Source organism: Tunturiibacter empetritectus (assembly GCF_013410875.1).
GTDB lineage: Bacteria > Acidobacteriota > Terriglobia > Terriglobales > Acidobacteriaceae > Edaphobacter > Edaphobacter empetritectus.
This window is the reverse complement of sequence record NZ_JACCCU010000001.1, coordinates 2533908-2649250: the sequence shown is the minus strand read 5'-3', so window position 1 is coordinate 2649250 and position 115343 is coordinate 2533908. Positions and strand designations below refer to the sequence as shown.

Below are 115343 nucleotides of genomic sequence, written 5' to 3'. Positions count from 1 at the left end.
AAGCCGTGGATTATTGCGCGGAGTAATCTCGGAGCCGGGATAGACAGGATAAAGATGTGACATGTGGCGCTGCCCCGGCTGGTTTTCCTCATAATCGATTGCCCACTCCTGAAGCTGGCCCCATCGCCCAATCTGATAGTCGGGCAGACGCTTGACGACGGTGCTGAGCCTAGCCGCAAAGGCAAAATCGGTATTCAGAACGGTCGCAGCTTGCTGCACGTTCGTGGAGAGTTCTCGAATCAGTGCGAGGTCCAGCGTGCATCCAAAGCTTGTACTTGCCGTAGTGCCGTTTGGCGCAAAAAATGTGTTTTCGGTGGAGAACGACGGGCAGGTCGTCAAACCGCCTTTCCCGTCGTCCACCATCCAGCTCAGGCAGAACTCTGCCGAGCCGCGCATAATCGGATAGACCTTGCGCAGAAATGATTCATCGCCGGTGAAGAGATAGTGCTCCCAAAGGTGTGCGCACAGCCACGGCCCGCTCATGGCGAAGTTGGCCCAGGTGGGTGTCGCGAACTCCGTTCCCATGCCGACCGGGGCGGACTGCCTCCACAGGTCGATGTTGTGGTGCGAGACCCAACCATTGGCGCCGTAGTTGACCTGTGCCGTCTTCGCTCCATTCTGGCTGAGGTCCGCGATCATTTCGGCCAGCGGCAGGTGGCACTCGGAGAGGTTGCAAGTCTCAACCGGCCAGTAGTTCATCTGGACATTGATATTCGAAGTCCAGTTCGAGCTCCACGGCGGACGCAGCTCATCGGTCCAAATACCTTGCAGATTCGCAGGTTGCGTGCCCGGCCGCGAGCTCGTCATCAGCATATATCGGCCTAGGTTGAAGTAGAGCGCAAGAAGCGCAGGATCGGGGTTCGCTGCAAACTCCGATACTCGCTTGTCGGTCGAACTCGAGCTGGACCCAAATTCTTTACCGAGGTCGATCCTTACTCGTCGATAGAGCGCCTGATGATCCTTCAGGTGCGCGGAATACAGGCTCTCGTACGAAATGACTTTGGCACTCGCAACAGGCCTCTCCGCGGCAGCCACAATTTCAGCGAGCGGCATATCGGGAATCTGCGCATATCCCTTGTAGCCGGTAGCGATGCCGACCAGCAGGAGCACGCTGGTAGCGTTCTTGATCGCAAGAGTCCCGTCCTGCGCACGCGTAACTGAGCCGTCCCTGGCTGAGGGATGTGAGTTCGAATCCAGCAGCTGTGCGTCCAGTACCGCAGCGAACCGCATGCCAACCCCTTCCGCATCGCTGTATTGAATCGGATTGTCGTTGTGCAGGTAAGACGGTATCGAGACGCTGGGCGCTTTTCCGATCAGACGAATGGTATTGTCGTCGATCGCCTCCGTTTTCGACTGCAACAGGCTTACGAATCTCACTATTCCATTGAGTGCCCCCTTACGGCTGCAGGTCAGCCGAATAACGATGACCTGTGCCGGGGCCGAAACAAAGACCTCGCGTATGTATAAGTCCCCAACTTCCGCGTTCGCGCCTTCTGCGCCAGACACACTGTAGCGAACGGTCGCCACGCCGCGATCAAGGTCCAGTTCTCGGCGGTATCCGCTCACGGCCGACGGATGATCGAGCGTAATCAGCACATCCCCCACAGGCTCGAAGGCCTGGTTGTAAGGACCCTGCATCTTCCGGCACTCCTGATCGGCCGCCTGGTATTTGCCTTGCTGCAGGATGAGCTTGCGAACCTCAGGCAAATGGTGCTCGGCGTCCGGATTGTTCCAATCGGAGGGGGCTCCGGACCAGAGCGTGTCTTCGTTCAGTGTGATGCGCTCCCTGCCCGCGTCCGACGTGCCACCGAGGCCGCCCCCGAGCACCATAGCGCCCAGGCGTCCATTACCGAGGGGGACGGCGTCTACCCACTGGCCCGCGGGCTGCTCAAACCACAGCAGTGATTCTGTGCTCGCATATTTTGTATCCTCTGAAGAACTCTCTGCGATGGCGTTGACGGAAGCGCTCGAAAGGTAGGAAGAAGCATAGGTGAGTCCAAGCAGACTGAGAAAACTGCGGCGTGTTGAAGAAGATCCCATTCGAGTCCTTAGCGCTCTTCAGCCTTCTCGGCTGCTTTGATATTGACAATTGTGGGGCGGGTCCCATATCTATGTACACGCAACAGTAAACGATTACTTGAAAAGCATGCAATGCCTCAAACATACTAATTTCCCTCCCAAGGATTTTTACTCATGGCGCTTTCCGCGACCGCATCTTGCCTGACGTCTCTTTGTCTCGCGGCATCCTTTATTCACACGCTAAATGCTCAGGATGTTTCCAGCACGATGCTGGCTCCCACGCCACCCATGGGATGGAACAGTTGGGATTCATTCGGACCCTCCGTGCGCGAGGACGAAGTGAAGGCAAATACCGATGTCATGGCGGCTAGGCTAGCAAAGTATGGTTGGCAATACGTCACGGTCGACATTGAGTGGTACGCACCCGACGCCCATGCTAATGGCTACATCCCTCGGGGCAGGGTCGTGCTGGACCAGTACGGGCGCTTTCAGCCAGCGCTCAATCGTTTTCCGACCGCGGCTGACGGAGCGGGGTTCAAGCCGCTCGCCGCCTACGTGCATAGTAAGGGCTTGAAGTTTGGTATTCACATCATGCGTGGAATTTCGCGGGAGGCAGTCGAAAAAAACCTGCCCATCGAAGGGTCGAAGTACCATGCCGCCGATATTGCCGACAAGGTTAACATCTGCCACTGGCCCCAGATGGAAGACACTTACGGCGTCGATATGAGCAAGCCGGGCGCTCAGGACTACTACGACTCCATCGCACGTCTTTACGCAGCATGGGGGGTTGATCTGGTTAAGGCAGACGATATGAGTCGGCCCTTCCATGAGCCCGAAATCCGTGCTCTCAGCTCTGCTCTGAGGAAGACAGGTCGACCCATCGTTCTCAGTCTTTCGCCTGGACCCGCGCCGATTAGCAATTATCTGGAGCTCAAAGCCAACGCGCAGATGTGGCGTATCTCGGATGACTTCTGGGATCGATGGATCGATGTCAAGCAGCAGTTTGAGCGGGCTCACCTTTGGGAGAACGACTCGCATCCGGGAGGCTGGCCCGACGCGGATATGTTGCCGCTTGGTCACATCGCGATCCGAGGCGAGCGCGGTGTCGATCGCAACAGCTTGCTTACGCATGACGAGCAGATCACTCTGATGACTTTGTGGTCGATCTTTCGCTCTCCACTGATCTTCGGTGGCGACCTTTCCACGAGCGACGCATTCACCTTCAGTCTGCTCACCAATCCCGAGGTGCTGGCGGTCAATCAAGCCAGCACCCATGGCCACCAGGCCTACCGTAATGACGACATTATTGCCTGGACGGCAGATGAGGAGACCTCCGGCGGCAAGACCCTGGCAAAGTATGTGGCAGTCTTCAACACGGGTGACACCACCAAGAGCGTGCATCTCTCCTGGAAGAGTATTGGGATCGGTGCTCCAGCAGCCGGAGTCCGTGATCTATGGGCGCAGCAAGAGGTTAAGAAAGAGAGTGCCGATGCGGAAGCTCTTCACACCTCTCTTGCGCCACATGCCTCTTTGTTCTACAAGGTCGTCACTCTTGAGCAGAGCCATTGACGACCTGCGCCTCAGCCGTCGGCAGCGGGGTGGCATTTCGTAGGAGCAAGGGGATATCGTGATTCCGAGAAGAGATTTTCTAAAGGGTGGCGCTGCAACCGTGGCGTTCAGCGCAGGCAAGAAGACCTTTGCTGGTATCTACACGAAAGACCAGCCTGTCGCTTACGACGAAAAATCGGTCATTTTGAATGGACACCGAACCCTCGTCACCTGCGGAGAAATACATTACCCTCGGTCGACTCGAGCTATGTGGCCCGTTCTCCTTGAGCGAAGCAAAGCGCTGGGTCTGAACATGGTTGCAACTTACGTCTTCTGGAACTTCCATGAGACAAGCCGTGGGAACTATGACTTCACCGGCGAGCGCGATCTTGGCCACTACCTCGACCTGTGTCAGCAAAAGGGACTCTCTGTCTTCCTCCGAGTCGGACCTTACATATGCGCGGAGTGGAACTACGGAGGATTTCCTCCTTATCTGCGCGACGAACCGGGCATCACCATTCGCACGATGAACGCAGCCTATACGGCACGTGTAGAGGCCTTCTTTCACAAACTGGCTGCCGTGGTGCGACCACATTTCGCATCCAATGGCGGTCCGGTGGTGCTAGTCCAGGTAGAGAACGAATACACCAACGTCGCCAAACGGTACGGAGGAGAGGGGCAGGAATATCTCAGGTGGATTGTTGAGTTGGCGAAGCGAGTCGGTCTTACCACCGTGCCAACCACAACCTGCGAGGGCGGCGCTCAAGGCGTTATCGAGACCTCGAACGGATTTACGATTCCCCCGGAGCGCATCGCGGCCGTTCGCAAGTCCCACCCGGGCACACCACTTCTTTGGACCGAACTTTATCCAGCCTGGTACAGGGTCTGGGGAGGCCGCAACCCCATGCCTCGGGACGTGCGGGAGATTGCCGGTGCCATTCTAGATTTTGTAAGCCGCGGTGGCTCAGGCTGGAACTACTACCCGTGGCACGGCGGCTCTAACTTCGGTCGCAATCCGATGTATCTTCAGACGACCTCTTACGACTTTTCCGCCCCCATCGACGAGTATGGAGGCATTACGCAGACAGGAGTTTATCTCGGTCAGTTCCATGCTTTCATGCAGGAGCACAGCTCTATCTTTTTGGAGGGATACAGCTCTGACAGTCTCGATGGAGAGCATCGGACGACCACTTGGACCAAGGGAAGCGATCAACTGCTGCTAGTGCGGGGAACGGACCCGAAGGATGCCCGTCTCCTGAACGGCAAAGGCGAAACCCTCTTTGATCTGAATGCTGTCCATTCGAAGGTCGAGCATAGTTACAGTGAAACCAACTGGACCACAGTGCCCGGAGGCGACGAGGCAAGCTCCTGGACGATGTGGAAGGAGTCTCTTCCCGGAGTCAGGCAGGACAAAGGCGTTGTCTCTATAGAACCAATCGAGCAACTGCTGCTGACGAAAGACATGACAGACTACTGCTGGTACAGCACGATGCTGCTAGTCGCGAAGGCAGGCGCGCAAGAGATAGTCATTCCGTACGGTGGGGACTTTTTCTATGTGTTCGTGGATGACGCTCTCGTCGCCTCGTCCAAACTGCCGCTGCACGAAGATCGTGGAGCCATTACGCCTGATGATCCTGTTCATCCAAGGGTCGTTGCGAACGTGAGCGAGGAGCATCACGAGAGTGGCTTCCGGCACGCATTCACCATTCCCTCTTTGCCGGAGGGAGCGCATCGCCTGGACCTACTCGCAGTTGCGATAGGCATGGTCAAGGGCGACTGGCAGATTGCAAGTCCGATGAACTTCGAGCGGAAAGGTATATGGGAAGGTGTCCTGTTTAACGGCAAACCTCTTCGCAACTGGACGATGCGTGCAGGCCTCATCGGTGAGCGTTCTGTCAGCGCACCCACGAAGGATGAAAATATCTGGCGGGCCACAGGAACGCCTCAACCGCTTCAGTGGTACAGAAAGCAGTTGGCGGTTCCGGCAAGTCTATTATCCGGAAGCGCGGTCTTTCGCATCGATGGAAATGGTCTTGGGAAGGGCATGATCTGGCTGAACGGCAAAGCTGTCGGCCGTCATTGGCTGATCGATGCGAGCAATGCGCCGGAGACTCCGTCACAACGTTATTATCACGTTCCGTCCGATTGGCTTCGTCAAAGCAACGAGCTCATTCTCTTTGAGGAGCACGCAGTCTTGCCGACCGAGGTAAGACTTCAGGTGCGAGCCTAACGGTCCGTCCGCTCGCGAGCAGGATTCTATATAGAGTTTGCAGCATTGGCCAAAGGGTCCACATAATTTGTGTGGGCCTCTCTTTTTGGCGTCAGATCTCGAACGTCGTTGTCACCATCAGGTTCGCTTCGTAGCGACGCATGTACTGGGCGAATACAGCGATCACCAGGTAGGCGTAGAGAGGGAGTTGATAGCTTGCGGCCGTGCTGTGCGTGTGTTCCGCAATGAGACCCATCAATGGCGTTATGATCGCGCCGCCAATGATGGCCATCACGAGGAGAGAGCCGCCGAGATTGGTATTCGCGCCGAGCCCCTTCAAGCCCATGGCGAAGATCGTCGGAAACATCATCGACATGAAGAAGCTGGTCAGTAAAACAGCGCCAATCCCGATTGTGCCAGGGTTAAAGATACCAACAAGCAGCAGCGCGACATTTGAAAGCGCAAAGACCGTCATCAGAGAGCCTGGCGCGAAGCGTTTCATCAGGAAGGTCGATGAGAAGCGGCCAAGGCCAAACGCGCCAAGGGTGTAGGTGAGGAGGTGCCCGGCCGTCTTCTCTGGAGTATGCGCGTAGTCCTGCGCATACTGGATGAAGTAGCTCCAGGTTCCTACCTGCGCGCCTACGTAGAGGAACTGCGCGACGATAGCGAAGAGAAAGTGCCTGTAGCGTAAAAGCTCCCTCCAGTTGCCGCTTATCTCTGCGGTGTGCTCGCGTGTGCGGATAAATGTCGGAAAGCGCGTCATAAGGATCATCACCGCCCAGACCAGGGCAACCGTGCCGAGAACTAGGTACGGCGCGACGATCCGTAGCGTCTCGCGATGCAGGTACGCCGTGTAGGTTCCCTGGTCCCGCATGACCGCGATCTGGTGTCCGGTCAGTTCGATCCCGGAGAATATAAACGTTGTGCCGACCAGCACTCCCAGGATGGCGCCGAGCGGATTGAATGCCTGCGCCAAATTGAGTCGCCTCTCCGAAGTTGCCGTTGGCCCGAGCTGCGCGATAAATGGATTTGAGGCCGTCTCCAAAAAGGCTAATCCGCTGGCGACGACAAACAGGGCCATCAGAAAGAAAACATATCTTCCGGAGTTTGCGGCTGGCAGAAAGAGAAAACATCCCGATGCAAAAAGCAGAAGACCCGTCATGAAGCCGGCTTTATATCCCTTCCTCTTCACGAGCAGCCCCGCGGGAAGCGCCAGCAGAAAGTAGCCCAGGTAAAAAGCCGACTGTACCAGCCCTGCTTCGAAGCGGCTAATCGCAAACGATTTCATAAACTGGCGAATTAAAACATCATTCAGATTGTTCGGGATTCCCCAAAGAAAAAACAGGCCCGTGATCAGGAGAAAAGCTCGCAGAACACCTGAAGGAAGAAGCGGGGCGCTGCGATTCGCATCAACGGCGGAAGGGTCTGGGGTGGAGACGATCATCGCGACCTTTCATGTTTCGCTAAAGGTGAATTTGCACCATGATTTTCGTGTAGTCGGCGGGAGAACTGGACCACTTTGCAAGCATTGAAGGAGCTTCCTCCAGGCCGACGATCGCGCTCACCGCAAGGTCAACCGGAAACCGTCCGGCCCCCAGCATTGCGATCACCTGCCGAAAATCCTCTGGAAGCGCATTCCTTGACCCGAGAATGTCGAGTTCCTTCTGCACAAAAAGCTTCGTCTCGTATGCGACCGGTTCCTTGGCATACCCGATGTAGACCACGCGACCGGTGAATGCGACAACCTGCACTGCAGCCTGGAAGGTCGCCTGCAGCCCGATCGCCTCGATGACGACGTCAGGACCGTCTCCATCCGTAAGCTCCTGCAGCCGGGCGCGAAAGTCCTCCCGCTCGGAGTTGATCAGGTGTTTCGCACCTGCGGCCCGCGCGGTCTCGAGCTTCGTGTCGTCCAGATCGATTGCGATGGTTCGGGCTCTTCGGAAGGCTGAGCCTGCAACGGCGCCAAGTCCAATGCCGCCGCATCCGAATACCGCCACAACATCGGTCTCAGTCACGCGAGCGCGAGCTACTGCATGAAAGCCGACTGTCAACGGCTCAACCAGGCACAGCTCCTTCGTCGAGAGTGCTGATGGATACACCTTCCCTTCGGGTACGACCAACAACTCCGTCAAGGCCCCGTCGCGCTGCACTCCAAAGGTCTGATTTTCCCTGCAAGCATTGAAGCGTCCGCGACGACAGGAAGGGCAGCGGCCACAACTTGTGTAAGGCGAGACCGCAACGCGTGTTCCTGCAGGTACCCCCGACGTACCCTGCAACACCGTGGCCGCAATCTCATGGCCGAGGACGCGAGGATAGGTCACCAGGGGATTATTACCGCGAAAGCTGTTCAGATCTGTTCCGCACAGTCCCACCATGTCGACCCGAAGCAGTAAGTCGTCTGCAGAGAAGACCGGCTCAGAGATCTCGACGATACGTGCATCGCCTTTGTTAATCAACGATAACGCTTTCATAGATCCTCAATTTGTTGTGAGCGATGTGAGAGCATGACGGAACCATGGACATGAGTCTTCGAGTGTGCGAGTCGATATACGCGCTTCGCGACCATGCCTAGAATGTCCGCCTGCTCAGTTGTGGAGAGTGGGGCAATCCATCCTTCTACAACGCGCCACCATTCGGCGTAGTCGCAGCCCAGCGTCAACACAGGCCAGTCTGTCCCCACCATCAGCCTGTCTGCGCCAAAAGCCTCCAGGGCAACCTGGAAGTAGGGCGCGAGAGCAGCTGGCGTCCACCTCTTCCAGTCCGCTTCGGTCACCAACCCGGAGATCTTGCAGCTCACGTTGTGACGTCTAGCGAGCTCTCGAAGAGCCATGGTCCAGCTTTTAATTTCGCCTTGAGCCATGGCGGGCTTCCCCAGGTGATCTAACACGAAGAGCTGATTCGGGTGCCGATCAACGAAACGGGTGACCTCTTCGAGCTGTCTGGAAAAGACCAAAAGGTCGTAGACGAGACCGGTGTCGCGCAGGAGGCGTACGCCGCTGTTGAAAGAGGGATCGTCCAGAAAACCAGCCTCTTCAGCCTGAACGACGTGCCGCAGCCCTTTCAGCCCAGGTTGTTCGGAGAACTCATCGAGGAGGGCAGGGAAGGTCGAGTTCGCTATGGGCAGCCACCCCACAACGCCGCTGATGAAATTGTGCGTGTCAAACAATTCAAGAAGCCATGCCGTCTCATCCAGGGTCTGGCGCGCTTGTACGACAACTGTGCTCTCGACATGAGCCCGAGCCGCTTGGGCCTCCAACTCCGCAGGAAGAAAATCGCGGCGAAGGGGCTGCATTGCATCGTCGATCCAGCCAAACTCACCTGGCGTGTAGCTCCAAAGATGATGGTGCGAATCTATTCTCTCGAACACGATAGTTTCTTTTTTTGCCCATGATCGACTATTTGGCTGAAAGGAGTTCCTTGACCCAAAGTGCTCATTTTCGGGACGTCCTTGCGGCCATGTCGTGTTGAAGATTGGAGCAATCGTCTCGTTCAGCACCCGAATCAACTCTTCGCTTGGTTGAAAGTCGAGCGCAGCGCAATTTTCGTCTACCTGTGCCTCGCTGGACATGCCGACGAGTGTGGATGCCGCGACAGGGTGAGAGAGGCATGCATTAAGAGCAACCGCCGAAGGCGCTACTCCAGCGTAATGGCAAATGGCGACCACTTTCGCAGCCGCAAGCTTTACATTCTTGGGTGCAGGATGCCATTCCGGAATGTCGATCCCCACCAATAGACCCATGTGCATGGGCGAAGCGTTCAAGAGGCCCACGCCGCTCTCGCGCACGAATGGCGTAAGCGCGCGATCCATATCGTTCATCATCAGGTTGGCATGACAATAGTTCAGGATCGTGTCTACCGGTTCAAGCCGTGCAACGTGCGTCAGAACATTTGGCCAATAGCCGGTAATACCCACAAACCTGGCCTTGCCCTGCTCTTGCAGACGACGGAGGGCAGGCAGCGTCTCGGATATGATCTGCTGAATATCCCCGAACTCGATATCATGCACCTGAAGCAGATCAACATAGTCCGTGCGCAGGCGCCGCAAGGAGTCTTCGAAGCGATCCGTAACCCCGCGTGCAGAAAAATCGAACTCCTTCAAACCATACCTGCCGCATTTGGTGGCGAGAACGACCCCATGTCGCAGCCCTTCCAATGCCCCGCCTAGTCGCTGCTCCGCTTGCGTGATCCCGTAGTAGGGCGAAACGTCAAACAGGTTAATGCCGCAGTCAACCGAGTGGCGGACTGCACGCTCTCCACTCGAAGCACCAACTTTTCCGAACACATTTCCCAGCGTAGAAGCACCAAAACCGAGCACTGAGACGCTCAGGCCGGTCGTTCCAAGATCACGATAGCGCAAAGGAGTCTCATTCCCCAAACGAGGTATTAGCCCGAAAGCATAACATTTAGCGTTAACTATGCGCAACGCCGGAGGTTATCGCCGTCCTGATAACGTGGTAAATCTAAAGTCTGACGGCGCCAACTGCCTTAAAGCTTTTCCGAATAGAGGAGTGAATCATGAAACGCTTCTGTCTTACGTTGAGTCTTCGCCCTGACCCTGAACTCATTGCCGAATACATTGAGCATCACAGAATTGGCCGCCCGGAAATTCACCAGAGTATCCGCGATGCGGGTGTTCTAGATATGGAGATATTTCATTTGCAAGGAATCCTTTTCATGATCATGGATACGACAAACGACTTCACGTTCGAGCGTAAGGCAGAGATGGACCGCCTCAATCCGGCAGTGCAGGCATGGGAGAGCTTGATGTCGAGCTACCAGAATGTCTCCTCCGGGTCAGACCCCAGCACACGTTGGAGGCAGATGGAGAAAATCTTCAAGCTGGCACACACAACCGACCAACCCATGCTTGCAGATCGCAGGGAATTTTAGACATGAGAATCTGAACCTCATCCGAAGCGAGTTGATAGCTAATGCTATCCCGAGTAAGCTGTCAACCAACTCGGTCAAAAGACGTGGCCCCTAGTGAGCCTCCAACTCAAGCACTTGCACACTGTACGGTGGGATGGTGTGGGAGAAATTCGGCCCCTCGATTCGCGTGGATGTCTTCACCGGCACGATCTGCGTCGGAGCGCTGATCGAATTGGTCTCTGCGTTCGTCTTGCCGCTGAGCGAGATGAGCATGGCTACTGGCATGACCTTGTTCATACCGGAGAAGTTAATGTCCAACACTTGAGGAACGGACGAAGCGTTGACCATCTTGAGGTAGATCTTTCCAGTACGAGAATCGCGGGTGACCGAATAGAAGAAAAGTTTACCCTCGCCGGTAATGGAAGAGGTGGGAACTTCGTTGCCCAGATACTCTCCGAACATGCACTGCGCGTAATAGCTCGGCGAGCCGTAGCTCTTCAGCGCGTCATAACCGATCAGATCTGACTCCCACTGCATGCCCCCTGGATTCACATTCACGAACAACGGCGCGTAGGAAGCCATCACAATCAAGTCGCTGTTCCTCTCCATGCCGGTCATCCACGCCGCGTCTCCCAAAGCGGCGCCCATGTTTGTCGTGGGTGAGCCCTCCCGAGTCGCCCATTCGCCTACGAAGATCTTGGGTCCGTTGCGATCAGTCTGGTCATAGTGCTTCACATCGTCAAAGAACTCGTCCGCGCGCCTATAGTAGTGGTCGTCGACAACATCAGGCCTCATTCGTTTGAGTGGAGTTGTCGCGATTAGTTGAAGCTGTGGATATTTTGTTTTGATGGCTTTGTAAAACTGCGCATAGCGACCCTCATAGCTGTCGGAGTGATCGAACTGGTCTTCGTTGCCGATCTCAACATAGTTCACATGAAACGGCATTGGATGACCGAGCTTCGCGCGCAGCGCACCCCATTGAGTCGAGGTATCACCGATCGCAAACTCGATCTCGTCGAGCGCATCTTGCACGTACGGTACTAGCGCTGGTCCTGCCTGAATATGGTCCCCTTTGAGTGAGTAGCCGGCATAGACCGCGAGCACAGTCTCAATCTTTAGGTCCTCAGTCCACTCCAGAAACTCGAGCAAGCCCATGCCGTCTGACGACTGGTAGTTCCACGGACTGCGATGGGTAGGTCGATCAACCAACGGACCAATCGTGTTCTTCCAATCGAACCTTTCATCAATCTGATCTCCCTCAAGATAGTTGCCGCCGGGAAGCCTTAGGAAGGTCGGATGCATGGCTGCCATCTTCTCCATCAGATCAGACCGATTGCCGTTCTCCCGATTGTTGAAGGTTGGTGGCATCAGCGAGATCAGGTCCAGCCAGATCCTGCCGTTATGGCCAGCAGTCAGCAGCAGATGATTTTCAGACGACGTCTCCAAGTCGCCCGTCTTGAGCGTGAACTCGTATCGCTTCCACTCTCTCGTCAATGCTGAAGTGTCCGTTGACGCGGCTGCTTTTCCCGTGTTGTCGTTGATCAACGCTAAATTCAGACTCCCCGCAAAAGTCGAGTCAGCCTTGGCATACAACGAACCCTTGTATGTGGTGTTCGGCCGAAGGGCCATACCCCAGTAACCTTCATTTCGCACACCCGCTCTGTTTGCGGGGTCGGCCTGCGTGATCGTCAACGCCAGACTATGAGAGAGCGCTGCACTCGGACCCTCTGCCTGGTCGATCTCCATCGAAGCTCTCGAACTTCCATAATGTTCGATATTCCAGTGCGCGACCCCTCCGAATCCATGGTCCTGAAATGTCCGGTTTCTCACGAGTTCTGCATACAGGCCGCCGTCATAGGAGAAGTTGATCTCCTCGGTCATCAACCCGTAGAGTGTTTGGCTTACGGCATGAACAGGTTTGTCCAAGGCAATCTGCAAGGATGCGGGTGTTGTTTGTGCCTCGCCGGTCGCGATTAATGACGTGGCAACCATGAGAGCCGCGGCCTTCAATCCTAAGAGGCGCGCGAGAGCTGCTTTTTCTAAATGGATTGACTTCACTGGCACTCCGGCTTTTCTCTGTTCCTGCAAAGTTATAAGAGTTTGGTACCTGACAACCCGACCATCACGCTTCCGTATCAGGTTTATGCGGGCAGTTGCTATGTCGTGTACGAGGCCCGATTAATCGAATTGGGCAAACACGTTTCAGCCGTACTCGCCCGCATGATTTGGGACCATAACTGTAGCGTTAACTGGAAACATCAGAACGGTAGCCAATGTTTGTCCTAATTGTCAAATCGCAGTAGCAGAAGCGAGGGACTGAGACCGATGGCATAAGAAGATCACCAAATTTCGCGTGTTCTGCGAAATCACACCACTAGACTCCCAGAAACACGGGCTTGATATGCCGAAGGAAGAGGTTTTCTGTCACATTTTTTGCGATAATTTCTTGGTTGGCTTCGAGTGCCATTAGATACGTTTTACCCATCTTTGCCGCGACTTTGAAGCCTACATGCAACAGCTGCCTGAAGCTCTCGTTGTACAAGCCATTCCCTGGGTCGTGCCGCAGCGTCGAGGTAAACTGCTCGCTCATCCACTCATTAACCTTGTCCGGCGTCGGCAGCTTTGTCGGGTGGATATCGATGACAGCGGCGTAAGGCGCACAAAGCTCCTCGCGGTGCGCGTAGGCCCCCTCATATATCTCTTTCGCGATCTCGAGTCCAGAGCCACCCGACTCAGCGAGGCCGATCACTTCTTCCAACCAAGTTGTTCCGGCGGTCTTCAAGTGAACTCCTGCATCGAATTTCTTGATTCCAGCGTGAATTGCTTTGTAGATCGAAAACTTGTCTGATCCGGAGTGAACGCTTAACTTCAGATTGTCCGGTAGATCGTAGGTTTTGATCGCAAACGCGATCGTCGCCAAATCCTCCTCGAACTCTTTTGAAAACTGCATCACATCGCCAGCGTAGTCAACGCCTTTATTGAAGCGGCCGGTGAACTTCGGCGCAACCGTCTGGATCGGGATTTTCTGGTCAGCGATGGCCGCGAGAATAATCAATAGTTCCAATGGTGTCTGAGGAGAGTCCGTCTCGTCCATCGAGATCTCAGGCACGAAGTTTCCTTCGCCCTTCTTCTCCACGAGCAGATGATAAATCTCCCCTGCATGTTGGATGGCCGCCAGAAATTTGTTGGCCACGCCCTCAACAAATCCTTTATCCGTCTGGAACGGTTCAGCGATATTTGTGATCGTTACTGCTCCCACAAGCTCTTGATGCCGCCTAACAAACGCGGCTACATCCGCTGGCCTTGCGGCTTCTCCAATCAAGTCCGCGACGTCCAGAGTAAAAAAGTCGCAAGGCTGGATGAATCTCTCAACCGTCTTCTCGTTGATATGATCCGCATCGACGAAGTATGGCTTGACCCATCCCAACTCCTTTACGGCAGCGTCGGCCGCAGCCCTCGTCTGGAGTGGCTCTGACCCAATAATCAAGTGCTCTCGATTCGACTTATTCCACACCGGCACCACATCGATTCCGGCCTCTCCCGCATTGACGCATGCTTTCAGTTGCGCTTTTGCCTGGTGAGCAAATCTGTCACCGACTCCGATCGAAAACTTTGGAAGCTTCAACTGCTTGTTCATCGCAACGTCCCTCTCCTTTTCCACGAAACGGTTAGTCCGATAGATCGATCACGTGGTTCTACCTACAACGCGGTTATGGCGCTAAGGCTAGATTGCAATGCCCGATACGTGGAGCGACTGAAGCAGACGCCCCTAACCATAGCTGCCGAGAACTCGAACCTACTCTTGACAGCCCTATATGTATACCCTACGATTTGTCCCAGTGAAAAGCTTTTCATGTTTCCGCATAAAAAAGTAGCTTACAGGAGTCGATTTGTAAAATTTCCGGTTGCTAAACAACATGTCTTCATCGTGTAAAAGTGCGCCTGTTGAACTCGGCCAGTCTCTGTGCCAACCACCCTCTTGAACTCGTAAAGTCGCTTTTGCCGAGAAACCTGGATTATGCATGAGCCATGGAGCAAACCATCGATGCGGATAGTTGCAGGAGTAGATTTTGGAACGCTAAGTACCCGCGTAACCCTGCTTGATAGCAAGACTGGTCGGCTAGGTACAGCATCTGCCGCATACCCTTTACATCGCAAGCGTGAGGATCCCGATTTCGCCACTCAGTCCCACAACGATCAGATGAACGCCTTGGTTCAAGCAATGCACAAGGTGCTTTTGCAGACCGGAATTAAGGGCAATAAGGTCGAGGCGCTCGCTCTGGACACAACAGGCTCAAGCGTCATTCCAGTAGATGCTGAGATGACGCCACTGGACGACTATTATCTGTGGTGCGATCATCGTGCTGTCAAAGAAGCGCAACAGATCACTAAACTGGCGCATGCACAGGGGCTTGAAGCGATTCAGTGGTGCGGTGGCGTGTACTCGCACGAGTGGGGCTTTGCAAAGTTACTCCATTGGCTGCGGAATAATCCTGAGAAGCGAGCGCTCCTTGCATCCGCTTTCGAGCATTGCGACATGGTTGCCGCCACTCTGTGCGGAATCACAAGTCCGCAGCAAGCAAAGCGCAGTGTATGCGCGCTGGGGCATAAATGGCTCTGGAACCCGAAGTGGGGCGGTTTTCCGCCGCAGGAATTTTTCACTGAAGTCGACCCATTGTTCGCAGGAATCCGCGAAAAGCTGGCAGGTGAGGTGCTCACCTCCGATCACTTGGCTGGGACCTTGTCTCCAACCTGGGCTGAGCGCCTCGGTTTGAACGCAGGCATTCCGATTCCAGTCGGAGCATTCGACGCGCATTGGGACGCAATCGGTGCAGGATGCCGCGAGGGAGACGTGGTCAACGTCGTTGGCACCTCCACTTGCATAATTGCAATGCAGGGCCGAACCCAGATCATCCCCGGTGTATGTGGTGTCGTACCTGGCAGCGTTCATCCAGCGTACACGGGGGTGGAGGCGGGCCTGTCCGCTGTGGGGGATATCTTCGAAGCGATCGCACGCAGGGCCGGCACCGACGTGCAAACTCTGTCCGAAGGACTTGAAGAGTACCGCGCCGGCCAGACCGGATTGATGCGGCTTTCCTGGGACAATGGCGATCGCACCGTGCTCATCAAATCAGAGCTTGGCGGTATCACGATCGGATGGAATCTTCTCCACACCGCGCAAGACGAGCTATTTGCCGCCATTGAAGGCACCGCCTTCCATACGCGCATCATTCTTGATCGACTCGCCGAGAACGGTGTTCCAATCAAACGAGTCATCAATGCCGGGGGCATCCCGCAAAACAACGCCACTCTCAATCAGGTCTACGCGGACGTGTTCAACAAGGAGGTGCTGGTTCCAGACGGCATCCCAACCAGTATCGGGTCGGGCATCTTCGCACAACTTGCCGCTGGCATCTTTCCAAGCATCGAGGAAGCACAGAATCACATGTGCCTGAAGCATAAATCCTACCTTCCGAACCCAAGCAACGTTGCGGTTTATGAGCAACTTTATCGTCTCTACCGCAGCGTCTACTTCGCGTTCGGCGATGACTCCGCGCCCGCTTCCAGGCTCGCCGAAGTACTCCCCAAACTCCGCGAATACGCATATATGTCACACTTAGAAAGTTTCAAGCTTCCGTCGGCTATCGAGAAACCATGACCGCCTTGGCCATCCTGCTCACTACGCAACTCACCCATCTCGCACCGATCGACATTCTGATACTCGTCCTTTATTTTGTGGTCGTACTTTTCATTGGCTTTTATGTGAAAGGGTCCACCAAGACCAGCGAGGATTTCTTTCTGGCCGGTCGCGAGATGACCGCCTGGATCGCCGGGCTCAGCTTCGTCTCGGCAAATCTCGGCTCCCTGGAGTTGATGGGTTGGGCGGGCGCAGCCTACCAATACGGAATGCTCGCAACCCACTGGTACTGGATCGGGGCCATTCCTGCGATGTTGTTTCTTGGCATCGTCATGATGCCCTTCTACTACATCTCTAAAACCCATTCCGTCCCTGGCTACCTGCAGCTTCGCTTCGGTGAGGGCGCGCGCGGAGTCAGCGCCGTCAGCTTCGCCTTCATGACCATCCTCATGTCGGGCGTCAATATGTATTCCATGGCTCTGGTCATGAAAGTAGTTCTCGGATGGAACATCAGCTTCTCCATCTGGGTCGGCGCAGTCACGGTTGCCATTTACGTCATGCTTGGCGGGCTGAGGTCGGCCATCATCAACGAGGTATTGCAATTCGTTCTCATATGGGCAGGAGCTGCGCTGATCCCGATTCTCGGCCTGTGGGAGGCGGGTGGATGGACCAAGCTCAAGGCACAGATTGCTTTGAACGTCGGATCGAGCGACTACACCCATCTCTGGACCACGCTCGGCTCCTTCAAAGACAATCCCATGGGCGTGCACTGGACGGGCATCGTCTTCGGCCTCGGCTTTGTCATCAGCTTCGGCTATTGGACGACTGATTTTCTCGTAGTACAGCGCGTCCTCAGCGCCAACAACCTCCGCGCCGCAAAGATGGCCCCGGTGATCGGCGCTGCCTTCAAGATGGCAGTCCCATTCATCGTCATCGTTCCCGGTCTTTTGGCGCTCGCAGTCCTCCGCGACCCGCATACCCATCAGATCATCCATCTTGTCGGAGAGAATCAAGTCGATGCAGCCCATCCTTACAGCTACAACGAAGTTCTCCCTCTAATGCTGATTCGATATTGCGGCCCCGGCCTTCTCGGCTTGGGCATTACAGCGCTGGTCGCCGGATTCATGAGCGGCATGGCCGGCAACGTCAGCGCGTTCTCCACCGTTTGGACCTACGACCTCTACGGTGCCTTCTTCAACAAGAAAGCAAGCGACGCACATTACGTCTCTATGGGCCGATGGTCGACCGTTGTTGGCATGATTGCATCGATCGGCACGGCCTATCTCGTGATGCACGCCGCTTCCATCATGGATTACGTCCAGGCGCTCTTCAGCTTCTTCATCGCGCCGCTCTTTGGCACCGTCATTCTTGGGATGCTCTGGAAACGCGCCACGAAAGCCGGCGGCTTCTGGGGGCTGCTTGCCGGCACCGTCTCCTCGATAGCAATGTGGCTTTACACCACATACGGCGGGCAGCAGGCTCTGGCTCGGATCGCATTGTCCGTGGACGCAAAGCCAATGGCAGAGAATCTCTACCGCGCCTTCTGGAGTTGGCTCATCTGCGTCGTTGTTACGGTCTCAGTCAGCCTGCTCACGCGTCCTGTTCCGGAAGCTCAGCTTGCTGGCCTGGTCTACGGCGCGACGACGATCCCCGACGACGGGGCAAGATCTCTTTGGCAAAAACCAATCTTCTGGGCAGCGATTGTGATCACGATCTTCTTCTTCTTAAACATAATTTTCTTCTAAAGTTCGAACACGACGTATCGGAGGTTTTCTCATGGCGGAAGGTACAGGACGTGGCGAGTCTCTCTCGATCTGGTTCTTCGTTGGAGGCCTTACTCTGCTCTACGGCATCATTCTTCTGCCGTATGGAGCGTATGAGTGGTTTAGTGGGCATGAGAGCTCCACTGTACTCAGCAACCTACATCCCACTTTCTGGTGGGGCCTGCTGCTGACACTCTTTGGTGGCTTTTACTCCATCCGCTTTCGCCCGGGAAAGGGATGAAGCTCGACGTGACAACTGGAGACAGGACATGCTACTCACACAACTACGCGAGGAAGTCCTCGAAGCAAACCTGGAACTGGTCCGTGGAGGACTGGTGCTCTACACCTTCGGCAACGCTTCGGGCGTCGATCGCGAGCAAGGCCTCGTCGTCATCAAACCCTCCGGTGTTGACTACGACAAACTCAAGCCCGAACACATGGTGGTAACCGATCTGGAGGGAAACATCATCGAAGGGAATTTGCGGCCCTCCTCCGATCTCAATACCCACACCCTGTTATATCGGGAGTTTGGCGAGATCGGAGCCGTCGTTCACACTCACTCTGAGTTTGCCACCAGCTTCGCGCAAGCCGGACTGCCCATCCCTGCATTTGGCACAACCCACGCCGACTACTTCCACGGGCCAGTTCCTGTCACGGCCCCGCTATCCGACGAAGCGATCGAGGGGCAGTACGTTCGCGAGACAGGTGCGGCGATAGTGGCACGATTTCGCGGAGGCGAAGACTGCGCCGCTATCGATCCGCTTGCGGTGCCTGCCTGCCTCGTCCATGGGCACGCTCCCTTTGTCTGGGGAAAGACGCCGCACGAAGCCGCCCACAACGCTGTCGTGCTCGAAGCGGTTGCGCGCATGGCGTATCGCACCCTTTCGCTCGAGGCGAACACGCAGGAGGTGTCACATACCCTGCTGGACAGGCATTACTTTCGCAAGCACGGCGCCAAAGCCACCTACGGACAGTCAAGGAAGGAGCACAACCTTTGAGCGATCAGGCCCTTTTTTCCAAACAGGCCGACAACCTGATCGCGTCTCCTTGGTATTGCCCCGAACTCGATCCTCTAACACGAATGTGGCCCGTAGCATCGAACGGACTAATTGAGTTGACGCATCTCACTCAAAGCCTATAACTTGTCAGGAAAGCTTTTCTGGAGAAATTTTTACTATTCCTTACTTTTGTAAAACTGAACGTCCCGAGCAGCGAATCCTGGAGAGAGATCTGTGAAAGTCTCAAAGCGTCTCAAAATCTGGCTTGTTACAGGCAGTCAACACCTTTATGGAAAAGAGGCGCTAATACATGTAGCGAACAACTCCAGGGAGATCGCCGGGTTTCTCAATTCCGAATCCGTCATTCCTTACGAGGTTGTTCACAAACCGGCGGTAACAACCGCTGAAGAAGTCAAAGCTCTCTGCCGGGAAGCAAACGCCGACGTAGCCTGTCTCGGTCTCATACTTTGGATGCATACCTTCTCGCCGGCAAAGATGTGGATCGCCGGCCTGATCGCGCTCAACAAGCCAATCCTGCATCTTCACACGCAGTTCTATCTAGCGTTGCCATGGTCTTCCATCGATATGGACTTCATGAATCTCCATCAGGCCGCGCATGGAGACCGCGAATTCGGCTTCATCACGGCAAGATTGAAATTGGCCCGCAAGGTAGTCGTAGGTTTTTGGCAAGATCCCGAGACCGTCCTCGAAGTCGCCGCCTGGACGAGAGCCGCTGCGGGCTGGCATGAATCGCAAAATCTAAAAGTCGCTCGCTTCGGGGACAATATGCGGGACGTCGCAGTCACCGAAGGGGACAAGGTCGCAGCTCAGGCCCAGCTGGGGTACAGCGTGAACGGCTACGGAGTCGCCGATCTCGTCGATCGGATTCAACAGAGTTCCGAGGCGGAGGTATCAAAGCTTGTAGACTCATACCGCGAAGACTACTCCATTGCCAAAGAGCACGATCGTCCGGACAGTCTGCGTGCCGCTGCAAGAATCGAGTTGGGCCTACGCGGTTTTCTCACCGAGGGCGGCTTCGGCGCGTTCACCGATACCTTCCAGGACCTCCATGGACTCGACCAACTGCCTGGCATCGCAGTCCAAAGACTCATGGCGGACGGATTTGGTTTCGCTGGAGAAGGGGATTGGAAGACAGCCGCGCTGGTCCGGACTATGAAAGTGATGGCGCTCGGCCTGCCCGGAGGCACCTCCTTCATGGAGGACTACACCTACGACTTCAGCGGCACGCCGAAGGTCTTGGGTTCGCACATGCTAGAGATCTGTCCTTCTATCGCAGCTGGGAGGCCATCGCTGGAGGTGCACCCCTTGGGAATCGGAGGCAAGGCCGATCCTGCTCGGCTCGTCTTTACGGCTCCCCCTGGCCCTGCTGTCGTCGCCTCTCTCGTTGATATGGGCGATCGTTTCCGAATGATCGTCAACGAGGTGGACGTGATCCAGCCTGAGCAGCCGCTTCCGAAGCTGCCCGTAGCACGCGCCGTATGGATGCCTAGGCCAAGTCTCAAAATTGCTGCTGCAGCCTGGATCTATGCGGGAGGAGCCCATCACACAAGCTTTAGTCAGGCCCTTACTCTCGAGCACCTTGAAGACTTTGCACAGATTGCAGCCATCGAGCTGATCATCATCGACTCGGAGACTCGCATACGAAACTTCCGCAGCCAACTCCGGTGAGCGATTTTTGAGTCTCTGACCTCCCAGGACTCCTAATGGAGCTTGTTTCTGGAAGACAAGGATCGTGGCGTAGAGTACTTAATGTAGACGGAGGCTTACTGACTTGGCCGGCTCCAAAAGCATCTCTCAGCTGAAAACACCCATCCCAGCATCCTCCAAAGGGACCAAACGGGGCATCCACGCAGTCGCGGAGCGTGCTGGCGTTTCTATCGCAACAGTTTCAAGGGTAATGAATGGCGTCACAAACGTCGATGCAAAGCTCGCGCGTAAAGTTTGGAAAGCCGTTTCTGAAATGGAATACGTTCCAAATCGCCACGCTCAAGCTTTAATCTCCGGCCGCACTCGTCTCATCGGCCTTCTTGTCCCCGATATCATGAATCCGTTTTTCCCCGAACTCATACATGGATTCGAACAGGCAGCGACCGCTCAGGGCTTTGGAATTCTCATTGGCTCCACTCACGATGTAGCTAGTGAGACCGAAGATTGGGCCCGACGCATGTTGGAGCACGGTGTTGAAGGACTGGCGCTGCTGACCTTCAAAGAAGAAGATCCTCATCTCTATGATCTTCTAAAGCAAACGCCGATGGTTCAAATCGAAGCTGGCAAAACACCAGACGGGCCCGAAGTAGTCGCAGTAGATTACGAAACCGGCATTCGCCAAGCGGTGCAGCACCTAGCCGCGCTCGGACATCGCGACATTGTCTTCGCTGCCGGATCGCTCGATAACTTCACTGCCGAACTTCGTCGAACCTGCTTTAGGAAAGCGATGCTCGAGATCGGAATTGTCGTTACCAACGCGATCTTCGACGAGGACCACACGCTTGAAGGCGGCATTGCTGCAGCGCATAAAATCCTTGGACGAAAGATCCTTCCCACCGCCATGATCTGCTCCAACGACCTCATGGCTATTGGAGCCCTTAAAATTCTGCACTCCAGAGGTCTCGACGTCCCAAAAGACATGTCCCTAATTGGTCTCGACGATATTCATCTTGCGGAGTTCACCTCGCCCCCGCTGACGACGGTTCGAATTCCTCGTACACAACTTGCCGAAGCATGTTTTGATCTACTCTTCCGAAAACTGAGGCCGTACGAAGACGCGCCTACGAGAAAAATTGTGTCTACATACCTCGTGATCCGCGAATCGACAGGATTCCCTCCTCATGCCTTACAGGCTGCTGCCGCCAAGGGTAAAGGACGATCATAAAGCCGCATATGCGCTATACGAGAGATCGTAGGGCTGAACAAAGGTCGCTTGAAGGGGCAATTGCCATGGTGCTCTTCTCCTGACCAGCAGCGAGCACGGCAACAACGGCTTCGTTGGTTCTGCGCTGTTCCAAACGCCACCACGTCGCACCCACTCAACGATATTCGCTCTATCGCCGTCAGGTAGCTTGTCTCCCTTCGGAGGCAGCTTTGCAACAACATGCATCTTTTCGATGAACGAGCAGATTCGTCAACGACGACACAGCATCGCTTGATGTAGCTCCGTTGGTAATATGATCTCTACACGTACAGGCATCGCTCTGATCACGAAACTCTATTGAGAACACCTAATTGTTTGTGGGTCACTTGCCTGCTGTACCACCCGTCTCGGGCCAGCTGCATCTTTTGCTTGATCAGGTCGCCCTTTTGCTATACTCGTCATCCGAGGCGCTGAGGTGCGGGCAACCGAATGAATCCCACTGGCCAAGAGAACGAACCGGAAACGAAACTCCTCGCTAGCAGCGTTGATCGCTGCGAGGGTAGTGCGAGTGCGATTACCTTCAGAAGGCTCATCGGCGAGGTAGCGTGCGATCTACCAAGAATGTAGTGAAGCTGTCGCGTGAGCCCGTAACCAGAAAAAAACACAACAGGAGGCGCCAGCCAATTCCATCGAACAAGATCGAGACCACGGACGGGGCACTTAGCTTACCGGCAGCGAGATAGTTGTCGCGGGGACGCAGCTTGCCGTTAAGAGTGTAAGCGCGATCAGCAGTGTAGGGATGAGGCCAGCTAAGCATCGGCGTGCATTCGATGCGAGGTGGAAGCATGCTGGAACCGCTTTCATTGGGCTTCTGTCGTATGAAGAACCCATTTGCCGCAAAGAAACGCGACAAGTGTGAGGATGAAATCACGAAATATCATTCGGTAGAGGCCCAAGGGGCAGGGTGGACCGGGCTCGTCGACGATGACGGCGGATTATACGTTTCAGACTCCTTGAGTAGCCTACTTCACCAGGGTGGAATTAGACCAGCGCGGGGCTGGAAAGACCTATACGGCGAACGACCCGAAGATCGTTGGGCCACGACGACTCTTGAACAGATGACCCGCGATGTGGAGGAGATCGTTAAGTTTCTACAAAAGACCTATAGTAAGAAGAAAATCGTTCAAGTAGGTCATGGGTTGTTGGCCGCGACATTTGACGATTGGTGCTACCCCTCTTTCGCTTGATCCACTAGCCGAGTCGAACCTGTCGAGTCTTGATGCATATTATTAGTCGATCCTTCGCCAGCTTAATTGTGCTTGGGTCGTGATGCTTTTCGTCGCTTTCCTCTAGAAGGCATAGGTCATCCGAAAATCAAATCCGAGTTGCAACTGAAACAACCCGAAGTGCTGTCTCGATAGCAAAGAGTCCCGTTTGAAAGGCTTTGGTGCGCAGGTTCCCGGTCCGACGTTCGTGTTGCTCATTATTTCCGGGCTGCCAGCAAGGGTGTAAGGCGATCGATCCTGTCAGGAATACGTTCCAGGTATGGGTACCGCAAACCTCCGTGGTAATCGACGACCGCGGTCTGCACCATGTTGTTCACCTCAAATGTCAATGAGAGCGTTGATGATTGCGCCAGGTTCACTGCGTGCTCTATCGTCTCGAAGGTGAACGGCTGTCCATTGACCGCCGTGATCCGGGAGCCAGGAGCGAGACCGGCAATGAATGCGGGCCCGTCCCAGACGACCGATCGCACTGTGCCGTCAGACCGTACCTGTAGACCAATCGAGTAGTCGAGGTTGCTGACACCTGACTCTGTCTCGTCCTGGCGAAACGTCTCTGTTGGTGAGTCCTTGTAGACCAAACGCCAGCCAGCTCTCGCGAGACCTGCCACAGCATCGTTGTCGTAGTGCGATTCCAGATGTCTGCGAAGTCTCGCTGCCCAGTCGTCCTTAATGATTGCATTCAAAGCGCTGCATACATCTTCAAACGTATAGGTGCTGATTTTTCCTACAGCACCATGGGTAGCAAAAAAGAGGTGCGCGAAATCATCGAGTGTTCGTTGGCCACCGCTTATCTCTTGCAGGCGCGCGTCCATATCAAGCCACAGCAGAACACCTTCTGGATAGTAGTCTTCCCGTCGTTGCCAGTCACGCCATGCGATAGGGTGTCCTGCCATGTAGAGCGGGTCGTTATTGCTATCTGCGAGCGTTTTCCAAGTGCGCCCTTTACGGTTCGCGACCAGGGCTGCATCCATGGCCAGTCGATCTAGAGTCTCCTGATAGGTGCGAAGTTCGGCACGGGCCGCGAGCACACGTCCCCAGAATTCTGTCTGCCCTTCATAGACCCAAAGCATGCTGTCGCGTACGGGGGTATTCAGGTTGGGTGACCAAAGATCGGCAGGCTGTCGAAAACGGCCATTCCAGGCATGCACATATTCGTGAACGACGAGATCACGGTTCATCAATTGATCCGGCAGATTGGTGAAGTAGTCGGCCGGCAGATTGTTCTCTCCTTCCTCGGTATGCTCGATGCCTCCGGTGCCGGACCGAAGACAAGTTTGGTCTGCGTGATCATGTCGTGGAGCTTCTTCACTTCGTCTTGCGTGACCGATATCTGGTTTGCCCGATCCGCGAGCACATCAAGCCTTACCGGCGCTCCGTCATTCTGACCTAACTCACGTTGCAGCCAATAGCGACCGGCGTAGACAGGTGCATCCACCAGATCATCCAGCGTTGTCGGAGCAAAGATGAATGTGTGGCTCTCTGTCTTTGCTACGTCCAATGAAGTGAACGGATGCATACCTTCAGGAAGTGTAAGTCGTGCGACAACCGGAAGATTCTTGAGGGAGTAGTTCGCCGGGTAGACCAGCAGGCGATGCCAGGGTACTTCGATCATCCCCGGACGTAGAAGGGCCGCAGAACGAAGTGCAAGAAACTCAAATTCGACTGAGATCGTCTTTGTTCCTGCTGGCACTTCGATATGGAACGCATGCGTTTGAATCGGGTCCCGGAGCCACTCGATCCTCTGATCGTTCGCATGAATTATGAGACCTGCCAGCTCTGCCACCGACGCCGTGGGAGCATGACTGCCCGGTTCCCACTCCGGGTAAAGCAACGTGAGCGGACCCGGCGTTTGGATCGTGATAATCTCACGCACTACGAAAATCTGGTGATTCATGTCGGTTGCAGTCACCGACAAATCGATCTGCCCTTGAAATGGTCGACCGGGAGGCAAAGACGCAGAGATGTGTGCAATCACATCGTGCTGGGCAATTGCCAATCGGAATTGTGCAAGTGCGAATAGTGATAGGAGAAACAGGGTTCTGGTCAGATAGGTCATTCGGAAGGTCATCTCAGTTCAGCTATCAGCTGTGTCAAAAGCAGACGATTGTTTTTTTATCCCGCCAGACCCGGTTCGCACGTATGAGGGCTAAAGCTTTTGTCTAAATCGCTTCTCAATTGAGCTGCGATAGGTTCTGCTGACACGGGGACGGGAACCGTCTTTTAGGAGAACCTCGAATTCCCCATGTGAAAGGGACTCCAACTGGACGATATTTTCAATATTAACGATGAAAGAGCGATGTATCCGAAGAAAGAGACTTGGGTCGAGACTTTCCGTCAAATCAGTTAACGCGGCTCGATGAAGAAATTCTTTCCCGGAAGTGTGGAGGGTGACATAGACCCCCGCCGCTTCGATCCATTCTATGTCCTTCACACGCACGAATCTTGTGATTCCATCCGTCTTGACTGCCAGTCGGTCCAAATAACGCGGTTGGGTCGCTTGCATCGCGATCACCTGCGCAACGTTTTCGCCGAACTCCCGAAGATGGAGGTCATCCCTACGCCTCTTGACCCGCGTCAGCATCGCCTCGAACCGCTCATCGCTGAACGGCTTGAGGAGATAGTCCAATGCATTTGCTTCGAAGGCCCGAATGGCGTGCTGGTCATACGCAGTGACAAAAACTGTAAGGGGCATATTCTCCGGTCCAACTGCTTCAATCACCTTTAGGCCGTTCAGTTCAGGCATCTGCACGTCCAGAAGGACGAGGTTGGGTTCCTCGGTGAGGATCATTCGGACTGCCGTCTCGCCGTCGCCTGCTTCTTGCAGCGAACGCAATTCTGTATCTTGTTTCAACAGGTCGGAGATGCGCTGGCGTGCAGGAGCTTCGTCATCCACGACGAGTGCCCGGATGCCATCAGGTTGTAAGGCCGTCATCTGTCTCCTTTCGTTTGTGCAACGGAAATGAAATGGACACCTCTGTTCCGCCCTCACTTCTCCGCCTGACGTCGAATTGGCTCGTGTCGCCGGGGTACAATCCGGCGAATCGCTCTCGTGTCACCGAAAGACCCACGCCCTTATGAGTATCGAACGACTAGCCAGAGGGTAATCCCACGCCGTCGTCCAGCACTTGAATGAAGAGTCTCTTCTCGAAATGCCGCGCACGCAAAACAATGGACCCGCCCCGAGTCCTCTTCGAAATACCGTGCCGAATGGCATTTTCCACCAATGGCTGAATGAAAAGACTGGGAACCAAGGCGTCTCTTACGTCTGGCGCGATATTCGTCTCTATTTTCAACGCATCGCCAAAGCGGATCTTTTGTATGGCCAGATAGTGGTCAACAAACGCTAACTCTTCTGCAAGTGATATCTCGTGAACTCCTTGTGAGTTCAGCGAAAAGCGTAGCAAATCGCCGAGGTGTTCGATCATTTTTCTCGCAAGTTTGGGTTCACGTTCGACCTGTGAAGATACGGTGTTGAGTGCATTGAAGAGGAAATGTGGGTCTAACTGCATGCGCAAAGCGTTGAGGCGAGCTTCTGAAAAGTTCCTTTGCATTCGCTCCATCTGCAGTTCAACGGAGACATAGCGCTGGTGGTATAGGTAGGCTTCCCACACGCCAACGATGAGACTGTACACGAGCATGCTCCAGAACATCTCCCTGAGAGCTTCCGTAATGACTGTCGCACCGGACAACCTGGACCAGGCACCTACGCCTAGCAGAGCTTTCAAAACGGTCTCGACGTAGGAATACACTACCGTCACAAAGGGTCCTAAAACGAAGTGCGCGATGAGACGCGGCAGAATCCGTTGCGCTGAAAAAGGAAGGACATGGTCCAACGCCAAAATGGCTGGAACTAAGATTCCCCAGGACCACCATTGTGCTAACGCTGAAGTAAGGACCTTATGCAGATTGCTATTCTGTCCTAGCTGAGGCAAAGCAAAGATCACCGCAATAGCCGTCCAAAAGACAACTGAAACGGCCGTCCATCTGAGAGTGCTTTTCATCATTGCTTCTCTAATTCTGACAGAACACGTCGGCTGACGTGACCGTCTTCTGTGGTGGAGTGGTCATTAAAAGAACACAAGTTCTGGTTGTGCTTTGTTCCGCATCCCTTTCGTTCTATTTCTATACCGATCTGCAATCGCCAGCCGCTTCAGAACATATCGTCCATCTTCGGGGTGAATTTGCGTAGATTCACGTTAGACATCCGTGCTCTCACATACAAGTGTGACCTTTGCGGGCTTCGTCTTCAAGGAGAGAACATATGAAGCGTTTCACCAGCGGACTCGTTTTTGCTCTAGCAATTTTGATCGGCACCGCGAGCTTCGCTCAAACCGCACTACCTGCTGAGGGCAACAAGGTTGTCCCTGCCAATACCGCGTCGGATACTGTCGACGTTCAGCATGTGATCGACGCCTACCACGAAGCTGTTCTGAATCACGACGGATCTCGGCTAGCCAGTCTGTTCATTCCCCATGGCAGTATGTGGCTCAACGTTCTTTCTGATGAGGCTTACGCCCGTGCTAAAGCAAAGTCTCCCGATGCGCAGAAGATTCGTGTCGGAAGCTTCACGGATTTCGCAAAGATCGTATCAACCTCAAAAGCCAGCTTCAACCCGACGCATACACACCTTCAGCAAAACAGCGACGGGACGATTGCTTCGGTGTATTTTGACTTCATATTCCTGGTAGATGGCATAGAACAGAATCGCGGGAGTGAGACTTGGGTCTTGGTTAGAGGGAGCGACGGTTGGAGGATAGCCGCAATTACCTACTCGTCAAATCCACACAAGTCATAAGCGTCCGTGCCGATTGCCAGGTGTCTGGTCGTCGGCACCGGCGTCGCAGTTCCTGGGTGCAGATCTCCGTCGTTCTCCGGCGTTTGATTCGTTAGCCCACTCTGTAACGTTCCTCTCGGCACTGAGTAAGAGCGGCAGGATTAAAGAACAAAAAGGACAATGATGCATAGGTTTCAACTGGGTGTACTCATAGCTTCACTTTGCCTCTCTCTGCCTAACACCATCAGCGCAGCGGAGCTTGAGGTTGCGACAAGCCAAGTGATCCTGATGACATCAAGTCATTGGCATCCCGTCAGCGACAAGCCTGACCTGCAATATGTTATGAAGGAAGGATTCCCGGAAGGAATGATCGTTCTAAAATCGGGGGATCTCGCTCTCAACGAACTGTCCTTTCGTGATGGAACGATCGAGTTCGATATGAAGCCGCTGGCCGACGATATACCGGGCATACGCTTCAGGCAGCGAGATCATCAGAACGGCGAAGAGTTCTACGTACGTAGTCTTCCTGACTGCAGGGCCGAAAACGACTGCATTCAGTACAGCCCCGTAATCAATGGCTTTATGCTTTGGAACGTCTATCCCGAGTACCAGAAGCGGGCTCCTGTCTTCGCCGACGGCTGGAATCACGTGCGGCTTGTGGTTTCGGGAAAACGGATGAACGTCTTCATCAATGACTCAGTTCAACCTACGCTTGAGGTTGGTGAACTCCTTGGAGATACCCAGCAGGGTGGCTTGGAGCTGCACGGCCCAGCGGCCTTTGCCAATCTTGTGGTCACGCCGGGCAAAACAGACGGTCTGTCCCCAGTTCCGCTTAACGACAGCATCGCGGAAGATGCTGGAATTGTTCATGAGTGACAACTGGGGCCCGTGACGGCGTTGCACTATGGATCGGATCCCGTGTACGCGGAGAGGCCCCAAGATCCGAAGATGTGGAAGCCTATCCGCTCCGAACGATTTGGAGTCGTGAATCTCAATCGGCAGTACAGCGCTTCTAAGGAGCCGTCGTCCTTGACTTGGCTTAAAACCTATGTTGATTCTGACCGGGATCAGACGAAGAAAGTATCGTTGGGCTGGATCGGCCAGGTGTGGGTTTTTGCGAATGGGTCTTTGATAAACTCCGAGAAAAATTTCTATGATCCGGAATCCGAGCGGCAACGTCCTGATGGCCGACTCTCCTTGGAAAATAGCTCAATTCAAATTCCACTGCATCGCGGTCGCAACGAAATCACGATCGCTCTGTATAGCTCGATCCACGACGACGACAAACACTCTCGAACGCTCTACGGATGGGGCTTGGCTATGCGATGGGACGACATGCAGGGTCTCGCACTCCAGAGGCAGCCAGATAATCATTAGTGGCAAGCATGATGAGGAGCGGCGAGGTAGCCTTGCGTGTGAGGTGAAAGCATATGTCGGGTTGGCTAAGAAGCTGCGAGAGCGAGTCATAAGTAAGCGACGGAGGCACACCAGAACCGATTTAGGATTAGCCGGCGTATCCGCGATGGCCTAGACCAATCAAGTTGATTTGAGGGAAGGCATTTACTCCCCGACGCCCCGGATTAGGACACGACGTACATCATTCAGTCTGTAAGCAGCGCCTGGGTGCGGGAGCGGACTCGATGGGTATGACGACTACAAGCTGCAGAGTTATCAAAATGAAGTAGCGGCTTATTTCGCCTGCAACGGCCGTCTCTGGTCTGTGAGTAGAATTGGAGCCCAGAGGGATCGATCTGAGCCATCTGCCCTCCAATACTGAGCCGCCGCCGGTTCGTAAGTGCGTGGGTACCCAAGGCCATTCAGAAGGGTAAAGTCCATCGAATCCTTTCAATGAGCAAAAACGCCACAGGCGACGACTCCTCACCATCCAAAAGCCCTTGTCGGTGGTTTGCATCCTTCTGGTCTGATCATCAATTGTCCAGTGATTGCGCACCCCGAACTGCCGGCTCGTTGAGTTCCATAGCGGATATCCCGCAGTTGACGACTGCTATTCAGGCTGCGGGGTAGTCCTACTCTTCGTGTCATCGTTACGTCCTATATAACTATCGCCGGTCGTTAGGTGTGTCCCTATTTCCCCAAAAACGAAAGGAAAGCTCATGCCAGAGAGGCCTGAATTGATCGCTCCGCAACTTTCCATTGAATACGCCGTCCGACATCGATTCCAAATCGATATCTGAGATCGCCTCTGCTATGAATGCTTTCGGACACACTCGGCAAGATCGTCAGTCATCGCAAAGATCTGGTCCGTGTGATCGTCCAGCAAAAGATGGTAGTCGCGGAAATGAGGCCGCTCATGCCAATGAAAGCACTTCTCGCTGATGCCTTCGCGCTCTATGTGAAGACGAAGAACAGATCGGTGGAAATACCGTAAGATCAATCGGACAAATCGCTCGTCTACAAAGGGTCGCCGACAATGATGTTGACTTCGTCACCCCAGCCGACATGTTGAGCGAGCTTCATGAAGAAGAGAAAGCATTGGTCTTGCGAATGCGCGCTGTCCACACGCTCTGTGAGGAAGCGGGTGATATAGCTTCAGCCGGCCTTCTCGAGAACTGGATCGACCAGGTCCAACGGCGTGGGTGGTTTCTATTCGAAGCGACTCGCAGTGCGTAGCAATTCTCATAGGAACTGCACTGGCAGTTGTTTTGCTGGGTGCAGTTCCCGTGCTAATAGGTCGCGATTGCGTTATCCACACAAACGAAGAACCTGTAGAAAAATATAGGGGCAAGCCCATGTTCTATAAGGTGCCGGACGTCTCTGAAGACGCCGATCATAGATATTGTTGGTCCTCAACCGCCTGCATGAAGGATCAAACAGGCATTGAACAGGAGTCTTCCATGATCAATACAAGGCTGTTGAGGACCGTCACTCGTCTCCGTCTGGTAGGACTTGCGCTAGGTGTGCTTACAGTCCTGGCGGTCGTGACTACCACCACCGGAGGCTTGGCTAAGAATCAAGTACTCGCATCTCAATCGGAATCGACGATATCTATTCATTCTGCAGTCTTCGAAGAGGACGGAAGTCTTCACCTTCCTGACGGTTATAGACAATGGGAACACGTAGGAGCTCGAATCAAGCCTGATGGGCGCAGTGTTCTTGACGGCTCCCAGATCACGACCCCGCAAGTTATGGACACATACATCACCCCCGCCGCGTTCGATTCTTTCAAAAGGACCGGAGCCTGGCCGGACGGCACGCAGATCGTGAAAGAGATCAGCCTTATCAAGACTGGAAAGGACTGCGATAAGAGCACTTTTGTCTGTTTTACATCGTTTGGATCGGGCATCTTCCAAGCCAGCTATATCGGACTGGGAATGATGGTGAAAGACAGCAAACGCTTTCCATCTGCGCCAGGCAACTGGGGCTACTTTGCCTTTCGATCAAACGGCTCGATGTATCAAGCGGCTGCCACGATCCGGCCTCAGCAGCAATGCGCGTCTTGCCATATGAAGCTTGCCTCGAGTACAGACTACGTTTTTTCGAGCACGCACATCGGGCTATTGCCGTCCAACGCGCAATAACGACATTGGGACTTGATTAGTGCGTTTGCGAATACGACACTCTCAATCCTGGAGGTCATCGTGACGTCTCGAGTTCATACCGAGTTTTGCGCATCTCCCTCTGTATAACCAAGGAGGTCTCCGTGTTGAAGCGCCTGCTTGTATTGGTCTTCATAATTACGGTCAATGTGGGAACCGCATTCAGCCAAGCTGATGCTGGCGTTCTTTCTGGCATAGTGACGGATACAACGGGTGCGGCAATTGCCGAGGCGACGGTGACGGCCGTCAATGCCGGCACGAACGCTGCTCGCACCGTGAAGACGGCTCCCAATGGCACCTACCAGATGGAAAATCTCACTGCCTCCGTGTATGAGGTGTCTGTAACAGCAGATGGATTCGCGGTACTGAAAGCCGAGGTTGAAGTAACGGTGGGTGGCCATGCACCCCTCGATGCAAAACTTTCAGCCGTGGGTGTCACTCAGACAGTTGAGGTGGAGTCGCTGGGTGGATCTCAGGTAAATACGGATTCACTAGAAATCTCAGAGATCATCAGCCCGCAGCAGGTAAGCGAATTGCCGAGCCTGACTCGGAATGTGTACGACTTTGTCGCGATCTCCGGCAATATCTCAAACGGCGATGCGGCGCAGGGCCATGCGGAGAATTCAGCCAATCTCGGTGTCGGCTATTCGATTAATGGACAACGTTCGAGTGGCACCGAGATACTGCTGGACGGGATTGAGAACACGGAGTTGTTTGGTGATGTCGTAGGCATCCAGGTCCCGATCGACTCGATCGCCGAGGTACGCATGACGACAAGCAATTTTGAGCCTCAGTATGGTCGCGCGTCTGGCGGAGTTGTGAATGTAGTGACCACAAGCGGCACCAATAGGTTTCACGGTACGCTGACAGAATTCAACCGTCTCGCAGCGTATACGGCCAACAGTGTGACCGGTGATCTGAGTGGGCAACCTAAAGGTGGATATACGCGAAACCAATTCGGCTTTTTTGCGAGCGGGCCTGTTGTGAAGGACAAGCTGTTCGTCGCTGCGGGCACAGAGTGCTTACGCGTTCGAAGCGATGCAAACGTCCAAGCATATATTCTGACGCCGCAGGTGCAGAGCTACCTGGCACCGACAGTGCAGTCGTTTTTGACACAGTATGGCCAAACGTTCGCCTTTGCGAACACGCTAACAAACGCACAGGCTGGCGCTGCGTCAAATCCGAGCAATTCCAATCCTTCACCATTGTTTCCTGGCGTCCCATCATCAACTCCTGCGCTAAGCTTAGTGAATTACAACGTCCCTCAGGATGCAGGCGGGGGAGTCCCAGAAAGCTCGTATAACGTCACTTTGCGCGGGGATTACAACTTCTCGAATAAGACAGCGTGGTTCGGGCGCTATATCACGTATCGCCAGTCGCAGCCTCCAGGAACAACGGCCTATACCCCATACTCAAACTATGATGTGGGTGCAACTCAGAGAGACTACTCCGCTCTGGCCGGTGTCACACACACCTTCTCGGCGTCGCTTGTAACGAACGGGCGCGTGGCGTTCAGTAGGATAAACCTGAATAACAACTCAAAGCCCATTGCTGTGACGACGCCAGATCTGTTTCTGGGTGCGAGCGCAAATATCGGTGGTGTAAATGTAGCGTTTCCTGGCACGGGCTTCAGCCTGCCGTATGGCGGACCGCAGAATGCGATTCAGTGGAATCAGGATGTGAACTGGATCAAGAAGGCGCATTCGCTCCAGTTCGGCTCGCAGGTACTCTATATCCAGGAGAATAGGTCTTTTGGTGCGTATGCGCAGGCGACGGAGCAACTGGCCGGCTCTGTCACCGGTGACACAACCGGATATCCAGGACTGTTTTCAGGCGTATTAGGAACGTTCTCCACTGCAATTAATCCGGAAGGAGCTTATCCGGGACAAATGATTACGACGCCCGCAACGCAGCCGAACTTTGCGCGCAGTGACCGATTTCATGATTGGGCTGTGTACGGGCAAGATGGCTGGCGTGCGACTTCGAAGCTGACAGTGAACTACGGCGTGCGATACGAGTATTTCGGCGTGCAACACAACAACAAGCAGAATCTTGACTCGAACTTCTATTGGGGGTTGGGTGCGGGACTGCTACAACAGATAAGAGACGGCACGGTCTACATGGCTCCGCAGAGTCCGATCCACGAATTATGGAAGCCCAGCTATGGCACGGTGAGTCCGCGGGTTGGGTTCGCCTTCGATCTTTTGGCTAATGGCAGAACCTCGGTCCGTGGCGGTTACGGAGTTAGTTATGAGAGAAACTTCGGCAATGTGACGTACAACGTCATCCAGAATCCGCCCAACTATGGCGTGATTGTTCAGAACAAGGTTCAGGTGACTTCAACGAACCTGGGAGCGTTAGGAAATTCGATAGGTCCTGTGACACTCCCGAGCACGAGTCTCCGAAACGTCTCGCAGAATATTAGAACGCCACAGACCCAATTCTGGAGTCTTGCTGTCGAGCAGCAAGTTGCTCAAAACACGATAGTCGCCGTGGAGTACCTGGGAGCACGTGGTACCCACTTATACGACATCAAGAACATCAATGGCCTCGGCTCAGGAAATTATCTACTGGGTGATCCCGACGCCGGCGCAAATTATGCTGGACTTACTCGACTGAATGCGACGTACTCGAACATCAATAACCGTGGCTCGAGCGGCGATTCTTACTATGAAGCGACAAACCTCCGGTTCAAGACCGTGGACCTGCATCGGACGGGCTTAGGGATGACTGCAAACTACACATGGGGTCACCAGATCGACGATTTGAGTTCGACCCTCTCGGAGACCTATGCAAATGGCAACGGATTTAACCTTGGATATACCAATCCATTCGACCCGGGGTATGACCGCGGTACCGGCGATCTGGATGTGCGGCAACGTTTCGTAATTGCGCCGATCTACGAGACGCCGTGGCTCAAGAGTGATCGCAGATTGGCGGGGCAGGTGCTGGCTAGCTGGGAGATAACGGGCATCTACACGGCACGGACCGGCTCATCTTTCACATATTACGACTCGACGAACAATGACGGCACATTTTTCAATGTTGCGCGCTATGTTCCTTCGACCCCTATTTCTCGTTGGAAGTATACGTAGTCAAAGGGACAAGTAAATGTAGGTACCAATCAGTACTACCTCACACCAAGCCTGCCAACAGGTGAACGAAGCGTGAATCAGGCATTGGGCGGCTACTCAAACTGGATCTTTCCAACTTACGCGCCAGAGCGGAACTCATTCGTTGGGCCTGGAGCGTGGAACCTCGACCTGGCCGTAAGCAAGAGATTCTATATTTGGAAAGAAGCCAGCATTGAGTTGCGAGCAGAAGGCTTCGATCTGCTGAACCACCACAATCTCTATGTTCAACAGGGGCTAGCGAATGCAGCCAGCTACTATCCTTCTAATCCAGAAATACTGGCTTCGAAGGGTGGAGTTAACGGCGCGACCAGCGAAGAGCGGCGGTTTGGACAGCTGGCTGCGAAGATCGATTTCTAACGCTATCTTGACTGCCCGAAACCGAATACACAACTACACAACAGACGAGAAATGCTTTACACCTGCATACACGGGAGAGTGTTCCCTAACAGTTTTTGCAGGTTGAAGTACAAAATTGCGTTTGACCGAAAGGCTAAATCGGAGAACTCCGCCAGGAAGAGGCAACATCGCTCTGCTATTGATTGCCTCTTCGGTTACATCTTTGAAGTCAGGTGTGTGATAGGCGGAAGATTCTTTTAGCACTGTCGATTTGTCGCCATTGATTCCGATCAATGACGAAGAGAATCGTGCATGTATCTGAGATTTCTTCAGAAAAGTGGTTGATAAGTTAGCAAGACGAAGTTTTCTCATATGGCTCCGATCAGACTTCTGCTAGTGGGTTTTGTGCTTCTTCTGCCTGGCATTCCACGTTGTCTTGGCGCCGTCGACGCGTTTACGGTGTCGTTGCGTTCATGCGTGCCTGATGCTGCGAAGCAGGTACCATGCGTAGATGTTTCTGTGGTACTTGATGGGGCCCCATGTAGCGCAAGGACAATCCCTACTGCGGATGCCGCTGGTCGTGGAAACGTGGAGACGGATGCGACGACCTTATAGGAGTTGTCTGCAAGCGATACAAAGGGCGTTTTGCCGCTGACATTCCATGACGATGCTGAAAGCGCGAAGACTGTTTATCGTCACTGGCAAGCGACACGAGCCACGGCAAGGGTAAGTCGTCGTTCATTATCATGCTCCCATCTCCACGGCGCTTGCACCGCGCGGAGCAGCACCGCCGCTGGAGTTGCGTTCGGACCATGCATCGTTTTCCGGCCAGGAAAAGACGTTCCTCATGCTGCAGGAGGATGATCGACCATGTCTTTTGTCGGTTCTCGGGACTTAAACGGATTAGGGCAGATGCTATTGGCGTCACGAGTATGGGGCCTGGCGATGTGCCGTCACCAAGACGCCTTCAGAGGGATTGGGGGCAAGCTTTTTCATGGGCGGCGATGTGCATTTGTATCCGGCAGTGCCTGCACCAACCGGCTTCTTTGAGGCGTGGTATGGCAACCCTCCGTTCAATCTTCGACCTGTGATGGAATCTGAGAAGAATCTCTATCGGTTCTACGAGTCGTTCTTCAAGCGGCTCAACACTGTGCCCTACGGTGTCTTCATACGCGAAAACCTGGTAAATGCCGGCGGTGGCGTCAGTCTCGGAAGCACGTCGTTCGTGAGCACTTTTGAACCCACGACCGATTGGGGTCAACTGAAGATCACACTTGCGCATGAGATGCTGCATACCTTTGTCGGTCAGTTGGATTCCGGAGGCACGGACGGGTCATGGTATTCCGAGGGATCGTCAGTTTACTACGCGCGTCTGCGGGCCGGACAGGTTACTTCGTCAGAGTTTCTTGCCGACTTGAACAGCACTGCGGGACGCTATTACACCGACGTCATGATCCACACCCCGAACAGCGAGATAGCGCCGAACTTCTAGGCGGATACACGCCTTCGCGTGCCGCCGTATGACCGCGGGTCAATGTACTTTGCGGTTCTCGATGGCGAGTTGCGTGCCGCTTCGAACGGGAAGCAGTCGCTCGACGATCTTCTGCTCGCAATGGTCGATCGCCGCCGACACAGTCTGCTAGCTGATCAGGCTGCGTGGGTCGAACTGCTTCGGTCGCACCTTGGAGAAAAGGGGAAGGCGGAGTTCGAGGCTATGCTGGATGGGGCTGTAGTGCTGCCCCGCCCACAGGACTTTGGCCCTTGCTTTACGAGAATCACCGAACCGATGCGGCGGTATCAGCTGGATTTCGAGCCCAGGGTGCTCGTCGAACCTAAGCGCGTGGTGCGTGGGTTGATTCCGGGTTCGGCAGCGGAGGTTGCGGGCGGGCGGAATGGCGATGAGATTACCCAGCCTGTGCCACAGGATCAGATACAAGCCCAGCAGGATGGTGTTCTGACGCTAAAGCTGTGCGGGACGGGAGTTCACTGGAGATTAGGTATGTGCCACGCGGCGAGACGGTGGAAGCATATCAATGGGTCAGCCAGCGATGCGCTGATGAGGCTAATGGAAAAGAGTGAGTTTCCAGCCGAGCCAGACCACCGAACTTACTCTTGTGTGAAAGAAATAAGCCTCCTTTGGCTCGGCTATTAGACACCATCCCCGCACTCACAAACGCAGTCGGCGTCTGACACTCTTCTGCAATTCATTGGGCTCGCCGTGGAGGCCGAGCGCCTAGGCAAGGACGGACCCACTTCCGTATTCACAAGTCGCGCGGCAATTGGCGTCCCCGTTTGCTTGCGGCAGTCGGAACTCCAATTTCGAGCTTCTGATTCTTGAGGTGCGAGGCTTCGTCTTTAGATGGCGTAACTAAGAAAAGAGAAATCGGAGCGATCCTTTGGCTGTTGACGGGCAATAGACTCGTATGCATTCAAGCCTGGAACACTGACCGGACTGTCTACCACCTCTGGAATACCGGAACTCAGCTGGCGATTTTGTGGGGTAGTCACCTCCTCTTTTCTACAGGTTCGGAATCCCCGTCATTTGCAAAAATCATTCTATACGCAAGCGATCTCGTTCCTGCTGAATCACTCACGTTACCGCGATGATTGCTTCTTCGCACGTAAACCAACTCTCGAGAGTTGCCCGAACAACTCCACATCTACAGTTTGGGTTCCTCTAAAGGAATCAAATGAAGATGACCAAGCTTGTATTAGGGACGGTTCTGGTGGCTGTGGTAGAAGCACCTGCTGTCCTTGCGGCTCAGAGCACGGCATCGAGCGGCATTACTGGAGACAGTACCAGAACGAGCCAGATGGAACCGCATGCGATGCCGCCTGTCTTGAAAATGTCACCGGGCTTGATGCAGGAGTTGGACACAGTGGAGGCGGCGCTGGCGTATGTCCCAGCAGATCCGCTTTTGAAGGGCGATCTCTTCGGATTCATCACACGACCGAGCGATAAAGGTGTGAGTTGGCTGGAGAAGGCCGCACGCTTGCGGCTGGGTGCTACATACACCATCATCAACCAATATGCGACGGATACCCCACTTGGCGTGCGGCACAACCAGGCGAGTGGACGGCTCGATTTCAACGGAAACCTGGCGGTGTATGACCGCGAGAGTACGAGCGCGTCGATTGGACTGCTGATACGTTCCGGCACGAATATTGAAATCAGTCAGCAGTTCAATTTGAGCGACAAAATGGGTTCCGGAGTATTCTTGAACTCGCTGCAGGGCGGGGGAGAGCAGCGGCCAATCACACTTAACATTTTCTACTTGAGACAGGATTTTCTTCGTAAGCGACTTTCGATCTACGTTGGCAAGGTACATCCAAATCAACACATCGGGCTGAGTCTGTATAACGGCGATGAGACGACGCAGTTCCTAAATGGTGTGGATAGCGGAAACCTCACAGTCCCTTATCTTGGTGCGTTTGCAGGTGGTGCGGCGGTGGAGTATCAGTTCACTTCGCACCTTTACCTGCATAGTGTGGCTGTGGATACAGTGGGGGGAGCACAAGATGGCATTGCGACGTTAGTAGATAAGAAATATTTCGAAGCTACTGAGTTGGGCTGGTTCAAAGGTAAGCCTGGAAGTGGCTTTCAAAGCCTGCGTCTCGCTTTTTGGCATGACGATACGAAAGATCTTGGGAGCGGTCATGGGGTTGCTTTTGGTTTCGACCGCGAATACCGCAACGGCTTGACACCTTTTGGACGAGTTGGCTTTGCAACAGACACGGGAGGACTGATTAAGGGAGCAGGCTCGCTTGGTATTACAAATATAAAACCATTCGGACGGCGCGGAGATATGTTCGGCGCTGCGATGAATTACATGGAGCCAAACCACACCGGCAGACACCACGAGAGTCTTTTTGAGACCTTCTATCGACTTCGACTTACAAACAGCATTGAAATGGGGCCTGACCTCCAGGTGTCGATCCATCCGACGTATTCGGTGAAGCCTTACACGAGCGTTCTGCCCAGCGCAAGGATGCGGTTTATTTTTTGAGTTCCCGCTCCGCGCTGACACTGACACATTCGAAATATTGGTATGCTTTACCACGATATCGTGTGGCAACTTCAAATCTACGCCTCGTCTGAAAAGTTCAATACAACGATGACCTGTTCGGTATCATCGGCACGCACGTAGGCGTAGACATTGGCGTACTGTTCCGATATATCTCTTTACGCGCCGAAGATAAGCACCTTCTTTAATTTTTGAACTCGGAGCAACTGCCGGTAATAAGACAATACCGAATCTTTGTTGGTACTTTCAGCATGCACATAGACCCTGAAGTGGTTGGGGTTCAGGACGATCCACGCAAAGCACTATTCCGATCATTATTGGTCGGAGACGAGAGACCGATCCTCTTGATCCTCTTTCTGGTAGGCCACGCTGATTAGGCTCAGATCATCCCAGGCTGCAACAAATCGGATGACCCAAACCAGACCTTTGCGGCGTGCTCTTGAATGCCAGCGGATTGGGGATCTAGCAACTGACCGGCAATCTCTGCCAGTACACGAAGGCTAACAGGATCGTTTGGCATGGCAAGAAGTGTTGTTTCAATCTCCTTACGGGCTTCGCGAAGATGCCCTTGAAGCAAAAGCGCTTCACCAAGACTTCGGCGCGGCGGCCAAGGCCAGATCGGTGGATCGCGATAGCCATCGTTCTCTTCCGCAAAGCTTGCTGCCGCAGTGTACTCTTTCACTGCACTCACATAGTCTTTCTGGACTATTGCAGCTTGACCGTTTAGCGTTTCACGGGCGACCGTCAGCATAGCGACAATCTTCGGATCAGTATGCTCAAACGAGCCGGTCTTATGTACGTCTTCAATCAGTGCAGCCTCGTGACCCGCGGCGATACCGTCGTTGCGACGAATCATCGCCTCTCCACGTGCGAAGTGATAAAACCCATTTGCCAGAGAGGTACCAGGAGCTTTCAGGTTCAGAACATCCTCTACAGGAAGAAATCGACCGAAGGCAAGATAGGACTCCGCGAAGGCCAAGCTCTGAGGCGGAGAGGATCGCTGCATTTCATCTGCGAAGCTTAATGCCAAATTCTTATCGCCACTGATGAGTGACGATACAAGTCCGAACAGGAGGTTGTGTAGGTGCATTGGGATGGACGCCATTCCCCCGGGGGGCTGCATTTTTTCCACGTAGCCTATATCCGCCAAGACTGCGGCCATGTTGGCTTGCGCCGCAGCTTCGTACTCGCCCGTGCGGTAGTCGATGTGACTCGACATATGGAGCATATGCCCCGATGCTGGGGCGAGCGACGCAAGTCGATTCGCATACTGCAGAGACGCGGCAGGCCGATCTTGCCATTCCGTCAAGTGCAGATAGAAGTGGATCGCGGGTGTATATGTGGGATTGCGATGCAGCACGGTTTCAAGATGCGCCTGCGCCTTCACTAAATGTGGGTCTTTCGCAGACGCGGAGCCTGGGACACCGTTCTCCGCTGCAATCATCTCTGCATTTGCGGCGCTCACCTGAAGGAAGTCATCTATGGGAAAAATATCCGCCAAAGCATCAGCAGCTTTTGCCCCTGCTTCGCCATCGACAGTCCATGATCTGTCGCGCATCACATATCGTTGCTGTTCTGCAGTAATGATTGCATTGGCCTTTGGAGATAGGCTGATGGCGAGCGCCTGAGCATGCGATAGAGCTTCGACTGCTCTCGCCGCTTCACTTGAAGCAATTGTGTAATTGATGGTCGGAGCAAGTGCCGACGCTTCTCCCCAATAGCACATAGCGCAACCCGGATCTAAGTGTTCGGCAAGCATAAAGGCGCGAATCGCCTCTTCTTGAGAAAAAGAGTTATCGAGGCGTATCCCGTTTTCGAATGCGATGCGCGCAGCGAAAGAAGCCCTTTCCACTTCGACACCTCCATCACCCAAGTTTAGGATTGGGGTTGTCAGATGTGTATCATTCGGGGGATTCTCTGGGAGAATCTTAGGCCCCACCATCACATGCTGAGCCCCCGCAGATATACACAAACCCGCTAATATCCAGGCTATCGACGCTCGTCGAAAAAACATTCTACTTCCTCGTATTCTTGTCCGTATGGTTAGGCTATTTCTGCAGCTTGGACATTGCCGACAAGCGAATGAGATTATCAATCGATGTTGGCTAAGTGGCCTTTAGCCTGGGCTGCCGGCTGCGTTGCGGAGTTTCGACGCATAGTTGATGCCCATCGCCCGTGCGAAAAATAAGTTCGATGCATTGGTTCAAGATGTAAATAGACTGATTGGCCGCTTGAATCCAGGCAGCAACATATCGCAATGTGACGTTCACCTTGCGATATGTAAAGTCCACCGCTACTACGCTCTGAACAAATACGTGATCGCTTGATTCGAACTTCGAGGGTGCATCAGTGTTTATACACAGGACGATGGTTTTCCCGCACCTCAAATTTACTGAGAGCAGTAGCTTCGGAAGGCGTTTGTGCGAGAACAACGGCGGGCGCACAGAGCGTCAGCAACAGCAGGGTCGATTTACTGTCCATTTTAATGACCTTTCTTCGTGTTCAGCCATTCTCTTTATATCGAGAATGACAGAGTTGACTGCAATCAACGAGTCATATTGATCGTTCACATCACCGCTCTACCTGTTTGCATACACTTGGTCAGTGCCGTGCCGGGCATTCTTAAGAAGCCTCTTGCCGTAGAGATGCGAGCGTACCGCTTCGGTACCTTGATGCTCTCTGAATCGCGATTTTAGAGAGCCATCCCGTGCAACAGCAGTGGCCCTGTATCTTTCTCTAGGTGAGCATCACATTGGAGTCTGGCGTGGGAAAATTGAAGTAATGTCGATTTCGTTCGCAGTTTTCCGTTGCACGCTATTTTTATGTTTGACACTAGGCAGCGCGAACATAAGCCAGGCTGGAGAGATAACAGGTCCACCAAATCAACCACTTTCGCCTGAGCTGAAGTGGAGAATAGAAGTTATTTTTCGTTCTCATGCAGAATTGCCTCCCGAGTCCACGGTAGAGGTTGGTCCACGAGTGGCAAGTCTGGTGCCCGGCTATGATCAAGTTGAGGTTTCCTACATCGCCAATGGCATCCATTCAAAGCCCGTCGATTTGCTCCTTTCAAAAGACGGCACAAAGATGGCTCAGTTCCGTGAATTGGAGGTGCCATCCACCGCGCTTACGTCGCTCGCTGATGAAACGCGCCCAAGACGAGGTGGCCCTTCGACGGCACCTGTGCGAATCGTCATTTTCGATGATTTGGAGTGCCCGTTTTGCGCACGACTTAATCAGACACTTTTTCCTGCTCTCCTTGACCGATACGGAGAGCAAGTCCATGTCGTGTATCGAGACATGCCTTCCGAAGGCCATCCATGGGCAGTCAGAGCAGCAGTTGATACGAATTGCCTAGCGAAGTACAACTCGACTGCATATTGGGAAGCAGTCGACCAGATCCATAAAGTATCGAGTGAACTAGGCGGCCAGGAGCGAACCTTAGCTAAGGCCAACGAAGGCATTGATGCGATCGTTTTAAGAATTGCGGAGCGCAGTCATCTCGACGTGACCGCGGTCAACGCTTGCGTCTCAAAGCAAGACGCTGGTTCTATCAAACAATCACAGCTGGAAGCGGAAGATTTGGGAGTCATAAGGACTCCAACGCTATTCATCAATGGAGCGAAAATAGAAGGTGCAGTGCCAGTAACGTTTCTTTTTCAAATAATCGACGATGCCCTTCGTTCGCAGGGTATACGACCCCCTGTCGTCGCTATCAAAAAGTGATTCTTTGGTGTGGGCTAGATGTCTTTGGCTTCCAAATCAAGACTGTCGAACCTGCGCCATTTGTAAATCCGATAGAAGCGATCCAACTCACAGCGAACAAGACGATGCACTAGCCAAAAGTGCCAAAGTTTCCCATTGAGTTCCGTCACGAATCTCCAGAAGACACCCGTGAGTTGGAACTCTCCCGCCAGCAACCAAGAGCTTCCATCCCTCCAACCGCAAAGGCAAACCACAACAGATATGAGAACGTATCATGAGGTTATAATAAAGCTTTCGAATTAGCTTCACGAAAGCCCAGCCATATGCTCCCAGCATCTGAACTATCTGCAAGAATTTGCTTCATGCGTGCCTCCGTTTGTCGTTTTGCATTAAGCTGGCAATAATTGAAGCAAAATGATCCTGGTGCCCCCTGATTGCATGTAGGCGATCTCGCCTACAAAGCTCAGAATGCTTCGTGATCAATACCTTCATGACAGAACTATTCCAGCAGTTGACACGCATCACCCTAACTAAGCCACTTGTCTTGAACTTACTCGTGTGCACGTCGGCGAGACCATCGAATCTTGAGTTGTGAGTCTGTAGGTTTTTACAGTGGAAGCTTCAGAGACGACGACACTGAGTACATATCCAGTCAGAGTCGAGTTGTTCCAGCCGGGCGTTATCAACTCTTGATATGCGTAGGCAAGGCGCAAGAAGAGGACGAATATCATGGGCCATTAATAAGCCGACACACAGCCTGCAACTCTTAGCTTCTCCAAGTAATGATGTACATCCGAAATGACCACCGACCCCTCACCTACGGCGGAGGCAACGCGTTTCACAGACCCGGCTCTGACATCGCCGATCGCGAAGATCCCTGGTCTACTCGTAGCGAAACGCGACTGCATTTTCCATTCAGCTCGGCCTGTCTCAATAAAGCCATTATGATCGAGGTCAAGATGCTCCTTGAGCCAGCTCGTATTAGGATGTGCACCGATCATGACAAAAATATTAGCGACCTTGAAGACACTTCTTCCTCCCGACGAACGGTCTCGCACTTGAACAGAGTGCAGTTGGTCGCCACCCAGGATGGCATCGATTTCGGAATGGAGATGCAGTTTGATCTTGGGGGAACACACAATACGCTGTACTAGATAGTCCGACATCGTTGCTTCAAGTGTCATTCCACGCACGACTAGGTGCGTGCAACCTGCGTCCTTAGACAGATGCAGTGCAGCTTGCCCAGCTGAGTTGCCACCGCCGACCACGACTAAATCTTGGCCAATACAGCGGGTCGTTTCGATTGGCGTCGCAGCGTAGTGGATGTTGGTCAGCTCATACCGTTCATAACCAGGAACCAGTAGCTTGCGATATCGAGCTCCTGTCGCAATCACGACGGTACGGGAGGTCACCATGCGACCATCCGAAAGACAGAGCCTATGCAGCTTGGGAGAACTGCTTAGGCCAACCACATTTCGGGCGACCTCAAGACGCGCTCCGAAACGCTGTGCCTGAATCTCAGCACGAGAAGCAAGTTCCTGTCCCGTTATGCCAGTTGGGAAACCGAGATAGTTTTCGATCCTGGAACTTGTGCCTGCCTGCCCCCCGGGAGCAGTGCCTTCCAGCACAACGGTCGTGAGCCCTTCTGAAGCGGCGTAGACTGCGGCCGCTAAGCCCGCTGGCCCAGCTCCCACAATGGCAACATCGAAGATCTCTTCGGCCTCAAATACGTTGCTTATTCCCAGTTCGTCCGCTAACACTGTGTTGCTTGGATTCCTCAGGACACGCTGGTCGGGCAGGAAAACCACCGGCATCTCCGATGGGTCGAGGTTAAGCCCATTGAGCAGCAACTGGGCAGTAGGATTCGACTCGGCCTCGATGAGCTTGTTGGGGTAGCCATTGCGAACCAAAAACTGGCGCATCCGCATAGTCTCTGCATCGTGACTGTGTCCAATCACAATGACGCCTCCATGGGAACGCTGCATGAGACTCGCACGGCGTTCGATCCATGCACGGACGATTACGTCTGCAATGTCCAACTCCGAGCGCATTAAATTATGCAGTGAGTGTGCATCGATGCGGAGAATTCTGCTTCCCCTCGCGGTTCGACCACTCAACAGCCCATCCCGTCCGCTAAGCAGATCCAATTCGCCGCTGAATTGGCCCTTTGTTAAGGTCGCCAATGGCACAACGGGGTGTCCTGGCTTATCTTCAAAGAGATCAATCCGACCCTCGATGACCACAAACATATCGCCACTTCTAGACCTTCTCTCGAATAGTGTCAGACTTGAGTCAAATGTCTGAGTCTCGCCATAGGCGTTAAGACGCTGAATCATCTCCTGAGAGAGCATCGGCGCCGCGGTTCCCTGCGTAGCGCTTCCGATGTATTTGAAGCTGACATCTTGAATAGCTTGAGGTGGTGTTCTTCGATTCTTTGCCATCATCGTGTCCTCTCGTGTCGTCGGCGGACTTAGGTCTCGTAATTCTTTTAATGTAACGTGCCCATCGAAATTGAATTGCCAGTGCAGGACATTCTGGACTGGCTGCAGCTTTAAGCATCGATAGCGTCTTACACGCCCTGAGAATTCGAAGCACTGGCTCTACTCTCTAGAGTGTCTGAAGATCCCTTCTCTGGAATGCCTTGACCAGGTGCTCGAAAGGACATGAACTGAACGCTATCTTTGGAAAAGAAAAGGTCGAGAAACCAGTTCAAAGCAACATGAATTCGTTTCCCCCATCGTGGGAGTTTGGTGAGATATACAGTTCTCCAGAGGAACCATGCCGTAAAACCGGAAAACCTGTAACCTAGAATTTGGGCTACTCCGCTCCGTCTCCCAATCGAAGCCATTTGGCCGATTGTGTTAAAACTTAGCTCTCTTGTGGTTTGACCATGTAAGGAAGCCGCCAAGTTTTCTGCAAGAACTCTTGCCTGTCGCAATGCATGCTGGGCTGTCGGTGGATAGTATCTTCCATTGCTATCTGGTATTCGTGCGCAGTCGCCCAAGGCCCACACATTTGGATGGCCTTCTACCAGCATCGTTCTGGTCGTCAACACCCTTGCATCCTCTGATTCGGTTCTGAGTTGGGCAAGTTGAGCTGGCGCAGTATTTCCCCCCGTCCAGACGACGAACTTGGTGGCGATTACTCTCCCGTCATCGAGGGTGACGTCATTCGGAGTGGAGGCGATCAGTTTCCTGTTTAGAAGGACTTCGATGCCACGTGCGACCAGCTTGTCCCCGGTGAAGTTGCCAAGTTCAGGTCCGAGTTCAGGAAGAAGATGCGATCCGCCATGGATGAGCATTACCCGGAGCATCGAAGGAGACAGATTTGGATAGGTCTGCACGGCTGATTCCATAAAGTCGTAAATCCCGGAAACCGTCTCTACTCCAGCGAATCCACCCCCCGCAACAACCATTGTGAGCGTCGCATCCCGCGTAATCTCCGAACAGTCTGGATCGGCCTCTTCCAAGTGTGCGATCATTCGATTCCGCAGTGTGATGGCATCTTCCAGCGTTTTCATGGTCATTGCATTCTGTTCCAAGCCGGTGATTCCACGAAAGTGTGAAACGGAGCCTAACGCAAGCACTACATGGTCATAGCCGAGAATGTGAATATGCCGGTCGACTCCATGTGCAATCGTGACGGTCTGTTCAATCAGGTTGATCGAGTTCACGTCTGCAGCAATAAATTCGGTGCGACGGACCATCTTTCGAATGGGATTCACGATGGTCGTAATATCCAGGTCGCTAGCGGCGACCTCATGCAACAGGGGCGTGAATAGCAAAAAGTTGTCTCTGCTCACGAGGCGAATCTCCGCCTCTCTTGTCTCTAGGAGTCGCTCGAGAACCCGAGCTACCTCCACGCCTGCGAAGCCTCCGCCAAGGATAAGGATTCTAGTTTTGCGCGACACGTTTCGCTCCTGTCTTAGTAGGCTTCGGCTGCACAGTTGCTACCGCGGCGACTCATGTCCCCGAACCAATGTGACCTACTGCAGTAACGGACGATGCTATAGCAAATGCTACACGTTTCGGAACATAGCGCTTTCTCCTCTCACTACAGTTGAAGAAAGTACGAACCAAATCAGCTATGGTCATTGTGCCGATTCTGGCGCGGGAGCGAACTAGCATTCGTTACGGCAGGAGGCCTATCGTTTTCTTTAGGTGAAATCTTGAGTCCTAGATGCCCGAGCCCTGCGCGTTGGGTGGCAGTCCGTGACGGGCGAAAGTCATAACCCAAAGTCGTAAGAAAGACGCCGAAGCACCGTCTCGCTAGGAGTGTCACCATTTCGATAGATCTAGACGTTCAGAATGCCTCTACGAATAGCGGTGGAGATGGCGTGTGCCCTGTCATTGGCCTGCAACTTGTCCATGACATTCTTGACGTGAAAATTCACTGTGTTTTCTGATAGAGAGAGTTGTTCGGCGATTTGCTTATTGCGATTGCCGCTCTGAATCAGTCTGAGCACTTCCATCTCACGCTCTGTGAGATTCTCTTGGCCCAAGTGCTCCGCAAGACGGCAGGCAACACCGGTCGGAATATGCGTGCGCCCGGTATGCACCGACCGGATGATCGAAAACAACTCCTCCGATGGTGTGCTTTTCAATACATAGGCTGAAGCCCCAGCACAGAGGGCCCCCTTGATTTCGACGTCACCTTCCGACGTGGTCAACATGATCACGCGAGCGGCGGCGAACTCTTTTCGAATGGCCACCAGAGCGCTTGTTCCGGTCTGTCCCGGAAGACGTTGGTCCATTAGCGTGATATCAGGCTTATGACGGCGGAACTCTTCGACTGCCTCCAAGGATGTCCCCGCCTGCGCTACCACCTGCATATCTGATTGCGATGCGATAATTATGTTCAACCCCTGTCGGAAGAGTGGATGATCCTCGACCAGCATGATGCGGATTGGGTCGGATGACTGCATTGGGTTTGCTCCCTTTTAGAGTTATGGCGCGTGCCATGACTCGGAAATGAATCGTGAATATGTGGATGAGGTCAGACGTTAGAGCAACATTTCATCGAGACCACTCTGACCCTTGGTGGTTCGATGCTCAGTTGTGAGCGCCTCCTCCCGAGCCGTTATGTTGTGTCGAATCCTGCCCGATGGCAAACAGCTTCAACAATTGCGACCGTTTTGTAGGTCTATAGGTCTTGAAAACCACTGAGCCGGGAACAAGCAGAGTAACCTCGGTTCCATCGTTGGGTGCCGTTCGCACTAAAAGCTTGGCGCCAATACGGTCCGCTCTTTCCCGCATACCCTCCAACCCAAAGTGTCCGGTCTTTCCGGACTGTAGGGTCTTTTCTTCAATGCCCTTGCCGTTGTCTCTGATCTTTAGCTGAACATTGTGGTTATAGGTGAGCTCTACCGTAACGAGACTTCCTCCAGAATGGACGCAGGCGTTATTGATGGCTTCGTATCCGATCCGGTAAATCTCATCTCTCACAATGGGATGCATGTCGCTGCTGGTCCCGGTCAGGATGTGGGACACCTGGATCGTGCTACCTATACGACAGTCTTCTGCTGCGTGGCGAAAAGCTGCAGCTAAATCATTGGTGTCGACGGTCGAACTCCTCAGGGAGTTGAGAGCTGCGCGCCCCTCCAGCGTGGCTCGTTCCAACCACGTTGACACAAGATCGAGAGCCTTATGCATGTGGGCAGCGTCGGATGGCCGCTCAAGAGCATTATCTGCAACCATCTTGCTGCCTTGGATTGTCTGAAGCAACGTGTCGTGTAGATCGCGAGCTAACCGCGTTCGCTCTTCAATTCGTTCGTCAAATCTAGCCTTGAGCATAGCTGCATACTGTCTTATCCGGAATTGATAGAGGGTGTAGGCTAAAGTCGCTGCAAAGATAACGCATAAGAACTTGAACCATGCTGTTTGATACCAGGCAGGAGGAATCATAAAACTGATAGTCGTTCCCTGTTGGTTCCAAACCCCGTCGTTATTACAAGCCATCACGCGGAAAGTGTTGTGGCCGGGGCCGAGATCGTTATAGAAGGCTTGCCGACGGGTTCCGGAGTCGGTCCACGCATTGTCATACCCAACAAGCTGATAGCGAAACCTTACTTCCTCTGGAACGACAAAGCTGAGAGCTGAGTAGTCGATCTCCACTTCGTGGGGAGAGACAGGAAAACGAATATCCCTGCCTACGGGGTATTCCTTGTGGTCGACCCCGATACGCTCGATATGAACGGGTGGCGGCGTGTCGTTATGAGGCAGGTGTTTTGGGTCGATGACTTGAACGGCAGATCGATCAACTGACCAGATACGCCCGTCGGGAGTGGCGACCGGAGACGTTTCAGATCGTCGGGGCTGTGCCCCCTCGAGTAGGCCGAACACAGTGGTCTGAACGTAATAGGCAGGGTCGCTCCACCAATGTGCAAGTTCGCTGTCGTCAATTTTCACAATCCCGCATGCCATATAGAGCCAATGGTGCCCGACGTGATCGTTTACGATATCGAATCCACTGTCACATGGGAGTCCACTCCTGCTCGTAAGAGACCGGGCCTTGTTATCCTTGTAACGAAGCATCCCTTCTTGCTTGGTTACAATCCAAATGGCCCCATCGGGGTCTCCTGCCATTTCAACCACCGGCCCATCAAATCCTCCGGCAGCTACCCGCTCGAAGTTTCCATCATGAAATCGAAACAAGCCGTGCTTATACCCGCCTGCCCATAGACCTCCATTCTGGTCTGAAGCTATGGCATTGAGTCCTTGCGCACCCATGGCTCCAAGTGACCTATACCTCTCAACGACATGTGTTGCGTCTATGTGGAGTAGGGAGTCTTTCCCTGTCTTTCTATCTTGGGCGGAAACCCATAGCTTATGCTTGCTGTCCTCCGTCATGTAGACGACATATCCTATATCTGCACTATTCTGGTCCAACACGGGTACGAAATGGCTGTCCTTGTATAAATACAACTGCTGTCCTCCCGCCACCCACAACTGATTGCGAGAGTCATGGAACAGATAGTGAACACCTGATGTGGGCAGACCGTTTGCCGGAGTAATGGTCGAAAACGTCTGACCTCTAAAAAGAACAAGCGAACCTTTAGTACCAACCCAAACTGTTCCGTCATCTGATGCCGCAATCGCAATCGCTTGGTCATCTGAAAGACCTTCACGCGTTGTATAGGAGACGACGGGTAGATCCCGAAACGCATCCAAGCCACGATCTGTCACTACCCAGAGGTTCCCTTCTCGGTCCTGAAAGATTCCGTTGATCGTGTTGCCACTCAGCCCGTCCGCCGTATCGAATCGATCAAGCTTACCCGCGTTCATTTTGTAGAGACCCTTACTCCGCGTGCCGATCCACAAAGAACTGCTTCGATCGCAGAGTAGAGAAGTTACTGGCAAGCTCGTGCCATCCAGCTCAGGCGTGACATAGCTTTGCCACCTGTCCCCCGTAAAAGCCAACAGGCCATACCCGGGTCCCTCGATCGGAATACCAGCCCAGAGCGTACCCTTTCCATCGGAAGTGAGTGCATCTACCCAATTGTTAGCCATATTTGGGCCGGACAAATAAGGTAGGGGAAAGTTGACCGGTTGTTTGTCTTGCTGCCAGTGGCATATGCCTTCTTTGCTCCCAACCCAGATCGAGCCGGCGTGTTCTGACATCAAGGAGGTTCCGTTCATGCAGTCGAATCCATCCTTGGTACCGAAACACGTCAAATGCTCTTTACCTACCCGGCAAAGAGTGCTGGCGCTCGTGAAGTTTCCAAAGTCTCCCATCCAAACAGATCCCTGGCTGTCTTCGAAGAACGGCCCAGGCCATTGCAGTGTTTCTGGGTAGTTGTAGATGTGGCCATGCGTCAATCGCGACAGGCCGGTATCAGTTCCGATATACAAGCTGCCGTCGTTTGCTCCAAGCAGCCTAAATATGTAAGAACTGCGGAGTTGCTCACCGCTCGAAGGACTCCAGCGGGTGAAGCGAACCCCATCAAATCGGAACAAACCATAAGACGTTCCAACCCAGATGTAGCCATCTGGAGTCTGGGCTATCGACAGGGGCACGCTATTGAGGCCGTTTTGACCGAGTCGCCACGCCGTGTGGCCATATTGTGAGATATGTCTAGAAGGATCCAAACCATACGCTACGCGGACTCCCCAGAGAATTAGACACCACAATGCCACTGTGATCTGCGATCGTACGTCGAATCTCCGCCCGGTTGCACCTGGCATATCGTCGGGACACTTTGTATGCCCGGAATCAATCGCTGTAGCACGGATTTGATCTTTGGCATTCATACGAAACGTGATCAACCCGGCGGTCCCTAAACAGAGAGTTAGCCGGAGGTCGAGATTCACTCATGGTCTCCGGGAGTTTCTGCTGCTACGCGACTTGCAAGTCTCAAAATCTCTGCAACGCTCCATGCCTGGGCAATGCATCCGCGAGGAAAGAACGGATGGTCTCCTTCGAAGATCTCTGAGACCTGCCCCAGGCCAGCATCCCGCAAGTGCGGCGTGAAACCATCAAGCCAGCGCTCAATCTCGCTCATCGTAGCTGCAGGAGACTCACTCACTGCCAATTTCGCAAAGAAAAACGGTCCGGCGAGCCATGGCCATACGGTTCCTTGATGATAGGCGCCGTCCCGGCTCCAGCCATCTCCCTCGTAGCTGCCACGATATTGATGGTCGTCCCGCGAAAGCGTCCGTAGACCGTATGGAGTCAACAACTCTTCTTCCACCCTTTGGATGACCTGTGCTGCGGGCTTTCCGATAATGAGTGGATAGTGAAGGCTTACAGTAAAAATCTGGTTGGGGCGGAGAGACGCGTCGCGCTCTTCACCCCTAGCTACGTCAAATAAACATCCGCGCTGTTCGTTCCAGAAGACGCGAAGAAAGTTATTTTGCAGGCGGTCTGCAAGGGCGTTATAGTCCTCGACCGCATTCTGATCTCCAAGTAAAACTCCGAAGGAAGCGATCGTACGCAATGCGTTGTACCAAAGAGCTTGGATCTCGACTGGTCGTCCATGCCGCGGTGTAAAGGCGACATCACCGTCCTTGGCATCCATCCACGTGAGCTGCGTGCTTGGATCGCCTGCCCAGAGGAACCCCTGTTCGTCAGCATGGATGCCGAAGCGCGTTCCCTCAACATGAAACCGGATGATCTCCTTGAGGGGAACGTACAGGTGTTCCTCGAGTAAAGCAGTAGCTTGCGAGCGCCATGTAGGGCAATTTTCGTAAGCGACGTATTGTCGAATCGCCTCAAAAAACCAAAGGGTTGCATCTACCGTGTTATATTCGGGCTGTTCGCCCGCGTCGGGAAAGCGATTCGGTAGCATACCCCCATCAATAAACTGTACATAGTGAAGCAGAATCTCTCTTGCCAACTCGTGCTTACCCGTGGCAAGCATCAAACCCGGCAAAGAGATCATCGTATCTCTGCCCCAGTCTCCGAACCAGTGATAGCCGGCGATAGTCGATGTAAATGGCGTTCTGGTAATGGTGAACTGTCCCGCTGCTTTTTCAAGAAGGGAATTCAGATCGGAACGCCCAGAGCCTTGGTTGGCGGTGTTGGGCGACTTCCATCCACGGGCGACATCTACCTGTTTGTATTGGGCCAATCGTGAGATCGGTTGGAGCTCAGTGGAAGCGATAAGACTAAAACAGTTTTCACTGTCCAGACTCGTCGTTAGGAGTAGTGGACTGAACAGGTCTTCTTTATGGTCAAGCCCTCTCTCTTTCTCTCGTTCATATTCAAATTCCCGATACCAGTAGCCATCCACTTGCACTTCTGCGGGGTCATGCGCGATGTGAAGCTTCGGCAATCCTTGGTATGGTTGCAAAGTTAGAGTTCCGTTCCCCTGATCCACCCACCGATTGATGGCCTGATTCTCATGGGTGGCCGCATGATATCCGCGAAAGGCGATCAGAGGTCTCACCTCGAGAAAGAAATGTTTTCCCGAGCCTCTTTTGCCAAGTGCATATTCGATTATGGTGGTGTTTTGACCTTGAACCATCGATACAGTTCGCGTGATCTCCCACCCTCCATTGCTGTAGGTGAAGACCGGATCCGGATCGAGTCGGAAGCCTACAAGGTTTAGGTAGCCCGAAGGATGAACAATATTCTCCGAATACAGGTTGGTCGATAGGGGGAACCGAGCTCCATCGACTATAAGGGTATCTTCCAACTGCGAAAGGAGAACGAGCCTTCCTAGAGGAGCCTCCATTGAAGCCACAAGCAAACCGTGATATCGCCGGGTGTTCATGCTGGCGATTGTGCCCGACGCATACCCACCCAGACCATTCGTTACCAACCACTCCTTCGTCTTCAGGCCATCAAGATCGGAGCACTCATTCGAATCAAATTTGATCACGACTCTTCCGTTTCTTTGTTGCGGCAATATCCGGCTTTTCTGGAGGAATGATAAAGAACAATGGCCTGCTGACTCGGTGTCCGAGAGAGTCTGAATCACTCGCTCAGCGATGAAGCAATCCTTTCGAATCAGAACACCATTGCGGCTTTAGAATTCCTCGAGCTTCGCGGCACCGAAGTTGGCGTGAAAGCGTTCACAATAAATCGATACCGTAGCGAACGTCTTGAGATCAACCCCCTTGGGGACCATATAGTCTTGATCTCCTTGATTTCCTTTCAGATCACCAAGATCAACGTTCTTCACGGCCGCCAGAGCAAAGTCTTTTGTCGGGTCGATGGACGTCCCGTCTATCAACAACACGTGCACGGCAGGTCCGTTGGAAGTAGAAAAATCGGTCAATCGCAAGACACGGCTGCCATCCGCTTGCTGATACACGGTAGCTCGGCCAGAAGTCTTATGGATCTCTCCAACAAATCGTCCTGTCAACAGCGGGGTGAGTTGACCTGCAGCTTGGGCGGGATGGGCTTCATTCACCTTCTTGTTGATGAAAAGCTTCTCGGGGCGAAAGGCAAACCAAAGCACCGCGAGAATAAGCACTCCAATAACACCTAGAACAATTCGCTTTGATGTCGCGTTCGTCGAGGAAGACGTCATGTTGGATCTCCTAGTGAGATAGTGGGAGAACAGAGCAATCCGCGCTATGCGCACGGCGACCTACTTTTCGAGTGATCTCGCGCCAAAGTTGTCAAAGCGCTCGCAGAACATCGCAAAAGACTTATACTTGGCAAGATCGGTTCCGCAGGAAGACGTAGTTCTGATCGCCCTCGTTGACTTTGAGCGGTCCGAGGTCAACCCGTTCGACCATGCTGGTAAGGAAGTTCCTTCCCGTGGCCTGGTATACAGTCGCCCGGCCTGAGGCCTTGTGCACAATACCGTGAAAAGTCCCGGTCGCTAGGATCGCGCCAGACTGAGCTATAGAGGACATCGCAGGCAATGCCAGAACAGCGGACAGGACAATGATTCTTTGAATCTTCATCGTTTTTCTCCAATGGTATTGTGCTCGAAGGAAGCAGCGAATGCGTCGGCGGGTTGGATCACCATTCTGGAGTAAGCATCCACTCCGCAGGGACCAAACACCCCCCCGGATCGAAGAGTACTAAACCTGTTCCTTTCTACAGGCACCAAAGATTTCATTGGTATCTAATGAACCGGGTGGAGACGTATACGTGCAGGCATCCTGTACTTTCGTTACTTCAGCGCATTCTCCGAAAGATCGAAAGGTCCGCTGTGAAAGATGTAGTCGCAGCCATAATTTGGTTACGAATCCCATGAGGCCACGCAATCTGCAGCCCAAGAATCGGCATCGACCTGCGATTGTCATTCGATTTCAGAGGAAGTCGAATCCAATCTCCGGGGCAGATAAGCAATCCAAAACCGAGAACTGTGCAAAATCGGATCAGGATTTCGGTAAGGCTGAGACTGTGGAGAACTACAGGCAGGACACTGTGGAAAGTGACTTTGCGGCGTTCTTACCACCCTATACGCTTGGTCGTGATGATTCACTGTGTCGGTTTTCAATTTTAGGAAGTGTGGCTCTACTTACTGTGAGACCACGAATCTGCCTTGACTGGCGAAGTTCGAAGTCGCTAGGGGGTTGGGACAATGGAAACACTTCATCTCTCTCTTTTCGTCTTGTACTCCGTCGGAATCTCCATAGTTGCCGCTCTTGGTTTGGGCCTGCATTTGATGTACCGGCGCGGTATTCGCCGCTACGAACGGACGCTCGACTATACCTACTCTCAACGATTTGAGCAGCGCACGGTAATTGCTAAGTCGATCCACCCCCATCTGGAGCAAATGATTTGTCACAGCAAATCCGTCATTGATCAGGTGCGACGGAGAGCAGATGGGACAGAAACCACGGATGCCTTGAATCAGGTCTCAGGATGGCTTGATGGGGCGGCTGGGGAGAGTGATCGCGCGCTCAGGTCGCTTGAAAGTGGTTCTGCCAAAGCGTTCAATAATGGTTACATCGCGAGAGGAGAGCATGCCTACACCCAGACAAATTCGAATCATGGTCGTTGAAGATCACCCCGTATTCCGTGAAGGGCTCAACATGATCATTGCAGCGGAAGCGGACATGGAGACCGTGGCTCAGGCATCGACCGCAGAGGAGGCACTACAAGAATATCGCCGGACCAGGCCGGATGTAATCTTAATGGATCAGAGACTGCCCGGCGCAAGTGGCACAGAAGCCTTGATCGCCATCCGAAGCGAGTTTCCTCACGCAAAGATCATGATGCTGACCACCTCAAGCGGGGACATCGAGATTCAACGTGCGCTCCGCGCGGGTGCTACCGCTTATGTCCTTAAGAGCACGCCGAAGAATGAGCTGCTGAGGATTATCCGAACTGTGTCAACGGGACGTAAGCATATTCCATCCGACGTAGCCAGCAGTGTGGCAGAGCATATGGGGCAGGAGGATCTGACGCCGCGCGAGTTGGAAGTCCTTGAACTGATCCGCGAAGGAAACAAGAACAAGCAGATCGCCGATCAATTGTCGATCTCGGAGACGACCGTTAACTTTCACATCAAAAATATCGTCGACAAGCTGCAAGCGAATGACAGGACGCATGCGGTTACGATCGCTTTGCGACGGGGTTTGCTCCAGATTTGAGCTACCTTCGCCCAAAACGAAATGAGTGTCAGAGTATGAACGTCCGGGCAAAGGCTCTTCTGGTCGCAACGCTGGTTCTGATTTTCGCTCCACCTAGAGCACAGTCTGTCGAACCTACGACACGGCTGACGCAGCTAGCTCATCGGGCGTGGCGCACGGGCGACGCCGGCTTGATGGGTACTCCGCAGGCTCTTACTCAAACCGCGGATGGCTACATTTGGGTCAGTACGGAAAATGGCTTGTATCGCTTTGACGGCATGCGATTCACAAAATGGACTCCACTAGCCGGCGAGGCTCTTCCCAGCATCTCTTTGTGGCACATCTTTGGGACGCGTGACGGATCGCTTTACGTGGGCTCAGATCGAGGTCTCGCAAGAATCAGAGATGGGCATGTTTACACATATCCTGGAAGTCCGCGTTGGCCGGGTCCATTCGTGGAGGACCATGACGGCGGCCTGTGGATGGGTATCAGTGGAGCCCACAGCAATCCAAGTGCACTCTGTAAGGTGGGAGAGACAGATCTCATCTGTTTCGGAAAGAGTGAAGGATTTTCCTGCATCAGGGGCGTGTCGAATACGACAAGCTCCGACGGCTTTCTTTGGGTGGGAAGCGCTGAGGGCATCTGCCGCTGGAAGCCAGGTACAAGACCCGATACTGAACTTGTTCCATCGCTTTCAAGTGGTCGAGGGTTGAACACGATCACCAGTCTGGCCAGCACCACGGATGGTGAGCTCTGGGCTGGGATGAAACGAAGCGGGCACGGTGCCGGTCTCCTCCGTCGAACAAACGGACACTGGACCTCCTACACAGTTCCAAGAATAGACGGCCGTACCTTCTCGGTGTCCGCGCTCCTTCCAGAGCAGAATGGAGCTCTATGGATTGGAACGGATGATAAGGGTCTCTATCGAGTTGTCGATGGACGTCTGGATCACTTTGACGCGATAGACGGTCTTAGCGACCGCAACGTTCTTTCGATCTTCGAGGACCACGAACGAGGAATTTGGGTTGTCACCCCGAAGGGCATTGATCACTTTAGGGATTACGCGGTTATAAGTTTCACGGCTAGTGAAGGTTCGCTCGCGGACCATGCAAACGGTGTTGCGACGGATCGTAGAGGATCGGTCTACATGGGGAGCCGCACACTGGCTCAACTATCGGGAAAGACCCTGATTCAACTAAGGGACAATAAAGGCCGGCTGCTGGAAGATGTGCAATTCCTTTTCACGGATTTACGAGACAATGTCTGGATCGGTTCTGGGGATAGACTCTTTGTTAAGCGAGATCAGCGGATCGCTTCCGAAGTTCCTGGATTTCCGACTGGAAAAGGCGATTACGTCGTTTACATCACTGAGGATCACGTGCATGACATCTGGGCATCTGTAGAAAATCTGGAGACTCACAATTCCAGCCTGATCCAGATTCGCAACTATCGGGTGATAGACCGATTCGACGTGTCCTATTTTGCGGGAAAACAAGTGATGAACGCTCTTGCCCCCAACGCGGCGGGAGGAATTTGGATAGGCGGATCAGTGCATGGCCTGTTCTCGTTTCGTAACGGCCGATTTGAACATGTAGTCGCGGGCGGCTTCAACGACAGAGTTGAGAACCTTATGGAGGATTCAGACGGCGCTCTCTGGATCGTGACGCAGCAAGGTTTTATTCGATACTTCGAGGGGCAGGCGAGAAGCTTGACGATGGCCTCTGGGATGCCGTGCAACAGTGGGGTCAACATTCACGACGACGGTCGCGGATTCAAGTGGTTCTATCTCCATTGCGGCATCGTGCGTGTATCTTATTCCGATCTTGCCGCGTGGTGGCAAAATCCTGCCAAGCGTGTCCATGCTCGTGTCTTCGATGCGCTCGAAGGGGCACGACCAAATCTCTCAAACGGAAACCCAGCGCAAACTCCTGATGGCAAGATTTGGTCCGCCAGCGACTATGACTTCCAGATCATCGATCCGCAACACTTACCCTTCAATGAATTGCCCCCACCGGTAAAGCTGGAGCGGCTGATCGTCGATGGCAACGACGTTTCGGTCGGTCAACATCTGAAACTGCCTGTGCACCCGCGTCAGATCGAACTCGACTATGCTGCTTTGAGCTATGTGATCCCCGAACGGGTGCGCTTTCGTTATCGTTTGGATGGCCACGATTCTAACTGGACAGAGGTTGGCCGACGGCGCCAGGCGTTCTACAACGATTTGAAGCCGGGTCCTTATGTATTTCACGTTACCGCTTGCAACAATGACGGGGTATGCAACTGGCGGGGCACGGAACTTGCATTCACAGTGCCACCAGCATGGTTCCAAACTCTCTGGTTCCGGGCCTTGGTGGTGCTCTTATTGCTCGTGCTCGTATTTCTCGCATATGTATATAGGTTGCGTAGGTTCGCCAAGGCTCTCAAACAGCGCTTCGACGAACGATTGCAAGAACGGACTAGGCTCGCACGGGATCTTCACGACACGCTCCTTCAGACGATTCAAGGCAGCAAGATGGTTGCAGACAATGCGCGGGAACATCTAGATAATCCACGTATAATCGGTCGCGCGTTGGATCGACTCTCCGAATGGCTTGACCGTGCGAGCATAGAGGGTCGAGCTGCACTGGAAGCCCTGAGGAGTTCCTCGGTCGAGGCCAATGACCTGGTAGGAGCTCTTCATCGCGTGGCCGATGATTGCATCCGGGGTGCCAGAATGGCTATCAGCATTTCGACGGTAGGCGCGATTCGGGAGATGCATCCGATTGCACGCGACGAGGTTTATCGAATTGCCTATGAGGCGATCCGTAACGCATGTGCCCACTCTGGAGCGCGTCATTTATGGGTCGAACTCGAATATAAAAGACGCTTTTACCTCACGGTGCGAGACAACGGACACGGTGTCGACGAGGACGTTCTGCGTAGCGGCAAGCCGGGTCATTTCGGCTTGGCAGGGATGCGTGAGCGTGCCTTGTTTATGGGGGGCAACTTCAACATCTCAAGCTCTCCTCAGAGTGGTACGGTTATATCTGTTGTCATACCGGGTCAGGCAATCTACAAAAATCCGTCCAGGAGACTTCGCGACTGGCTAGGTGAGCCCTTCCAATCGAAAGCTGATCCCCACAAAGACTAGTCGCTCTAGTGATCAACTATCTCACTCACATTGATCGGGGTAGTGCTCGGTTTACTCGAACCAGCATTTGAAGCCGGAAACACCCGGTTAGAAACAGCGCCTACTAGATTAGGCAGGTAAAATCCCTAAGTTTGGGGGTGCTCCCAGGACATTAAGACCAACAATAGAAGTATGGTCTGTGACTGGATGATCGGAATCATTCTAGCGAAGATCCTCAGCCCTAAACCTCTATGACCGTGGTCTTCCGTTCGCGCGAGGGAAATATGAAACCGCATGTGATGGCCATGCTCGAGATGACGAACGCATCGATTTATAGACTCGGGTGTCTTGGCGGTTGCTCCAGCTCCGAGTTCCAAGACCAGCACTCTATGCCTTACAAAAGCGAACGACACTATCTCGGCGGCGTAGTCGGTCAGAATCTTCCGCTCCGTCCGGCTCAGCGACCGCTCCGCAGCAATCAACGACAGTAGAGCTTGTTGACATTGATCCTCACTTGGAAATATGTACAACAGTCAGACCAGATCAGGCGATGAAGATCGCCTCGCCTGGCACAAACAAGGTAACTATTGTACTGTCTCCGAACACACGACCGTGTGCTTTGCTCCGATACGAGCAGCTCGCTCGCGCATTCCGATCAACCCGTAATGGCCCGATCTGCCGGCTTGCAGGATGTGTGGGGCGATGCCTTCGCCATCATCTTGGATTCGCAGGAGCATATTTTGATCGTAGACAAGCTCGACGATGAGACGTTTACCTCTGGAATGATTGCAGGCGTTCAGTATGGCTTCATGTCCAATTTTGTAAACCTCATCTCGTGCGATTGGATGCATTTCTTTGTTCGCACCTATCACTAACAATTCCAACTCCATCTGAGCATTACAGCCTTCGAAAGCCTCACGCAAAGAGCCGGCGAGGTGATTGCTCTCGGTTGTAGAAACGCGAAGAGAGTCTAAAGCAGCTCTGCCTTCAAGGACAGCTCGCTCCAACCAGGAAGAGAGACGATGAAGAGCAATCTTTGCCGCGGGCTCCTGCACATTATTCTTTTCATTGTCAGCGACGAGTTTTCCACCTTGAATGGTTTGCAGCAATGTATCGTGCAGATCGCGCGCTAGACGAGACCTCTCTTCGAGCCGTTCATCAAAGCGCATCTTCATCGATGCAGCTCGGAGGCGGAGTCGATACAGATATAGCCAGCAGCCGATTGCAATCACAAGGAGGCCACACAGCAGGCGAAACCATACAAATTGGTACCACTCCAGTATGCCCCCCAGGACGTAGGCCATGAAGAAACCGAAAGACCAAATCGTAGCTGAACCCCACAGCAGCATACGGCTGAACTTGCTTACTCGCCCGCACATCGTCGGATCATCTTCTATGCAAGCTTCCCCCTCTCTCATCCGAGGAGCCATCCAATACGTCATCATGAAGCTCATGCTGATGAGTATGCCGGCGATAGCGAACGTCCACACTTTATGCTTCGACATCGTCACAAGCCATGGAGCGACTGAGAGTGCGGAAGCTACAGTGGCTCCCATCCCCATCAACACAAGCAACGAAGGTAAGGCGCAGCAAAGGAGCGTGCTGAAGGACCCGAACAATGATAGATAGTTCATCAGCGATGCCTGGCGAACCCGCTTGATCGCTGGCATTAGAAGCGAAGAAGTCGTCATTGGGGGCACCGCGATCGTCTTGTATCGAAGGGTGACCGGAACCTTACCTTTCGCCGACTGAGGTAATACACCTTGTACGATTATCGACTTTCCCAATAGGGATGTAACATCGACTCCTTGAGCGAACGGCATTAGTGCGTAGCGATCGTTTGTGCCCGTTACCTGCAGGAGCGGCGCTTTCGGCGAGCCTGATAGAACACCCTCAACAAGCACATCTGCATCTTGATGTGCGAAGCCGTTCTTTTCCCGGCCTCGTTGAACTGTCTCAGCTCAGCTGTACTTCCAGCTGTCAATTTGATCGCGACCAGCCCCTTGTTCAGGTCGACATCAACGCCGCTGACCCCACGGACGTTCTTCATAGAGAGCCGGATTGCGAAGGCGCACGGAGGACAGTCCATTCCGAAGACAGTCAAATTAATCTGCTTGTACTGGCCCTGAGCGGTCAGCGCACACATTCCAAGGATTCCGGCAATTGCGATCTTCATCACCAATCCCTTCAACGAGAGCGACTCCGCGACGAGTATTTGAGATAGCTGAGGTTGACTCCGAAACGAATGCGCTCACGGCCATAAATAACATCCGATTCATCACGAATGATTGGACCCTGGACCCCGGCCTCAACTGCGAATTCCTTAAAGATCCCCAAGACGGAAGGTCCAAGCCACACCGTGGTAGAACTGCTGTTCGGCAGGATCGTTCCACTGCTTTTCACCTCTCCAGTGTGTTCGCCGGCTAACTCCATAAATCCACGGTAATCCCATTGATCGACGCCTCGGCGTAGCTTGGACGGCCGGTAACCATATGCCACGCTCCAAGATGTTGTGTCAGGTCTTCTGTCATGTGAAGCATTGGCATAACGCGTGTAGCCACAGCCTACCCAAAGATATTGACTCCGCGAAGTCATTCCCGCTGCTAACGTTCCAGCAACACCGGGCGCTCGATGCAGATCGCCAAGTATGCCCGTGGCAGACTGTGGACCTGACGCAACTGCGCTTACGGACGCTGTTGACTCCAGCCGACGTCCCACGCCAATGACGGAATCGAGAAAGCGCCAAGACACACCCGTTGCCCATTCAGAACCGCTCATGATTCGGCTTTCTGGTAGATTGCCCGTTCCGAATGTGGCAGGTAGAAAGGCGTTGATAGTGACGTGCGGCCTAAGGCCATACCCAAACCCTGACCCAGTTGAAAACTGAGTTCCCCCAGATCCGGTACGGCCAAAGAGTCCAGTGTCGAAACTGAACTCCCCTTCGGCATTAATAGGCGTCGCATAACTGAACAAGGGGCTGTGGTCTGTTGCGCGCGCTGAAGATGTCATGATCATAGAGCAGGCGCAAAATAATACGAATCTCGTCCACGTTTTTTCGATCAAATCACACGTGTTACGGAAGCGTGCCTTTCCCTCGTACCCCGCGGCCGCATTCTTACCTTTGCGCTGACCCAAGCTTCTGAGGCACCCAACGGGTGTATTGAGGGGACTCCAGCGTAATTCGGCACGCGCGTACATATTGCACATTCCGTAAGCATAGGTGGCATGAAGAATTTCACGCCCATAGAAAAACATAGGTATCTACCAGTCTTTTTCCCACGTAGAATTTCGTGCACCCAACGCAAGTCACGCATCAGCGAGCGTGATTGAATCATCGTACACACGAGTTTGTCTTGGGTCTGTGAGCAGACTGTTTGAAGCTAAGTTTTCCAGTTTCCTTCCCAATTGCAAAGCGGCGGAAGTTCCTGGCAGGCAACGCACGTTCAACAATCTCCGATGGCATGGAAGGTCTTCTCCCGAGTCCGATTTGCATCGAACCGTCTCTGAAGCATCCGGCGAGCGCGGTGAAGGCGAGCTTTGATCACCCCTTCCGTTGACTTAAGCGCCTGCGCCGTACAGCGGACACTGCATTCATCGAGAAGGCGCATCTGCAACACATCTCGGTAGATCGCTGGAAGGTCCGCAACTGCTCGTTGCAACTGAGATCGCAACTCAGCCCGTTCCAGGCTCAGTAGAACACTCTCCTGTTTGTCGCAGACGTATCGAGCAGGTGACAGCGATGCCTGATTCGAAAGAGAGTCCAAAGAAACGGCAAGCCCCCCTTTTCGACGACGTAAGCGGGCGCGAGCCTCGTTCAGGACAATGCTGGTGAGCCAGGTGCTGAATTTAGATTCAGACCGAAAGCTTGCTAGCTTGCGATACGCCCGTAGAAAGGTCTCCTGAGCGGCGTCTTCGGCATCGGCTTCGTTCCGGAGCATCACGAATGCCATGCGGTAGACAAGCGTCTCGTAGGGCCGGACGAGATCATGGTAAAGACTCGTATTTCCGGCGAGGATGGAGCCGATCAGCCCTTTCTCATCGCGGGTTGCCGATGAATCGTCTGCAGGTCTAACGAGAAACGGTGACTTCGGACTTTCGTGCGAAGCGACTGCTTGGCGAAGCGTTTCCATGGTGGGCGTACCTCAGTCAAAAAGGCGTCCAGTCCAGAGGGCTGGCGCAAAGCGTTGCTACCGCGTTGAACCTTAATCTCAAGGATTTCGTGCGCCTCCGGGAGATCAGAAGCAACAGGACTGGAGCTACATATTTCTGCAGGTCTGTCCTACACGGCGAGTAGACCGCGAACTCAATCAACAAAATTGCAAGTGTTCTCTGAGTGACGAAAGGCAGAAAGTTCCTGTCTTTGCAAGCTTGCCAAAGATTTGCTAGTCGACGAAGCGTCTCGTTAAATCGTCGACAGCTGGAGTTTTCTACAGGTTGACCTGCCGCCAGAATGCTTAGGATTGGGATCAGTGGAGAACCTGCGTCTGTGGTCAGCTGTGCGGATTACAAGCGGAGCGAACACATCGAGTGATGTGACACTTTCGTGTCCTCCGTCACGGCTGGGAGCTATGCTCGTAGCCCTGTGCCTCCTTCTGGCCTGTGGTCGTCCGGCGCAGGCGCTGAACCCGTCGACCCGGATTGCGCAGTATGGACACAAGATTTGGCGCATTGGCGAGAGTGGACTCGATAGCTCACCAAAGGCGATTGCCCAGACAACAGACGGCTATATCTGGGTTGGGACAGCAAATGGCCTGTTTCGATTCGATGGTATTCGCTTCACCCATTGGACTCCTCCGGTCGGCGAGCGGCTTCCCGGTCAGGATGTTTCACAATTGTTTGGCGCGCGCGATGGCAGTTTGTACGTGGGAACAGAGTTGGGGCTGGCGCGGGTGACCAACGGTCATGTCTATGACTATCCAGAGAAGCAGAGGCTACCTGGGCCATTCCTCGAAGACTCGGACAATGAAATCTGGATGGGACAAGGCGACTGGGAGGCCGGCGGACAGCCGAGGATGTTCTGCAAAATAGGTGATCTGCACATCTCCTGCATCAGCAAGCGAGACGGATTTGGGTGTACACGCGGATTCTCTATCGCGTCTGAAAAGCCAGGGTCGATTTGGGTCGGCAGCGAAGACAGCATCTGCCACTGGCAAGCAGGGGAGAAGCCTCAGACATACCCTCTAAATGTGGGTCATTCCAAGTCATTCAGCTATGTGCTGGCGCTCGTTGCGGATCAAAACGGGACGATATGGGGGGGCGGCGTGATAACGGTCCGTCAGGGGGGCTGCTGCAATTCTCCAATGGACAATGGAAGAGTTATGTCACCCCGGAAGTTGACGGTAGAACACTTTCTGTAAGCTGTCTCTTCTTCGATCATGACCATTCGTTGTGGATTGGGAGTCAATCCAACGGTCTTTACAAGCTCAGCGACGGAAAACTCGATCACTACGACACTACGAACGGCCTTAGCGGCAACTCCTTGCATAGCATCTTTGAAGATAGGGAAGGCAATCTTTGGGTGACGACAAGCGGCGGCATTGGCGAATTCCGCGATCTCCCGGTTATCTCCTTTACTGAAAACCAAGGGCTATCGGGTGAAGATGCTTCCAGTATTGCGGCCGCCGCAGACGGACATGTTTGGGTTGGGATGGATCATGGCATCGACGTTTATCAGGGTCAGGATTTCTCACATCTGAACTCTTCGGATTCTTACACCGACTTGCTCTACAACGATTCACAAAGAAGAATGTGGGCCACAGCCGGGGAGAAACTACTGTCGTACCGAGCCGGAAACGTTATCGAGGTGTCCGGCCCGGAGGGCATGAAGATTCACTACGCTGCAGCAATGGCGCAGGATACTCAACACCAGTTATGGGTATCGGATATCGATCAACAATCGCGCGAGAAGGCACTGTATCGCCTAGACGATGCTCGCGTTGTCGCTAGGTTTCCGACACCCGGAAATCAAACATTGTTTTTAGCGCCCAATCCAGAAAGTGGTTTGTGGGCCGGTGGTTATGTTCACGGTTTGTTCTGGTTCCACAATGGACAATTCGAGCCCGTCAAAGGTTATAACGGAAGTGTCTACGGCTTGAGATCAGACTCAGATGGCACTCTTTGGATCTCGAGCGTTGAACATACGCTCTACCGATATCAGAATGGAGAAGCGCGAAGCTTAACAACGAAAGACGGAATGCCCTGTGATACTGGATTTTCAATCGTTGATGATCGCGTAGGTTCACACTGGTTCTATATGGAGTGTGGCATCGTAAGGGTTAGTGACAAGGAGCTTGCACAGTGGTGGCGCAGTTCTAGTCACCTTCTGCGAACGGTTGTCTTTGACCTCCGCGACGGTGTCAGGCCGGGGCTCGGAGGCGGTAGCACGGCCGTGACGATCGCTCCAGACGGGCGCCTCTGGTCGACTAACGGCAGCATCGTCCAAGTGGTCGATCCTCACAATATTCCATACAACTCGATTGCTCCACCCGTTCATATCGAGCGCATCATCGTCGATCGCGAGGATCTGCCGCTGAGCACCAGACTCCAATTTCCGATCTCGCCGCGAGACACTGAAATTGACTATGCGGGATTGAGCTACGTTTTGCCGGAGAAGGTTAAATTCCGCTACCGGCTGGTCGGACATGACAGAAACTGGATCGATGCTGGAATGCGCCGTCAGGCCTTTTACAACGACCTTCGCCCAGGCCACTACACGTTTCAGGTAATCGCCTGCAACAACGATGGAGTGTGGAATTCTGTCGGAGCTCTATTCCGTTTCACAGTACCTCCTGCCTGGTACCAGACAGTCTTGTTTCGACTACTGTGCACTCTCTTGTTGTTGGCGACGGTATACTCAATCTACCTCATGAGGATACGGCAGTATCGAGCCGCGATGAAGGCACGGTTCGATGAACGGTTGGAGGAACGCACACGTCTCGCGCGCGATCTGCACGATACGCTGCTGCAAACTATCCAAGGGATGAAGATGGTTGCAGATCAGGCGAACGATACCATCCACGAACCAACTGCTAAAAAGTTTGCACAACGTATCTCCGAATGGTCAGAGCGTGCTTCAAGGGAGGGACGGGCAGCGCTAGACTCGCTGCGCAACTCAACGACCGAAGGAAATGACCTCGCAGCAGCCCTCCGTGCTTCTTTTGAGAACTGTGCAATCAATCGCGCCATCTCCGTGAATATATCAGTAACAGGCAAATGCAGAGAAATGCATCCGATTGCACGGGATGAGGTCTATCGGATAGGCGATGAAGCGATTCGCAATGCTTGCCTTCATTCGAATGGCCATGGAATCGACATCGAACTAGCCTACTACAACAACCTTCTGCTTCGCATTCGCGATGATGGAAGAGGAATTGATTCGAGCATCTTGAAAAGCGGAAAGGCTGGCCACTACGGTTTGACCGGCATGCGCGAAAGGTCCGCCCATATCGGTGCCAAACTCGAGGTTTCCAGTTCACCAGAGGGGGCGGAGGTCGTTTTGCGCATCCCCGGAAACGCGATATACAAGAAAGCTCCCGCAAGTCTTGTAATGCGCCTTCTGAAGCTGATTGGACGAATGACAAAGCGCCCTCTCTCAGGTTAACCGATACGGATGGTCATCGAGAGAGAATCTTTGCGTGGGCTCTTCATCATGTTGCCTCGCAACTTGTCTGATATTTTCATTGTCAGCTTTGTATTGGAAGCAGACTCAGCGCGAGTCATACTCTACTTTTAGGGTTCTTTGCAGGATGCAGACGCACCGTTAACGATCGTCTCCACTCGTATCCTACCCGCTACGCGGCCATCCTTGAGTAGCTAGTTACAGAGACGCGCGTTAGACAGGGACCGAATGCCCCAAAAGGAGGAATGATCTCCTTCGCGCCTTCGATCATTGCCACGCGAAACTCTGCGACTGCCATCCGAGCCCAGAGCAGGCTTGACAGTGGGAATCAGCTCGTTCCCATGTTCTAGATATTCTTGCCCACGCTGATGGCGATTCCGGACATCCGTTGGAGAAGTCCTGCCTCATGAACCTAGACCGTGGAGACACTGGTAGTCATAGTGGGTTCGTACTCAGATGCTCCGCTCTCACGCTGAAAAATCGCCCACGCAGCATTTATCAATCCGATGTGGCTGAATGCCTGAGGAAAGTTGCCCAAGAGTTCTTTTGTATCTGGAAGTATCTCTTCGGAGAGCAATCCGACGTCGTTGGCAAATCCGACAGCCTTGGCGAAAGTCACCTTAGCTCGATCTAACTGCCCTGACATCGCTTGTGACTGTGCAAGCCAGAAGGTGCATAGAAGAAAGGAGCCTTCCTTGCCAGCCAAGCCATCTTGTGCAATGTAGCGAAAAACGAGACCATGCTGGTCCGTGAGGTGTGTGACAGTTGCCTCTATAGTAGAAAGAACTCGCGCATCGTCCGCTGGCAGAAAGCCGACAATGGGGATCATCAAAGAGGATGCATCCAGGTCATCTGTCCCAAATGCTTGCGAGAAAGATCCGGCCTTCTGGCTCCAACCTTGTGAAAGAATTGCTTCGCGAATCTCTTCTCGAGTCTGTTTCCAAGACAATACCCTATCTGCAGCATGCAAGAGTTCGGCCATTTGGATGCCTCTATCTAGAGCAACCCAGCACATTAGCTTGGAATAGAGAAAGTGTCGCGGCTCACCGCGGATCTCCCAGATTCCCTGGTCTTTTTGCTGCCAGTGCGAGGCCGCTGCGTCTATGATACTGACCAGGAACTCGCCGGTAAGCTCGTCCAGACCGTTGAGCTGTTGCCTGAGCAAAAAGACAGCACCCATCAATTCACCATAAACGTCCAACTGGCGCTGGTTCCATGCGCCATTGCCTATGCGGACCGGGCTGCTATCGCGCCATCCGCGCATTTGAGGCAGCGTCCGTTCGGTGAGGTCGTGCTCACCACGGATTCCAAACATGATCTGCAGGTCCGCTCCTCTGCGGACCTGCGTCAGGGCTGCTTCCGCAAGAAAATTGAAGAACTTCAATGCTTCATCCGGACAGGCCGCAACCCACAGAGCCTCCAGCGTAAAGCTGGCATCTCGAACCCAGGTGAAGCGATAGTCCCAGTTCCGGTCCCCACCAACCGATTCCGGCAAAGAGGTCGTAGGCGCCGCCACAATGGCTCCTGTTGGAAAGTACGTAAGAGCCTGGAGCACACGACCGCTATGAGCGACAAGTTCCTTCCAGGGCCCCTGATAGTTTTGATGCAGCTGAGACCACGTCTGCCAGCCCTCCACTGTATCGGCCGAGTGATCAGCAATCTCCGTCTGGCTCCACGAAGGCGGACGTTCGTCGAGAACCGAACGATGTTGTAAGGAAAAGTGAAGAGCTTGACCTGATGTGAGCTTGAACTCGTTGCGCGCAGCACTCTCCACAATTTCTAAATCGATTGGCGTGGAGAGAAGAAACATGCTCGCTCCTCCACGGCTTTCCAGTCCTCCGCTGACGCGCTTTAGAAGCGGAAGTACAAGCCCGTACTCTGGGCGTGGGGAGTATTCAAAGTCGACATGTACGTTGCCGTTCGTGCAAGCAACTGAACGCAACAGAGCATGTGGGGATCGACGGCCAAGATCGTGTCCTCGCTCGCCCTTTCCAAGAGCCATGGCATCCGTAACAACCGCGGTCCCTGATTTCGCGACGAATGTTGTCTCTAAAACCATCGCTTCTTTCACATACTTTCGACTTATCTGCACAATATCCCTTGGACAGATAGACCAATGTCCGCAGTCCGTATCGAGGAGCCGGCCGAAGACAGACTGAGAATCGAAGTCTGGCATACATAACCAGTCGATTGAACCGTGCGAGTTCACCAGAGCAGAGGAACAGCAATCGGACAAGAGGGCGTAATCAGCGATCGGTGTACTTTGCAAGGGAATGCCTCTCAATCAATAAGAACGGTTGGCCCGCAAAGCCCAATCATTTGGCCTTAGCGACATTTTCCGCACTCATAGCTATCTGATACCCGTTTTAAGGATGGTGCGCAGGCAATCTCTTCAGGCTATGAACTAGAGATTTCTTTAGGTGAGCACCCTGCGACCCTGGAGAAAAGTACAGTGCAGGGGCTGCAGTCTATGGGCTGTCGTTGCAGCGCTCTCCTCAACGATGATCACAGTTAGGTCAAATTGACTCGGATCCCTTGAGTGGTTTCGTCGGAACGTTATTGTCACTCCAATGCATACGTCCTAACGAAGGGATCAGTGAAAGGGCCTCGAGAATTTAGTCGCGGTCAGGTGAGGACTGCCGTCGCAGTGGTTCGTTTGCGATGCGAAGCGATCTTACAGGTGTTCCAGAGGGTGCAACGTGCTGTTCTCAAAGTCTTTTATTCTCGCGCTGACTGCGCTTCTCCCGCTCATTAATCCAATTGGATCTGCGCTGGTCTTCCTTGGGTTAGTGAGGAACGAACCTGCGGAGGTCTATCGTCAATTGGCGCGGAAGATCGCGTTCTCGACATTTGGATTTCTTATCGTCATCGAGTTTCTAGGTTCTTTGCTCCTCGCCTTCTTTGGCATATCTCTTCCAATTGTTCAGGTAACTGGGGGTATTGTCATCGCGGCAACTGCGTGGGCGCTTCTGTTCGAAAAAGATGCGAACGCTGCAAACCGTGCCAAACATCAAGAAATTGAGGGGAGTGCACCTACTGAAAATGAAGACCTGAACGATAAGATTTTCTATCCATTCACCTTCCCAATCACGGCCGGCCCAGGAACTCTTGTTGTGACAATCACACTCAGTGCGCACGCGACTGCCAGCAGGCTGATCGAAAAGACCGAAGCCTACGGTGGAATAGCTTTAGCTGCAGCTGTCTTGAGCACATCGGTTTACTTGTGCTATGGCTATGCGCCGAAGCTGATCAAGGCGGTCTCACCGGCCACTGTGCATGGTATTTTGCGCGTCATGGCCTTCGTCCTGATGTGTATCGGCGTGCAGATTGCTTGGAACGGCATGTCTCTTCTTGGTATGGTTCTGTCGGTGCATCACTGATCTCAATGTCTGTCATTGTCAAATCGAAGTCGCACTCTACTCATAAACTTTCTCTGCCAGCCGCGCGGTTGTGGACAGGATCGGCAACCTGCGGCGGGAAACATATGCGCTGTAAAGGCCTTTGTCGCCTCGCGCTCCTTTATTGGTAGGCAACTCGCAAGTAGAGATTCTCGGTCGCTCGGGCAGCCAGGAAGGCTATTGAGACTCTGTCGGCGAGTTATGATGAGAATCCAGATGAAGGTAAACGCAGCCATTCTGGCGAATCGTCTAAGAGAGAGTTCGACGATTCAAACCCGCGCCCTGTGCGAATCTGATATTAGGGTTACCCAATTCGTGACGACCTGCGCCTGAATTGAGTTAGATCCAGCCGGACCTTCCTGATATTGTGATCCGGCCTGATCTAACGCATTCGGCGCGGCAAATCCGCTTCGGCGTGCCCCGCGCAAGGAAGCAGCCGTTCAGGAGGGAAGAGAATGAAACTCGTAGGCGCGCTCTTGATTGCATGCGCACAGGCTTGGCTCATTCCTTCTTCCGCGTGGCCTCTTGACCCCACCCGCCATATCTCGCAGTACGCTCATACCGCGTGGCGGCTTCAAGATGGCTTTCTCTCTGGAACACCTTCGGGATTCACACAAACCAGCGACGGCTACCTTTGGATTGGTACTCAAGGGGCATTATTCCGCTTCGACGGCGTCCGCTTTGTTCAGTGGACTCCTCCCTCGGGTCAAAAGCTGCCTTCGGAAAACATCCTCTCATTAGCTCCTGACAAAGACGGTGGGCTCTGGATTGGAACCGGCCGGGGGCTGGCGCATTGGACGGGCCGCGAGGTTGTCAACTTCGGTCCCATTGCTCGCATCAATAGTGTCGTCACTGACGATGACGGAAATGCCTGGTTCACCCGAAGCAGAACTCAAGACAATCTCGGCCCCTTGTGCGAGGCGGTTGGCTCTGCTCTCCACTGCCATGGAGTTGCAGACGGCCTGGCTTCCCCCAACGCAGGGCCCCTAGCGCAAGACACCGCGGGTAATCTCTGGCTTGGTCTTACAGACGCGTTTGCCCGATGGCGGCCGGAGGCGTCGACCACCTTCAGAGTCAATGCGCTTGCGGCCGCCAAAGGACTCTCCGGAGTTGAGGCCATTGCGATCGCAGCCAATGGCTTGACATGGGTGGGCATGAATCGGTCCGGTCCGGGTCTTGGACTGCAGCACCTTGTCAATGGACGGCTGAAGGACCCTGTACTTCCCGGCTTCGACAGCTCAAAACTTAAAGTGGCCGAACTCTTCACCGATCGCGCAGGAGATCTGTGGGTTGGCACCTTGGATGAGGGGATCTATCGTATACACGGCGATCAAATCGATCACTACGACAGTTCGGCTGGTCTCACCGGAGATGGGATCAATGGGTTTTTCGAAGATCGCGAAGGCGACATCTGGGTTGCCACAACATCCGGAATCGATTGTTTCCGCGATCTGCCGGTCGCCACCTTCTCCAAACGCGAGGGTCTTTCTTCCGATCAGGCAAGCTCTGTCCTGGCCGCGAGGGATGGAACGGTCTGGGTCGGGACTGTCGGCTCATTGGATTTCATGCGCGACGGCCATGTGTCGTCGATCCTTCCTCACCACGGCCTGCCCGGACAGCAAGTCACCTCCATGTTGCAGGATCATCTTGGCAATCTCTGGGTAGGGGTCGACAACTCTCTCTTTATCTATAGCAACTCTCACTTCACTCCCGTGCTCGATCTTGAAGGCAAGCCCACTGGCGTCGTGCAGTTTCTCACCGAGTCCGAGGATCACACCGTCTGGGCCAGTCCCGTGCGAACCGCTCACCTGTACAGGATCGTCGGCTTTCGCAACGGGAGAGCATTTCAGGAGTTGGACGCTGCACAAACGCTAAACTCCTATCACCTATCCGCCGCCGCCGGTGGAGGACTTTGGCTGCTTCTTCCTAGTGGCTTCACCCGGTATCGCGACGGCCAAATCGACGCCGTCATTCAGAAGCAGACCGCGAGCATCGGCCACGTAACGGATATCTCTGAGGACGGCCCTGACTCCCTCTGGCTGGCTACCCCCGCCGGCTTAGCTGCTTGGAGACAAGGAACTCTCCGCTTTCTCACGGAACGCAATGGCTTGCCATGCAGTGCGATCTACGCCATGGTTAGAGACGCTCATCGATCGCTTTGGCTGTACAGTCACTGTGGGCTCGTACGGATAGAAAATGCTGAATTGGAGCGGTGGTGGGCTCATCCCGAGACCGCAATCGAGACGCTTACCCTCGATGTCTTCAGTGGTGCACAGCCGGCAGGTTCGACGTTTGCGCCGCGCGCGTCGCGCTCCCCTGATGGGCGCCTCTGGTTCAGCAACGACAGCGTGGTGCAGATGGTCGACCCCGATCACCTCAATTTGAATCAGCACATGCCGCCCGTCCACATTGAGCAGGTTATCGCACACGATACGCTGTATTCCGTGGGCGGCCAGCTACGCCTGCCTCCCCACACCCGTGACATCCAGATCGACTACACAGCCCTTAGCTTTGTTTCGCCTCAGCGCGTCCAATTTCGCATCAAGCTTGAGGGTCACGATCCAGATTGGAGGGACGTCGGTCCAAGGCGTTCCGCTTTCTATACCAATCTCAGTCCGGGAACTTACACATTCATCGTCCGCGCCAGCAACAACGCTGGAGTCTGGAACGACCAGGGAGATGTGCTTCGCTTCGTTATCATACCGACGTGGTACCAAACCTTATGGTTCCGCGCACTCATCGTTCTGCTTGCTGTTTCACTTGGCTATACGCTTTATCTCTTAAGGGTTCGCCAATACGCGGCTGCCGTGCGCATACGCTTCAACGACCGCCTCGAAGAGCGGACACGCATCGCCCGCGACCTGCATGACACCTTGCTACAGACAATTCAGGGAAGCAAACTGGTTGTGGACGGGGCGCGGGACAACTTACCGGATCACAATAGAACTTGGAACGCGCTCAATCTTGTCTCTGAATGGCTTGGCCGTGCGACACTGGAGGGGAGGACCGCATTGGAATCTCTTCGCGCGACAGAATTCAGCGATCTCACAGCATCCCTCAGATGCGTTGTCGAAGAGTTCCGCGCAAGCCATGATATCGAATTCTTGCTCTCATTAGACGCTGTCGAGCGCGAGATGAATCCAGTAGCAAGAGACGAGGTCTACCTGATTGCATTCGAGGCTATTCGTAATGCATGCAATCACTCTGGTGCCAAGCGCATCACCGTTGAACTCGTGAGCAGGCAAGATCTGACGCTGCACATTTGCGACGACGGACGGGGAATTCCCGAAACCGTCCTGCAAAAAGGGAAGGCTGGGCATTTCGGACTGAAGGGCATCCGTGAACGAGCATCCCGCCTCGGAGCGAAGCTTCAGATCGCGAGCACTCCCAAAGCCGGGACAGACATCAGCTTGATTGTTCCCGGCAAGACGATCTTCACACCTCAGAATAAAAGCACCAATCAATTCTGGCGGCGCTGAGAGCGTCTGGCTTAATTCTTCCGTTGCCGTAGAGCAGCTCTCACATATCTTAAGGCATTAGCAGTCTGATTGAAGCCCGGTGCCATGTCATCTCCGTGTGTCAGCACGTGAGCCGACATCAGAGCATGAGCGCTACCGCTCATGCTCGAGATGTGCAAATCGACATGGAAATGGGCAGGTTGAGTGCAGATCGTGGAAAACCTTTGCGCAGTACACCCGGCTCGGACCAAAAGCACGGATATACGCCCCTGCGGCCGCGAGCATACCGAGACAGGGAGCGATGAAGTAAATCCAGATCCCCCACCAGATCGAGGCGAAGAGCGCAGATGAGAAGGTTCTGGCAGGATTTACACTGAAGCCCGAGATGGAAGAGCATATCGCAAAATAAAAGACAGTGACCGCGGCGACCAGGAGCGGACTAAAGCGTGCCAGGGTCCGATGGTTCGTGGCAAAGAGCACGACACCCATTAGCAACGCAGACAGCAGAAACTCCGAGGTGAAAGCGGCTTCTCTCCCGTAGCTCCCTGGGACGGTAACTACATAGTGAACTGGGTCAGACGATAGAGAAATCCCGAGTATTTGACGGGCGATGAAAACACCGCACAGAGCTCCCGAAAACTGAGCTGCGACGTAAGAAACAGCATCCCAGCGGTGGATTCGACCGAGCCACAGATACGTGAGAGTAATCGCAGGATTGTAATGCGCACCAGAGCGTCTGCCGAATGGCGATCGAACGACAAGCAATGTCGTGCCGGCAACACCCATTCCCATAATTGCTGCGTTTTCGGGTCGCGAGAGAGCAAAGCGAGTCAAGGGAGACGCGTTGCTGTAGAGAAGTGTCCCGAAAAGACAGATGCATAACATCAGTGCGCCCGTTCCCGAAAACTCCATCACGTACTCCCGCCAATGCGTCTTAACTGCCTCTCCGAGCGAGGCGGACGGAGACAGAGCGGTTATTCGAAAGTCTGAGGATGACATGATAGATCGCCAATGTTGTTTGGGCACAGTTGAAGAGCTGAAGGCGATCCTTGGAGGACCGCTTGCCGCCTTACTTAGAGTGCAGCAGTCGAAGCCGACGAAGCACTAGAGAAAAATACAGGTATGTCCCTATGGAATGGGTAGATGCCTGACTGTCAAGCAGAGAGAAGAATACGAGTTGTACAAGCGACGTTGCCTAGTTTCTGTTTCGCCACGAACCTGCGAGGCTTGAACGTAAAAGGCGCTGCTGGGGCATCAAGGGTTCCAAACTCCAACGTCACAAGGAGACAACGATGAAACGAGGAATCATGAATCTCGAAACAACGACCGTTACCCGTCGTACGGTGTTGGGCGGTGTTATTGCCAGCGCCCTGGCGTCAATGGTGCCATCAAAGGTATTCGCCGAAGTCGTAGGTTCTGGCGCAGATGACGATGCTGACGGTCCCAAGTCAAATAAAGCTAACCTGTATGCATTTCCGGGCGTACAGCTAGAAACAACCGTAATCGCTGCCACATGGCCGGTCCATCTGAATCGATTTGACTGGAGCACGCAAAAAGAATCGCACGTCACGATCCACGCAGGAGCGCGGAAGTGGGACGTAGAGCTGCCCGGCGGCTCGGTCGATACTGCGTTGTTGGAACGGCATGGATGCCGGGTCTTCGCGGGCAGCGTTGCGACACAGCCAGGAGCAGATGGTGTCGCCCTCAAGGCGGTGATCATCAAGATGCCGAAGAAGATGCAGGTCGAGTCCGGCCCGATGGAGATATGGGCTGAGCGTGTTTTGCATACAGGACAGCGGCAGCGAGTCGGATCGCCGTTCATCGCCGCTCTTCTCGCGGAAGACCCCGGCTTGGCACAGTCATATCACAACCTCTCTCCATCGGACGATCGCGCGATGCTCATGGAAGACGTCGTCAGAGTCATAGCGGCTAAGGGCCGCAAGAGCGGAATGGCAGGCGATCCGGATACTTACGCCCGGCGGGTCGCCTCGCGGCTGCTACCCGACGTACTGCGCTACGACCCACAGTGGCCTTCAGGTTTTACGTTCGCTGCTCAAAACGGACGACATCCGGAAGAAGTATCCGATCTCGTTGTCGATACCATTCTCAGTGGTTCTCCCGCTCTTGGGTCACCGAAGGCAGATGTGCATCTTCAAGAGCCGTTCCCATTCTTCTCGCGGCGCGACTCCGCCGCCTAAACCCTTCGATTCACTGCAATCACTTTATGAAAGAGGTTAGGTATGTCGCATCATTTCGACACAAAACTTGCCAAAGAGGATCCGAGCCTCAACGTCTGCGATTTTTATCTCTTTGAGGGATCCCCCGGTCATACGGTGATGGCCATGACAGTCAATCCGGATGCAGGTCTCTCTGTACCAGATGTTCTCCACAAGGAAGGCTTGTACGCGTTTCGGTTCGACCTCAATGGTGACTCGCACGAGGATGTGACGTTCAACCTTCAATTCGGCGATGCCCGTCACGCGGACGGTGATGAGCACAGCCACATTCAGAGTTACAAGGTTCGCAGAGCAACGGGCAAAGATGCCGCTCGCAGTGCCGCGGGGGAAATCTTGATTGAGGGTGAGACCGAGAAGATCGAGACTAAGAATGGCATCCGTGCCTATGTTGGGCTGGCGCCAGATCTATTCGCTGGCGACGCCGTTGCCATCATCGGCTGGATCAAGACGTACTACAAAGAAAAGCGGTATGACGCCAGCCACTTCCAAAACCGAAAAAACTTCTTCGGTCACCGAAACGTCACGGCAATTGTTCTGGAGGTTCCAAACGACCTCATCGGAAAAGGAAAAGTGCATGCATGGGCCACATCTTCACTGTATGGACATGCGCCTGAGATGCAGGTACAACGCTGGGGACTACCGTTGTACACCCACATTTTTCTAACGGATCCTTCAAAGCCAGAATTGATCGACAAGTTCAACGCTGCTGGACCGGCTGACGATGTAGCGAACTACGCTGGCGTGACTGCTGAATTTGCCCAGAACATGTCTACCTATGCAGGATCCGTGGTCAATCCATCCGAATACGGGAAGCAGGTCGTAAGCCGTCTTTTACCTTCTGTCCTACCTTATGAACTCGGCACGGAAGCTGCGTTCGATCAGGCAGCTTTCAACGGTCGGCCATTGGGTGATGACGCCATGGACATCATGCTGCAGTTGGCATCGAACACTCCGCTCGCGGATGGCGTTTCCCCAGACCTCAGCCGCACCCGGAAGGAGTTTCCCTACTTCGGTGCCGCCTATACGAAGGAAGAACAAGTCGGAGTTGTTCCCGTTCCGCGTCCCACCAAATAGAGCAATTCCTCGTCGCAAACGCGCGCAGCACGGCCATCGGTGCTTACTGCAGCGGGAAAGCTCGAAGGGACCGGGGTTTCCGGTCCCTTTTTTGGTTTTGCCAACGGATTGCGGGACAAACGTTCAAGGCCCTCACACTTCAATCGACTCAACTCCAGTCGGACGCACTGAAGGCGTCCTCCTCGATCCCATGCAAGCCTCGCAGCCGTAAGCCGGTTTGGAAGACCACTGAAATTATGATGAGCAAACACGTAACAATTCGAGCCCACGCGCTATCTATTCTTCTCCTGACCTGGTGTGCAATGTGCTCCGCGCAAACGTCCTCCGAACCTAAAGGAATGGGGCAGATGACCGGGCGCGACGACTCTGGCGCGGATCGCAGGACCTATACCCTCGGCAGGTACCCAGAAGACCAGAAGCCGTTGTTGAGTGGGAATGCCCTTTCCGATTGGGGACAGAAACACAGGGTTCGCTCCTTTGGATGGCTCGATGGCGGATTCACTTCCGTCAGCAACGCAAGCGGGCTAGTGGCCGAGGCCCCCACCCCAAATCGATTCAGTAACCAGTTCATGCTCGATGCCGCGTGGGTAGTTCTGGAACGATCAACGACTAAGGCTCTTTCGTGGGGATTTCGGACTGACTTCTATGCAGGCTCTGACGCAGCTCTCCTCCGCTCGCAAAACCATTTTGGTCCAGATAGCACGCGATGGGGTACAGAGTTCCGGCAAGCCTACTTCAAATTGCACACACCGATTCTCTTTCGGGAAGGGATCGATTGGACCGCAGGAAAGATCAACATTCCCACAGGTGTGGAGACGACACTTTCCCCCTACAACCAGCTCTATTCCCGCGGCTATTTCTGGACGCATGATGGTTCGAGTGGCACCGCGTTATTTGCAACCGCCCATACTAATTCGCAAACCGACATCGTCCTGGGAACGGCGATGGGCTACAACACATCCTTCATCCTTCGCGGGCGCGCGCCCAGCTATTTGGCCAAACTTATTTACCATCCGACGACCGAGAGGAAACAACAATATCTCATAACGGTCTATACAGGGCCGAAGCCTCTAGCTGCGGCATCAAACCACGTTGGAACCTGGCAGACACTTGCTGAACTGCAGGCGCGCGAAGTATGGACTCCCCGCTTCAATCAAGCTTTCGACGTCGGGTATTTTTCTGATCCACACGACTCGGCAAACGGGCGGCACAACTCGGGCAGTCAGGACGCGTTCGTTATCTCGTCCTATGAACTGAATCGGATTGCCGCGTTGCAAACGCGGTTGGAATGGTTTGCCGATCCTCATGGAGCAAGGGCCGCAGTACCGGGCTCCTATGGAGAAGCAACCGCGGGTATTACGCTGCGCCCCAAACCATGGTTCGAGTTTCGGCCTGAGATCAGGGGAGACTTTTCCGGGCAGCACTCGTTTGGAGCCGCGGACTCGCCTATCCGGCATCGCAACGAATTGAGCGCCGAGTTCGAACTGCTTCTCAAGGGCCGAATCTTTTGACGAGCGTGCAGGACAAACGCCACGCTCTTAACCAGGGATTGTGAAAAGGACTATCTTCAGCTTGCGAATCCGCTCTGCGCTCTCAGGATCCTGGTCACTTATTGTGGCTCGGTTCTCCGATAAAGTGGAGCGGTAGGAACGTAAAACCTTGTTGTGAAATACGTATATGGCCGACGCCAGGAAATGGTAAGTGTGAGCCGGCGATCAGATCCCTCCGAGAGCCAACCTCTTTCAGCATCTTGAAACGTTCCCCTCGGGCTTGAATCGGATCACTATCGAACAGGATTGTTGTCTGGGGTGTGGTGAGCTGTACCTCGGCCACATGGACGATGTCACCCCAAAATAGAATTCGCGCACCGTCGCTCACAAGAGCAAACATGGTATGTCCGGGTGTGTGGCCCGCCCCGCTTATCGCACGCAGGCCAGGCAATACCTCCTCACCACCGTGGAACCATTTGAAATGGGCCGCGTCGATGTAAGGCTGTATCGCTTTACGGGTCTCGACGAAGTTATTTTCGACGAACTTGGCCTGTTGGTCCGAAGGATGTCTGGCGGCGTTATCCGATGCCCGCTTCTCGTTTTCCGAATTCAGCCAGTAGTTTGCCTCTCTGTCGTCGGCATGGAGTATCGCGTTAGGAAACGCTCTTATCCCATTGCTAGTCAATCCGCCCTCATGATCGATATGCATGTGCGTCATGAAGATGTCGTCAACCTGATCTGGTTCGTACCCAGACGCCCGAAGATTCGCCATAAGATGATTGAGTGTTGGACCAAGGGTTAGTCCGGCACCCGTATCGATCAGAACGAGCCTGGTACCGAAGTTCAAGAGGAAGCAGTTTACTGAAGTTGCATAAGGCTCCTTGATGAAGGATGCAGCGAGTGCCTGATCCACAAGCGCCGGTGTGGTGTGGGTAAGCAGATGATCCATCGGTAGTGGAACGGTCCCATCCGACAAGACCGTGACCTCCACTTCGCCTACCGTGATTCGATAAAAGCCGGGGGCTTGAACGCCTGCTTTTCTCGCCGACCCGTGCACATCGGGACTCGCGATTCCTGTGGCCGCGATCAATCCAAGTACGAAGATGTGCCTAAATTTCATCTCAAGAGCCTCCAATACTAGCTGTGTGAATAGATTTGTGAACTCCGCCCAAGCCTAGGACAAAATGATCCGTCAAACTATTCAGGCTGATTCGATTTGGCTTGCGTTATCGACAGTCGCACGCAGTGCACTATTTGTACGTGCTCGAGACAGGTGTCTGACCACCACTTTGTTGCAAGAGTTTTGCCACGAGCCCGGTCCACCCCGTCTGATGACTTGCGCCCACACCCGACCCGTGATCACCGTGAAAGTATTCAAAGAAGAGCAGAAGATCCTTCCAGTGTGGGTCGCGTTGGAATTTCTCTATGGACCCGTAGACTGGACGCAGGCCCGCTTCATTCTTCAAAAAGATGGAGCTCAGACGGTTTGATAGCTCAACCGAGACTTGCGCAAGGGTCATCAGCCTGCCGGAGCCAGTGGGGCACTCTACTTTGAATCTGTCGCCGTAGAAGAAGTGATACTTCTGCAGCGACTCAATGATGAGATAGTTCATCGGAAACCAAATCGGTCCACGCCAGTTGGAATTGCCACCGAATAGTCCGGAAGTTGACTCAGCGGGCTCATAGTCAACGCGATACTCTGTGCCACCGACGTATTTGATGTAAGGGGATTCGAGATGGCTCCGCGACAATGCTCGCACTCCGTATGGGGACAGAAATTCGTTTTCGTCCAACATGAGGCGAAGAATCCCGCGAAGCCGTTCTTCGTCAATGATCGACAGGAGTAGACGGTCATTCTGGCCGCCATGCATACGGGCGATATTTGAAGTGAGGTCAGGCCGATTCTTGACGAACCAGTTCAGCCGGTGCGTAAAGTCGGGCATTCTGTCCAGATCGGCCGATTCCAAAGTATCCACCGCAAACAAAGGCGTCAGCCCTACCAGGGATCTCACCTTCATTCGTTCCCAATCCCCACTCTTCGAATACAGGACGTCGTAGAAGAAGCCGTCTTCACTATCCCAAAGTCCTTTTCCGTCAGCGCAAATATGGGTCATTGCGTGGGCGATGTAGAGGAAGTGCTCCCAGAACTTGCTGGCCACGTCTTCGTAGGCGGGATTGTATCGAGCCAATTCGGAGGCGATCGTGAGCATGTTGAGGGTATACATTGCCATCCAGCTCGTGCCGTCGGACTGCTCGATTAAACCAGCCACCGGAAGCGGTGAGCTTCGATCAAAGACCCCGATGTTGTCGAGGCCTAGAAACCCACCTTCAAAGACGTTCAGGCCATCGGCATCCTTTTGATTGACCCACCAGGTAAAATTCAGCAAGAGTTTGTGAAATGCAGATTCAAGGAATCTGAGATCACCTGTGCCTCGCCGCCGTTCTTCGATTCGATATACCCTCCACACTGCCCATGCATGCACCGGAGGATTCACGTCCCCGAAAGCCCATTCGTAAGCGGGCAGTTGTCCGTTCGGGTGCATATACCATTCGCGCAGCATTAGCGACAGTTGACTCTTCGCAAAATCTGCATCGACGATCGAAAGGGCAATGCAATGAAATGCAAGATCCCAAGCAGCGAACCATGGGTATTCCCACTTGTCGGGCATTGAAAGCACATCAGCGTTGTAAAGGTGTCCCCACGTGGAGTTGCGACCCGTATCTCGTACGGGTGGAGGAGTTGGCTGTTTCGGATCTCCCTCTAGCCATTCTTTGATCACATAGTGATAGAACTGTTTGGACCACAACAGGCCCGCAAGGGACTGACGCATAACATTTCGCTCGTCATCATTGAGTTCTGGCGGGATAATCGCCGCATAGTAATCGTTCGCTTCCGTGACTCGTTCTTGAAAGATAGCATCGAACCCCTCGAAGGCGTGGGTGAGGTCATTGTCTCGCGTCAACCGTAGATGCAGTACCGCGGTTTGTCCGCCTTGGAGCTCTAATTTGTAACGTGCGGCGGCTTTGCTGCCGCGATTCTCCGGATTGCAAGCCTGCATCCGTCCGCTGACGACTACATCATTGATGCCATCTTTGGTGAATGAACGGTTCGGAGAACCGTAGAAGCGCTCGTAGTTGGTTTCGTTCTCGGTAAACAAGAGATCTGGGCTGCCTTCAAAAGACAACTCGTAGGCATCGAACCCCGCCTTCTTTGTAAGTAAACGAGATTGACCTGATTTGTTCTTGGCAACTTTGATCTCCGGGATTTCCTCGTCACCAGCCCAAGACCAGGTATTACGGAACCAGAGCGTGGGGAGCACATCGATAGACGCTGCATCGGTTCCGCGATTAGTTACGGTAATCCGAATCGCTATGTCGTCGACATCCGCTTTCGCGTACTCTACTTGAACGTCGAAATACCGATCTTCGTCAAAGACACCCGTGTCGAGCAATTCGAATTCAGGCTCGTGCTTTCCGCGCCGAGCGTTTTCGCTCACAAGTTTGTTGTACGGAAATTCACCTTGCGGATATTTGTAAAGAAATTTCATGTAGGAGTGTGTCGGTGTCGAATCGACGTAGAAGTAGTACTCCTTCACGTCCTCACCATGGTTTCCTTCGCTACCTGTCAAGCCGAACAGCCGCTCCTTCAAAATCGGATCATGGCCATTCCAAAGAGCCAGCGCGAAACAAAGATTTTGGTGGTTGTCGCAAATGCCACCTAGACCATCTTCATTCCAACGGTATGCACGAGATCGTGCGTGATCGTGTGGAAACGAGTCCCACGCGGTCCCGTTGGCGCTGTAGTCTTCACGGACTGTTCCCCAGGCACGTTCGCTTAGATAGGGGCCCCACCTCTTCCAATGCTTTTCTTTCCTGCTCGATTCCTCTAAACGGCTTTGCTCAGCGTTGTTGACTTCCGTATATTTCTTGTCATCGATCATTGTTTGACAGGCTCCATAGAAGCGCCTCGCCTGATCAGCTCTAAAAGGTGGCCGTCGGGGTCATTCATCCAGGTGGCTTCGCGATCAGTTCCGTCACGGTCGGATACTTTGATCCAGTGTGTGTTTGGAAACTCGTCAATCTTTTTGACAGACGATGACCCCGGTGAAACCTCTAACGGGATTTGCCAGCGAGCGACATCGGAAACATGGAGGTTGCTGGGGATTGGACGGCCGGAGGTCGGAGTTACATAATCAAGAAGCTCTATTCCTATACCTGATTCGGCGCGAAGACTGGTGATGAGAACATGGGCGTTGAACACACCACTGAGGTGCTCCTGCTCCTCCCCGTAGTTCTCGCTGCTTCCGGCAACTCGGAAATGAAGTTTGTCACGATAGAAAGCAATACTCCTCTGAGTGTCAGAGACGGCAATCGCAGTATGGTCAATACCCAAGAATGTCTTCTTTGATGGCATCTGCCACTTCTGCTGGCCCTTTCCCGAGGGAAAATGGATCAACTCCAGATAATGTCCATCCAGATCGCGAAAATAGAATGCGGATATGCCTCCGGCCTCCTTGTTCCACACCGGCAAAGTTTGAGGAATGTTCGATACAAAACGAACGTGCGCTACTTTTAGTCGCTCATATGCCTCATTCATGTTCGATACCACGATCGCTATATGCTCGAACCAAAGATCATTTGCTCGCGAATCATCAGGAAATGGTTTGCCTTTCGGCGAACTGTACTCTGTAATGTCCAGGCACTCGTCGCCAAGTGACAGCTTCGCAGTTCTAGCCGCCGCTTTCGGGGGCATGGCAGGTGCGAGCCGCGCTGAACTAGACGAGTCCTCCATCTTCACAAGATGAAAGTCCAGCACCTTTGTGTAAAACGTGATTGCGCGGTCGAGCGAGACCATCGAGATCGAGGGACAGTCTACGCTGGTCACACGAACCGACGCCTTGGCGTGGCCATAGCTGAAGACCACAAGGGAAAATGCCAGCCACCGAATTGCATGAAATGAGTACGTCATGCGTGCAATGCCTGCGATACTTCCTTGCGCGCATGCATACGCTCTAACAAATGGTCGCCAACGCGCAGTGCGTTCGCGACGATCGTCAGGGCAGGATTTACCGCGCCACTCGAAGGGAAGAAGCTCCCGTCGACTACATAGAGGTTGTCGACGTCGTGAGCCTTGCAGTTGATATCTAGCGCGCTTGTCAACGGATCATGACCGAAGCGCACAGTACCATTCTGGTGAGCAACCCCTGCGAGTGGAATCTGTTGGCCAATAAAGATGTTTCTGTCGAATAGTCCCTGGTGGCATCCGGGCCCATGAAACTCACACGAGGTGCTCTTCATCATCTTCGACAACTGATGCTTGAGCCGCTTATGGGCCTCCAGGTTGTTGGGTGTATAGCTCAGAACAATCTCGCCGGCACTGTTGATCGTGACGCGATTCTCGGGGTTAGGCAGGTCTTCCGTGGTAAGCCAGAAGTCGAGTGAGTGTTTTGCCATCAGTTCAAGACTCCAGCCAGGAGCAATCGCCGGCGCCCCAGCCCTAAGTGTGTCGAGATCTAGCTTTCCGACGAAGGAGATGTGTCCCATCGGAAACTCCCATTCGCCTGAAGCCTGATAAAAGTCATTAATTGATAGCGTCTTCTGAAAGATCGTGGGATTGGGACAGAGCGAGAGAGCCATGACCACCGAGTTAGTGTGTCCCATGTAGTGCCTACCTACCACGCCCGAACGGTTGGCCAATCCGTCCGGATGATCGCTGTTCGCCGAGCGCAGCAATAGCGCGGCCGAATTGATCGCTCCGCAGGAGACGACGACAACATCCGCTGACACTTCCACCTGCTCTCCATCATGCTCGAAGAGAACACCGGCGATCTCTTTGCCAGAGCTGCCGGTCTTGAGGGAAGTGACCTTCGCCTTGGTCAGGAGCGTGACGTTGTCATGCATCTTTAGTGTCGGCTCGATGCACATCATCTCGGCATCGGATTTCGCGTGGATGAGGCAAGGAAATCCGTCACATGTGTTGCAGCGGATGCAGCGGCTCGTGCGCCGGTGCTGCTCGTCGAGGCGCACGCCTAAGGGCGTATGAAACGGATGAAGCCCCATGGAGGAAAAATCCGCACTGAGTCTTTCAAGCCGTTCTTCATGTGAGATTGCAGGATAGGGATATGGACCGGTGGTCGGTGGGTCAGTAGGATCGACACCACGCTCTCCGCGAACCTCGAACAGGTGCTCGGCCTCGTCATAGTACGATTCGAGATCTTTATAGGAAATGGGCCATGCCGGGGAAATCCCGCCCGCGTGTTGAATCTCTCCAAAGTCGACTTCGCGCAGCCGGAAGAGAGCCGCACCAAAGAACTTTGTGTTTCCCCCCACGTTGTAGTTGGTATGAGGCTCAAGGACCTCTCCGTCTTTTGTGCGCCACTTCTCCTTGGCGAGATAGTGTCCCTTGAGGTTAACCTCCAGAGAACTCCAGTTCTCTTTCTCGCGAGGGACGTAGTCGCCGCGCTCAAGGATGAGAATCTTCATTCCTGAGGGCGCGAGGCGTTTGGCCAACGTTGCTCCGCCTGCACCTGTTCCAATGATGATGATGTCGTAACGCAGTTGCTGTGCCATGATTCTCCCGTTGAAATGCGTGGTTAGAGAGCCTTCTCCGAATCACGAGTGAGACGCGGATGGCTCCGGTTGTGCCAGCCGTTGAAAACGGCAGCGAAAAGGGCAAGGGCTATGAAGATCGTGGTAAATCTTGGCGCAGAAGACCGCCTGTGATCCGAAGAAAAAGACATAGAGTAAGGCTGCAAGAAGCATGCCCAACAGCGGAGCCGTAAAATAGAGCCACATCGCCGTCCACACACCAGCGAAGAGCGCCGAAGATATTGTGCGAGCGGGATTGAGACTAAAACCGGACACTGGGGAGAACGCAATCACATACGTCGCTACCAAAAGTCCCACCAGCAACCAGGTGATGCGTGAAAGACGCGGACGATTGGAACTCTGAAGCACCACCGTCATCGTAAGCAGTCCCATAAAGAACTCGGCCAGAAAAGCGAGAGGAACGCCGTACTGTCCCGGAACTGTGACAACGTAGCGTACGGACGGGGAGGCAAGCTGGGGCCCGATGAGAATCCTCGCAATAACTACCCCAAATGCCCCTCCTAAAAATTGAGAGGCTATATATAGCAGCGCATCCAACCGATGCATCTTCCCAAGGCAGAAGAATGTGAACGATACCACGGGATTGAAATGCGCTCCCGATCGACGCCCCATAGGAGAGAGGATGATCGCGATCGCGGTACCGCCCATCGCAATCCCCATGAGAACAAGACGAAGCACAGCGGATGGCAACCATGTAACGATAGGAGATTCGGAGTAAAACAGCAACGTCCCAAAGGCACAAGCCGAAAGCATGAACGCCCCCAGTTCCAACCCTTCGAACAGATACTCGGGCCAATGCAACGCGATGGCATCAGCTAAAGTGGCTGACGGAGATAGTTCTCGTATGGGATAGGTTGCCGATTGGTTTTCCACGATGGCCCTAGCTTCTTCTCTAGAATGAATTGGGGTCCATGCACTACTGAACCCCACCAAAAAAGTCTGCCGTCGCGCTATCCGCCTGTCGCAAACCCCGGATATAAGGTCATGCCGCCGTCGACGAAGAGCGTGGTTCCGGTCACATAATCCGACTCATCGGAGGCCAGCCATACGGCTGCCTTTGCAATGTCCTCCGGAACTCCGACACGGTCGTATGGAATGAGTGTGCGCAACGCCGCCTCGGCGGCGGGCGTCTCCCAGGCCACTCGATTGATAGGTGTCTTGATGGCTCCGGGACCGATCGCGTTGACTCGAATCTTATGCGGAGCTAACTCTTGCGCGATGCTCTCCATAAAGAGCTTGATGCCACCCTTCGACGTGGCATAGTTGCAGTGTCCAGCCCACGGAATCACCTGATGTACGGAACTCATGCAGATGATCTTTCCCGTTGCAACCGATCGCGAAGGATCCGGGCCACGCCTCAGAAACTCACGCGTCGCCTCTCTCGCGCAAAGGAATTGCCCGGTAAGGTTGACATTCAATACAAACTGCCAATCTGCGAGGCTCATTTTGGTGAAAGGTGAATCGCGTTGCAGGCCGGCATTGGCAACCAAAATGTCAACCGTTCCGAATTGCGCGACGATATCGCGGAACATCGCGATTACCTCGTCCTCTTTGCTGACATCCGCCCCAAGAGCAATCGCCGCACCGCCGTTGCTCTTGATCTTGCCGACAATCTCTTCCGCTGGTGCGGGAATATTCGGATGATTGACGACGACGGTCGCACCTGCATCTGCGAGTGCAACGGCGACGGCTGCGCCGATACCAGAACCCGCCCCGGTTACGACCGCGACTTGTCCTTTTAGCAATGTATTCATTTCGACCCCTTAGGCGTTCGCCAAGTTCAATCTGTGAACAGCAACATGCGTGAAGCTGTGATGATTGTTATTGGTGGGGACTTCATTCACACCCTGCCTTCCTCCTGCTCAATCGCTAGAGTTTTCTACAGGGCGGTCCAAGGTGCATAGATCGAATCGCAGCGCACGACCGGCCTCGAACTGTGCTGGCAGTACGCCGCTAAATGGATAAGGGATCTTGATCTAAACTTGCACATAATGCAAGGTAGGTCCGTCAGCAGGAAACGCTTTCATAAAGCGGAGACGCACCTCGGGCTTGGTGTGTAGCTCTGTTACGAATTTACTTATAGATCGTTCTTGACGGCCTTAGACACAAGGCCGACCGATGATTTGTAGTGATATGTCTTTGATATCAGCCTCGTGTTAAGCGTCAGCGGAATAGGTGCGATCAATGCGAAATCCGATGAGTGTAGCCCTGACTCATCAACTTGAGGCACTGACGGTCGCGAACCGCTAAGGGAATGAGGAGGGATCCAAAGACTTCCTCCTCATCGCTATTGAACGAGATTGGCTTCTTTCCAATGTCCGTTCTTAGTTAGAAGCTGAAGTTCGCTTTGACCTGAATTAGACGGGGAGAAGCATCTCCACCGAGAAAGGAGCCAAGGATGGAGGTTGGAGGATTGACGGTGCCGGTGATCGTTCCGATGGACGAACCAGCGCAGGGGTTAGCCTCAGAGGAAGTGCAAGCACTCACATCGTGGGCCGGCTGGGCGAAATTGGGATGGTTGAAGAGGTTGAACATCTGAACGCCGAGTTTCAACTTGGCGCTCTCCATGAAGTGAAGATCAAACGCTTTGGTAATGGTGAGATCGGTATCCGTGTAGTTCGGCCCGAAGACCTGATTTCTGCTCTGTTGACCGAAGTCAGTGGCGGTCGTGAAGTCCAACGAAGCCGCGCAGTTCGCGCCTTGAGTGAGGGCGTGTCCAGAGCACTTGGTTGGAACATGGGCCACAGTCTGCTGCGCGAAGATGGGACCTCCGTGGTTCGGCAGATTACTGGCGGTGTTGGCATCGGTGAAAGTGAATGGAAGGCCAGTGCTGTGGAAGACGGTTCCAGCTGCCTGCCAGCCGGCGGTGAGGATCCTGGGGCCGCGGAAAGAGGGCAGATTGAAGATATAGTTTCCACTGATGTAATGACGAACATCGTAGTCGGCGTTGCCATAGTTCTGATGAAGGTTAGCGGAGTTTGAGGGGAAAACGGAGTTTCCACTGAAGCCGTTGAAACCCCCATTGGAGATCTCGTCCAACGCGTGGCTATACGTGTAATTGAACTGCAATGTGAGGACATTCGTGCGATGGATCCCGCTGAGAGTCACACCATTGTAGTTGGAACTTGCACCGGTGTAGACCTGAGTGACTGCAGCGAAGTTTGGATTTGGGATGGAAGTTGGCAGGGAGGCGAACCCGGGGATGCCGGCATTGAACGCGTTTACGTTATTGTCATTCACCGGCTCATGATATCCATGATTGCCTACGTAGCCGACAGAGATGCTGGAGGCGTGAGTTACTTGGTGCTCGACTTGAAGATTCCACTCTTCGTACGTGGGATAGGAGAGTTTGTTTACGGTGCTGGTAAAGCTTGGCGCAGCAAACCCAGGCACCGATGCAGAGAGCGAGTCGTTCGATCCACCAGCTCTAAATTGGTTTTGAAACGCTACGCTGGACGCGGATGCGAGGCTTTGGAAACTACCCGCGGCACCAGGAACAATAGGAGAGCTAGGTCCTCCGCCGGCAGGTCCTTGGATGGTGAAGCCTATGTTGTTGGGAGCGTTGTTGAGCAGGCTGTCTATAATTTGGGCAGGAAAAGAGTCGGCAAACATACCGAAGCCGCCGCGTAGGACTGTCTTTGAGTCAGCGCCGAGCGGAGACCATGAGAAGCCTACGCGAGGCTCATAGCCGACCTTCTGGAAATTCTGAAAGGCTGAGTTAAGCCCTGTGCTGATGAGTTTGGTATAAGGCACTTCTGTAGAGTTAGCAACAGAGCCGAAGTTCTCGGCAAGTTGAGAGAAGCAGTCAGTTTTGCAGATGGGATTCGAGTTGTGCTCAAACCGCATCCCGAAGTTGAGAGTGAAATTGGAAGCTAGCTTCCATTGGTCTTGCGCATAGAGGCCAAGAGTGTAGAGAGCAACAGGCTGACTTTCCCGGGTTGGGAACTGTTGAACGAACTGATCAGCTGTTCCAGCCTCGAAACTTGCCTCACTAGTAACAACGAGCGGAGTGGTGTTGAAACCGGGGCCATAGTCGGTGACATCATCTCGGCGGAAGGCGAATCCAAGTTTAATGGTATGACGGCCTTTGTTCATGCTGAAGTCATCGACAAATTGGTAACCGGTGACGTTCCTACCTTGTGGGAACTGAAAGTTTTCGCCGCCAGGCAGCGTCGAATACTTTCCTGATGCGTTGTTCAAATTGTTGACCAGATCTCCATCGCTAAATTGCAGAGTGAAAGGGACGAGGGCGTTGGCAGCTACTGCATTGGTGTTGGTGAAGATGGCGCGGTAGTAGATTGCAGCAAAGACGAATTGGTTGGTGACATTCGGTGTAAAGATGTGCGTCTCATTCAGCTGGCCTTCATATTCGGGCTGAGGGCTTGCCGCATTGAAGAGTGGGTTCAGAAGACTAGTTGAGGTCGGCTGGACTCCTTTATCAATCTTGGCGTGCCCGAAAAGAGTATCTCTGTCGCTGATCTTATGATCGATTCGGGTCGTGATCAGCCACTCATGAGCGAAGTTTGCCGAGTTAGCGTTGTAGCTAACGCTGTTCGAATCTGTGGAACTAAGAGTGGCCGTCGCGTAAGCAGGATTTGAGGTGTAGAGGTCAAAGATGTGCTGATAAAAAGCGGTGGCTGCGGGCCCTTGCGCTGCTGCATTCGCCAACGTTTTGGAGATATAGCTAGGGCTAGGCGCATACACTGTGCCGCGAACTGGAATGATGACGCGAAGGCCTTCAGTGTTGAAGAAAAAGAAGGTTTTATCTTTTCGAACGGGTCCACTGAAGGCTCCTGCCCATTGGTTGGCGTTGCTGCGAGGCCGCGGGGTGCCTGACTGGTTGTTGAAGTAGTCGTTTCCATTCAGCGCGCTGCCATTCCACCACCAAGTGGCATCGCCATGAAACCGATTCGATCCTGAGCGGCTGATCTCGTTTACCTGGGTGGCACCGAGGCCGCCGAATTGCGCGCTGTAAGCGTTACTGGTGACTGTTACCTCACTGACGTCGTTGTTGCCGAGCAAGAGGTTGGACGCGCCGGAGTTGCTTAGATTAAGGAAAGGATCATTCTCATATCCGCCGTTGACGGTAAAGGTGTTCGATGTTGCAGGGAGACCGAAGGAGGAGAAGTTGCCGAAGCCGCCTTGGGTGTTCATAATCGCACCCGGCGAAGTCTGCGCGATAAAAGTCAGGTCGTTGCCGGGGTTCGGGAGACTTTGGACTTGGTCTTGCGTGAAGGAGGTAGTGAGATCCGCGTTTTCTGTGTGTAGCAGCGGTTCGGTTACTGCCACCTCCACGCTGGTGGTGCTTGAACCGACGGGCAGCTTGACATCGGCTTGAGCGATCTGTCCAGGTGTAACGGCGACAGTAAGAGTAATGCTCTGGAATCCTGCCATAGTAATGGCGACAGTGTAAGAATCAGGTTTCAAAAGGGAGGCGCGAAAGTTTCCATTCGAACCCGTGGTGAGTATCTGTGTAGCGCCAGTTGCCTTGTCAACGATTGTGACTTTGGCACCTGGAATGGTAGCTCCTGTCGGGTCAGTCACTGATCCTGCGATATCGCCAGACGTATTGTTCTGTGCGAAAAGGGGCGAAGAGCAGATGTTGGGGTTGGCGATGACACTGAGAAAGAGCGCTACCGCGAAGAGGGGACGACAACTGAAAATAAGTCTCTCTTTCGCGATAACGTTACGGAAGGTTTGAGAAACCCCTTTTGCGAGTCTCTTTATTTCATCATAAAAGTGCACTGGCTTCTCCCAATCGAGTTGCAGGAAACAGGTAAGAACCCTAACTCTTGACTATCAGCGTCATGAGTATGCGACGATCAGGCTTCGTCATGATCGTTTCTTGATTGAGCTAGGGAATACGATTCGCTACTGGGAGCGTAAAAGAGAGGGGATGGCGGCCACCTATAGGCTTCTGCAGCCCGGAGACTGCATTTCCATATAGGCTAGGACGGTAATCGGTTGCAGTAGACGGTAATACGCTGAGCGCTGCCGGTGTGACTGCCGGACTGCATGCAGCCCTTATCCTGGTATCCCGTCTCTGTGGAGATGCGGTTGCGCAGGAGATTCAGCTGGCAATCGAGTATGGGCCGAATCCTATCTTTTGATGGTGGTACACCGGAAAATGCGCCGGCCGGTGTGGTTGATGGCTTTCAGAAGAAGTACGACCCGATCGGAGTTGCAAGAGAAGCCGAGGTGATTCACTATGCAGCGAAGGATGCGCTCGCATATGACCTGGCGGAATTGACCGACATCAACTGTTGCTAACAGGGCATGTCATTCATCGAGCCGATCTCAATGATTGACTCCGCGATTTCGCACTGATCCAGAATCACTGTGTGTGTCTTGCGAGGCGCTATGGAATCTCGGCAATCTTCACCTGGTGCTCTAGCCCCCAAGCGGCCATCGACGCCATCACCGGGCGCAGTGTGTTGCCCAGCGCTGTCAGGGTGTATTCGGTTTTGGGCGGCACTTCGCCGAAATCGCGCCGCGAGATCAGGCCACACTCTTGAAGTTCGCGCAGCTCCTTAGTCAGGATGCGGTCGCTTACGGGCGGACACGCGCGGCGAATCTCCGAGAAGCGAAGCGGTTCGTTGCGCACCAACGCCCAGACGATTCGAGCCTTCCACTTACCACCAAGAATTTTGGACGTAAAGGCGACGGGACATCGAGTGGCAAGTTTCATAAAATGCACACTAACAAAAAAACCCGTACTTGCGGAAAGATTAGCGAAGGCGTCATCTGGAACCATCCCCTCAACGAGACAGTTCGTTTGAAGGTATGGAGGAAATTGTGAAAGCCGTTTGCGTCAACGCCAACCGAAAGCTCGAAGTGCAAGATGTCTCCACCCCAAACGATCCGCCGCCCGGTCATCTCATCGTCGATGTTGAAGCCGCCGCGATCAACCACGGCGACAAGGCCTTCCTCGCCAACCCCAGTATTGCAGGAGTGCTGCTCAAGACCAGCGCTTATGGGATTTGGGGTGCCTCCTGCGCTGGCGCCGTCCGTGCCGTGGGAGAGGGTCTGACTGCGGAGCTGGTTGGTCGTACTGTGGCGATCTACCGCTCACTGAGCCAGAGCGAGCATACCGTTGGTCTATGGAGCGAGCAGGCTCTGGTGCCCCGTACGAGTTGCGTGGTGTTGCCAAGGAGCGTCTCCGCACGCGACTACTCGGGTTCGCTCGTCAACATCATGACGGCACACGCGTTTCTTGAGGAGTCTGCCGAAGCCCACAAGGGCTTGATTGTAACCGCAGGAAATTCAGCAACGGGCCTCGCGATGGCTGCACTGGCGCGGAAGCGAGGCGTATCGGCGATCTTTTTATCGCGCTCAGCTGAGGCCGCAACTAAGTTGCGTGCCCTCGGCATCGAGCATGTGCTTGCAACGAGCGACGCGAGCTTTGAGAACGACCTAGGCAAACTTGTGGCAGACTTCGGCGCGACCGCCGTGTTTGATGGGGTCGGTGGCGACCTGACCAGCCGCATCGCTCCGCAGCTACCGATGAATTCGACAATTTATCTGTACGGATTGCTGGGAGCTACCGCGCCGCTCACAATCTCATGCTTTGCCGTCATGGCGAAGAACCTCGTGCTCAAGCGGTTCAGTAACTTCGCGAGTGCAACAGTCAGGGATCCTCAGAGGCTGACATCGGCTATCAGCTATCTTGAAAGTGTTATCGACGATCCACTCTTCCATACCCGGGTGGGGAAAGAGTTCACGTTCCGCCAGATCGATGCTGCGATGGCCTACGAAGCGACGCCAGGCGCAAAAGCGGTCTTTGTCTCGCGGTCAGATCCTGCGTGACCGCAAGAGCCTAACCGTTCGCGCGCCAAAAGGGAACTTCGATGGCGGTAAGAAGAAAGGAAGCTTCGCCACATTTGTAGACCTAAAACTCAAGACGAAACGTCTTCTGTCCTTGCGCGAAGAAGGCCTCGCACGAGCAGCGGAAGCGTTAGAGTTTACGACTGAGTCTGTGGGAACTCGTACAGACAGCCCGGTTCCGTCTGCCCATGTCAAAGCTCAAGCTAGAGCGGAAGGTATTGCAGCAGTAACGTTGCAACGTACGAAAGATGCGATGAAGATTCAAAGCATCAAGACGAAGGGTGAGTTCGTTGGCGGCTGGGATTGGTCATTGGCACATCACGTCGTTACTACCTAGAGCTTGATCTTCACTTTCGCAAAAACTTGAGCAAGTTGTTTGTCAGTCAACTTGACTACATCTGCGCACATGATTCTTCGTTTCGCCGGATTAGGAGCGTCGTTATCGACGTGGTTTTCTAGTTGCAACGCGACCGGGATATCTCCAACCGGGCGCAGATATGCCTTGTCCTCGAAGTAGAGCCCCACACCAGTGCTGAGTTGCTTTAGCGTGCAACGTGACGCCATACCTTTGTGCTTTGTAAGAAAGTCTGCCACTGCTTCTATGCGTGCGACACGCACAGCGAGCTTATTTAACTTGTTTTCCAGATTTTTCTCGTCTGTCATCTCGCTCATACCCCGTTTTGTAGCAATGAACCAAACGCCAGAAGCAATGATGCGATGTTACTCAGTATCAACAGTGCGCGAGGCCGTCCTTTGCCGAATAGAGCAAGGGCCACGCCGAGCAGCGAGGTTGCGAATGCCACCATCCATGCATCATCGAGCCATGCGATAGAGTAGCCGCCATCGAGTGTCTGACGTAACGGGTAGGGATCGACCCAACAACTCATTGTGACGAGCAGGCTAAGGATGCTTGCAGCAATGCCCAAGCGAAACAGGGCACGTCTGGTGTTGGGAAGCAGAGACGCCTGACCCGATTGATACCGCCAAGCCAATGTGATCGATGTAACGGGGATAAGGGCTAGCAGAAATGGCGGCACAAGGAGTTGCATTGGGAGAATCAGCATAACCGAAGACAATCAACCTTCCTCCCTTTACTTACGTGATGATCTTCGTGGGGAATGATCACCTTCGAAGGTGATCATACAGGGAACATGATCACGCTAAGTCCTTTAGATATAGAAGATCATCATAAAAAAAGAAATAGGGAACCTTCGCTAATCGGCGGAATTTGCAAATCAGAGATGATCAAGACTGGTATGGCGAGACTCATTGCTATTGACCGTGTGTGTCCATAAAAACGGCAAATAAATATGCCGTACGACACCGACAGGTCAGAATCTGCACAACGCAACTATGGGCAGCTAATAGCAATATGCGTGCGTGATCCTGAGTTGAGAAACTAACACTGCGCAATCCCAGCAATATCAATGCAATCAATTAGTTAGATGCCATCTGCGCGCGTCATGATGTATAGCGGCTGGCAGGGCGATATGCCGTAAAATATGACGTACGCTGCGTTGAGTAACAGCGCACTGCGATATAAGTTATTGATTTTATTGGTGGGCACAGCAGGATTCGAACCTACGACTTCCACCGTGTGAAGGTGGCACTCTACCGCTGAGTTATGCGCCCGGAATGGCTTCGGCTGACTGTGCAAGCCGTTCGCCCAAGCTTTTGTACAGAATAGCATTCCTCGCCCTCCAAAACCACATTCCAGCCGCCAGTCGGTACTGACGGGAATACTTGGGCCGCGCTTTCGATAACGGTACAATCGACCAGCAGAATGTCCGCTCCCTCTCCGAACTTTCGTCGCCAAGACCCCCAAGACCCACAGGGTCCCCTTGATCAGGATGGCTCCGAGGAGATTGCGACGAAATTTGAGCAACAGCCGCAACCCCACGTGGAAGACGGGGTTGACAAAGATATGGCTACGCTGGCGATCAATCCGAGACTCTTTGAAAACCTTCCGGTTGCAGAGACACACCGTGCCACCGGCGACTTTGGACAGATGGATGACGCCGCTATCATGCTCGAACTCCGCGCCGGAAACATGGCCGGGTTCGACTTTCTCATCCAGAAGTACCGTAAGCCGATTATTCACTTCATGTATCGCATGGTGCACAACCAGGCTGTCGCAGAGGAGCTCGCGCAGGAGGTCTTCCTCAGGGTCTACCGTTCGCGTGAGACCTATCGCGCTGAAGCCCGGTTCAGCACCTGGCTCTACCGGATCGCCACCAACCTGGGAGTCAACCACGCCCGCGACACCCGGCACGAACGGACCGCCTCCACCATCTATCTCGACGAGCCCGACTCCGAGACGGGGACGACGCCCGATGTCGCAGACTCCACGCCAGATGTCGAAGCCAACCTCCTCAGGCAAGAGCGTCTCAACGCCATTCGCGAGCATGTCATGGCGCTTCCCGAGCGGCAACGCATGGCCGTACTCATGCACAAGTATGAAGGTATGGACTACAAGCAAATTGGAGATGTTCTCAAATTGAGCGAGTCGGCCACGAAGTCTTTACTCTTCCGCGCCTACCAGACGCTGCGCGAAAAGTTGAAGGCTTTTGTTTAGGAATTCGCTGGAGGTTTTTACGCGCCCTTATTGAACGCGCTGCAGGAAAGAAATTGGAAAGGTTCACAATGATCTGTAAAGAATGCCAATCCGCAATTGTCGAGCTCCTTCTGGATCCGGCCTCGCCTGCGAGTCAAGAGGTGCAAGCCCATATCGACTCGTGCGCCGGCTGCGCCCAGGAGCTCAAGTCTATGCAGGGGACCTTCGCTCTGCTCGATACCTGGAAGGCGCCGGAGCCATCGCCTTACTTCGATCAAAAGCTGGCAGTGCGCCTCCGTGAAGAGCAGACACTCGCCCCCGCAAGTTGGTTTGAGAAGCTCAAATCTCGCCTGCTCTTCAACACAGGGCGCCAGCTTCGTCCCGCGCTTGCTGGTGGACTTGCGCTCGTCCTTCTGGTGGGTGGCGGAACCTTTGCCGATCTCACCGGCTTCCATCACTCAGCCCCTGAAACCTCCGCTGCGGTTCAAGATCTGCAGATCCTCGACAAGAACGATCAGGCCCTGCAGACCATGGATCAACTCCTGCAGGACGACACCCCCGCCGACGACTCTTCGGCCCAGCCCAGCAGCTAATCTTTTGGAAAGAAGATCCGGAGAAGGTCCGGTCACGAGAAAAACCGATGGAAAGGAGAGAGAACGCGATAAGCTGCTCTAAACACAAAGTCTTATGAAACTGCATCTCCTTTACCCTTTGAAAACATGCCATCTCTCCTTCAGTTTCGGACTCTTGCTCGACTAGCTTCTGCCGGGATTATCTTGTCCTCCGCGATGACGACTGCCCTCGCTCAGTCGGGCTCTGCGCGTAGAGCTGGGGTGGCACTTCGCGCGCCCGTCGCGCAGTCGCGGCCTGCCCCGGGGCCTCAGCCGAATCGAAATCAGGAACATCTGGCCCAGTGGATGGACCGTCACAGCAACCTCACCCTCCCGGAGCAGCAGCGCGCTCTGGAAAACGAGCCCGGCTTCCGCGATCTGCCCCCGCCGACCCAGCAACGTATGCGCGATCGCCTCACGCAGCTCAATAACATGTCGCCCGAGCAGCGCCAGCGGATACTTGACCGCACCGAAGCGATGGAGCGTCTCACCCTGCCGCAACGCCAGCAGGTTCGCGGCGCCATGCAGCAGCTCGGCGGCCTCCCGGAAGATCGCCGCCGTCTGGTCGCCCGTGCCTTCCGCGACCTCCGCGAGATGCCTCAACCGCAACGCCAGGCCATCCTCGACTCGGATCGCTTTCGTGGCCAGTTCTCCGATCAGGAGCGCAGTACACTCTCCAATCTCCTTGCTGTCGAACCCTATCTCCCGGTCCGGCGGCCAAACGACGGCACGACCTACGGAAAATAACGCACCTGATCTCTACGAAGCTGTAGAAAGAGAGATAGCCGCCCGGAGGCGGCTATTTTTTATTGCGGGCGTGTGGCGGGGCTATGGGTGAGGGACACCGTCTGCTTTTTGGCCCAGCTTCTAGAGGCTATCTCTGGAGGTAAACGATCAAGCCAATCAGGATTGCGGCGAGGTGATCGCGAAGTCCAAACAGATCCGAGATATCTCCTGAACGGTCTCCCTCCCCATAGTGGATACAGTCTGCGCTGGCACAGGTTAACTATCCATACAACTTTGGCAGAACCTATATGGTTCCTTTGCGCGAGGCCCAAGAGTGCCCTTGGCTACCCGCTATTGGAAAGATTTGGGCAACTTCCAAGTTGCCCGTAATTCGCGGGAATCCAAAAAAATGAGTGTGCTCCAACGTGCCTTCAACGCTCACTAAGTGACTCGACGATGTACTTCTCGTCGAGAACCGCATCGACTTTTCGATGATCTCCTCACGACAAGAAGTCGATGCGGCTGATCCCGGCCTAAAATGCGACCGCATCGCCGGCCATCGCCGCCTTGGGTTGAGAGCGCAGCAGCAAATAGAAAGCCGCAATGTGCGTGATCATCAACGCGGGTACGTAGATGATCGGGACCGCATAGATCGCTCCCAGTTGTCCCGCCATCGCGGGAAGGCCGGCCCGGACCGCGTGGTAGTAGTTGAGAACAAGATCAGCTGTTCCCACTGCATTGAAGGCGACGGCTAAGGTCCAGAACAGCGGCCGGACTCTTGTTGCAAGAAGCGCGAGAAGCGCCAACACGCCGGTAGCCAAATCACCATAGGCTGCGAAGGTCGCAAAGCTCGCAGGCAGATCGGGTCCGACTACGCCCGGAAGAATAAAGACCAGGCCGAAGAAGCGGAAGCTGTGAATAGTCGCGATGACGCGTTGCGCCGCGAAACTGTCCATTGAGCTCAGCCTAGGCCAGAAGTAAACCCTGAAGCAGAGCAAGCACGCTACATAACCTAAAACGAGATGGATTCCGAAGATGGTTTCTGGCGTCATTGAGAACTCCTATCGCATGGTTTGAGAGACATGATCGTCTGTTTCCGGTTTTTCTCCTGCAGTTAACGCGAAGAGAGCCTCACTGCTGCAGTCTTACTGCTGCGCACCAGGGCCTATCAACATTCTGAGCGGCATCAAGGGTCCAAGGGGAATGTACTGTTCATCCATCAAGTGTTCCTTAGCGAGCGGTAGCGTTTCCATAGTGGCTCGTGCCTCCTCTTCGGTCTTCGCGTCGAGAAGAAAGACGACACCTCGGCCATCGCCGCGGGAGTACCACTCGCGGATCTTCCCATCGAGATAGAGCCTCACGGTTGCCTCAATCTCTGACGGCATCACTGCCATGATTTGTTGAACTGTTACGCCCTGCCTGGGAGTCAGAATGACCAGTACTGCTGTAGTTTTTGGTATCGCCGCGCTGGGCAGCCCCTGGGAGGCTCCTGACTGCGATTGCGCCAAAGATGCGATGGGTAGCATTGCCATGAGAAGAGAGATCATTAGTTTCACCGGGTATCCTTTCGATTCAGGTTATGGTTTCGCTTCGCGTAAAGAGTACGACAGTACTCTTTGTGAACAAAAAAATACTACTCAGCGAAGGACTTTATAAAAAAAATCCTCGCCTCCATCAACAGCTGCTCACGCTTTTTGGGGGAAGAGGTAATGCGGGCCACAATCAGCACCCCAGCCATACTGGAGAACAAAAGTTGAAACTTCGTCACCTTTTCTTCTCGCGTCTGACCAGGAAGAAACGGCAGTAGACGCTCACGGTACGCTTCTCGCAAGACCTCAATCCGCTTTCGCACGGCTAGAGGCTTTCGCGCGAACTCCTGCCCGAGAGCGGAGATCACACAACCCATTCCGGGAGAATTCGCATGGCGCGCGCTTAGATAGTATTCGATCATTGCCCGCAGAGCGTGGCCTTTGGGCGCGGACCTCGCAATTACATCCATGCCGCTTCCCATCTCGTCGAATGCTCGGGCTACCGCTTCGACGAACAGGTCGTCCTTGCTCTCAAAGTGCCGGTAGAACCCCCCTTTCGTCAGGCCTGCCTTCTTCATCACAGTCCCGATGCCGCTGCTGTCACCGCCGTGCTCACGGAAAGAGCGAGCGGCCAGGGAAAGAATGTTCTCGTGGTTCCGTGCTTTGTGTTCCTGGGAATACCGCATAAGCAAAGAGTACGCACGTCATCTTAGGGCTGTCAAGCGCAAAATTGATCTTAATAACGACAGCCCGCGACATGGATTATCACGAACAAAATCCGCAGTCGAAAGTTCGGGCGTATGACGGGCAAACCGAAAGTTGGCCTTCAGGGCAAGCACTATTTCAGAGACGGTGTGTTCGGATTCTGGACGAATCTCGTCAATTCGGAAGTTGCACCGGTAGTGAGATGGCTACCAAACAGAGTTTCGTAACTCTCTCTTGACCTGTCGCCACCGCTCGGCCTACTTTATAAAGATGCACATGCAGTACAGCTTCTGTTGTTGTCGCCGCTCCCCGCTGGCCTGACACGCGTGCTCCGAGTCTGCTGATCAAGCAGACTCCCATTGAGTCTTCACCTCCCATAATTCTAAGAAAGAATCGAGATCTTTCATGAAGCTCTTCGCCAGTCTTGTTCTGGTCGTTCTGTCTACCGTTGCTCAGGCTTCGAAGCAAGGTGCAATCGCTGGTCCCTGGGTGGGCGATGCCACTGTCCACGGACAGCAGGTTCCCCTTCGCCTCGAGATTACCGGCCGTGGCAAAAACCTTCAGGCCGCTCTGCTCAATGGCCCGGAGCTCAACGGTCCAGACCGCAGCCCCGCCTCCAGCGTCAGCTTTGTCGGCAATCATCTGCTGATCACCTTCAACTACTACGCACGGACCCTCGACGCGATAGTAGCGGATAGCCATCTAACGGGAACCTTCGGCACGTCTGCTACGCGCTATCCAGTCACTCTGAGTCTCCATGGCTCAACCGGCGTCGAAGCCAAACCGGACGGCCCGGCCATCCCCGGGGATTGGGAGGTGGAGGTTAAGTCCTCCAAGGGCGAGTCGGCCTGGCAGCTTCGCATTGAGCCCTCAGCTCACTCGGACCAGGTGAAGGCTGTCATTCAGCGCATCGACGGCGATACCGGTGCTCTCTACGGAGGCTGGACAGGACACGAGTACCTGATCGGGCACTTCACCGCCGCTGGCCCCGCGCTCTATAGCGTCACTCCGCAATCCGACGGAACCCTTCTGGTCTCCAATAAACTGCGGGCAGATGTAAACGAACAGCAAAATCTTACCGCTCGCAGACCCGCACAGGCGCGGGCGGCGGCCCTTCCCGGCATGACCGATCCGACCCAGCAGACTACGGTCAAAGACCCGTCGGCGCGCTTTGCCTTCAGCTTCCCGGACCTCACTGGAAAGCTCGTCTCCAACACCGATCCGCAGTTCGACGGCAAGGTCGTGATCGTTGCGATCGGCGGGTCCTGGTGCCCCAACTGCCACGACGAAGCGCCCATGCTGGAGAGCCTCTACAAGCAGTTTCACAGCCAGGGACTGGAGGTAGTGAACCTCTCGTTTGAAGAGGCCGATCAGTTGAAAGAGCCGACCCGGCTACATGCCTTCATCGAAAAATATGGACTTACCTACACGGTTTTGGTGGCGGGAGAGACCGAGCAGTTGAATGAAAAGATCCCTCAGGGCGTGAACCTCAACTGCTGGCCCACCTCGTTCTTTCTAGGACGCGATGGGCGGGTGAGGGAAGTTCATGCAGGCTTTGCCGGCCCGGCGAATCCGCCCGCGCACGAGGCCTTAGTAAAGGAGACGACAGAACTGGTCGAGAAGCTGCTGGCCGAGCCGGTCCCTGCTCAGTCCGCTTCGTTGAAGTAAAAATCTAGTCGGCTTCGTTGAACTGAAAATAAAGTTCAAATACGTGGCGTGTTTTTCGCTGTTGAAAAACAGCCTGCAACGCGCCACGTTTCACCACCCATCCACCACGTTCACACCAGCAAAAAACCACCACCAACCACCCACTTTTTTCAAAACCCCCCTCAAAAACACCAGCAAAACAACAAAATCCTGAGTCTCACCACAGCTCAACTTTTTCCCAAAACAAAACCGCTCTTCAAGGCTAGTTTTTGAAGAAGTTTTTGGCTAGGAAGATGACGTTAGCCGGGCGCTCGGCGAGGCGGCGCATGAAGTAGGGATACCACTCCGGGCCAAAGGGGAGGTAGACGCGGACGCCAAAGCCCTCAGCCGTGAGACGGTGCTGGAGATCCCGGCGGATTCCGTAGAGCATCTGAAACTCGAAGGCCGACTTGTCGATATTGTGTTCCCGAACAAAGGCTCGCATCTGCTCGACGATCGCTTCGTCATGAGTTGCAATGCCGCAGAAGACGCCCTTGCCAGTCGTGGGATTAGAGAAGGTGACCATGCGCCTCATGAGTTTCACGTAGTTCGAATCGACGTCAGATTTAGCAGGGAAGGCGATCTCTGGGCCTTCTTTGTAGGCTCCCTTGCAGAGACGGATGCGGATGCCTTCATTGAGCAAACGCTCGGCGTCACCTTCAGTGCGGAAGAGATAAGCCTGAAGAACTGTGCCAACAGCACCAGGAAACTTGGCGGCGAGGCGCTCGGTCATGGCGATGGTGGCTTCGGTATAGGGTGAGCCTTCCATGTCGATGCGGACAAAAGATTGAACGTGGGCGGCGTGCTCAACCATCTCGCCCACGATGCGCTCGGCAAGCGCGGGATCGAAGTCCATACCAACCTGCGAAAGCTTCACGCTAACGTTGGCGTTGAGGCCGCGGGTGTGAATGGCATCGAGGAGTTGGTGGTAGATGTCGGCGGAGGTGCGGGCTTCAGCTTCGGTGGTGACGGATTCGCCGAGGGAGTCGAGGCTAACGGCGATGCCTTCTTTGTTGACGCGCTGGCAGGCAGCAAGTGCCTCTTCCACAGACATGCCGGCGACGAAGCGGCCCGACATTTTCTTCCCCATTGTGGAGCGCTCTGAGAATGAGCGTAAAGACTTGTTTTGAGAGAGAGCAATAAAAGCAGATCGCAGCAAACTAAACCTCTGATTCGCCGAAAGGCGCGAGTTCCATTGTTTCACGGGATGAGTCTGAAGGGCGAGACAGGGGTAACTGGAGCTTCTGTGGCTTAGGGAGGCTGCGCTTATTCGGCGGGGTGAATCGGCTGTTCTCCCCAGTGATTGGAGTGGATCGGCTTAACGTTTTGCCAGTCCTTGAGGGCGCCGGTGGACTCTATCTTCAGCGTCACCAACCGACGTACACGCATTCCTGTCTGAGCTGTCTGAATAGGGTAGAGAAGGATGTAGATCAGGCGCCGCCGCTATGCGACGTACTCGTGCTGTAAATGATGGACACAACGGCAAACGAGAGGTGAATCTAGTTATCCATTCTTATCAGATATCTGCTGTCGCGCAGATGCTGATGGAGGTTGGCGAGATGGCACAGGTATTGATCGAAGCCTGTTGCCATCAGCTTCATCATCTCGGCCCGCTTGCCTACAGCGGCCATGAGATAGCACTCTCGGCCCATGGTGGAGTAGAAGTTGATGTTGTGGCGGTGCTTATTCTGGCTTTGAAAGAAGCCGGCATAAAGGAGAATGTGCGCGCCGGCAGACTCCATCCAGAGAGGATTCTTTGCGCTGGTGAGCTGGCGCATCATGAGCTCGGCGATCTGTGTGAGGTCCGCGAACTGACGGAACTCTTGATCGCCGGGGTTGTAGTCGGGGGAGAGAACTTCGGCTCGATCGACCGACTGCAGGCAGAAGTGACCGAGGACGCTTGCGAGATATACGCCAGTCGAGTCGCTGATCTGGGACCACTGCTCACTTCCTATCGACTCGTGGAGATTTGACGCCCAGAAGTTGAGAGCTCGTTCCTCGGTGACTCCGTATAGATCGTCAAAGTAGTTGGTTGATGGCATCTGCACCCCAGGGCCCACATTTCGCGATACGGCATTGTTATCCCGTACCTGTCATGGCGAGAGTGTTTATTTTGTTTGCCCGTATCCAACTGGGTACACATCGGCCTTCGTTTAGCGGCAGAGATGCCGCGGATGGCCCACTGCGCGTGCGTGGTCACTTCATGACTCGTGTACCGGTCTTAATAGCGTGATCCATTCCGATCCTTCCGTTGGCCGGAGGCTAAAAACCAGGTGGGGTTTCTTTGGCTACGTTGAAGTGACGCTCCAGAGCCAAGCCGACACTGGCGATAGTACCCTCGTCGAAGAGGCGGCCGATGAGGGTGACGCCGTGGGGGACGCGGCGCGGTGGGTTGAACTTTGGCAGAGGCTTGGCTGGGTCGGGTGCCCAGTCGCTGCGGGCCTCGGAGACTTCGACGAAGCCGGCGCGGAGGGTGAGGGAGGGGTGGCCGGTGAAGTTGGTGATGGTGAGGATCTCGTCGCGGAGGGAGGGGACGAGGAGGAGGTCGGGAGCGTTGGGGCCTGGGGCGAAGATGCGGGCCATCTCGACGGCGACCATGCGGCGAAGGCGGTCGGCCTGGACGTAGTCGACCGCGGAGAGGAAGCGGGATTGGCGGAAGGTGTTGGGCCAGGCGTCGGGGACCTGGGCTTTGAGCTGGTCGACGGCGTGGTTGAGGGTGATCTCTTCGAAGGCGGCGGCGGCTTCGGCGAAGAGGATGAGGTCGAGGTTGTCGTAGGGCCAATCAGGGAGGGTGACTTCGACGGGCGTCATGCCGAGCGTAGAGATGGCGGCGAGGGCGGCGCGATCGACGTCGGTGGCGGGGGCTTCCTTCATCCACTGGGAGAAGTAACCAACCTTTAGATTTTTTACGGGGGCTTCTGCGTCGAAGTCGAGCTTGCTTAGGACGCAGGCTACGTCATGGCCGTCGGGGCCTGTGATGGCGTTGAGGACGAGCATGGTGTCTTCGACGCTGCGTGCCATGGGGCCGAGTTTGTCGAGGGACCAGCAGAGAGTCATGGCTCCTGTGCGCGGGACGCGGCCGTAGGTGGGGCGCAGGCCGGTGACGCCGCAACGCATAGACGGCGAGACGATGCTGCCTCCGGTTTCAGAGCCGATGGCGAAGGCGACGAGGCCTGCGGCGGTGGCTGCGCCTGGACCTGCGCTTGAGCCGGAGGAGCCCTCTTCGAGAAGCCAGGGATTCATGGTCTGGCCGCCGAACCAGACATCGTTGAGGGCGAGAGCGCCGAGGGAGAGCTTGGCGATGAGGACTGCGCCTGCGGCGTTAAGTCGTTCGGCGACGGTGGCGTCTGCGGGGGGGACGCGGTGCTGGAATGGCTCTGCGCCCCAGGTGGTGGCGATGTTGGCGGTGTCGAGGAGATCTTTTGCGCCCCAGGGGATGCCGTGGAGCGGGCCGCGGTAGTGGCCGGAGGAGATTTCGGCGTCGGCGGCTTTGGCTTGCGCTAGGGCGTGGTCTCGGGTGAGGGTGATGATGCAGTTGATCTTCGGATTGAGGCGCTCGATACGTGCGAGGTAGATCTCGGTGAGGCGTGTGCTGGTTAGCTTGCGGGTTTCAATCCAGCGGGAGAGTTGGCGGACGGGGGCAAAGGCGATGGCTTCGTCCGTGGTGGGGAGTGGGGCGTCGGAGGTGGTGCGGATGAATTCGTTTTTTGGCGGGAGGGTGGGCTGGCCGGGGAGGATTGAGTTGATGAGGGAGTACGGTGCGGTGGTGTTGGGGATGGCTACTTTGCGGGGGCCGGTGCGGCGTTCGTAGAGAGGAGCCATCGCGGCGCGCCAATTGCCTGCGGCCTGAGCTCGGTCTTTTTCAGTGAGAGCGACCTGGACGAGCTTTTCAGCTTCGGCGAATGTGGCGGGGGAGACCTCTGGGCCGACTGAGGGTGAGGTGCCGAAGGCGGGCGGCGCGCCGGGGGTTGCGGGGGTGGAGGGCGTCTGCGCGAGGGTGGTGGAGGCGGAGGCGAGTACAGCGAGCGTGCTTTGAGTCAGGAATTCACGGCGGGATTTCGACATTGGATCCTCTGGTGAGGATTGTAGCGGGAGATTTGTCCTGCCGGACGGATCTACAGCGCGTGGCGGTTACTTCGTGACGGGTACACCTTGTCTCGGTGGGTCGGTGTGTGCTTGGGCACTCCCGTTGGTCGGGTTAGTCGGGGACCTGCCAGCCTACGGGGGATTGGGCAAGGGTGATGGTGTCAGTGGCCTGGCTGGTGGTGGCGCGAGCCATAGCGGGGAAGGCAGCTTGTACATCGTGGCTCTCGGCCCAGACGGGGACTTCTTTCATGGTGTAGCTGTAGGTGATGGTGGTCTCTTTGAAGCCGTTGGAGACGGCTACGGGCGTGAAGCTGTTGATGCTGGTGACCTCGCGATGGCCGTAGCAGAAGCGCGGGGCGTAGCGGGTTCCGGCGGGGGCGACGGTGTAGCGGCTGACGTGGATGCTGGTCTCGACGGATTTTTCGAGGAGAAGATTTTTGACCAGGGTATCCATCTGTTTTGTCGTTGCGGCGTCGCCGGTCTCGAAGGGGAAGCGAGTGTCGGTGAGCAGGCACTCGGGATGGTCGAGGTAGTGGTTGTTGATGCCGATGGTGAAGTTGGCGGGTGTGGCGGCGGCTTTGCCGGTGTTGTTGCAGCCGGGGAGGAGCAGGAGCGGGATGAGGCTGAGGGCTGCGGCTGTGCGCGAGGCGTGAGTGCGTTGGGCGTGCGTGCGAAGGTTCTGAGTGCGAAGGGCGTGGGTGCGAAGGATCGTCATCGCTTCTCCTGTGAATCTAGTTGCCTGCGGATCTGGTTGTATGGTCGGTTGGATGCATAGAAGAGGTAAAGCGGCTTGCATTGTGCGGAGAAGCGGATGCTTGACCTCTAGTCAGCATCGAGGATGCCATCGGGAACGGGGTCAAGGGCGCCGATGGTCTTCATGGAGGCCAGGGTTTGCAGATTGGTCTGGACCTGGGCCCACTGCTTCGGATCTTTTTTTGTCTCGATGGGAGAGTTCGGGTCGGCGTAGTAGGCGATGAGGTCGTGCTTGAGCTGGAAGGGGACCACGTTTTCGGGCTTTTTGGTGATGGTTGTGAGGAGCTCGGCGTAAGTCCTATCGGTGAGGCGGTAGCCGCCGGGTCGAACGACGTCGCCGGTATCGAGATCGCGATTGGCGATGTAACGGTCGATGGTGTCGTAGTTGGTCAGGACTAGGCGCATGGCCTTGATGGAGCGGTTGACGCTCTTGATGTAGAGGTCTTCGGTCTGCTCGGTGGGGCCTTTGATGGCGAGCAGCTTGAGGAAGCCGACCTTGGGCAGGATGTAGATGAAGCCTGCGAAGAGGTGGCTGCGGACGCCGGGTTTTTTGCGGTAGGCTTCCCAGTTGTTGTCGGCCGAGGCCTGGCGGAGGTCGGTTGCCAAGGCGTCGAGATCGGGACTGGGGGTGTCGGTGGGGAAGTTCTTTTTGTGAAGGATGGTCTCGGCGCGGGCGATGTCGGGAAGGAAGCGGCGGACGGCGAAGCGATAGACGCGGATGGAGGTGTCTTTGGTGCCGATGATGTCGGGAAGGCGAAGGCCGTAGGTCTCGAAAAACGCTTTGCGAAGCAGGACGATAGGGACTTCGAGGCCGACGAAGCGGGTGTAGGCGGAGGGTGCGAAGCGCCTCTTGCTGAGTTGGTTGATGTCGAAGGCGAACTCGGTCTGAACGTGGGCGTGGGGATCCTGAGCGTAGTTGACCGAGGCTCCGTATCTCTGTTCGAGCTTGGGGAACTCGACGGGAACGGACTGGTTGACGGCGTATTTGTGCCCCAGGTTGTCGCCGATGTAGTGGGAGAGCGAGCCGATGGCGAAGGCCAGTTCGTCGGGGGTGTGGGCGTTATGGAGAAGAGAGAGAACGAAGTCGCCGGAGCGAACATAGTGGGTGAGGTCGGAGAAGAAGGCGTTGCCGAAGGGGTAGTAGCCGAAGTCCTGAATGGCGCTGCCGCCGTAGGCGTAGGCGTGTGCCTCCTGCAGCTGGGCTTCGGTGAGGGTAGGAAATTTTTTGAGCAGGAGCGGGCGGATGGACTGCTTCCAGGCGAGATCGATGAGCTCCTGGTGGGTCTGGACGGAGTAGGGAACGGCGGGAATTGCCGTGAGGAATAAGGCCAGAAGGGTTATCGTTCTGAGTAGTGCGGAGCGGCGATGGGTGGGAGTGATGGGAGTTGGTCCCTTCTGGCTGGTGTGAAGCATCTCTGACAACTGTACATAGCTCGAGTGGCGGAAGAAAGAGTTGGGGGGCGGGGAGCTGACGATGCGGTCGAGGTGGGTAGGGTATGGGGTTGGCTTGATCGGGTTTGCGGTGGTGAGTGGGGCGTGGTACTTCGCGACCCGGCAGTCGGGCGGGATGACACCGATGGCTGACAGGAGGGCGATGCCGGCGCTGGTGATGACACAGCTCGACGGCGGCACGTGGAGGATGGCGGAACATCGGGGGCAGGTGGTGCTGGTGAACTACTGGGCAAGCTGGTGCGGGCCGTGCTGGGAGGAGACACCGGGGCTGATTCGACTGTCGCAGGAGTTGGGGCCGCAGGGACTGGCGGTGGTGGGAGTGGCCGTCGATGAAGGGGGAACGGCGAAGGTGAAGCAGTTTGTGGAGGAGTTTGGCGTGCCGTATCCGGTGGCATTGCCGGAACCGGGATCGCAGATGGCTTATGGCATGGTCGGTGTGCCTACGACGGTACTGGTGGATCGGCAGGGGCGTGTGGCGAAGACTTATGTTGGAGCAGTGAGGCAGGCGGACTTCAAAGCGGATGTGGATGTATTGCTCGCGGAGCATTAGAGGGAGCACTGCCGAGATCCAAGAGTAACCTTTGCGGCGAGTAACCTTTGCGGCGAGAGGGCTGTTCTATTCGCTGAGAATTTGGCGTTTTTTGTCGAGGTCGTGGCCGAAGGCGAAGCGTTCGACCAGCATGCAGAAGATATGCTCCAGGGCGAGATGGGACTCCTGGATGTTCTGGGTGATATCAGAAGGGACGACGATGTTGTAGTCGCACAGTGGACGCATGAGGCCGCCGCCGTTGCCGGTGAGGCCGATGGTGGAGATGCCGATTATCTTGGCCTGCGTGATGGCTCTGAGCAGGTTCTTCGAGTTGCCGGAGGTCGAGATGGCGAGGAAGACGTCGCCGGGCTGGGCGAGTGCTTCTAATTGGCGAGAGAAGATGTGGTCGAAGCCGTAGTCGTTGCCGGCGGCGGTGAGGATGGAGGTGTCGGTGGTGAGAGCAATAGCGCGGAGGGCGGGGCGGTTGACGGTGAGGCGGACGACGAACTCGGCGACCAGGTGCTGCGCGTCGGCCGCGGAGCCACCATTGCCGGCGACCAGAAGCTTGTGACCGGATTGCATGGCTTCGGCGGTGAGTTTTGCGGTGGAGACGAGAGTCTCGGAGATGGTTTCGTCGGCGAGGACGGCTTGCAGGGTTGCGATGGAGAGAGCGAGTTGCTTTTGGACCAGTTGCTTCATGAATTCTCCGACGTTGCTTCGGGTGGTGATGCAAGGGTACGGGATTGGTGGGTGGGATGTCGAAGGACTTTGGTTTGCTAAAACTTTTGTCCTGCCGGACGGGCCCACTGCGCGTGATGCGCCCACTTCGTGGGGGTTGTACCTAGTCTGGGCGGAAAGAGAGTATGGGTCCTCGCGATGCTCGGGTCTACCAGCGCGAGGACTTGTAAGACAAGGGTTGATTAGCGGAGGTAACTGTCGTCTTTGTCGATCCAGTCCTGGCGCGGTGGGGCGAAGATGTCGAAGTCGATAGTGTCTTCGAGAGCTGTGGCGGAGTGGGCAAGGTTGCCGGGGATGACGAGGATCTCGCCTGCTTTGACGGTGTGCGACGTGCCGTCGTCATAGTCGAAGCGGAGTGCGCCCTCGGTGATGAAGGTGATCTGCTCGTTGGGGTGGGAGTGGCGCGGGACGATGCAGCCTTTGGCGAGCACGACGCGGGCGAACATGGCGAGGCTGCCGGTGACGAACTGGCGGGTGAGAAGAGGATTGAGTTGCTCGGGTTCGATTTCATTCCAGCGGTGGAGAGTTGCGGTCGACATGATGAGCGCCTTTCAAAGAGTGGACTGCGGGTGTCGCGACTGCGGGATGAATTTCTTGCTTTGTGATGCGCGCTGCCTTGTGTAGAGTAAAGCGAACCGGAGCGGTGCAGAGGTGCTTCGCTTCTTTTGACTTATGAAGATTGAGTCGTAGGCTGCCAGATTGGCGAATTGACGGCGTATCTCTTCTCTCCTGCTGCTTCGTTTATTTTGAAATGACTAACTTTGAAACGGGTGATTGAACCATGCGTCTTCCAGTGGCGAAGGTGTTTCTGGCTTTTCTGTTTGCGCTGATTGTCGGCGGAATGGCAGCGGGTGGGTCGCGGGTTTGGGCGCAGACGACTGCCTCGGCCGCTCCTGGAGGTTCGAGTTTGAGCCAGACGGACAGGATAGTGGCGCTGGAGAAACAGAATGCCGATAATGCGGCGCTGATCGCTGCTGCGCAGACTTCGGGGGATAACGCCTGGATGCTGGTTTCGGCGGCGCTGGTGTTGATGATGAGCGGACCGGGGCTGGCGCTGTTCTACGGCGGGTTGGTGCGGAAGAAGAATATTCTCGGCACGATGATGCATACCTTCGCGATGATGGCGGTGATCACCGTGCTGTGGGCTCTGGTGACGTATTCGCTGGCGTTTGGCGAGGGGAACGCGTTTATCGGCGGGTTGCACAATGTGTTTTTGAAGGGCGTGGGTCTGGCGCCGGATGTGAAGTATGCGGCGACGATTCCGCTGCAGACGTTTATGGTGTATCAGCTGATGTTCGCGATTATTACGCCGGCGCTGATCACGGGCGCGTTTGCCGAGAGGATGAAGTTTTCCGCGATGCTGGTGTTTATGGTGCTGTGGGCGATGGTGGTTTACAGTCCGATGGCGCATATGGTCTGGGGCAAGGGTGGGTTGTTGAATGCTTCGCTGGGCGGACGGTTTCCTTGTCTCGACTTTGCGGGTGGGACCGTGGTGCATGTGACTTCCGGGGTGTCGGCGCTGGTGACGGCGCTTTATCTGGGCAAGAGGCTGGGATATCCGAAGGTGCCGATGCCGCCGCATTCGGTGGTGCTGAGTTTCATTGGGGCTTGTTTGCTTTGGGTGGGGTGGTTCGGGTTCAATGCCGGTTCGGCGCTGAGCTCGGGGACGCTGGCGACTTCGGCGTTTGTGGCGACTCACTTTGGCGCGGCGGCTGCGGCGATTGGGTGGAGCGTGGCGGAGTGGATTCGGCAGGGCAAACCTTCGGCGCTGGGCGCGATCTCCGGCGCAGTGGCTGGGCTGGTGGCGATTACACCGGCTTCGGGGTTTGTTACGCCGATATCGGCGCTTTGGATTGGGCTGATTGCGGGAGTGGGCTGTTATTTGATGGTGGTGAAGGTGAAGGCGGCGTTTGGTTACGACGACTCGCTGGATGCGTTCGGGGTGCATGGCGCTGGCGGGACGATGGGTGCGATCTTGACCGGCGTATTTGCCAACAGCGTGATCAATCCGATCTTCGGTGCGGGGAAGGCTACGGGGCTTCTCGAAGGGAATGCTCATCAGTTGCTGAACCAGCTGGTTGGCGTGGCGATTGCTTGGGCTCTTTCGATTGTGGGAACACTGGTGATTCTGTTTATCGTGGATAAACTGATCGGACTTAGAGTAAGCGAGGATGATGAGCGCGAGGGACTCGATCTTTCGCAGCATGGCGAAGAAGGGTACGATTGGGCGCACTAAATTTCGGCGGTAGACGATCGGCTTGAGAGGAAGATACGGATATGCAGAAGATTGAAGCGGTGATTCAGCCGTCGAAGCTGGACGCGGTGAAGGATGCTCTGGTGGAGATTGGCGTTGAGGGGATGACGATCACCGAGGCTCGGGGGCATGGGCGACAGAAGGGGCATACGGAGTTCTACCGCGGGCGCGAGTACTCGGTGGATCTGCTGCCAAAGGTGAAGCTCGAGGTTGTGGTAACGGACGAGATGCTGGATAAGGCGATTTTGGCGATTACAAGCGCGGCTCGGACGGGGATGATCGGGGATGGAAAGATCTTCATCTCGAAGATCGATGAGGCGATTCGAATTCGTAACGATGAGCGTGGAGAGATTGCGCTGTAGGGGGACGAGTGTCAGAAGCACTCACAACTAAAACCGGCTATGTGAACCGAAATAGCCAGGTAGTGATACGTAATACCGATCGACCGGGTACGGATCATGGGCAAAGGTGTACCAGCTTGCACGCTCTCATTGCGGAGAGGTCTATGGCGCTAACGGTTCAGGTATTTTTTGAGCGCAAATGTCCAAAGTGCGGTGGTGGCAACGAAGGGTTGTCTCTGGGCCAATAGCCGTTCGATGTAGCTGATGGAGTTGTCGGCTGTATGCTTAAAGTTCTTTCGAGCACAATAGCCATGCAGGGAACTGAGTACCCAAGTAGCGGAATGCGTGGGATCTACCAGCGGAAGATGCTGGAGGTTCGTGGCGCGTTCGAGGCGGGTGGTGCTTCGGGTGCAGTGACGATTGCTGCGCGGGCTGCTGCGCTGGATGAGTTGGTGCGAGACCTGTGGGCGCAGGCGATTGAGCGGGATTCGCGGCTGGGCAATGGGATCTCTCTGGTGGCGGTTGGCGGATACGGACGGAAGGAGCTGTTTCCTTACTCGGATGTGGACCTGCTCTTTTTGCTGGATGGGAGGCTGGCTGAGAGGGATGTCAAAGACGGGATTCGCCGCGTGAATCAGGAGATGTGGGACTGCGGGATTCGGGTCTCACCGGCGACGCGGAAGCTGGCGGAATGCGAGAGATTCGACGCGGAGAATGCAGAGTTTGCGCTGTCGTTGATGGATCATCGCTGGGTGACCGGGGATGCATTGCTCTACGACAAGCTCGCGGAACAGAGCGTGCCGAAGCTGCTGCAGCGGGAGCATAAGGCGATAACGGTTCGTCTGTTGGAGCTGACACGAGCCCGCCATGCGAAGTACGGAGACACGCTGTTTCACTTGGAGCCGAACATCAAAGACTGTCCCGGTGGACTGCGGGATGTGCATGTTTGTGGGTGGATGATGAACCTGCGTGTCGCGACGGCGTCGGCCCAGAAGAAGGGCGGGGCCGAGGGTCATCGCGGGCCGGCTGTCGATGGCAATGAGTTTCGTAAGGCGGTGGATTTTCTTTGGCTGGTGCGGTGTTTTCTGCACTATCGGCATGAGCGGGACGACAACACACTGGATTGGCAGGCGCAGGATGCAGCGGCTGAGACCGCTGTAGGGATCACGGGCCGCAAGCCGAAGAAGGCGGATGCGGCGTATTGGATGCGGCTCTATTTTCGACATGCGCGCAGCGTGGAGCGCCGGGTGACGCAGATGCTAGATGAGGTGCCTGCAGCCTCCGCGTCCCGGCTGCTTGGATTGAAACGCGAGCGGAAGGCGGAGGTTGTGCAGCATGGCTTTCGTCTGGAGCGCGGCCGGGTCGTGCTTGAGACTTCGACCGAGTTCGGCCATGATCCGGCAGGGGATCCGGATGTGGTGCTGCAGGTGTTTGCGGCGATGGCGCGGACGGGAGTGACGCTGGGCGGGGATGCGGAAGAGAGGTTGTCGCAGGGGCTGCCGCTGCTGTCGGCGCATCTGGAGGAGGGACCGTCTCTGTGGCATCATCTGCAGGGGATATTGAAGGGCGCTTATGCCGGCGATGCGCTGCGGTCGATGCATGCGATGGGCGTGTTGGAGTTGCTGATCCCTGAGTTTCACGGGATCGACGCGCTGGTGATTCGGGATGCGTATCACCGCTACACGGTCGATGAACACACCTTTGTGCTGATCGATACGCTGCATGGGCTGGAGAGCGCGCAATACGGTGGTATGGCGGAGTGGGCTACGCGGCTTGGCGGAGTGCTGCGGGAGCTGCCGCATCCGGAGCTGCTGTATCTTGCGGCGTTGCTGCATGACACGGGAAAGAGTCGGAGCACGGGCGATCATACGCGGGAGAGTGCGCGGATGGCTGAGAGTGTGCTGGAACGGCTGGAGCTGGATACTTATGAGAGCGGGCTGGTGGTGAACCTGATCGCGAATCACCTGGAGATGTCGGCTGCGCTGCGGAGGGATATTTTTGATGAGGAGACGGTGCAGGCGTTTGCGGGGAAGATGCAGACGCCCGAAGCTCTCCGCATGCTGACTTTGTTTACTTATGCGGATATCAATGCGGTACATCCGGATGCGTTGACGCCGTGGAAGGCAGAGAATCTCTGGCAGCTTTTTATCGCTACGGCGAACTATCTGGACCGCAGCGTGGATGAGGAACGGCTGGGGGCGCAGGAGGAGAGCGAACTGGTGCATCGGGTGGTGGCTCTGCTGCCGGGGCAGAAGGCGGCAGTGCTGGAGTACCTGGATGGTTTTCCGGAGCGCTACGTGCTGACGAGGACGCCGGAGCAGGTACGGACACACTTCAAGATGGCGACGGGGTTCGCGGGAGATCCGGTGCAGCTGGATTTTCGCTATGTGCCTGCGGTGAGCGAGTTGACGCTGGTGACGAAGGACAGACCGCAGCTCTTCGCGACGATGGCTGGGGTGCTGGCGGCGTGGGGGATGAATATTGTCACGGCGGATGCGTTTTCGAACCGGCAGGGTGTGGTTGTGGATACGTTCCGGTTTACGGACACCTTCCGGACGCTGGAGATGAATGCGTCCGAGCACGAGGCGTTTGTGAAGAGCGTGCATGATGTGATGACCGGAGCGGTGTCGGTGGAGAAACTGCTGAGTGGGCGGCGGAGAGGGAGACGAAAGGCGCCGTTGATGGTAGTCGAGACCAGGGTGGAGTTTGACGATGAGGCTTCGTCGCACAGTACGCTGCTGGAGGTAGTGGCGCAGGATACGACTGGACTGCTGAGGGCTCTGAGCCTGACGCTGGCGGCACAGGGCTGCAATATCGAGGTGGCGCTGGTGGATACGGAGGGCGAGACGGCTATTGACGTCTTCTACCTGACCCGCAGCGGGGCAAAGCTGGACAAAGAAGAGGGAAGGGTGTTGCGGGAGGCTTTGTTGCGGGCCATCGAAGAGAATGCGCGCTAGGCCTGAAGAAGGGTTTCATGCTTCGAACGCACTGTTTCAACTCGAGCGGCTTTGGAGTTGCCTGTCAATTACATGCGGAATTGACTATGCGGCGATTGTGTAAGGGTCTTATATTAGAAACATGGGCACAACTACCAGCGACAACACAAGCAATGGCCGTCCCACAGCCACTCCGCAAAGAAACGATCGCTATCTTTTCGGCAACCTGGAAAGCTCCGGCAAGAACCATGAAAAGGTAACCGAGGTGAGCTGGGGAGACGAGCAGCCGGAGGGCATTGTGCTGGCTTCGATGGATGCGGCGATCAACTGGGTGCGAAAGAACTCCATCTGGCCGATGACCTTTGGGCTGGCGTGCTGCGCGATCGAGATGATGTCCATGGGCGGATCGCGGTACGACATTGCGCGGTTTGGGGCGGAGGTGTTTCGCCCGTCGCCTCGGCAGAGCGACCTGATGATTATCGCGGGGCGGGTTTCGCAGAAGATGGCGCCTGTAATTCGGCGGCTGTACGAGCAGATGCCTGAACCAAAGTGGGTGATCTCGATGGGGGCGTGCGCGACTTCGGGTGGAATCTTCAACAACTATGCTTTGCTGCAGGGGGTTAATCAGGTCATTCCAGTGGATGTGTACGTTCCCGGGTGTCCACCCCGACCGGAGCAGCTGCTGTATGCGATCACGCTTTTGCAGGAAAAGATCCAGCAGGAGCGCGGGTCTATGCGAAAAACCCTGAATTTGAGTTAAAGCACCAAGAAAAGTGCAGTTACTGGAAGGGTTCATCCATTCCACCTGAGGAACGTTTTTTCCTTTCTCACTGGTAACGTATTGAAAATAGTGTCATCGAGGAGTATTTTTTTACCGGATGCATTAGCAACTGAAGTAAGCTGTAAGGAATCGAACCAACAAAACGATCCCTGTAGATGAAGATGAAGGCTCGTAAAAAAAAGCAAGACTTTGAGTGGAGGAACTCGAATGGTTTATCGCCCGTTTCGTAATACACGCCGGTACGTACTGGCTGCATGTGCAGTCAGTCTCGGAGTTGCCAGTCTCAGTGCGCAGACTCCCAGCACAGCCGCCCCGGTGGGGCCGAACCCTTCACGCATCGACGTATTCCTGGGATACTCGTACTTTGGAGCTCATGGCCAGGTAAAGCCGGCGGGAATCAACTATTCGTCGATTGACAAAGGTGCGATCGGAAGTGGCGCGTATTACTTCAACAAGTATGTTGGTGGCGAGGTAGTCTTCGCGGCTCATCCAGACGGCAACAATGATGGCCTGTATACGGCTTCCGCTGGACCGATCTTCCGTGCACCGATGCAGAACTTCACGTTGTTCGCCCACGGACTGGCAGGCGGTGCGCGTTTAGGCGGCCCAAACTCTGAGTCGGGCGGATACCACAATCCGTATCAGTGGGGACCAAGCCTGACGGTTGGCGGCGGCATGGACTATGATCTGCCGTTCTTCAATAACAAATTTTCTCTCCGCCTCTTCCAGGCAGACTATAAGTATGTTCACGCAGACTATGGTCCGCCAGTTGCTCCTCCGACCGGTGGCGCAATCGGTGGGCGCGCGAACCTGGGCGGAGCTGAACTGAGCACGGGTATCGTAGCTCACTTCGGCCATATCATTCCTCCTCCGCCGGTGACCTACTCCTGCGCAGCTTCCCCTGCGACTGTCTTTCCTGGCGATCCTATTACGGTCACAGGAACGCCTCTGAACCTGAATCCGAAGAAGACGGCGACCTACAACTGGACCGCGGATGGCGGCACGATCACGGGAACCTCGACCACAGCCAACATTGACACCGCGTCTGCGAACCCTGGAACTTATACGGCGAAGGGCCATATAACCGAGGGTGCGAAGCCGGGTGAGTCGGCGGACTGCTCAGCCAGCTACACCGTG

At 54.5% G+C, this 115343-nt stretch carries 86 protein-coding genes, 1 tRNA gene and 1 pseudogene (2 of these 88 cut by a window edge); 43 read left to right on the top strand and 45 right to left on the bottom strand.

Annotated elements, in window-relative coordinates; translation table 11 throughout:
- Positions 1–2040, bottom strand: the 5' portion of a protein-coding gene (locus tag HDF08_RS11135) for a glycosyl hydrolase family 95 catalytic domain-containing protein (RefSeq protein ID WP_179638529.1). It extends 642 nt beyond the left edge of the window; only the first 2040 of its 2682 coding nucleotides appear in the window; the start codon lies at positions 2038–2040; the stop codon falls past the left edge of the window.
- A 246-nt stretch (positions 2041–2286) separates the two neighbouring features.
- Between HDF08_RS11135 and HDF08_RS11130 the strand changes: the two genes are divergently transcribed.
- Together HDF08_RS11130 and HDF08_RS11125 are read left to right on the top strand one after the other, a co-directional pair.
- Entirely contained in the window at positions 2287–3588 is a 1302-nt protein-coding gene (locus HDF08_RS11130; protein ID WP_257030971.1) for a glycoside hydrolase family 27 protein, read from the top strand.
- Between the two features lie 58 nt (positions 3589–3646).
- Entirely contained in the window at positions 3647–5797 is a 2151-nt protein-coding gene (locus HDF08_RS11125) for a beta-galactosidase (RefSeq protein WP_179638527.1), read from the top strand.
- Positions 5798–5888: 91 nt separating this feature from the next.
- Here the strand turns inward: HDF08_RS11125 and fucP are convergent, their stop codons facing one another.
- Genes fucP through HDF08_RS21685 form a run of 3 tightly spaced genes read right to left on the bottom strand, consistent with a single transcriptional unit; the run spans position 5889 to position 10133 of the window.
- Positions 5889–7220, bottom strand: a complete 1332-nt coding sequence (gene fucP, locus HDF08_RS11120) for an L-fucose:H+ symporter permease (protein WP_179638526.1) — start codon at positions 7218–7220, stop codon at positions 5889–5891.
- A 19-nt stretch (positions 7221–7239) separates the two neighbouring features.
- Positions 7240–8247: a zinc-binding alcohol dehydrogenase family protein gene (locus HDF08_RS11115; protein WP_179638525.1), complete on the bottom strand. Its 1008-nt coding sequence runs from the start codon at positions 8245–8247 to the stop codon at positions 7240–7242.
- Positions 8244–10133, bottom strand: coding sequence for an aldo/keto reductase (locus HDF08_RS21685; RefSeq protein WP_257030970.1), 1890 nt, complete (start codon positions 10131–10133; stop codon positions 8244–8246). Before HDF08_RS21685 ends, HDF08_RS11115 begins: the two co-directional genes overlap by 4 nt.
- Before the next feature lie 158 nt (positions 10134–10291).
- Here HDF08_RS21685 and HDF08_RS11100 point away from each other — a divergent pair, with 158 nt between their 5' ends.
- A complete protein-coding gene (locus HDF08_RS11100; RefSeq protein WP_179638524.1) occupies positions 10292–10666 on the top strand; it encodes an L-rhamnose mutarotase in 375 nt (124 codons plus the stop codon).
- Positions 10667–10756: 90 nt separating this feature from the next.
- On the opposite strand, the gene HDF08_RS11095 is transcribed toward HDF08_RS11100, so the two are convergent.
- Positions 10757–12703, bottom strand: coding sequence for an alpha-L-arabinofuranosidase C-terminal domain-containing protein (locus tag HDF08_RS11095; protein ID WP_353069176.1), 1947 nt, complete (start codon positions 12701–12703; stop codon positions 10757–10759).
- A 316-nt stretch (positions 12704–13019) separates the two neighbouring features.
- Complete coding sequence (locus HDF08_RS11090) at positions 13020–14282, bottom strand: tagaturonate epimerase family protein (RefSeq protein ID WP_179638523.1); 1263 nt, start codon at positions 14280–14282, stop codon at positions 13020–13022.
- 408 nt (positions 14283–14690) lie between these two features.
- On the opposite strand from HDF08_RS11090, the gene HDF08_RS11085 reads away from it, so the two are divergent.
- The 6 genes from HDF08_RS11085 to HDF08_RS11060 all read left to right on the top strand — a co-directional run bounded on the left by HDF08_RS11085 (position 14691) and on the right by HDF08_RS11060 (position 21937).
- Positions 14691–16304 carry a ribulokinase gene (locus HDF08_RS11085; RefSeq protein WP_179638522.1) on the top strand — a complete coding sequence of 538 codons (1614 nt, stop codon included), beginning with the start codon at positions 14691–14693 and terminating at the stop codon, positions 16302–16304.
- Positions 16301–18028 (top strand): sodium:solute symporter family protein, encoded by a 1728-nt coding sequence (locus tag HDF08_RS11080; RefSeq protein ID WP_179638521.1) that lies wholly within the window; start codon positions 16301–16303, stop codon positions 18026–18028. Before HDF08_RS11085 ends, HDF08_RS11080 begins: the two co-directional genes overlap by 4 nt.
- Before the next feature lie 31 nt (positions 18029–18059).
- Positions 18060–18287 carry a hypothetical protein gene (locus HDF08_RS11075; protein WP_179638520.1) on the top strand — a complete coding sequence of 76 codons (228 nt, stop codon included), beginning with the start codon at positions 18060–18062 and terminating at the stop codon, positions 18285–18287.
- Positions 18288–18315: 28 nt separating this feature from the next.
- The gene (gene araD / locus HDF08_RS11070) at positions 18316–19044 is read left to right on the top strand and encodes an L-ribulose-5-phosphate 4-epimerase AraD (protein WP_179638519.1); all 729 of its coding nucleotides are present in this window, start codon (positions 18316–18318) and stop codon (positions 19042–19044) included.
- Between the two features lie 234 nt (positions 19045–19278).
- Positions 19279–20733: an L-arabinose isomerase gene (gene araA, locus HDF08_RS11065; protein WP_179638518.1), complete on the top strand. Its 1455-nt coding sequence runs from the start codon at positions 19279–19281 to the stop codon at positions 20731–20733.
- Positions 20734–20836: 103 nt separating this feature from the next.
- A complete protein-coding gene (locus tag HDF08_RS11060) occupies positions 20837–21937 on the top strand; it encodes a LacI family DNA-binding transcriptional regulator (protein WP_179638517.1) in 1101 nt (366 codons plus the stop codon).
- Positions 21938–23399: 1462 nt separating this feature from the next.
- On the opposite strand, the gene HDF08_RS11055 is transcribed toward HDF08_RS11060, so the two are convergent.
- The 4 genes from HDF08_RS11055 to HDF08_RS11040 all read right to left on the bottom strand — a co-directional run bounded on the left by HDF08_RS11055 (position 23400) and on the right by HDF08_RS11040 (position 27206).
- Positions 23400–24380, bottom strand: a complete 981-nt coding sequence (locus HDF08_RS11055; protein WP_179638516.1) for a M61 family metallopeptidase — start codon at positions 24378–24380, stop codon at positions 23400–23402.
- On the bottom strand, positions 24380–25258 hold the full coding sequence (locus tag HDF08_RS11050; protein WP_179638515.1) for a M61 family metallopeptidase: 879 nt from the start codon (positions 25256–25258) through the stop codon (positions 24380–24382). The genes HDF08_RS11055 and HDF08_RS11050 overlap by 1 nt, the downstream gene beginning before the upstream one ends.
- A gap of 90 nt (positions 25259–25348) precedes the next feature.
- The gene (locus HDF08_RS11045) at positions 25349–26134 is read right to left on the bottom strand and encodes a LytR/AlgR family response regulator transcription factor (RefSeq protein ID WP_179638514.1); all 786 of its coding nucleotides are present in this window, start codon (positions 26132–26134) and stop codon (positions 25349–25351) included.
- A gap of 157 nt (positions 26135–26291) precedes the next feature.
- Complete coding sequence (locus HDF08_RS11040) at positions 26292–27206, bottom strand: sensor histidine kinase (RefSeq protein WP_257030969.1); 915 nt, start codon at positions 27204–27206, stop codon at positions 26292–26294.
- 257 nt (positions 27207–27463) lie between these two features.
- On the opposite strand from HDF08_RS11040, the gene HDF08_RS11035 reads away from it, so the two are divergent.
- The 10 genes from HDF08_RS11035 to HDF08_RS10990 all read left to right on the top strand — a co-directional run bounded on the left by HDF08_RS11035 (position 27464) and on the right by HDF08_RS10990 (position 39010).
- Positions 27464–27997 (top strand): nuclear transport factor 2 family protein, encoded by a 534-nt coding sequence (locus HDF08_RS11035; protein WP_179638513.1) that lies wholly within the window; start codon positions 27464–27466, stop codon positions 27995–27997.
- Positions 27998–28255: 258 nt separating this feature from the next.
- Positions 28256–28852, top strand: coding sequence for a LamG domain-containing protein (locus tag HDF08_RS11030; protein WP_179638512.1), 597 nt, complete (start codon positions 28256–28258; stop codon positions 28850–28852).
- A gap of 153 nt (positions 28853–29005) precedes the next feature.
- Complete coding sequence (locus tag HDF08_RS11025) at positions 29006–29353, top strand: hypothetical protein (RefSeq protein ID WP_179638511.1); 348 nt, start codon at positions 29006–29008, stop codon at positions 29351–29353.
- A gap of 993 nt (positions 29354–30346) precedes the next feature.
- Positions 30347–30607, top strand: a complete 261-nt coding sequence (locus tag HDF08_RS21680; RefSeq protein WP_179638943.1) for a ferritin-like domain-containing protein — start codon at positions 30347–30349, stop codon at positions 30605–30607.
- 119 nt (positions 30608–30726) lie between these two features.
- Positions 30727–31515, top strand: a complete 789-nt coding sequence (locus HDF08_RS11015) for a cytochrome P460 family protein (RefSeq protein WP_179638510.1) — start codon at positions 30727–30729, stop codon at positions 31513–31515.
- A gap of 125 nt (positions 31516–31640) precedes the next feature.
- Positions 31641–34628 (top strand): TonB-dependent receptor, encoded by a 2988-nt coding sequence (locus HDF08_RS11010; protein ID WP_179638509.1) that lies wholly within the window; start codon positions 31641–31643, stop codon positions 34626–34628.
- Positions 34629–34700: 72 nt separating this feature from the next.
- Positions 34701–35024 (top strand): outer membrane beta-barrel protein, encoded by a 324-nt coding sequence (locus HDF08_RS11005; protein ID WP_179638508.1) that lies wholly within the window; start codon positions 34701–34703, stop codon positions 35022–35024.
- Positions 35025–35997: 973 nt separating this feature from the next.
- The gene (locus HDF08_RS11000; RefSeq protein WP_218884550.1) at positions 35998–36495 is read left to right on the top strand and encodes a hypothetical protein; all 498 of its coding nucleotides are present in this window, start codon (positions 35998–36000) and stop codon (positions 36493–36495) included.
- Positions 36496–36537: 42 nt separating this feature from the next.
- Positions 36538–37155 (top strand): M61 metallopeptidase family protein, encoded by a 618-nt coding sequence (locus tag HDF08_RS10995; RefSeq protein ID WP_179638506.1) that lies wholly within the window; start codon positions 36538–36540, stop codon positions 37153–37155.
- Between the two features lie 538 nt (positions 37156–37693).
- Positions 37694–39010 (top strand): carbohydrate porin, encoded by a 1317-nt coding sequence (locus HDF08_RS10990; RefSeq protein ID WP_179638505.1) that lies wholly within the window; start codon positions 37694–37696, stop codon positions 39008–39010.
- Between the two features lie 77 nt (positions 39011–39087).
- Here the strand turns inward: HDF08_RS10990 and HDF08_RS22345 are convergent, their stop codons facing one another.
- On the bottom strand, positions 39088–39180 hold the full coding sequence (locus tag HDF08_RS22345) for a cyclomaltodextrinase C-terminal domain-containing protein (protein ID WP_179638942.1): 93 nt from the start codon (positions 39178–39180) through the stop codon (positions 39088–39090).
- 227 nt (positions 39181–39407) lie between these two features.
- Positions 39408–40880: a tetratricopeptide repeat protein gene (locus HDF08_RS10980; RefSeq protein ID WP_179638504.1), complete on the bottom strand. Its 1473-nt coding sequence runs from the start codon at positions 40878–40880 to the stop codon at positions 39408–39410.
- A gap of 929 nt (positions 40881–41809) precedes the next feature.
- On the opposite strand from HDF08_RS10980, the gene HDF08_RS10975 reads away from it, so the two are divergent.
- Positions 41810–42751, top strand: a complete 942-nt coding sequence (locus tag HDF08_RS10975) for a DsbA family protein (RefSeq protein ID WP_179638503.1) — start codon at positions 41810–41812, stop codon at positions 42749–42751.
- 716 nt (positions 42752–43467) lie between these two features.
- On the opposite strand, the gene HDF08_RS10970 is transcribed toward HDF08_RS10975, so the two are convergent.
- The 7 genes and pseudogenes from HDF08_RS10970 to HDF08_RS10945 all read right to left on the bottom strand — a co-directional run bounded on the left by HDF08_RS10970 (position 43468) and on the right by HDF08_RS10945 (position 53705).
- On the bottom strand, positions 43468–45174 hold the full coding sequence (locus HDF08_RS10970; protein WP_179638501.1) for an FAD-dependent oxidoreductase: 1707 nt from the start codon (positions 45172–45174) through the stop codon (positions 43468–43470).
- A 125-nt stretch (positions 45175–45299) separates the two neighbouring features.
- On the bottom strand, positions 45300–46640 hold the full coding sequence (locus HDF08_RS10965) for an NAD(P)/FAD-dependent oxidoreductase (RefSeq protein ID WP_179638499.1): 1341 nt from the start codon (positions 46638–46640) through the stop codon (positions 45300–45302).
- Between the two features lie 384 nt (positions 46641–47024).
- Complete coding sequence (locus HDF08_RS10960) at positions 47025–47654, bottom strand: response regulator (RefSeq protein WP_179638497.1); 630 nt, start codon at positions 47652–47654, stop codon at positions 47025–47027.
- A 127-nt stretch (positions 47655–47781) separates the two neighbouring features.
- Positions 47782–50580, bottom strand: a complete 2799-nt coding sequence (locus tag HDF08_RS10955) for a sensor histidine kinase (RefSeq protein ID WP_257030968.1) — start codon at positions 50578–50580, stop codon at positions 47782–47784.
- Between the two features lie 111 nt (positions 50581–50691).
- Positions 50692–50913 (bottom strand): annotated as a pseudogene (locus HDF08_RS22145) (two-component regulator propeller domain-containing protein); the annotation flags it as partial.
- A 122-nt stretch (positions 50914–51035) separates the two neighbouring features.
- Positions 51036–53150 (bottom strand): amylo-alpha-1,6-glucosidase, encoded by a 2115-nt coding sequence (locus HDF08_RS10950; protein WP_179638493.1) that lies wholly within the window; start codon positions 53148–53150, stop codon positions 51036–51038.
- A 48-nt stretch (positions 53151–53198) separates the two neighbouring features.
- Positions 53199–53705 (bottom strand): DM13 domain-containing protein, encoded by a 507-nt coding sequence (locus HDF08_RS10945; RefSeq protein WP_179638491.1) that lies wholly within the window; start codon positions 53703–53705, stop codon positions 53199–53201.
- 1008 nt (positions 53706–54713) lie between these two features.
- Between HDF08_RS10945 and HDF08_RS10935 the strand changes: the two genes are divergently transcribed.
- The 3 genes from HDF08_RS10935 to HDF08_RS10925 all read left to right on the top strand — a co-directional run bounded on the left by HDF08_RS10935 (position 54714) and on the right by HDF08_RS10925 (position 58838).
- Positions 54714–55136, top strand: coding sequence for a hypothetical protein (locus tag HDF08_RS10935; RefSeq protein ID WP_179638487.1), 423 nt, complete (start codon positions 54714–54716; stop codon positions 55134–55136).
- Positions 55126–55728 (top strand): response regulator transcription factor, encoded by a 603-nt coding sequence (locus tag HDF08_RS10930; protein WP_257030967.1) that lies wholly within the window; start codon positions 55126–55128, stop codon positions 55726–55728. Before HDF08_RS10935 ends, HDF08_RS10930 begins: the two co-directional genes overlap by 11 nt.
- 689 nt (positions 55729–56417) lie before the next feature.
- Positions 56418–58838, top strand: coding sequence for a sensor histidine kinase (locus tag HDF08_RS10925; protein WP_179638483.1), 2421 nt, complete (start codon positions 56418–56420; stop codon positions 58836–58838).
- 563 nt (positions 58839–59401) lie between these two features.
- Here HDF08_RS10925 and HDF08_RS21675 read toward each other — a convergent pair.
- From HDF08_RS21675 to HDF08_RS10910, 3 genes are all read right to left on the bottom strand, one after another.
- Positions 59402–60487 carry a sensor histidine kinase gene (locus HDF08_RS21675; protein ID WP_257030966.1) on the bottom strand — a complete coding sequence of 362 codons (1086 nt, stop codon included), beginning with the start codon at positions 60485–60487 and terminating at the stop codon, positions 59402–59404.
- Between the two features lie 179 nt (positions 60488–60666).
- Positions 60667–60993, bottom strand: a complete 327-nt coding sequence (locus HDF08_RS10915; protein ID WP_257030965.1) for a heavy-metal-associated domain-containing protein — start codon at positions 60991–60993, stop codon at positions 60667–60669.
- A gap of 1267 nt (positions 60994–62260) precedes the next feature.
- The gene (locus HDF08_RS10910) at positions 62261–62833 is read right to left on the bottom strand and encodes a sigma-70 family RNA polymerase sigma factor (protein WP_373563177.1); all 573 of its coding nucleotides are present in this window, start codon (positions 62831–62833) and stop codon (positions 62261–62263) included.
- A 552-nt stretch (positions 62834–63385) separates the two neighbouring features.
- Here HDF08_RS10910 and HDF08_RS10905 point away from each other — a divergent pair.
- Both HDF08_RS10905 and HDF08_RS10900 read left to right on the top strand, forming a co-directional pair.
- Positions 63386–64174, top strand: coding sequence for a ligand-binding sensor domain-containing protein (locus tag HDF08_RS10905; protein ID WP_179638479.1), 789 nt, complete (start codon positions 63386–63388; stop codon positions 64172–64174).
- A complete protein-coding gene (locus HDF08_RS10900; RefSeq protein ID WP_179638478.1) occupies positions 64066–66417 on the top strand; it encodes a sensor histidine kinase in 2352 nt (783 codons plus the stop codon). The genes HDF08_RS10905 and HDF08_RS10900 overlap by 109 nt, the downstream gene beginning before the upstream one ends.
- Before the next feature lie 430 nt (positions 66418–66847).
- Here the strand turns inward: HDF08_RS10900 and HDF08_RS10895 are convergent, their stop codons facing one another.
- Positions 66848–68704 carry a glycoside hydrolase family 15 protein gene (locus tag HDF08_RS10895; RefSeq protein ID WP_179638476.1) on the bottom strand — a complete coding sequence of 619 codons (1857 nt, stop codon included), beginning with the start codon at positions 68702–68704 and terminating at the stop codon, positions 66848–66850.
- A gap of 430 nt (positions 68705–69134) precedes the next feature.
- Between HDF08_RS10895 and HDF08_RS10890 the strand changes: the two genes are divergently transcribed.
- Together HDF08_RS10890 and HDF08_RS10885 are read left to right on the top strand one after the other, a co-directional pair.
- Positions 69135–69815, top strand: a complete 681-nt coding sequence (locus HDF08_RS10890; RefSeq protein ID WP_179638474.1) for a MarC family protein — start codon at positions 69135–69137, stop codon at positions 69813–69815.
- A gap of 473 nt (positions 69816–70288) precedes the next feature.
- The gene (locus HDF08_RS10885) at positions 70289–73312 is read left to right on the top strand and encodes a sensor histidine kinase (protein WP_179638472.1); all 3024 of its coding nucleotides are present in this window, start codon (positions 70289–70291) and stop codon (positions 73310–73312) included.
- Positions 73313–73444: 132 nt separating this feature from the next.
- Here the strand turns inward: HDF08_RS10885 and HDF08_RS22140 are convergent, their stop codons facing one another.
- Positions 73445–74290, bottom strand: a complete 846-nt coding sequence (locus HDF08_RS22140) for an MIP/aquaporin family protein (RefSeq protein WP_373563154.1) — start codon at positions 74288–74290, stop codon at positions 73445–73447.
- A gap of 293 nt (positions 74291–74583) precedes the next feature.
- On the opposite strand from HDF08_RS22140, the gene HDF08_RS10875 reads away from it, so the two are divergent.
- The 3 genes from HDF08_RS10875 (at position 74584) to HDF08_RS10865 (ending at position 78113) form a co-directional block, all read left to right on the top strand.
- Positions 74584–75489: a YdeI/OmpD-associated family protein gene (locus tag HDF08_RS10875; protein ID WP_179638468.1), complete on the top strand. Its 906-nt coding sequence runs from the start codon at positions 74584–74586 to the stop codon at positions 75487–75489.
- Positions 75490–75531: 42 nt separating this feature from the next.
- Positions 75532–76602: a DUF4331 family protein gene (locus HDF08_RS10870; protein WP_179638466.1), complete on the top strand. Its 1071-nt coding sequence runs from the start codon at positions 75532–75534 to the stop codon at positions 76600–76602.
- 338 nt (positions 76603–76940) lie between these two features.
- Positions 76941–78113, top strand: coding sequence for an outer membrane beta-barrel protein (locus HDF08_RS10865; protein ID WP_179638464.1), 1173 nt, complete (start codon positions 76941–76943; stop codon positions 78111–78113).
- Between the two features lie 94 nt (positions 78114–78207).
- Here the strand turns inward: HDF08_RS10865 and HDF08_RS10860 are convergent, their stop codons facing one another.
- The 7 genes from HDF08_RS10860 to HDF08_RS10830 form a co-directional block, all read right to left on the bottom strand.
- Positions 78208–79212, bottom strand: a complete 1005-nt coding sequence (locus HDF08_RS10860) for an MBL fold metallo-hydrolase (protein ID WP_179638462.1) — start codon at positions 79210–79212, stop codon at positions 78208–78210.
- Positions 79213–79342: 130 nt separating this feature from the next.
- Positions 79343–82033 carry an MGH1-like glycoside hydrolase domain-containing protein gene (locus tag HDF08_RS10855; RefSeq protein WP_179638460.1) on the bottom strand — a complete coding sequence of 897 codons (2691 nt, stop codon included), beginning with the start codon at positions 82031–82033 and terminating at the stop codon, positions 79343–79345.
- Positions 82030–83061: a VOC family protein gene (locus HDF08_RS10850; protein WP_179638458.1), complete on the bottom strand. Its 1032-nt coding sequence runs from the start codon at positions 83059–83061 to the stop codon at positions 82030–82032. Before HDF08_RS10850 ends, HDF08_RS10855 begins: the two co-directional genes overlap by 4 nt.
- Complete coding sequence (locus HDF08_RS10845; RefSeq protein ID WP_179638456.1) at positions 83058–84662, bottom strand: GMC oxidoreductase; 1605 nt, start codon at positions 84660–84662, stop codon at positions 83058–83060. Before HDF08_RS10845 ends, HDF08_RS10850 begins: the two co-directional genes overlap by 4 nt.
- Positions 84663–84704: 42 nt before the next feature.
- Positions 84705–85574: an MIP/aquaporin family protein gene (locus HDF08_RS10840; RefSeq protein ID WP_218884548.1), complete on the bottom strand. Its 870-nt coding sequence runs from the start codon at positions 85572–85574 to the stop codon at positions 84705–84707.
- Between the two features lie 77 nt (positions 85575–85651).
- Positions 85652–86455 carry a glucose 1-dehydrogenase gene (locus tag HDF08_RS10835; RefSeq protein WP_179638455.1) on the bottom strand — a complete coding sequence of 268 codons (804 nt, stop codon included), beginning with the start codon at positions 86453–86455 and terminating at the stop codon, positions 85652–85654.
- 574 nt (positions 86456–87029) lie between these two features.
- Entirely contained in the window at positions 87030–90245 is a 3216-nt protein-coding gene (locus tag HDF08_RS10830) for a TonB-dependent receptor (protein ID WP_179638454.1), read from the bottom strand.
- Positions 90246–90788: 543 nt separating this feature from the next.
- Between HDF08_RS10830 and HDF08_RS10825 the strand changes: the two genes are divergently transcribed.
- A complete protein-coding gene (locus tag HDF08_RS10825; RefSeq protein WP_218884547.1) occupies positions 90789–90971 on the top strand; it encodes a hypothetical protein in 183 nt (60 codons plus the stop codon).
- Positions 90972–91059: 88 nt separating this feature from the next.
- Here the strand turns inward: HDF08_RS10825 and HDF08_RS10820 are convergent, their stop codons facing one another.
- Entirely contained in the window at positions 91060–91455 is a 396-nt protein-coding gene (locus tag HDF08_RS10820) for a winged helix-turn-helix transcriptional regulator (protein ID WP_179638452.1), read from the bottom strand.
- Positions 91456–91496: 41 nt separating this feature from the next.
- On the opposite strand from HDF08_RS10820, the gene HDF08_RS21970 reads away from it, so the two are divergent.
- Entirely contained in the window at positions 91497–92507 is a 1011-nt protein-coding gene (locus HDF08_RS21970) for a zinc-binding dehydrogenase (RefSeq protein WP_179638451.1), read from the top strand.
- Positions 92482–92862 (top strand): hypothetical protein, encoded by a 381-nt coding sequence (locus HDF08_RS10810; protein ID WP_179638450.1) that lies wholly within the window; start codon positions 92482–92484, stop codon positions 92860–92862. Before HDF08_RS21970 ends, HDF08_RS10810 begins: the two co-directional genes overlap by 26 nt.
- Here HDF08_RS10810 and HDF08_RS10805 read toward each other — a convergent pair.
- Positions 92859–93197, bottom strand: a complete 339-nt coding sequence (locus HDF08_RS10805; protein WP_179638449.1) for a hypothetical protein — start codon at positions 93195–93197, stop codon at positions 92859–92861. The genes HDF08_RS10810 and HDF08_RS10805 overlap by 4 nt on opposite strands.
- An 885-nt stretch (positions 93198–94082) precedes the next feature.
- Positions 94083–94157, bottom strand: a tRNA-Val gene (locus tag HDF08_RS10800).
- Between the two features lie 151 nt (positions 94158–94308).
- Here HDF08_RS10800 and HDF08_RS10795 point away from each other — a divergent pair.
- The 3 genes from HDF08_RS10795 (at position 94309) to HDF08_RS10785 (ending at position 96437) form a co-directional block, all read left to right on the top strand.
- Positions 94309–95100 carry an RNA polymerase sigma factor gene (locus tag HDF08_RS10795; RefSeq protein ID WP_257030964.1) on the top strand — a complete coding sequence of 264 codons (792 nt, stop codon included), beginning with the start codon at positions 94309–94311 and terminating at the stop codon, positions 95098–95100.
- A 191-nt stretch (positions 95101–95291) separates the two neighbouring features.
- Positions 95292–95672 carry a hypothetical protein gene (locus HDF08_RS10790; protein ID WP_257030963.1) on the top strand — a complete coding sequence of 127 codons (381 nt, stop codon included), beginning with the start codon at positions 95292–95294 and terminating at the stop codon, positions 95670–95672.
- A 126-nt stretch (positions 95673–95798) separates the two neighbouring features.
- Positions 95799–96437: a DUF3106 domain-containing protein gene (locus tag HDF08_RS10785; RefSeq protein WP_179638446.1), complete on the top strand. Its 639-nt coding sequence runs from the start codon at positions 95799–95801 to the stop codon at positions 96435–96437.
- A 512-nt stretch (positions 96438–96949) separates the two neighbouring features.
- On the opposite strand, the gene HDF08_RS10780 is transcribed toward HDF08_RS10785, so the two are convergent.
- From HDF08_RS10780 to HDF08_RS10770, 3 genes are all read right to left on the bottom strand, one after another.
- A complete protein-coding gene (locus HDF08_RS10780) occupies positions 96950–97468 on the bottom strand; it encodes a hypothetical protein (RefSeq protein WP_179638444.1) in 519 nt (172 codons plus the stop codon).
- A 93-nt stretch (positions 97469–97561) separates the two neighbouring features.
- Positions 97562–97963, bottom strand: a complete 402-nt coding sequence (locus tag HDF08_RS10775) for a hypothetical protein (RefSeq protein WP_218884546.1) — start codon at positions 97961–97963, stop codon at positions 97562–97564.
- An 86-nt stretch (positions 97964–98049) separates the two neighbouring features.
- Entirely contained in the window at positions 98050–98631 is a 582-nt protein-coding gene (locus HDF08_RS10770; protein WP_179638440.1) for a TetR/AcrR family transcriptional regulator, read from the bottom strand.
- Positions 98632–99055: 424 nt separating this feature from the next.
- On the opposite strand from HDF08_RS10770, the gene HDF08_RS10765 reads away from it, so the two are divergent.
- Complete coding sequence (locus HDF08_RS10765; protein ID WP_179638438.1) at positions 99056–100318, top strand: peroxiredoxin family protein; 1263 nt, start codon at positions 99056–99058, stop codon at positions 100316–100318.
- Between the two features lie 241 nt (positions 100319–100559).
- Here HDF08_RS10765 and HDF08_RS10760 read toward each other — a convergent pair whose 3' ends face one another.
- The 6 genes from HDF08_RS10760 to HDF08_RS10740 all read right to left on the bottom strand — a co-directional run bounded on the left by HDF08_RS10760 (position 100560) and on the right by HDF08_RS10740 (position 106588).
- Positions 100560–101495, bottom strand: coding sequence for a proline dehydrogenase family protein (locus HDF08_RS10760; protein ID WP_179638436.1), 936 nt, complete (start codon positions 101493–101495; stop codon positions 100560–100562).
- A gap of 107 nt (positions 101496–101602) precedes the next feature.
- Complete coding sequence (locus HDF08_RS21665) at positions 101603–101725, bottom strand: hypothetical protein (protein ID WP_257030961.1); 123 nt, start codon at positions 101723–101725, stop codon at positions 101603–101605.
- 110 nt (positions 101726–101835) lie between these two features.
- Positions 101836–102378: a hypothetical protein gene (locus tag HDF08_RS10755; RefSeq protein WP_179638435.1), complete on the bottom strand. Its 543-nt coding sequence runs from the start codon at positions 102376–102378 to the stop codon at positions 101836–101838.
- Positions 102379–102598: 220 nt separating this feature from the next.
- Positions 102599–104401: an amidase gene (locus HDF08_RS10750; RefSeq protein ID WP_179638433.1), complete on the bottom strand. Its 1803-nt coding sequence runs from the start codon at positions 104399–104401 to the stop codon at positions 102599–102601.
- Positions 104402–104534: 133 nt separating this feature from the next.
- Positions 104535–105137: a hypothetical protein gene (locus HDF08_RS10745; protein WP_179638431.1), complete on the bottom strand. Its 603-nt coding sequence runs from the start codon at positions 105135–105137 to the stop codon at positions 104535–104537.
- 107 nt (positions 105138–105244) lie between these two features.
- Positions 105245–106588, bottom strand: a complete 1344-nt coding sequence (locus HDF08_RS10740) for a zinc dependent phospholipase C family protein (RefSeq protein WP_179638939.1) — start codon at positions 106586–106588, stop codon at positions 105245–105247.
- Positions 106589–106649: 61 nt separating this feature from the next.
- Between HDF08_RS10740 and HDF08_RS10735 the strand changes: the two genes are divergently transcribed.
- A complete protein-coding gene (locus tag HDF08_RS10735; protein ID WP_179638429.1) occupies positions 106650–107177 on the top strand; it encodes a TlpA family protein disulfide reductase in 528 nt (175 codons plus the stop codon).
- 66 nt (positions 107178–107243) lie between these two features.
- Here the strand turns inward: HDF08_RS10735 and HDF08_RS10730 are convergent, their stop codons facing one another.
- Positions 107244–107855: a D-sedoheptulose-7-phosphate isomerase gene (locus tag HDF08_RS10730; RefSeq protein ID WP_179638427.1), complete on the bottom strand. Its 612-nt coding sequence runs from the start codon at positions 107853–107855 to the stop codon at positions 107244–107246.
- 221 nt (positions 107856–108076) lie between these two features.
- Positions 108077–108433 (bottom strand): cupin domain-containing protein, encoded by a 357-nt coding sequence (locus tag HDF08_RS10725; protein ID WP_179638426.1) that lies wholly within the window; start codon positions 108431–108433, stop codon positions 108077–108079.
- A gap of 242 nt (positions 108434–108675) precedes the next feature.
- Between HDF08_RS10725 and HDF08_RS10720 the strand changes: the two genes are divergently transcribed.
- The 5 genes from HDF08_RS10720 to HDF08_RS10700 form a co-directional block, all read left to right on the top strand.
- Positions 108676–110130 carry an ammonium transporter gene (locus HDF08_RS10720; RefSeq protein ID WP_179638424.1) on the top strand — a complete coding sequence of 485 codons (1455 nt, stop codon included), beginning with the start codon at positions 108676–108678 and terminating at the stop codon, positions 110128–110130.
- Positions 110131–110171: 41 nt separating this feature from the next.
- On the top strand, positions 110172–110510 hold the full coding sequence (locus HDF08_RS10715; protein WP_179638423.1) for a P-II family nitrogen regulator: 339 nt from the start codon (positions 110172–110174) through the stop codon (positions 110508–110510).
- Between the two features lie 260 nt (positions 110511–110770).
- Positions 110771–113446 (top strand): [protein-PII] uridylyltransferase, encoded by a 2676-nt coding sequence (gene glnD, locus HDF08_RS10710; protein ID WP_257030960.1) that lies wholly within the window; start codon positions 110771–110773, stop codon positions 113444–113446.
- Positions 113447–113567: 121 nt separating this feature from the next.
- Positions 113568–114185 (top strand): NADH-quinone oxidoreductase subunit B, encoded by a 618-nt coding sequence (locus HDF08_RS10705; RefSeq protein WP_179638422.1) that lies wholly within the window; start codon positions 113568–113570, stop codon positions 114183–114185.
- Positions 114186–114413: 228 nt separating this feature from the next.
- On the top strand, positions 114414–115343 hold the 5' portion of the coding sequence (locus tag HDF08_RS10700) for an OmpA family protein (RefSeq protein WP_179638421.1). Its footprint extends 702 nt past the window's final position; the window shows 930 of its 1632 coding nt (coding positions 1–930); its start codon is at positions 114414–114416; its stop codon lies beyond the right edge, outside the window.

Excerpts from the sequence above, each read along its gene's own strand:
- HDF08_RS10750 (WP_179638433.1), bottom strand. The coding sequence starts at position 104,401 with ATGTCGAAATCCCGCCGTGAATTCCTGACTCAAAGCACGCTCGCTGTA.
- HDF08_RS10865 (WP_179638464.1), top strand. The coding sequence starts at position 76,941 with ATGGGGCAGATGACCGGGCGCGACGACTCTGGCGCGGATCGCAGGACC.
- HDF08_RS10975 (WP_179638503.1), top strand. The coding sequence starts at position 41,810 with ATGTCGATTTCGTTCGCAGTTTTCCGTTGCACGCTATTTTTATGTTTG.
- HDF08_RS10970 (WP_179638501.1), bottom strand. The coding sequence starts at position 45,174 with ATGATGGCAAAGAATCGAAGAACACCACCTCAAGCTATTCAAGATGTC.
- HDF08_RS10765 (WP_179638438.1), top strand. The coding sequence starts at position 99,056 with ATGAAGCTCTTCGCCAGTCTTGTTCTGGTCGTTCTGTCTACCGTTGCT.
- HDF08_RS10900 (WP_179638478.1), top strand. The coding sequence starts at position 64,066 with ATGGGGGGGCGGCGTGATAACGGTCCGTCAGGGGGGCTGCTGCAATTC.
- HDF08_RS11035 (WP_179638513.1), top strand. The coding sequence starts at position 27,464 with ATGAAGCGTTTCACCAGCGGACTCGTTTTTGCTCTAGCAATTTTGATC.
- HDF08_RS10930 (WP_257030967.1), top strand. The coding sequence starts at position 55,126 with ATGGTCGTTGAAGATCACCCCGTATTCCGTGAAGGGCTCAACATGATC.
- HDF08_RS11045 (WP_179638514.1), bottom strand. The coding sequence starts at position 26,134 with ATGACGGCCTTACAACCTGATGGCATCCGGGCACTCGTCGTGGATGAC.
- HDF08_RS10720 (WP_179638424.1), top strand. The coding sequence starts at position 108,676 with ATGCGTCTTCCAGTGGCGAAGGTGTTTCTGGCTTTTCTGTTTGCGCTG.
- glnD (WP_257030960.1), top strand. The coding sequence starts at position 110,771 with ATGCTTAAAGTTCTTTCGAGCACAATAGCCATGCAGGGAACTGAGTAC.
- HDF08_RS11085 (WP_179638522.1), top strand. The coding sequence starts at position 14,691 with ATGCGGATAGTTGCAGGAGTAGATTTTGGAACGCTAAGTACCCGCGTA.
- HDF08_RS10990 (WP_179638505.1), top strand. The coding sequence starts at position 37,694 with ATGAAGATGACCAAGCTTGTATTAGGGACGGTTCTGGTGGCTGTGGTA.
- HDF08_RS11040 (WP_257030969.1), bottom strand. The coding sequence starts at position 27,206 with ATGATGAAAAGCACTCTCAGATGGACGGCCGTTTCAGTTGTCTTTTGG.
- HDF08_RS21675 (WP_257030966.1), bottom strand. The coding sequence starts at position 60,487 with ATGCCAGCGATCAAGCGGGTTCGCCAGGCATCGCTGATGAACTATCTA.
- HDF08_RS10775 (WP_218884546.1), bottom strand. The coding sequence starts at position 97,963 with ATGATCTCTCTTCTCATGGCAATGCTACCCATCGCATCTTTGGCGCAA.
- HDF08_RS21665 (WP_257030961.1), bottom strand. The coding sequence starts at position 101,725 with ATGCGTGTACGTCGGTTGGTGACGCTGAAGATAGAGTCCACCGGCGCC.
- HDF08_RS11000 (WP_218884550.1), top strand. The coding sequence starts at position 35,998 with ATGGGCGGCGATGTGCATTTGTATCCGGCAGTGCCTGCACCAACCGGC.
- HDF08_RS11115 (WP_179638525.1), bottom strand. The coding sequence starts at position 8,247 with ATGAAAGCGTTATCGTTGATTAACAAAGGCGATGCACGTATCGTCGAG.
- HDF08_RS11050 (WP_179638515.1), bottom strand. The coding sequence starts at position 25,258 with ATGACCTATCTGACCAGAACCCTGTTTCTCCTATCACTATTCGCACTT.
- HDF08_RS11075 (WP_179638520.1), top strand. The coding sequence starts at position 18,060 with ATGGCGGAAGGTACAGGACGTGGCGAGTCTCTCTCGATCTGGTTCTTC.
- HDF08_RS11015 (WP_179638510.1), top strand. The coding sequence starts at position 30,727 with ATGTTCTATAAGGTGCCGGACGTCTCTGAAGACGCCGATCATAGATAT.
- HDF08_RS10735 (WP_179638429.1), top strand. The coding sequence starts at position 106,650 with ATGCGGTCGAGGTGGGTAGGGTATGGGGTTGGCTTGATCGGGTTTGCG.
- HDF08_RS10770 (WP_179638440.1), bottom strand. The coding sequence starts at position 98,631 with ATGCGGTATTCCCAGGAACACAAAGCACGGAACCACGAGAACATTCTT.
- HDF08_RS10845 (WP_179638456.1), bottom strand. The coding sequence starts at position 84,662 with ATGGCACAGCAACTGCGTTACGACATCATCATCATTGGAACAGGTGCA.
- HDF08_RS11080 (WP_179638521.1), top strand. The coding sequence starts at position 16,301 with ATGACCGCCTTGGCCATCCTGCTCACTACGCAACTCACCCATCTCGCA.
- HDF08_RS22140 (WP_373563154.1), bottom strand. The coding sequence starts at position 74,290 with ATGTCATCCTCAGACTTTCGAATAACCGCTCTGTCTCCGTCCGCCTCG.
- HDF08_RS11100 (WP_179638524.1), top strand. The coding sequence starts at position 10,292 with ATGAAACGCTTCTGTCTTACGTTGAGTCTTCGCCCTGACCCTGAACTC.
- HDF08_RS10755 (WP_179638435.1), bottom strand. The coding sequence starts at position 102,378 with ATGCCATCAACCAACTACTTTGACGATCTATACGGAGTCACCGAGGAA.
- HDF08_RS10805 (WP_179638449.1), bottom strand. The coding sequence starts at position 93,197 with ATGAGCGAGATGACAGACGAGAAAAATCTGGAAAACAAGTTAAATAAG.
- araD (WP_179638519.1), top strand. The coding sequence starts at position 18,316 with ATGCTACTCACACAACTACGCGAGGAAGTCCTCGAAGCAAACCTGGAA.
- HDF08_RS10820 (WP_179638452.1), bottom strand. The coding sequence starts at position 91,455 with ATGGTTCCAGATGACGCCTTCGCTAATCTTTCCGCAAGTACGGGTTTT.
- HDF08_RS10730 (WP_179638427.1), bottom strand. The coding sequence starts at position 107,855 with ATGAAGCAACTGGTCCAAAAGCAACTCGCTCTCTCCATCGCAACCCTG.
- HDF08_RS10915 (WP_257030965.1), bottom strand. The coding sequence starts at position 60,993 with ATGAAGATCGCAATTGCCGGAATCCTTGGAATGTGTGCGCTGACCGCT.
- HDF08_RS10995 (WP_179638506.1), top strand. The coding sequence starts at position 36,538 with ATGTACTTTGCGGTTCTCGATGGCGAGTTGCGTGCCGCTTCGAACGGG.
- fucP (WP_179638526.1), bottom strand. The coding sequence starts at position 7,220 with ATGATCGTCTCCACCCCAGACCCTTCCGCCGTTGATGCGAATCGCAGC.
- HDF08_RS10795 (WP_257030964.1), top strand. The coding sequence starts at position 94,309 with ATGTCCGCTCCCTCTCCGAACTTTCGTCGCCAAGACCCCCAAGACCCA.
- HDF08_RS10960 (WP_179638497.1), bottom strand. The coding sequence starts at position 47,654 with ATGCAGTCATCCGACCCAATCCGCATCATGCTGGTCGAGGATCATCCA.
- HDF08_RS11090 (WP_179638523.1), bottom strand. The coding sequence starts at position 14,282 with ATGAACAAGCAGTTGAAGCTTCCAAAGTTTTCGATCGGAGTCGGTGAC.
- HDF08_RS10725 (WP_179638426.1), bottom strand. The coding sequence starts at position 108,433 with ATGTCGACCGCAACTCTCCACCGCTGGAATGAAATCGAACCCGAGCAA.
- HDF08_RS10715 (WP_179638423.1), top strand. The coding sequence starts at position 110,172 with ATGCAGAAGATTGAAGCGGTGATTCAGCCGTCGAAGCTGGACGCGGTG.
- HDF08_RS10945 (WP_179638491.1), bottom strand. The coding sequence starts at position 53,705 with ATGACGTCTTCCTCGACGAACGCGACATCAAAGCGAATTGTTCTAGGT.
- HDF08_RS10870 (WP_179638466.1), top strand. The coding sequence starts at position 75,532 with ATGTCGCATCATTTCGACACAAAACTTGCCAAAGAGGATCCGAGCCTC.
- HDF08_RS10785 (WP_179638446.1), top strand. The coding sequence starts at position 95,799 with ATGCCATCTCTCCTTCAGTTTCGGACTCTTGCTCGACTAGCTTCTGCC.
- HDF08_RS10790 (WP_257030963.1), top strand. The coding sequence starts at position 95,292 with ATGCAGGGGACCTTCGCTCTGCTCGATACCTGGAAGGCGCCGGAGCCA.
- HDF08_RS10740 (WP_179638939.1), bottom strand. The coding sequence starts at position 106,588 with ATGCTTCACACCAGCCAGAAGGGACCAACTCCCATCACTCCCACCCAT.
- HDF08_RS10745 (WP_179638431.1), bottom strand. The coding sequence starts at position 105,137 with ATGACGATCCTTCGCACCCACGCCCTTCGCACTCAGAACCTTCGCACG.
- HDF08_RS10835 (WP_179638455.1), bottom strand. The coding sequence starts at position 86,455 with ATGAATACATTGCTAAAAGGACAAGTCGCGGTCGTAACCGGGGCGGGT.
- HDF08_RS10705 (WP_179638422.1), top strand. The coding sequence starts at position 113,568 with ATGGGCACAACTACCAGCGACAACACAAGCAATGGCCGTCCCACAGCC.
- HDF08_RS10860 (WP_179638462.1), bottom strand. The coding sequence starts at position 79,212 with ATGAAATTTAGGCACATCTTCGTACTTGGATTGATCGCGGCCACAGGA.
- HDF08_RS10935 (WP_179638487.1), top strand. The coding sequence starts at position 54,714 with ATGGAAACACTTCATCTCTCTCTTTTCGTCTTGTACTCCGTCGGAATC.
- HDF08_RS10825 (WP_218884547.1), top strand. The coding sequence starts at position 90,789 with ATGGGCCGAATCCTATCTTTTGATGGTGGTACACCGGAAAATGCGCCG.
- HDF08_RS11130 (WP_257030971.1), top strand. The coding sequence starts at position 2,287 with ATGCTGGCTCCCACGCCACCCATGGGATGGAACAGTTGGGATTCATTC.
- HDF08_RS10855 (WP_179638460.1), bottom strand. The coding sequence starts at position 82,033 with ATGATCGATGACAAGAAATATACGGAAGTCAACAACGCTGAGCAAAGC.
- HDF08_RS10780 (WP_179638444.1), bottom strand. The coding sequence starts at position 97,468 with ATGACGCCAGAAACCATCTTCGGAATCCATCTCGTTTTAGGTTATGTA.
- HDF08_RS10875 (WP_179638468.1), top strand. The coding sequence starts at position 74,584 with ATGAAACGAGGAATCATGAATCTCGAAACAACGACCGTTACCCGTCGT.
- HDF08_RS10885 (WP_179638472.1), top strand. The coding sequence starts at position 70,289 with ATGAAACTCGTAGGCGCGCTCTTGATTGCATGCGCACAGGCTTGGCTC.
- HDF08_RS10905 (WP_179638479.1), top strand. The coding sequence starts at position 63,386 with ATGCTCGTAGCCCTGTGCCTCCTTCTGGCCTGTGGTCGTCCGGCGCAG.
- HDF08_RS11055 (WP_179638516.1), bottom strand. The coding sequence starts at position 24,380 with ATGAACCGTGATCTCGTCGTTCACGAATATGTGCATGCCTGGAATGGC.
- HDF08_RS10850 (WP_179638458.1), bottom strand. The coding sequence starts at position 83,061 with ATGACGTACTCATTTCATGCAATTCGGTGGCTGGCATTTTCCCTTGTG.